Origin of the sequence: Pseudomonas sp. GW456-12-10-14-LB2 (assembly GCF_002884345.1) — a bacterium.
GTDB classification, from domain to species: domain Bacteria; phylum Pseudomonadota; class Gammaproteobacteria; order Pseudomonadales; family Pseudomonadaceae; genus Aquipseudomonas; species Aquipseudomonas paraglycinae.
Genome location: NZ_POHV01000002.1, coordinates 1 through 112378, shown reverse-complemented (window position 1 = coordinate 112378; position 112378 = coordinate 1). Strand labels below are relative to the sequence as shown.

Below are 112378 nucleotides of genomic sequence, written 5' to 3'. Positions count from 1 at the left end.
TCAGCGCCAGCCGCTCAGGATCCACCGCCGGGTCGAAACCGACGATGTCGACCATCGCCGCTACGCGCAGTTGTTCGCCGATGCGTGCATAGACGATCTTGCGGTCGTAGTCGGTGATGCTCACGTCCGGTGCTCGATGCCCGTCACCGATCGGCACGGTCAGGCTGTAGCCCTTCAGCGGGTACAGCGGCAGGTGCAGGCCGGGCAGCGCCAGCAACGGGCTGCGATGGCCGGCGGCGATCACCAGCTGTTCGACCGGCAGGGTTTCGTCGCCAAGCTCAATCGCCGTGACGACGCCGTGGCTGTGAAGAATGCCGGTGACTGCCTGACCGAGGTGAAACTCGCAGCGACCCGACGCCTTCAATCGCGCCGCCAACTGTTGGCAGAATCCGTGACAGTCGCCGACTTCTTCATCCGGCGTGTAGATCGCGCCCACAAACGGCGCATCGGCCAGTGCCGGTTCCAGTTGCGCACATTCGGCGGCGGACAACACCTGCTGTTGCTGCGGATCGGCCAGGCCTTTGCGTGCATGCTCGAAGCTGGCGGCGTTGCGGAAGGTCACCAGTTTGCCGTTGCGCCGCCAGTTGAAACCGACCAGTCCGTCGTCCTCGCGCCAGCGTTTCAGCGTGCTCTGGCTGAACAGCGCCAGACGCAACAGATGCGCGGCGTTTTCGCGGTTGACCGAGGTGCGGCACGCGACGAGAAACGAGGCCATCCAGCGCCATTGCGCCGGGTCCAGGCGCGGGCGCAGCTTGAGCGGTGAATCGCTGCGCAGCATCCAGCCGATCGCCTGCAACGGCACGCCGGCATCGGCCAGCGGCGCAACGTAGCGGTAGGACAACTGGCCGCCGTTGGCGAAGCTGGTTTCGCTGCCCAGCGACTGCCGCGCCTCGACCACTGTCACTTCGAAACCATCGCGCACCAGCGCCCAAGCTGTTGCCAGCCCGATCACGCCGCCGCCGATGATGCACACACGCTGAGCCATGTCCGTCCTTAATCGTTCTTGAAGACGAGGCCGAGGTTAGGGTGAGGTGACAGGCGCCGAACAATGAATAAAGATGCCAAACCTATAAACAAAGGTTATGGGATCGTCATGCGCCTTCGTCACATCGAGATTTTCCAGGCCATTCGCCAGACCGGCTCGGTCAGCGCCGCTGCGCAATTGCTGCACGTCTCACAACCGGCGGTGACCAAGGTGCTGCAGCACGCCGAGCAGCAATTGGGCTTTCCACTGTTTCTGCGGGTGCGCGGCAAGTTGCAGGCGACCCCCGAAGCGCTGGAGCTGGAACGCGAAGTCGACAAGGTCACCGAAAGCCTGCAAGGCGTGCGGCGTCTGGCCCAAAGCCTGCGCCGCGAACCCGGCCGCAGCCTGCGAATCGGCGCGACTCCGGCGCTGGCGCTGTCGTTGCTGCCGCCGGCGATCCAGCAATGGACGGCGCAATTCCCGGACATTGCCTGCGAACTGTCGAGCGCCCACAGCCGCGAGCTGATGCAAAACCTGCTGATGCGCGAAGTGGACGTGGCCCTGACGTTGCAGTTGCCGGAACATCCGGGGCTGAAGGCCCAGGCATTGGCCTCGGGGGTTCTGGTGGCGCTGGCGCCGAAGGGTTATTGGCCGGAGGAAGATGCCGGTCAGCCGTTGCCGCTGATGGCTCTGGCCGGGGCGCCGCTGATCGGGCTGTCCAGCGCCGATCCACTGGCAGCGCGACTCGATAGTTATCTCGAAGCGGTCGAACCGCCGCCTCGGGTTCGGATCGCCGTGCAGACGTATTCACTGGCGCGAGCGATGGTGGAGTCCGGCGCCGGGGTGGCCGTGATAGATCCGTTCACCGCCCTCGGTGCCTCGCCGACCAGCACCGTAATCCGCCCACTCGCCCCGCCGCTGCCGATCACGCTGTACGCCGTGACCCGCGCCACCGAGCCACCGCCGCATACGCTGCATGATTTGCTGCAGATCTTCAGTCAGCGCGCCGGCGAACAACTCGGTCGCCTGATGGGCGCTTAAAGGACGTAAAACAGAATCGCCACAAAATGCAGCAGGCTCCCGGCGATCACGAACAGATGCCAGATCCCGTGGGCATGCCGCAACCGGTGATCAAGCGCAAAAAAGATGATCCCCACGGTGTACAGCACACCGCCCGACGCCAGCCAGGCAAACCCCGCCGTCCCCAGCGCCGCGATCAGCGGCTTGACCGCCACCAGCACGATCCAGCCCATCACCGCGTAGATCACGATCGACAGGATCCGCGCCTCCGAGCGCGGCTTGATCTCCTGCAGGATGCCGATCAGCGCCAGCCCCCAGACAATCCCGAACAACGTCCAGCCCCACGGCCCGCGCAAAGTCACCAGGCAGAACGGCGTGTAACTGCCGGCGATCAGCAAGTAGATCGAAAAGTGATCGACCTTCTTCATGATCGCTTTCTTGCGCCCGCGCACGCTGTGGTACACGGTTGATGCGCTGTAGAGCACCAGCAAGGTGAAGGCGTAAATCGCCACGCTGACGATCTTCCACGGGCTGCCGTCGAGGCTGGCAATCACCAGCATCCAGACGCCTCCGACAAACGCCGCTACCGCACCGACCAGATGCGTCCAGGCGTTCAGTTTTTCTCCGTGATACATGTGTCGCACACCTCGATTTCATTTACCGCAGCGCGCAAGGCTCGGGCCTTGAGCGTAAAAGCGCAATGTTTCCGTTCAACGCGGGCCTGCGTCTGTCCTGATATTTGGGCACAATCGACCGATACCAAGAAGAGTCCGCGCCATGCTGATCGACGAAGAATTGACCCTGAAGAAACTCGAGGTGTTCCTCGCCTTCATGCGTACCGGCAACCTCGCCCGCGCCGCCGCCGAGTTGCAGACCAGCAACGTCAGCGTGCACCGCGCGATCCATTCGCTGGAAAGCGCCCTGCGCTGCCCGTTGTTCAAACACGAAGGACGCAACCTGACGCCGCTGGAGAGTGCCTACGTGCTCGAAGAGCGGGCGCAGAAACTGATTCAGGACGTAGTCGAAAGCGTGCGCCTGACCCGCGAAGCCGCCGGGTTCTCGGCCGAGCGCTTCAAGCTCGGTTCGCTGTATTCGCTGACGGTGAAAACCGTGCCGCAGCTGATCATGGGTTTGAAGATCCGCCGCAGCGAACTCAACATCGATCTGATCCTCGGCTCGAACATCGACCTGCTCTACAAGCTGAAAAACATGGAAGTCGACGCAATCCTGGTGTCGCTGGACGACACCGTCAACGACCCGGACTGCGAGCAGATTCCGCTGTTTTCCGACGACATCTTCCTCGCCACCCCGGCGGATTCCCGCTTCGCCCAGCGCAGCGAAGTGGATCTGGCCGAGGTACGCGACGAAACCTTCATCACCCTGACCCAGGGCTTCGCTACTCATCAGGACGGTATTCGGGTGTTCAGGCAGGCGGGGTTCGAGCCGAAGGTGGCGATGCAGGTCAACGACATCTTCACCCTGCTGAGCATGGTCAGTTCAGGGGTCGGTTATGCGTTGCTGCCGGGGAGGATTGCGGCGGTGTACGAGAACCGGGTGAAGCTGATTCCGTTGCAGGAGAAGTACCGGTTGCAGCAGCACATTGGCGTGGTGTTCTTGAAGGCCAAGGAGCGGGATCCGAATTTGTTGGCGTTGCTGGCGGAGTGTCGGATGTACGCCAATCGCCAAGGCTCACAATGATCGCGGCTGATGATCGTTCCCACGCTCCGCGTGGGAACGATCATCAGAACCTAGCCAACGATTCCGCGAACGATGAAGAACAGCAGCGATGGCCCAAGCAGGCACCCAAGCCCGGTGTGGAAGGTCGCGGTCAAAGCGCCATAAGGCACCAACCGCCGATCCGTCGCCGCCAGCCCCGCCGTCACGCCGCTCACCGTCCCGGCCAGCCCGCCGAACACCATCGCCGAACGCGGGTTATCCAGGCCCATCCAGCGCGCCGCCACCGGCGTGCCGACCATCACCAGAATCGCCTTGATCAACCCGGTGGCAATCGACAGCGCCATCACATCCGACGTCGCGCCAATCGCTGCGCCGGTCACCGGCCCGACGATGTAAGTCACCGCACCGGCGCCGATGGTGGTCATGCTCACCGCATCGCGATAACCGAAAGCGTAAGCCATGCACGCGCCAACAATGAACGGCAGGATCGTGCCCAGCAGCAGCGCAATCACCCCGATCATCCCGGCCTTCTTCGCCTCGGTCGCCTGCACTTCAAACGCCGTGGCAACGATGGCGAAATCCCGCAGCATCGCGCCGCCCATCAGACCGATGCCGGAGAACAGCGTCAGGTCCGCCAGACCCTTCTGCCCGCCGGTCATCGTCCCGCCGACCCAGGCCAGCACCAGGCCAATGACGATGGCAATCGCCGAGCCGTGAATCCGCCCGAAGGTCAGGCGTTTGGAGAGAATCACCGAGACCCACATGATTACGCCGACGAAGGCGAACGCGGTGATCAGACCGTTGTGTTCCAGACCTTTTTCAATGAGATCCCACATATCAGCGACCTCCTACCGGCGTGCCGACCGGGGAGATTTCCGCCGGCTCGTCGGGCAAAGGCTCGCCCTTGTGGGTGCGGCTGATCAGAGCAATGGTGCAGCCACAGACCAGCACCGAACCGATCGCCGCCAGCACCGCCACCGGGCCGCCGTGCAGGGCGGTGACGACGTTCTGTTGCGCGGCCATCGCCACCACTACCGGAATGTACATGGCGCCCCAGAAGCCGACGCCCATCTCGCAATCCTTGGTCATGCCGCCGCGTTTCTGCATCCACAACCGCGCGCAGATCAACAGGATCATGGCGATGCCGACCCCGCCGACGTTGGATTTGACGCCCAGAAGAACACCGAGCATGTCACCCATGATCACCCCTGCCAGCGTACAGATCGCCAGCAGCGCCACACCGTAAATAATCATTGTTGTAGTCCTCAAAGTGCATCGTCGAATGTTGTTTTTGTTGTTCGAAGCCTGAGTCGGTGATTTAGGGTCGTCGGCTCTCCTCTTCACGCAACAGCGCCTGCAAGGTGTCGAGCCGGGCACCGTCGAAGGCAGTGACAGTCCCCTGTTCGAACACCCGGCGCGCCAGCCCGGTCAGCACCGCACCGGGCGGCAGTTCGATCTGTAGACGTACGCCGCGCTCGTAAGCGCTTTGCACGGTGCCGCGCCAGTCCACCACGCGGCACATGTTGAAGGCGAGGTCGTCGCGCAGCGCATCTACCTGGGTCACAGGCCTTGCGCGACTGCCGCTCAGGTAAGCGATTTTCGGTGTTTTCAGTTCTACCCTGGCGAACGCTTCGGCGAGGGTTTGCGCAGGCTCGTCCAGCAACGGGCAGTGCGACGGCACGCTGACCGCCAGACGTTTTGCCAGACCGGCGCCACGACCGCGCGCCAGCTCGGCGACCGCTTGCATCGCCTGGTCACTGCCGGCAATCACCACCTGGTTATCGGCGTTGATGTTGGCCAGGTACACCGGTGTTTCTGCGCCGTGCACCTGTGCCAGCAGCGTTTCGACTGTGGATAATTGCAGGCCGATGATCGCGGTCATGCCGAAGCCCTGTGGATAAGCCTGCTGCATCAACTCACCGCGCAGGCTGACCAGATGCAGCGCATCGCTGAAGCTCAACGCTCCGGCGACCACCGCTGCCGGGTAGGCACCGATGGACAGGCCGGCGACGTAATCTGCGGTAAGTCCGTCCTGCAACAACTGTCGCGAGGCTGCAACGCCGGCGATCAGCAGACACAGCTGAACCGCCCGGGTGCTGCGCAACGCTTCGCTGGAATCCAGCCGCAAGACATCTTCACCGAGGCTATCGCTGGCCTCGATCAGCGTTTCCCGGGGCAAGCGCTGGAGCATGCCGGGCTGCTGCGCGCCCTGACCGGGAAACACCAGCAGGCTGCTCACGCTGCCTGCTCCTGCGGGTTCCACGGATCAGACACCAGACAGGCTTCATGGGCGTTTTTCAGCAGCACCCTCGAAGCATTTCCGGCCCATTCGCGCAGAGCGACGGCACCGAATGGTGTCTGCAATTGCAGGTCGACCCGGCAGATTGCCTGATCGAAAACCGCGATCAATTTACGTGCCTGATTACGGGTGATGAGTTGTGGCGTACGCAGGATCAAATCGAGATCACTGGCCTCGTGCATGGCTGCAAACCCGCTCGCCAATTCAAACCCGGCACTGCCACTGACACCCCAGATCCAGCCGCAATCATCGAGCACCGGCCGCAATTGCCGCAGCGCCTGCATGACCGGCAAATCACGCTCGCTCTCGACCTGACAAAGCGCTTCCGGGCTGACCCGACAGGCAATCGAATCGATCGCCATGAACGCCGCCAGCCGCTGCTCGCGCAACAGACCGCGCACGCCCACCGCCACGAATCCGTCTTCACTCAACGCCCGCCGCACCACCACCGGTTGCCCGGCAGCGAGCGAATCAATCGCCCACTGCGACGCATCCGCCGGCAATTGCTCAGGCGTCATGCCCCACAGCAAGTCGTGGGCGAGAACGCTGTTCACCACTGCGCCCTCAGCAGTTCACGTACACGGCTGGAGGCTTCGCGATTTTTCGCGCCGAGACGATTGCTCAAATCCGTCGCGCCAACATCGCCGATGGCCTGGGTCAGGCACTCGGTCACCCGCGCCAGATCCTCCGCCGTCGGCTGTTCGATCTGCTGCACCGACAGGGTTTCCCAAAGCAATCCAAGGCTGGCATAGCTGTCGATGTCATAGGCCATCGGCGGCACGCTGGACGCCAGGGCTTCCAGTTCTTCGACGCTGCGCAAGGTCACCCGCGCCGCCGAAGCCTTGCCCATCGCATGCACCATCACCCCCGGATCACGCAGGGCGATCAAGCGATTGGCCTGATATCCGTGAGCGAGAAACGCCCCGGACATGGCCTTGCCCACCAGTAGCGCAATCACCGGATGCCCGGCCAGACGCGCGCGGGCATAAGCGTCCGCCGCGCCGGCCAGGGCCTGATGAATGCCGAGGGCTTCTTCGCGACGACCATAGGCCTGGCTCGGCACATCGACGATGGCAATCAATGGGCGTTTTTGCGTTTTGTCTCGGTCGGCGGTGATCGCATCATCCACCGCCTTGGCCAGACCCCAGCCTTCGAGCAAACCGACTTCGCCATTGCGAGCGCGAGGGAAACGGTTTTGCGGATCGGCGACCACCGCGATAAAACGCCCGAGTGGCCCGTCGGCGACCTTCAGCGAGGGCGGCAAACCTTCAACCGCATTCGCGCCAGCACTCAAGGCGTTGAACCAGTTCAAACCGCGCACGGAATAACCACTCATGAGCGCTCTCCTTGATACAGATCGCGAACCACCGAAGGCTCGATTTGCTTGTCAGTGTCCAGGCTCGTCAGGCGTTGCAGGAACCACTCGGCCCGTTGACTGCGCGGTTGCGCCGGCAGGCCTTGTTGCAGCAACTCGCCGACCTGCTGGCGAATCTGCGCCGCGTCATCGGCGACATAACGGTCCACCAGACCACTGGAGAAACGCTGCTCGCCACCGGTCAGGCTCCAGATGAAGGGCCGGTCGCGGGAGTCGTATTCCTCGATCCCGGCTTCCTGCTCGATCACCTGCGGACCGTTCAGGCCGAGGCGCGCTTCCTGGGTCACCAGCAAATAGCTGCATAGCGCGGCGGCAATCGACATCCCGCCAAAGCAACCGACGCTGCCGGCCACCACGCCGACCACCGGTTGGTACTGCTGCAGATCGACAATCGCCGCGTGGATATCGGCAATCGCCGCCAGCCCGAGGTTGGCTTCCTGCAAGCGCACGCCGCCGGTTTCCAGCAGCAGGATGGCGCGGGTCGGGATGCCTTTGCGGTTGTCCTCGGCGGCCAGTTCCAGTGCGCCGGCTATCTTCGCGCCGCCGACTTCACCGAGGCTGCCGCCCTGAAACGCGCCTTCAATCGCCGCGATCACCACCGGCAAACCATCGAGGCGGCCCTTGGCGATCACCACGCCGTCATCGGCCTGCGGCACCACGCCCTGACGTTCCAGCCACGGCGACATGACGCGTTGAAACGGGTCGAGCAGTTCGCGGAAGGTGCCGGCGTCGAGCAAGGCTTTCGCCCGCTGCCGTGCGCCGAGTTCGACGAACGAATGTTTGTGCAAAAGTGCCGAGGTGTCAGTCATGGCCGAGCTCCTCGAAGCCTTGCTCCAGACGCAGACGCACCACGCCCGGGGTCGCGCCGAAGTCGTGGATATCGATAGCCATCGCTGGCGGTGTGGTGCCGTCGAACATCCGCGCAAACAGATGCTGCCAGCGCTGCTCGGCGCCATTGACCGAGGTCTGCACATTGATCGTCAGCTTGCCGGCCAGGCCCGGTTCGATCAGCACTTCCAGATCGCCCGAGCCGACACAACCGACCAGAGCCCGACCACGCGGCGGCTGCCCGGCGGGGAATTCAAAGGATAAGGTTTCCATCAAAACGCTCCCTGAAGGATGCCGTCGCGCTCGATTCGATCAAGCAGCAGAGTGGCGGCGAGCAAGTCGGCGGCGCCACCGGGCGAGGCATTCAATGCGATGAGTTGTTGATCCAGTTCGTGCAGGCGGCGGCGACCGGTAAGGCTGGCGCTGCCACCGGCGTCGAGCACTGCCTGGGCGCCGTGCTGCATGGCGTGCAGGCCCGGTTCGCCGGCGCGGTACAGCACGCAGGTGTCGGCGAGGTCGGTCATGATTGCGAGCAAGGCGTCGAGCCTAGCGTTCTGTTCGCCATGACCGGTGGCGCGGCTGCGTTTGAGCTGCGGCAGGCCGCGTTGCATCACCGACGGGAAGCCGAGTTGCGCTTCTTCCCGAGCACCGCGAGCGCCGTAGCGTTGAGCGACCTGTGCGCCGTGGCTCAGCGGGCGCGGCGCATAACGGTCATCGAGCAACGCCAGACGCGCAGCGCGCAGGGTGACGGCGCCAGCGCTGGTGGACTTCATATCCAGCGCAGCAGCTGTGACCAACAGGCCCAACGCCCAGATCGCCCCGCGATGGGTGTTCACACCGTGGGTGGTGGCGAGCATCGCTTGCTCGCCTTCCCGGCCGATGCGGCCAATGGCTTCGCGCAGCGGCAAGCCGATTTCGCCGAACTCAAGCGCGGCCTCGGCCATTTCCTTGAACGCCGGCCACAACGCCAGCGCCGAGGCGTGCATCAATCCCAGGTGCAGATCGGTGTGCGCACCGTTGCCACGTCGGTCCACCAGCGCCGGTTTCGGCGACAGGTCGGCTTCGTCGATCAGCGCGTCCACGGCCAGATCCGCCAGCCGTTCGGCGAGGGTGATGGTTTTGGGTTGCAGGTTGAGTGCGCGCATTACCAGCTCCTGAACTTGGCGGGCGGGTTGTAGAGGCCGCCGGACCACTCGACCAGATCGGCCACGCTTTTCGCCGCCAGCAATTCACGGGTGGCGTCGGTGCGACGGATGCCGAGGTCTTCGGGCAAGGCGATCAGGCCTTCACGGCGCATGCGTTCGGTGTCTTTCGGATTGTGGCGCAGGCCGATGGCAGTGACGCCGGCGACCGCAGCGATCATCGCCTGACGCTCTTCCAGCGAACGCGCCTTGTACAGGTAGGCGATGCCTTCTTCCGTCAGCAGGTGCGTGACGTCGTCGCCGTAGATCATGATCGGCGCCAGCGGCATCCCGCTTTTCTTCGCCACCTCCACCGCGTCGAGGGTTTCGACGAAGGTCGGTTTGCCGCCCTCCTGGAAGGTCTCGACCATTTGCACCACGAGTTTCTTGCCGCGCTCGAGCATCGGTTGCTGCGAATCATCGTGACGCATATCGAGCCAGGCCGGAGTGCCGTGACGCCGACCGCGCGGGTCGTGACCCATGTTCGGTGCGCCACCGAAACCGGCGAGACGGCCTCGGGTGACGGTGGAGGAATGGCCATCGCCATCGACTTGCAGGGTCGCGCCGATGAACAGGTCTACCGCGTACTGCCCGGCCAGTTGGCAGAACATCCGGTTGGAACGCAGCGAGCCGTCGCGGCCGGTGAAGAACACATCGGGCCGGGCGGCGATGTAGTTTTCCATGCCCAGTTCGGTGCCGAAGCAATGCACGCTTTCGACCCAACCGCTTTCGATGGCCGGGATCAGGGTCGGGTGCGGGTTGAGCGTCCAGTTGCGGCAGATCTTGCCTTTGAGGCCGAGGGATTCACCGTAGGTCGGCAGGATCAGTTCGATGGCGGCGGTGTTGAAACCAATGCCGTGGTTCAGCGACTGCACGTTGTGTTTTTCGTAGATCCCGCGGATCGCCATCATCGCCATCAGCACGTGCACAGGCTTGATGTGACGCGGGTCGCGAGTAAACAGCGGTTCGATGTAGAACGGCTTGTCCGCCACCACCACGAAATCCACCCACGATGCCGGAATATCCACGCGAGGCAGTTCGCTGACGTCGTCCACCAGTTGATTGACCTGGACGATGACGATGCCGTCGCTGAAGGCTGCCGGTTCGATCAGCGCCGGGGTGTCTTCGGTGCTCGGGCCGGTGTAGATGTTGCCGGCACGGTCGGCCATGAACCCGGCCGAGAGCACGACGTTGGGGATCAGGTCCACCACCAGCCGGGCGTAGAGTTCGATGTAGGTGTGGATCGCGCCGATTTCCAGCAGACCGTCTTCGAGCAACTGGCTGATGCGCAGGCTCTGGGTGCCGGCGAAGGAGAAATCGAGCTTGCGGGCGATGCCGCGTTCGAACAGGTCGAGATGTTCGGAGCGACCGACGCTGGGCATGATCATGTGCAGGTCGTGGAGCTTTTCCGGATCGGCCTTGGCCAGGGCGCGGGAAAGGAAATCCGCCTGCTTCTGGTTGTTGCCCTCCAGCACCACACGGTCGCCCGGATGGATCAGCGCTTCGAGTGCCGCAACGATTTTGTCGGTGGGCAACACCGCACCGTCGGCCAGCCCGCGCACCTTGTCGAGGCGCCGCTGCTTCTCGTCACGCCGCCGCGTCCAGCGCGAGTCGGGGGAATTGGTTGTTGTCATGCTCACTCCACGGGGTTCGCTGTCGTGGAGCTACCTTAGGAGTGTGATCGAGGGGCATCAATCAAGCGCGGTGGCGAACCGTTACGGTGAGCGTAATGAATGCTGGCCTCATCGCTGGCAAGCCAGCTCCCACAGTGAGTGTGGTGATCCAAGCTTTTGTGAACGACCTAGAACTTTGTGGGAGCTGGCTTGCCAGCGATGAGGCCAGTGAGATCGCCGCAGACCCTGGTTCAGTGAACCAGTCCGGCATCCACCAACAATTTCTCCAATGCCAACAAATCCGGCACCTTCGCCACCTGCTCCCCGACCTGCACCGCCGCCTGCTCCAGCGCACACAACGGCACATCGACATAACTCAACTGGCTGTCGAGCTTGTACGAGCGCGGAATCCCCTGCACCAGCAGCGCGATGAACTTCAACTCCGGCCGCCCGCCCAGGGCGTTGAGGATGACGATCCGTGCCCGTTCGCCGATGACGATCTTGTTGCCGCACGCCGACTCGAAACTCAGCAGCGGAATCTGCCGCTCGCGCCAGGTCACCCGACCGAGATACCACGGCGGTGTATCGAGATCGAAGGCGCTCGACTGGTAGTCGATCAGCTCGGCGACGGCGACGTTGGGCAGGATCAGGTTGCGATCCGCCAGCGGCAGCAGCAGCCCGGTGAGCTGACTGGCGCGTTGATTGTGCTGGCGCTCATGCATGTTTTTTGCTCCACAGGGCGATGCTTTCGAGCAGCACCGATTCCTGGTACGGCTTGCCGAGGTAGTCGTTGACGCCGATGGCCATCGCGCGGTCGCGGTGTTTCTGGCCGGTGCGCGAGGTGATCATGATGATCGGCAGGTGTTGCAGGCGTTCGTCGCGGCGTACCTGGGTCGCCACTTCGAAGCCGTCCATGCGCGGCATTTCGATGTCTAGCAGCATCAGGTCCGGCATGTGTTCTTCCAGCAGCAACATCGCATCGACCCCGTCCTTGGCGGTCAGCACGTTCATGCCGTGGCGTTCGAGCAGACGGCTGGTGACCTTGCGCACCGTGACCGAATCGTCGACCACCATCACCAGCAGCGGCTTCTGCGGTTCGCTCTCGATTTCGTGACTGGCCGGACGCTGCGGCAACCGCGCCTGCATCGCACGGATCGGCGCCAGCAGGTCGAGAATCAGCACCACCCGGCCATCGCCGAGAATTGTCGCCCCGGACACGCCCTGCACCGATGCGAACTGCGGGCCGAGGCTCTTGACTACGATTTCGCGGGTGCCGGCCATCGTGTCGACCTGCACCGCGATGTGCCGGTCGTTGCACTGCACCAGCAAGACCGGCACCGGCAGGCTCTGGCCGGACAGTTTTGGCCGGGGAGCGGTTTTCAGCAGCTCGCCGAGGTAGCACAGTTCATAACGCTGGCCGCCGTACTGATAACTCGGTGGGTCGAGACGGAAATGTCCGTCCAGTTCATTCGGCAGTACGCGGACGATGCCGTCGATGGTGTTCAGCGGAATCGCGTATTGATCTTCACCACACTGCACCATCAGCGCACGGTTGACCGACACGGTGAACGGCAGGCGAATGCGGAAGTGCACGCCCTGCCCCGGCACTGAGTCGATGCTCATGGTGCCACCCAGTTGCCGGACTTCTTCGTGGACCACGTCCATGCCCACGCCGCGCCCGGAAATCTGGGTGATTTTCTCGGCCGTGGAAAAGCCTGGCTGGAGGATGAACTGCAACACTTCGCGGTCGCTGATGTCGGCGTCCGGCGCCAGCAGGCCACGCTTGATCGCCTTGCGCCGCACGGCGTCCAGCGGCACACCGGCGCCATCGTCGCGGATGTCGAACACAATGTCGCCGCCCTCGCGGGACAGGTCGAGGCTGATCTGCCCTTGTGCCGGTTTGCCCGCCGCCAGCCGGACTTCGGCGGACTCCAGACCATGGTCGACGGCATTGCGCAGCATGTGTTCCAGCGGTGCGGCCATGCGTTCGAGGACGTTGCGGTCCATCTCGCCTTCGGCGTTGCCGACGCTGAACGCGACGTCCTTGCCCAACTCTTCGGCGACCTGCCGGACGATGCGTTTCAAACGCGGCAACATGCGCTCGAACGGCACCATGCGCGTGCGCATCAGGCCTTCCTGCAATTCGGTGTTGATCCGTCCCTGCTGCTGCAACAGGTTCTCGGCGTCGTGGGTGCGCCGGTCGAGGGTTTCCTTCAAATCCAGCAAGTCGGAAGCGGATTCGAACAGCGCCCGTGACAACTGCTGCAACTGCGAATGGCGGTCCATTTCCAGCGGGTCGAAATCTTCGTAGCCGAGGCGTTCGGCGTCCACTTGCTGACGGCTGAGGATCCGTCCCTGAGTTTCGGTGTCGAGCCGGCGCAACTGGTCGCGCATCCGCTCGATGGTGGTTTCCATCTCGTGCAGGGCGGTCTGCGCATCGCTGACTTGCTGTTCGATACGCCCACGGAAAATCGAGGTTTCGCCGGCGAGATTGACCAGGTCATCCAGCAACTCGGCGGAGACCTTGACCATGTCCGCCCCGGCCTCGGGCGCCGGGGCGGCAGGCTCGACCTTGACCGCCACCGGCGGCACGGGCGCCGGGGTTTGCACGACCAGCGGATGGCTGAAATTCTGGATCGCGCTGATCAACCGGTCTGCCGGTGGGCACGGCTGGCCGGCGCGCACCGCGTCGAGCATCTGCGCCAAGCGGTCCTGGCCGCGCTGCAACAGCGCGAACAGTTCGGCGCTGCCTTGCAGGGTGCCGGCGGACAAGCTTTCGTAAAGGTTTTCCAGCTCATGAGCGAGGTCGCCAATCGGCCCGATTTCCACCATCCGCGCGCCGCCCTTGAGGGTATGCAGGTCACGCAGCAGGGTTTCCACTTCCTGGCGATTGCCGGGCTCGGCCTGCCAGCGCAGCAGCGCGGCACCGGAGTTTTCGATGATGTCGAAACCTTCCTCGAGGAAGATCTCCAGCAGCTCCGGATCGTGTCCGGGGCCGTCCTGCGTGACAGTGGCTGATGGCGTTTCGGGACTGGCGCTCGGACCCTGGCGAAAGCGGCGGATCGCCTCGATCAGGTCCTGCGCCGGATCCAGCGGCTGGTGCCGGTGCAACTGTTCGAGGAACAGCGCCAGGCGCTCGTGGCTCTGGCGCAACAACCGACCCAGAGCTTCGCTGTGGCTGTAACGCCGATCCACCAGCCCTTGGTAAAGGCCTTCCAGCTCATGGGCCAGATCGCCGACCGCTGCAACCTCGGCCATCCGCGCACCGCCCTTGAGCGTGTGCAGATCCCGTTGCAGCGACGACAGCGGTGCGCCGTTTTCCGGGTCCTTCAGCCAGCGCTGCAAGGCTTGGCCGGCGCTGTCGAGAATGTCCACCGCCTCTTCGAGGAAGATCTCGACGATCTCGTCGTCCGGCCCGCTATCGACGCTGTGTTGTTGCAGTTCGGCGGTGGCGCTGCCCAGTTCGCGGATGCTCAGGGTGCGGCTGCCGTCGCTGCGGATCAGCCCCATGGCCGACGGATCGAGGCTCTCGTCGAGCAGTTCGTGCAAGGCGCGGATGCGTTGCGGTTGCGGGGTGATTTCCTGGCCGGCCGCCAGTTCGTCGAGCATGTTGATCAGCGCTTCGTGGGCCTGCTGCGCTTCATGGAAAAACCGCTCGCTGACCGCCAGGCTGCTCTCTTCGACGGCGCCGTACAGGTCGAGCAAGGCTTCACACAACACATCCACCGGCAGCAGATCTGCGAGGTGCGCGCCTTCGCCCAGGGTGGTCAGCTCATCCAGCAATGCACTGAGTTCCTGACGTTCACCGGGGTGCTGCTGCCAGCGCTGCAAGAGGTTTTCGGCGTCGAGCAGGATGTCCATGCCCTGGGCCAGGAAGTTGTTGATCAGTTGCGGATCGCGCTTGACCCGCACCGCACTGCTCGGGGCATTGAGGATCGATTCCAGACGCTCGCCGAGCAGGGTTTCGGTGCGTTTGATCAGTGACTGCGCACCGACAATCGGCGCCAGTGGATCGTGTTTGAGCTGACGCAGACCGACACGGAACAGGCCCTCGGCTTCGAGCAGCAGTTCCACTTCGTCCAGATCCAGCGCCAGCTGATGGGCCTTGAATTCCCGGGCCAGCTTATCGAGCGGCGCCGCCAGTTCGGCAATCGGCGACACCCCCGCCATCGAGGCGCTGCCCTTGAGGGTGTGCAGCGCTCGCTGCAATTCGTCGCTGGCCTGTAACGGCACATGCTCGGCAGCCTGATCGAGAAAACGGTTGAGACTGGCGAGGTGGGTTTCGGCTTCGTTGCGGAAAATCTCCAGCAACAGCGGATCGAGGGCCGCGACGTCTTCCACGTCTTCGGCCGGCAGCGGCGTGTCGCCCTTGGCCAGCGCGTGGGCGCGAGCCGCCAGTTGATCGACATCGTGGCGCTGACGCTGGCCGTTGGTGGCGAATTCTCCGATCAGGTCCGGCAACAGCAGCAGCGTGTCGGCCAGCAACTGGCGCACCGCCGGGCCGGGTTCAACGCTGTGTTCCAGCACGCGGTTGAGCAGGTTTTCCACCGCCCAGGCCAGCTCGCCGAGGACCAGCGCGCGCACCATCCGGCCGCTGCCCTTGAGGGTGTGGAAAGCGCGGCGCAGTTCACTCAAGGCGGCGCGGTCATCGGGCTCGGCAGACCAGCGCGGCAGGTATTCGCTCAGCACTTCGAGCACTTCCCCGGTCTCTTCGAGGAACACTTCGCGCAGCTCGTCATCCACCGGTTCTTCATCGGCCGGTGGCGGCAGCAGGCTGCCCGGCGTGGTCTGCGCCGGCGGGTTGACCGCCGACACCGGACTGGCCAGCACTTCGGCCAACGACTGCACGATCTGCGTATCGTCCAGCTCCTGCAAATCCTGCATCACCAGCGCTTCGCTGGGGCTGAGCACGTCGTCGAGCACCGGCACATGCGGCTCGCCGGGCTGTTCGTCAGGAAAGAAGCCGAGACTGGCGAGGCTTTTCTGCGCGATATCCAGCAAGTGTTCGCTGGGTGCCTGCGGGTCGTCGGTCAGGCGTTCGAGGTAGTACTCGAGGCTGGTGATAGCGTCGGCGAGGCTGTCGAGTTGCTGCCAGCCCGGCTCGTGCGGATCAAGCAACAGGTGCTCGCGGATAAATCCGTTGCAGGCTTCGAGCAGGCTGGCCGCCCGCGCCAGCGGAATCATCGCCAGTGCGCCGCGCACCTGGGTCAGCAGTGCCGGCAGGCTTTGCAGTTGCTGGCGATCCCAGTCGGCGTCGATGTAGTCGACGATCATGTCCTTGGCCTGTTGCAGGCAGATGCGCGCTTCCTTGATCACGATCTGATGGATCTGCGTCAGGTCGGTGGTCGGCAGGCGCGAGTCTTCCGGGCTCTCCGGTTCCACCGTGCCAACCATCCCGGCCAGGGTCGCTTCGACGTAGAGCAAGGCGCCAGCGACATCCATCAACGTGGCGTCGTTCGGTTCGCGCTGGCCTTGCGCGAGGCTGAGCACTACCGCCAGTTGATCGATGATCACCTTGCGCGGCTGGCCGAAACCGAGCACCGCCAGGGTGTCGGCGATCTGCCGCAGCGGCGCCAGCAGGCTATCCAGATCCGAAGCGTGCTGGCGGTCGCTGCGCACGAACAGGTCGAGGCGCTCCTTGACCCGCACCAGCTCTTCGCACAGCGCCGCGAGCACCGAGCGCATGGCATCGCGGTCGGGGCCGGCCAGGCGCGCGCGTTCTTCGTCGACCATCGCGCTGTCGGGCAGCGCGTCGTCCAGGGAGTAGCGATCTTTCATGGTCAGCATCTGCCCGGTGGGATGTTCGGCTTTGGCGATATAAAACAGCAGGCTTTTCAGCAGTTCAGGCGGTGGCGGCTGGTTGAGGCCGGGCATGCCCTGTTCGAGCAGGCGCTTGAGTTCCTTGTCGGCATCCTTGAACAGGCTGCGCAGAGCCGGGCTGTTGGCGATCCGCCCTTCGCGCATGCCCTCGACGAGTGCCGAGGCGACCTGCCACAACGGGCTCAGCGGCGAGTTACCGCTGAGTGCTTCAAGCCGGGTAAAGACTTTGGCGAGATAACCGAGGTGCGTCTGATCGTCCTGTTCGCGGAGCAATCCGACCAGCGCCATTTGCAGCATCTGGCGCAATTTGCGCAGCACGTTCGGCAGCTCCGCCGGTTCCAGCAGCGCCAGGGTTTCCTCGCCCAAAGGCGCAAGCTCAGGCAACTGCGGGCTGAACAGGCTGGTTTCCGACAACAGGCTTTCGCCCCGGGCGCTGCGCAAGTCGTTGATCAGCGGCAGCACCACCAGCGGCAGATCACGGCGGGCGCCCTGCACGCGGTCGAGGTAGATCGGCAACTGACCCAGCGCCTGCAACAGCAAGTGCAGCGCTTCGTCGCGGTGGCTGACGCGGTCGTTCTGCAACGCTTCGACCAGGTGTTCCATTTCTTCGGCGAGCAATGCCGCGCCGTAGAACTCGACCATCTGCAGGCTGCCGTGCACCTGATGGATGCAGGCCAGGCATTCGTCCAGCCCGGGCACCGACTGCGGATCGTCGAGCACGGCTTCGATGGCCTGATGCGCCTGCCTCAGCGTCTCGGCGATTTCACCCTTGACCCATTCGAGGGCCACGTAATCGTGCCGGTCACCCATAACCACTCCGCTCGACATTGCCTCGCCCGCAGGCCTCACGCCTTGTCCGCGACGGGCGCAGGCGCCGCCGGCAAGGTGAACCCGGACACCGAGCGACGCAACTGGCTGGCCATTTTCGCCAGGTTGCCGATGCTCTCGGCGGTGGCCGTGGAGCCGGACGAAGTCTGCGAGGTGATCTGCTGGATCACGTTCATCGTCAGGGAAATCTGCCCGGCCGAAGACGTCTGCTGCTGCGCCGCGTTGGAAATGCTCTGGATCAGCGCCGCGAGTGTCTTGGACACGCCTTCGATTTCTTCCAGGGCCACACCGGCATCCTGCGCCAGCCGCGCGCCGCGCACCACTTCGGTGGTGGTCTGCTCCATGGAAATCACGGCTTCGTTGGTGTCGGTCTGGATCGCCCGCACCAGCGTTTCGATCTGTCGGGTCGCGGCGGAGGAACGCTCGGCCAGCCGCTGCACTTCGTCGGCAACCACGGCAAAACCGCGCCCGGCATCACCGGCCATCGACGCCTGAATCGCGGCGTTGAGGGCGAGGATGTTGGTCTGGTCGGCGATGTCGTCGATCAGGCTGACGATGTCGCCGATTTCCTGGGACGACTCGCCCAGACGCTTGATGCGCTTGGCGGTGTCCTGGATCTGTTCGCGAATGTTGTCCATGCCGTGGATGGTGTTGTGCACCACCTCGTTGCCCTTGTTGGCGATCTCCACCGAACGCTCGGCCACCGCCGAAGATTCGGCGGCGTTGGCCGATACCTGATCGATCGACTGGGCCATGTCGCTGATCGCGGTCGAGGCTTCGGAAATCTGCTGGGCCTGATGCTCCGAGGCCTGGGCCAGGTGCATGGCGGTGGCCTGGGTTTCCTGCACCGCTGCGGCGACCTGGCCGGCGGTGAGGTTGATGGTGGCGACCAGATCGCGCAACTGGTCGACGGAATAGTTGATCGAGTCGGCGATGGTCCCGGTGAAGTCTTCGGTCACCGAGGCGGTCACGGTCAGGTCACCGTCGGCGAGGTCTTCGATCTCGTCGAGCAGGCGCATGATCGCGTTCTGGTTGCGCTCGTTCTTCTCGGCGGTCTCGCGCAACTGACGGTTGGTTTCCCGGACCATGACCATGCCGATCAGGATGATCGAAGCCAGCGCCAACAGACCCAGCACATAACCGCCAATGGTGTCGGTATTGCGCCCGCCGGCGAGGTTTTCGAAACGGCTGGCCAGGTGCGAGGCTTCGTCAAGCAGGGTCTGCGACAGGCTGAAGATATTGGTGGCCGACTCACGGACCTTGAACAGCTCAGGCGAGGTTTCGAGGATTTCATCCACGGAACCTGAGACAAACTGGAACAGTTCGGAAATCTCGCTCAAGCGAGCGCGGGCGTCGCGGTCTTCGACCTGGCTGATCTTCAGCGCCGGGTTGCCTTGCAACATGCCATTGAGCACCTGACCGAAGCGCGCGGCATCGCGACCAAACGCGTCGGCGGCCTGCTGGGAGTTTTCATCGCCCGACAGCACGGTGTTCACCGCGCCGAGAATCCGCTCGGCCAGCAGCGACTGACGCTGAGCCATCGCCACCTGCGCCGCCGGCGCACCGCGTTGCAGGAGGATTTCCACGACCTTTTCGTATTCGATCTGCAATTGCGGCACGGTTTCGGCCAGGGTCGCGGCCACCTGATGCAGCGACAGCACGGTCTGTTCGCTGGAGAGAATCGCGTCGGTGTTTTTCAGCAGGCGTTCCCAGTCCAGCTGCACGGCGCGCATTTCCGGGCGCACGACGGATGGAGCCGGCGGCAGGCCGGTGGCCGGGTCGCCCTTCTTAAGGTAACCCCAGCGTTGGGCAAAATCGTTGCGCGCATCGCTGAGCAGCTTGAACGCGGCGGCCTTGCCGGCGGCGGCCTCGGTGGCATTCTTGGCGATCCTCTGCGACAGCACCCGCAGCTCGCCGGCGTGGCCGATGTACTGCTTGTCGTAGTTGGCCTGGGTGTTGAGGTAAGCGAAGTTGGCGAACAGCAGCATGATGAACACGATCAGTGCGATGAACAGCACGATGATCTGTGAGCGGCTGCGCGAGCCTTCTGCGGGCTTGCCTGTTTTTGCTTTGATCATCGGTCCTCGCCTGTTAAACCGCGACGTGCATGAAACTCGGTGACTGCGCCAGCGCAAACAGGCTGAACACCCGCCAGTTCTGCTCGCGCCGGAAATAGCCCTTGATGAACTCGCCCTTGGAGCCTTGCCGTTTACTGATCGAGACGGATTCGAAACTGTCCTGCTCGAAGTGCTGCAGGCCGAAGACTTCATCGACCAGCAACCCGGCAAACACGTCCTGATGCTCTACCACCAGTACCCGCCGCTGTTTGCGCATCGGTGACAGCTCATGGCCGAAGAAGCCGCACAGGTCCATGACCGGCAGCAGCCGTCCGCGCAGGTTGGCCACGCCCTTGACCCACGGCTTGACGCCCGGCAACTGGGTGACACGCAGTTCGGGCAGCACTTCGCTGACTTCGCCCATCGGCGTGACGTACCAGTGCTCGCCCAGACGAAAGCCGATGCCGCTCCAGCGATCCTGGCGCGCCGGTTGCGACGGCAGGTCCGCCGCCAGCAGGCGACAGCGCTGGTCGATCTGCCACAACAGTTCGAACGCGGTCAGCGACTCGCTCATGGCGGCGCGATCAACCGGCCAGCACGTTGTTCAGGGTCTTGATCAGCGTGTCTTCGTCGACCGGTTTGGTCAGGTAGTCCTTGGCGCCCTGGCGGGTGCCCCAGACCTTGTCGGTCTCCTGATCCTTGGTAGTAATGATGATCACCGGGATGTGGCTGGTTTCCGCATCCTTGGTCAACTGACGGGTGGCCTGGAAGCCGTTGAGGCCGGGCATGACGATGTCCATCAGTACCGCATCGGGTTTTTCCTGACGGGCCAGGGCCACGCCGTCGGCGCCGTTTTCGGCTTTCAGCACTTCGTGCCCGTGCTTTTCCAGCATGCCGGTGAGTTTGTACATTTCGGTCGGCGAATCATCGACGATCAGGATACGTGCCATGGTCTTCCCCATTTTTCTTGTCGACACCGGGCCCGCTGGCCGAGCGTCTCTGTGCGTGTCTTACTGCGGCAAAGCGGCAGCGAAGCCCGGAACATGGGCCGAAATCGCGTCGAGCAGTTCTTCCTTGCTGAAAGGCTTGGTCAAAAATTGATCGGAACCGACAATCCGCCCCTTGGCCTTGTCGAACAGCCCGTCCCGGGACGACAGCATGATCACCGGCGTGCCCTTGAACGCATTGTTGTTCTTGATTAAAGCGCAGGTCTGATAACCATCCAGACGCGGCATCATGATGTCGACAAAGATGATCCCGGGATGGTGGTCGGCGATCTTCGCCAGGGCGTCAAAACCGTCGATCGCGGTGATGACTTCGCACCCTGCATTTTTCAACAGGGTCTCGGCGGTGCGACGAATCGTTTTCGAGTCGTCGATCACCATGACCTTCAAGGCGCTGGACTGCTGTTCCATAAGGGGGCTCTACCGTCGCCTTTGCGAATCAATTTGTCCGTTTTGCGATGCGTAATGGCTGGAAACCCTTGATGTTCAAGGGCCAGCACGACATGGCAGCCTTTTTAGCACAGTCTCCTGATCCAATCTATCGACGGGTTTTTCCTTGACCGAAAACCCGCCCGGCGCCACTCTGGCGGCACTTTTTTCATACCGATCCGGTAGCCAATTTTCGAGGAAAACCCAATGAGCGTTCGCGTCGGGATTGTCATGGACCCTATCGCCAGCATTTCCTATAAAAAGGATAGCTCGCTGGCCATGCTGCTGGCGGCGCAAAAGCGCGGCTGGGAACTGTTCTATATGGAACAGAAAGACCTTTACCAGGGTGAAGGCCAGGCACGGGCGCGGATGAAGCCGCTGAAAGTCTTCGCCAACCCGGAAAAATGGTTCGAACTGGGCACCGAACAGGATTCGCTGCTGAGCGACCTGAACGTGATCCTGATGCGCAAGGATCCGCCGTTCGACATGGAGTTCGTCTACTCCACCTACCTGCTCGAACAGGCCGAGTCCGCCGGGGTGCTGGTGGTCAACAAGCCGCAGAGCCTGCGCGACTGCAACGAAAAACTGTTCGCCACCCTGTTCCCGCAGTGCACGCCGCCGACCATGGTCAGCCGCCGCGCCGACGTGCTGCGTGAATTCGCCGCCAAACATGGCGACGTGATCCTCAAGCCGCTGGACGGCATGGGTGGCACCTCGATCTTCCGTCATCGCGCCGGCGATCCGAACCTGTCGGTGATCCTGGAAACCCTGACCGCCCTCGGCGCCCAGCAGATCATGGGTCAGGCCTACCTGCCGGCGATCAAGGACGGCGACAAGCGCATCCTGATGATCGACGGCGAGCCGGTGGATTACTGCCTGGCGCGGATTCCGGCCCAGGGCGAAACCCGTGGCAACCTCGCGGCCGGTGGTCGTGGCGAAGCTCGTCCGTTGACCGACAAGGATCGCTGGATCGCCGCCCAGGTCGGCCCGACCTTGCGCGAAAAAGGCCTGCTGTTCGTCGGCCTGGACGTGATCGGCGAGCACCTTACCGAAATCAACGTCACCAGCCCGACCTGCATCCGCGAAATCGACAATGCCTTCGGCACCGACATCGGCGGCCTGCTGATGGATGCGATCGAAGGCAAGCTGCAAGCGTCGAGCCGCAAGCCGCAAGCTTAAAGCCAGTGGTGTGCAGCTTGTCGCTTGAGACTTCAAGCTTGCAGCTAAAAACCAACATTGCGTTATCATGCCGAGCCCGTAAAAACGCGATGTTGGTTTTTCTCGAATGACACTTCCGTCCGATCTGCCCGCTGAACTCGCCCATAAAGGCGTGCGCCCGGTCGATCGCCTCGGATTTACCCTGTTTCTCGCGGCGCTGATCCATCTGGCGCTGCTGCTCGGCGTGGGTTTCACCATGGTCGAGCCCAAGCAGATCAGCAAAACCCTGGAAATCACCCTCGCTACCTTCAAGAGCGAAAAGAAGCCGGCGAAGGCCGATTTCCTCGCCCAGGAAAACCAGGAAGGCAGCGGCACCCTCGACAAGAAGGCGATCCCCAAGACCACCGAGGTCGCGCCGTTTCAGGCAAACGAAGTCAAGACAGTCACCCCGCCGCCCGCCGCCAAGCCGGAAGTGCAGGAAGCCGCGCCCAAGGCGGCCGTGACCACCGTCGCGCCGAAACCGAAAAAGGCGCCGACCAAGAAAGAAGAAGCCAGGACCGAGACCAAACCGACGGTCGACGCCCCGACCTTCGACAGTTCGCAGCTCTCCAGCGACATCGCCAGCCTTGAAGCCGAACTGGCCAACGAACAACAGCTGTACGCCAAGCGCCCGCGTATCCACCGCCTCAGCGCCGCCTCGACCATGCGCGACAAGGGCGCCTGGTACAAGGACGAGTGGCGCAAGAAGGTCGAGCGCATCGGCAACCTCAATTACCCCGACGAAGCCCGGCGCAAGCAGATCTACGGCAATCTGCGCCTGATGGTGTCGATCAACCGCGACGGCTCGCTGTATGAAGTGCTGGTGCTGGAGTCTTCCGGCCAGCCACTGCTGGATCAGGCGGCGCAGCGGATCGTGCGTCTGGCGGCACCGTTTGCACCGTTTACCGGGGACCTGTCGGACATCGACCGTCTGGAAATCATCCGCACCTGGAAATTCGCCCGGGGCGACCGGCTGTCCAGTAACTGAGTCGATCTTTTGCCCGCTCCAGCTTGTCAGTTCGCCCCCCGAACGCCACACTAGCGCACATGAAAAACGTCAGCCCCAGCTACCTCAAGCATCACTTCCTGATCGCCATGCCACACATGGCCGACCCGAACTTTGCCCACACCTTGACCTACATCGTCGAGCACACGGCCAATGGCGCCATGGGGCTGGTGGTCAACCGACCGCAAGAGCTGAATCTGGCCGACATCCTCGAACAACTGCGCCCGGACATCGATCCGCCGGCGCTGTGCCAGCATGTGCCGATCTTCATCGGCGGCCCGGTGCAGACCGATCGCGGTTTTGTCCTGCACCCGGCGGGCAAGACGTTCCAGGCTACCGTTGAGCTGGAGGGCGATCTGGCCCTGTCCACCTCGCAGGATGTGCTGTTCGCCATCGCCGACGGCGTGGGCCCGGCCAAAAGCGTCATCACCCTCGGTTATGCCGGTTGGGAAGCCGGTCAGCTGGAGGCCGAACTGGCCGACAACGCCTGGCTGACCTGCCCGTACGACGCCGACATCCTGTTCAACACCAGCAGTGAACTGCGCCTGGAAGCGGCGGCCAAGCATCTGGGAATCAACCTCAGCCTGCTGACCAGCCAGGCAGGACACGCCTGATGGCCCTGCGCCTGATCCTCGGCTTCGACTACGGCACCAAACAGATCGGCGTGGCGGTCGGCCAGGTGATTACCGGCCAGGCCCGCGAACTGTGCACCTTGAAGGCGCAAAACGGTGTGCCGGACTGGAATCAGGTCGAAGCCCTGATAAAGGAATGGAAGCCCGACGCCGTGGTGGTCGGCCTGCCGCTGAACATGGACGGTACGCCCAGCGAGATGTGCGCCCGCGCCGAGAAATTCGCCCGCCGCCTCAACGGCCGCTTCAACCTGCCTTTCTATACCCACGACGAACGCCTGACGACCTTCGAAGCCAAGGGCGAACGACTGGTGCGCGGCGGACAGAAAGGCAGCTACCGCGACAACCCGGTGGACGCCATCGCCGCCGCCCTGCTGCTGCAAGGCTGGCTCGACGAAAACACCGCACTATTTGAATCCTGACAAGCGCTACGGCGCTTTTCTTTTGGTTACAACCCGAGCTCCGGTTCGCGAGAACCGGCTCGACCCCGAGAAGGAGCAACCATGAGCCTGCCCAATCCTGCCGATCTGATCAGCCAGATGGCGACCCGCCTCAAGGCGCACCTTGCCCAGCGTGATATCAGCGAACCGCGTTACATCGGCATCCGCACCGGCGGCGTCTGGGTCGCCCAGGCCCTGCTCGCAGAGCTGGGCAGCGACGCGCCATTGGGCACGCTGGATGTTTCCTTCTACCGCGACGACTTCAGCCAGAACGGCCTGCACCCGCAAGTGCGCCCGTCCGCCCTGCCCTTCGAAATCGAAGGCCAGCATCTGGTGCTGATCGACGACGTACTGATGAGCGGCCGGACCATCCGCGCCGCCATGAACGAACTGTTCGACTACGGCCGCCCGGCCAGCGTGACGCTGGTCTGCCTGCTGGACCTGGACGCCGGCGAATTGCCGATCCGCCCGAACGTGGTCGGCGCGACCCTGTCGCTGGCCGCCCACGAGCGGGTCAAGCTGTCCGGGCCGGAGCTGGCCCTCGAACTGCAAGACCTTGCCCTTTAATCCGCCCTATTGAGAGTCCCCCTCGCGATGACGCCTCTAGATACCAAGCGCCCGCTGCAGCTCAATGATCAGGGCCAGCTGCGCCACTTCCTCTCGCTCGACGGCCTGCGCCGCGAGTTGCTGACGGAAATCCTCGACACCGCCGACTCGTTCCTCGAAGTCGGCGCCCGGGCCGTGAAGAAGGTCCCGTTGCTGCGCGGCAAGACCGTGTGCAACGTGTTCTTCGAAAACTCGACCCGCACCCGCACCACTTTCGAACTGGCGGCCCAGCGCCTGTCGGCGGACGTGATCACCCTGAACGTGTCGACTTCGTCGGCCAGCAAGGGCGAAACCCTGCTCGACACCCTGCGCAACCTGGAAGCCATGGCCGCCGACATGTTCGTCGTGCGCCACGGTGACTCGGGCGCCGCGCACTTCATCGCCGAGCATGTCTGCCCGCAAGTGGCGATCATCAACGGCGGCGACGGCCGGCACGCGCACCCGACCCAAGGCATGCTCGACATGCTGACCATCCGCCGTCACAAGGGCGGTTTCGAGAACCTCTCGGTGGCCATCGTCGGCGACATCCTGCACTCGCGGGTGGCGCGCTCGAACATGCTCGCCCTGAAGACCCTCGGTTGCCCGGACATCCGCGTGATCGCACCGAAAACCCTGCTGCCGATCGGCATCGAGCAATACGGCGTGAAGGTCTACACCGACATGACCGAAGGCCTGAAAGACGTCGACGTGGTGATCATGCTGCGCCTGCAGCGTGAGCGCATGACCGGCGGCCTGCTGCCGAGCGAAGGCGAGTTCTACCGCCTGTTCGGTCTGACCACCGCGCGCCTGGCAGGCGCCAAGCCCGATTGCATCGTCATGCACCCGGGGCCGATCAACCGTGGTGTGGAAATCGAGTCGGCGGTGGCCGACGGCCCGCACTCGGTGATCCTCAATCAAGTCACTTACGGCATCGCGATCCGTATGGCCGTGCTGTCGATGGCCATGAGCGGGCAAACGGCGCAACGTCAATTCGAGCAGGAGAACGCCCAGTGAAGCTCAGCATTCTCGGCGCCCGCGTCATCGATCCGAGCAGCGGCCTGGATCAAATCACCGATATTCACGTTGAAGCCTGCAAGATCGTCGCCCTCGGCGCTGCACCGGCCGGCTTCACCGCCGTCGAAACCATCGACGCCCAAGGTCTTGTCGCCGCTCCAGGCCTCGTAGACCTGAACGTCGCCCTGCGCGAGCCGGGCTACAGCCGCAAAGGCACCATCGCCAGCGAAACCCGCGCGGCTGCAGCCGGCGGCGTGACCAGCCTGTGCTGCCCGCCGAAAACCAAACCGGTGCTCGACACCTCCGCCGTGGCCGAACTGATCCTCGACCGCGCCCGCGAGGCCGGCAACACCAAGGTGTTCCCGATCGGCGCGCTGAGCAAAGGTCTGGATGGTGAACAACTGGCCGAGCTGGTCGCCCTGCGCGACGCCGGTTGCGTAGCGTTCGGCAACGGTCTGGAGAGTTTCCGCAACACCCGCACCCTGTGCCGGGCGCTGGATTACGCGGCGACCTTCGACCTGACAGTGATCTTCAACTCGCAGGATCACGACCTGGCCGACGGCGGCCTGGCCCACGAAGGCGCCACCGCCAGCTTCCTCGGCTTGCCGGGCATTCCGGAAACCGCTGAAACCGTGGCGCTGGCCCGTGATCTGCTGCTGGTCGAGCAGACCGGCGTGCGTGCGCACTTCAGCCAGTTGACCAGTGCTCGCGGCGTGGCCCTGATCGCTCAGGCCCAGGCCCGTGGCTTGAAAGTCACGGCGGATGTCGCCCTGTATCAGCTGATCCTGACGGACGAAGCGCTGATCGACTTCAGCAGCCTGTATCACGTGCAACCGCCGCTGCGCACCCGCGCCGACCGCGACGGTCTGCGCGAGGCGGTGAAGTCCGGCGTGGTCTCGGCGATTTCCAGCCATCACCAGCCCCATGAACGCGATGCCAAACTGGCACCGTTCGGCGCGACCGAGCCCGGCATCAGCAGCGTCGAGCTGTTGCTGCCGCTGGCGATGACGCTGGTCGAGGATGGTCTGCTGGATCTGCCGACCCTGCTGGCCCGCCTGAGCGCCGGCCCGGCCGAGGCCCTGCGCCTGCCGGCGGGTAAACTGGCGGTGGGTGGCGCGGCAGATATCGTGCTGTTCGATCCGAAGGCTTCGACCGTTGCCGGCGAAACCTGGCTGTCGAAGGGCGAGAACTGCCCGTTCCTCGGCCATAGCCTGCCGGGTGTGGTGCGTTACACGCTGGTGGATGGCCGGATCAGCCACCAGGCGTAACAAAAATGGCGAGGGAGCCAGCTCCCTCGCCATCACTTACTGAAAGGCACCCCGCCCTTCGGCGTTACGCACCGACACCTGATCGTTCAGCGTCCAGAAGTCATACAGCACCCCCAGAAAGAACAACCCGCCGGTCAGCAGGTACAGCAAACCTGTGATCCACTTGCCCTGATACATCCGGTGCACGCCGAACGCGCCGAGGAAGGTCAGCAGAATCCACGCCACGTTGTATTCAATAGGGCCCGCCACGAAACGCAGGTCGGCTTCTCGATCCATCGCCGGGATCAGGAACACGTCGATCAGCCAGCCGATCCCCAGCAATCCGAAGGTGAAAAACCAGATCGTGCCGGTCACCGGCTTGCCGTAATAGAAGCGGTGTGAGCCTGTGAAACCGAAAATCCACAACAGGTAGCCGATCACCTTGCTATGAGTGTCTTTTTCCTTCACACGGGGCAGCTGATAGCCGTTCATTAAGACCTCGATACACGCGATAGATAAATATTCTTTAATTCTTTGTGACTTTTTTACAGGCAGCCGACGTATGGCAAATGCTACCGTGTCTCCCGTCAAAGCCTTATAGCACCGGACTTCTGTCCGACAATTGCGTCTTTTTGCCGCTTATTTGGTTCCGTTGGCACCCGATTGAATCGACCAACGGCCTCGGAAGTGACAAAAAAGCTGTTATAAAGTTGCGCGCTAACACACCAAGAGCCCTGCCTAATGCGTCCATTTTTCAAGACATGGCTAACCATTTGCCTATTAATGCCACTGGCCGCCCACGCCACCAATCGTGAGCAACGTCTTCCAAACGTTAACGGTTTCACCCCTAAATCCCATGCCTCTGCTCCTTCGAACAAAGGCAAACAGGTCAAACACACCACGCTGAGCAGCAACGGCCGCAGCAAGCTGGTGCCACCGATGGCGACCAAGGAAAGCAGCAACGTCCTGAGTCGCGCGGTAAACGTCCTCGGTACACCCTACCGTTGGGGCGGCAGCAGCCCGAGTAAAGGCTTCGACTGCAGCGGTCTGGTGAAATACGCGTTCAACGACGCCACGTTCGACCTGCCACGCACCTCGAACGCCATGGCCAGCGGTCACGGCGAGAAAGTCGAACGCAAGGACCTGAAGCCGGGCGACCTGATTTTCTTCAACATCAAGAGCCGTCGGGTCAATCACGTTGCCATCTATTTGGGCAACGATCGTTTCATCCATGCGCCACGGCGCGGCAAATCGGTGAGCATCGACACACTGAACAAGCCGTACTGGGAAAAGCATTACGTGGTGGCCAAACGCGTATTGCCGAAAGAACAGGGGCAGATGCGCGTCGTTCAGCGCTGATTGTTCAGGTACAAAAAAACGCAGCCCAAGGGCTGCGTTTTTTTTGCCTAGAAGTTATCCGGCGTACGCGCCTTTTCCCGCGCATGCTCGCGGCTGATCAAGCCCTTGGTCACCAGATCCTTCAGGCACATGTCGAGTGTCTGCATCCCCAGTGAGCCGCCGGTCTGGATCGCCGAATACATCTGCGCCACCTTGTCCTCACGGATCAGGTTACGGATCGCCGACGTCCCCAGCATGATCTCGTGCGCCGCCACCCGGCCACCGCCGATCTTCTTGATCAGCGTCTGCGACACCACCGCCAGCAAGGACTCCGAAAGCATCGAGCGCACCATGGATTTTTCGTCCCCGGGGAACACGTCCACCACCCGGTCGATGGTCTTGGCTGCCGACGTGGTGTGCAAGGTGCCGAACACCAGGTGCCCGGTTTCGGCGGCGGTGAGTGCCAGGCGGATGGTTTCCAGATCACGCATCTCGCCCACGAGGATCACGTCCGGGTCTTCGCGTAGCGCTGAACGCAATGCGGTGGCGAAACTGCGGGTATCGCGATGGACTTCGCGCTGATTGATCAGGCATTTGCGTGATTCGTGGACGAATTCGATCGGATCTTCAATGGTCAGGATGTGGTGATGGCGATGGGTGTTGAGGTAATCGATCATTGCCGCCAGCGTCGTCGACTTGCCGGAGCCGGTCGGCCCGGTCACCAGCACCAGCCCGCGCGGCGCATCGGTGATCTTGCGAAAGACGTCGCCCATGGCCAGGTCTTCCATGGTCAGCACTTTTGACGGAATAGTGCGGAACACCGCCCCGGCGCCCCGGTTCTGGTTGAAGGCATTGACCCGAAAGCGCGCCACGCCGGGGACTTCGAAGGAAAAGTCGGTCTCCAGATGTTTCTCGAAGTCCACCCGCTGGGTGTCGTTCATGATGTCGTAGATCAGCTCGTGCACCTGTTTGTGATCCAGCGCCGGCAGATTGATCCGCCGCACGTCGCCATCCACGCGGATCATCGGCGGCAGACCGGCCGACAGGTGCAGGTCGGAAGCGCCCTGTTTGGCGCTGAAGGCCAGCAGTTCAGTGATATCCATAGCGTCCCTCAATTCCAGTAGAATGCCGCGAACCTTCAGACCGCTGGCGCCTCTTGATGTCCACGATAGCAGACAACATTCTCCAGGTTAGTTCGCGTATTCATGCCGCCACCGCTGCCGCCGGACGCGATGAAAACAGCGTCCAGCTGCTGGCCGTGAGCAAGACCAAACCGGCCGAAGCCCTGCGCGAAGCGTACGCCGCCGGCCTGCGCGACTTTGGCGAGAACTACCTGCAAGAGGCCTTGGGCAAACAGCTCGAACTGGCCGACCTGCCCTTGATTTGGCACTTCATCGGCCCCATTCAGTCGAACAAGACCCGCTCGATTGCCGAGCATTTCGCCTGGGTGCACTCCGTGGATCGTCTGAAAATCGCCCAACGCCTGTCCGAACAACGCCCGGCGGATCTGCCGCCACTGAACATCTGCATTCAGGTCAACGTCAGCGGTGAGGCCAGCAAGTCCGGCTGCACGCCGCAAGACCTGCCGGCGCTGGCCCAGGCCATCAGCGCCCTGCCACGCCTGAAGCTGCGCGGGTTGATGGCGATTCCCGAACCGACTGAAGATCGCGCCGAGCAGGATGCTGCATTCGCCGCCGTTCAGAAGTTGCAGGCCAGCCTCGATCTGCCGCTCGACACACTTTCCATGGGCATGAGCCACGACCTCGAGTCGGCCATTGCCCAGGGCGCGACCTGGGTCCGTATCGGTACGGCCCTGTTCGGCGCCCGCGACTATTCCCAATCTTGACCATTTCCAGATAAGGACCTGACATGAGCAACACACGTATTGCCTTTATCGGTGCCGGCAACATGGCCGCCAGCCTGATCGGCGGCCTGCGGGCCAAGGGTCTGGAAGCTGCACACATTCGCGCCAGCGATCCGGGTGAAGAAACCCGCGCCAAAGTCAGCGCCGAACACGGCATCGAAACCTTCGCCGACAACGCCCAGGCCATCGACGGCGCCGACGTTGTCGTGCTGGCAGTCAAGCCACAGGCCATGAAAGCCGTGTGCGAAGCGATTCGCCCGAGCCTGAAACCGAATCAACTGGTGGTCTCCATCGCCGCCGGCATCACCTGCGCCAGCATGACCGCATGGCTTGGCGAGCAACCGATCGTGCGCTGCATGCCGAACACCCCGGCGCTGCTGCGTCAGGGCGTTAGCGGTTTGTACGCTACCGACGAAGTGAGTGCCGAACAACGCCAGCAGGCTGAAGAACTGCTGTCCGCCGTGGGCATTGCCCTGTGGCTGAACGAAGAGCAGCAACTGGACGCCGTCACCGCCGTCTCCGGTTCCGGCCCGGCGTACTTCTTCCTGCTGATCGAAGCCATGACCGCCGCCGGCGTCAAACTCGGCCTGCCGAAGGAAACCGCCGAGCAGCTGACCTTGCAGACCGCGCTGGGAGCCGCGCACATGGCCGTGTCCAGCGACGTCGACGCCGCCGAACTGCGCCGCCGCGTGACCTCGCCAGCGGGCACCACGGAAGCTGCGATCAAATCGTTCCAGGCCGGAGGCTTCGAAGCCCTGGTGGAAAAAGCACTCGGCGCCGCCGCGCACCGCTCGGCCGAAATGGCCGAACAACTGGGCAAATAAGGAGCCTTACATGATTGGATTGAACACCGCAGCGGTCTACGTGCTGCAAACCCTTGGCAGCCTGTACCTGCTGATCGTGCTGCTGCGCTTCGTCCTGCAACTGGTGCGGGCGAACTTCTACAACCCGCTGTGCCAGTTTGTGGTCAAGGCCACGCAGCCGCTGCTCAAGCCACTGCGCCGGATCATCCCGAGCCTGTTCGGCCTCGACATGTCGTCGCTGGTATTGGCGATTCTCGTGCAACTGGCGCTGATGGCGCTGACCCTGCTGCTGACCTATGGCACTACCGGTAACCCGCTGCAACTGCTGATCTGGTCGCTGATCGGCGTGACGGCGCTGTTCCTGAAGATTTTCTTCTGGGCCATGATCATCAGCATCATCCTGTCCTGGGTCGCACCGGGCAGCCACAATCCGGGCGCCGAACTGGTGAACCAGATCTGCGAACCGGCCCTGGCGCCGTTCCGCCGCATCCTGCCGAACCTCGGTGGTCTGGACCTGTCGCCGATCTTCGCCTTCCTCGTGCTGAAGCTGATCGACATGCTGGTGATCAACAACCTCGCGGCGATGACGATGATGCCGGAAATCCTGCGCCTGCTGATGTGAGCTGGTTTCGCTGGGACGGTGACGACCTGATTCTGGAATGTCACCTGCAACCGGCCGCCCGCAGCGATGATTTCTGCGGGCTGCACGGTGATCGCCTGAAAATTCGCCTGACCGCGCCGCCGGTCGAGGGCAAGGCCAATGCGTACCTGATGGGGTTTCTGGCCAAGGCTTTTGGGGTTTCCAAAAGCCAGGTCAGTTTGCTCAGCGGCGAGTTGAACCGGCAGAAGCGGGTGAAGATCTGCTCGCCGAAGAAGTTGCCGGATCTGCCCGGACTAGTGCGCTGATCGTTCCCACGTCGAGGCGTCGAACCGTCCGCGTGGGAATGCATCCCGGGACGCTCCGCGTCCCCCGCCGAAGCGGACGCGGAGCGTCCAATGAGGCGTTCCCACGCGGAGCGTGGGAACGAGCGCAAATCAGGCCTGATCGTTGCTTGCCGCTAACCCCACCGGTCTTTAGACTTACGCCTCATTTCAACGAGAGCAGGGTCGATGCCAGCTGCCTTTCCCCCCGATTCTGTTGGTCTGGTGACGCCGCAAACGGCGCACTTCAGCGAACCGCTGGCCCTGGCCTGCGGCCGTTCGCTGGCCGATTATGACCTGATCTACGAAACCTACGGCACGCTGAACGCGCAAGCGAGCAACGCCGTGCTGATCTGCCACGCCTTGTCCGGCCACCACCACGCTGCGGGTTATCACAGCGTCGACGACCGCAAGCCCGGTTGGTGGGACAGCTGCATCGGCCCCGGCAAACCGATCGACACCAACAAGTTCTTCGTGGTCAGCCTGAACAACCTCGGCGGTTGCAACGGCTCCACCGGCCCGAGCAGCCTCAACCCGGAAACCGGCAAGCCGTTCGGCGCCGACTTCCCGGTGCTGACCGTGGAAGACTGGGTGCACAGCCAGGCACGTCTGGCCGACCTGCTCGGCATCGGCCAGTGGGCCGCGGTGATCGGCGGCAGCCTGGGCGGCATGCAGGCGCTGCAATGGACCATCACGTATCCGGATCGCGTTCGCCACTGCCTGGCCATCGCCTCGGCCCCGAAGCTGTCGGCGCAGAACATCGCCTTCAACGAAGTGGCGCGCCAGGCGATCCTCACCGACCCGGAATTCCACGGCGGCTCGTTCCAGGAACAGGGCGTGATCCCCAAACGCGGCCTGATGCTAGCGCGGATGGTCGGACACATCACGTATCTGTCCGACGACTCCATGGGCGAGAAATTCGGCCGTGGCCTGAAGAGCGAAAAGCTCAACTACGACTTCCACAGTGTCGAGTTCCAGGTCGAAAGCTACCTGCGCTATCAGGGCGAAGAGTTCTCCGGGCGCTTCGATGCCAACACTTATCTGTTGATGACCAAGGCGCTGGACTACTTCGATCCGGCAGCGAACTTCAACGATAACCTGGCGAAAACCTTCGAAGGTGCAAAAGCCAGGTTCTGCGTGATGTCGTTTACCACCGACTGGCGTTTCTCCCCGGCCCGCTCGCGGGAACTGGTGGATGCGCTGATGGCTGCGCGCAAGGACGTCAGCTACCTGGAAATCGACGCGCCGCAGGGCCACGACGCCTTCCTGATTCCGATCCCGCGCTATTTGCAGGCGTTCGGCAATTACATGAACCGCATTACGTTGTGAGAAAGCCATGAGAGCTGATCTGGAAATCATCCAGGAATGGATCCCCGCCGGCAGCCGCGTGCTCGACCTCGGCTGCGGTGACGGCGAGTTGCTGACCTGGCTGCGCGACCACAAGCAGGTCACCGGCTATGGCCTGGAAAACGACCCGGACAACATCGCCGAGTGCGTGGCCAAGGGCATCAACGTCATCGAACAGGATCTGGACAAGGGCCTGGGCAACTTCGCCAGCAACAGCTTCGACATCGTGGTGATGACCCAGGCCCTGCAAGCCGTGCATTACCCGGACAAGATCCTCGACGAAATGCTGCGGGTCGGACGCCAGTGCATCATCACCTTCCCCAACTTCGGTCACTGGCGCTGCCGCTGGTATCTGGCGAGCAAGGGCCGGATGCCGGTGTCGGAATTTCTGCCGTACACCTGGTACAACACGCCGAACATCCACTTCTGCACCTTCGAAGACTTTGAAGAACTTTGTCGCGAACGTGAGGCGAAGGTCATTGATCGGCTTGCCGTGGATCAACAGCACCGCCACGGGTGGGCCAGTAAGCTATGGCCTAATCTGTTAGGTGAGATCGGTATCTACCGCGTCAGCAGCCCGGGGCTTGCGGATCACAGAATCGCGGTCTGAACCACGACATTGCGAGGAGAGCGAACATGGGACGCTTGATTACCGCGCTATTGGCCGCCTGCCTGAGCCTGTCGGCCGTGGCCGCCGATGCCATCAAGGGCGAACGCAAGGAAGTGTTCGGTGATGTCACCGTGCATTACAACACCTTCAACTCGACCTTCCTGACGCCGGACATCGCCAAGGCTGCCGAGCTGATCCGCAGCAAGAACCAGGGCGTGATCAATGTCTCGGTAATCAAGGACGGCAAACCGCTGATCGCCCAGGTCAGTGGCACCGTCAAGGACCTGACCAGCCAGAGCGTGCCGCTGACCTTCCGCCAGATCACCGAGCAAGGCGCGATCTACTACATCGCCCAGTACCCGGTGGAGCAGCAGGAAACCCGCACCTTTGAAATCAAGGTGCAGACCGGCGACAAGATCAACACCCTCAATTTCAACCAAGAGCTTTTCCCTGGCCAATGATCAATCTCAAGCAACTCGTACTGGCCAGCCATAACGCCGGCAAACTCAAGGAACTCCAGGCCATGCTCGGCGATTCGGTGCAACTGCGCTCGATCGGCGAATTCAGCAGTGTGGAGCCGGAAGAAACCGGTCTGTCGTTCGTCGAGAACGCGATCCTCAAGGCGCGCAATGCCGCTCGCATTTCCGGGCTGCCGGCGCTGGCCGACGATTCGGGCCTGGCGGTCGATTTCCTCGGCGGTGCGCCGGGCATCTACTCGGCGCGCTACGCCGACGGCAAGGGTGACGCGGCGAACAACGCCAAACTGCTCGACGCCTTGAAGGACGTGCCGGAAGCCGAGCGTGGCGCGCAGTTCGTCTGCGTGCTGGCGCTGGTGCGTCATGCCGACGATCCGCTGCCGATCCTCTGCGAAGGTCTGTGGCACGGGCGCATCCTGACCGCCGCCAGCGGTGAGCACGGTTTCGGCTACGACCCGCTGTTCTGGGTACCGGAGCGTAACGTGTCCAGCGCCGAGCTGAGCCCGAGCGACAAGAACCAGATCAGCCACCGCGCCCGTGCAATGGATCTGCTGCGCCAGCGTCTGGGCTTGAAATGACCGATAGCTCCTGCGCGTCGTCGCTGATTATCGGCGGCGCCGCCTCCTCGCCTCGGGCACCGTTACCGACGCTGCCGCCCCTGGCGCTGTACATCCACATCCCGTGGTGTGTGCGCAAATGCCCCTATTGCGACTTCAACTCCCACACCGCCAGCCCGGTGCTGCCGGAGCAGGAGTACGTCGACGCGATGCTGGCAGACCTCGATCAGGATCTGCACGCGGTGTATGGCCGTGAGTTGAGTTCGATCTTCTTTGGCGGCGGCACGCCGAGCCTGTTCAGCGCCGAAGCCCTTGGTCGACTGCTGGAAGGCGTGAAACAACGCATTCCGTTTGCCGACGATATCGAAATCACCCTGGAAGCCAACCCCGGGACCTTCGAGCAAGAAAAGTTCGTCGCCTACCGCAAACTGGGGATCAATCGCCTGTCGATCGGCATCCAGAGTTTCCAGCAGGAAAAGCTCAAGGCTCTGGGCCGTATCCACAACGGCGACGAAGCCGTGCGGGCGGCAGGCATGGCGCGTCAGGCCGGGTTCGATAACTTCAACCTCGACTTGATGCACGGCTTGCCGGACCAGTCGCTGGAAGATGCCCTGAGCGATCTGCGCCAGGCGATCGAGCTGAAGCCGACGCACATTTCCTGGTATCAGCTGACACTGGAGCCGAACACCGTGTTCTGGAACCAGCCGCCGGTGCTGCCGGAAGACGACACGCTGTGGGACATTCAAGAGGCCGGACAGGCGCTGCTGGCCGAGCACGGTTACGCGCAGTACGAAGTTTCAGCCTACGCGCAACCGGGTCGCCCGGCGCGGCACAACCTGAATTACTGGAGCTTCGGCGACTTCATCGGCATCGGCGCCGGCGCCCACGGCAAGCTCAGCCATCCGGACGGGCGCATCGTGCGCACATGGAAGACGCGCCTGCCGAAGGACTACCTCAACCCGGCCAAAAGCTTCCAGGCCGGCGAGAAAGCCCTGACCAACGACGAGATGCCGTTCGAATTCCTGATGAACGCCCTGCGCCTGACCGCTGGCGTCGAATCGCGCCTGTACCCGGAGCGCACCGGCCTGCCGCTGGAGAGCCTCGACGAACACCGGCGCGAGGCCGAACAAAGCGGTCTGTTGCAGGTCGAACCGTCACGTCTGGCGGCCACCGAGCGCGGACAACTGTTCCTCAACGACTTGCTGCAGAAATTTCTGAGCTGACCGCTCTTAAGGAAACCGCATGGATTTGATACTCGACCTGCTCGCCACCGTGTCCCGCTGGAGCCGCAGCAACCTTTCGGAAATCGCTTTGGCCCTGGTGGGCTGCCTGCTGGTGCTGTTCGGCGCTGACTTCAAAGGCTGGGTCGAGCAACGCCTGGGCAGCATCGCCGGCGCTCTGCGCGTGCCGCTGATGGCCCTGCTGTGCCTGATCGGCAGCGGCGCAGCACTGATCTACGCGACGCCGTGGGTAGTGAAGGGGCTGAGCCAGTTCAACAACTACAGCCTGGCGCCGGTGTTGTTGGTGGTGCTGGTGTTGATTGGCGTGGTCGCGGATCGCCGCTGATTTTCAGCTACTACCCAAAACAACTGTGGGAGCCATTGGCTCCCACAGTTTTTTATTGCGTAACGTTTAAGCGAGCTTTTCGAACTTCAGATCCCACACGCCATGCCCAAGACGTTCGCCGCGGCGTTCGAACTTGGTGATCGGGCGCTCGGCCGGGCGAGGTACGCACTTGCCGTCTTCGGCGAGGTTGCGATAGCCCGGGGCGACGTTCATCACTTCCAGCATGTATTCGGCGTACGGCTCCCAGTCGGTGGCCATGTGCAGAATGCCGCCAACCTTCAGCTTGCTGCGCACCAGCTCAGCGAAGGACGCCTGAACGATGCGGCGCTTGTGGTGGCGGCTCTTGTGCCACGGATCCGGGAAGAACAGCATCAGGCGATCGAGGCTGTTGTCGGCGATGCAGCGGTTGAGCACTTCGATCGCGTCGCAATCGTAGACCCGCAGGTTGGTCAGGCCCTGAGTCAGCACGCCGTTGAGCAGCGCGCCGACACCCGGACGGTGAACCTCGACACCGATGAAATCCTGTTCCGGCGCAGCGGCGGCCATTTCCAGCAGCGAGTGGCCCATGCCGAAACCGATCTCCAGCGAACGCGGCGCGGAACGGCCGAACACCTGGTCGTAATCCACCGGCGCATCGGCCAGCGGCAGGACGAACTTCGGCGCGCCCTGATCCAGGCCGCGCTGCTGGCCTTCGGTCATGCGCCCGGCGCGCATCACGAAACTCTTGATGCGGCGGTGTTGGCGCTCGTCGCCTTCTTCCGTCTGGATTGGCGTGTCGTTCGATTCAGTCATCAATAGCTCTTACTTGATCAGACCATCCAGCGGCGAAGAGGCGCTGGCATAGAGTTTTTTCGGCATGCGGCCGGCGAGGTAGGCCAGGCGGCCCGCGACGATCGCGTGTTTCATGGCTTCGGCCATCATGATCGGCTGCTGGGCGTGGGCGATGGCCGAGTTCATCAGCACGGCGTCACAGCCCAGTTCCATCGAGATGGTGGCGTCGGAAGCGGTGCCGACACCGGCATCCACCAGCACCGGGATCTTGGCTTCTTCGAGGATGATCTGCAGGTTGTACGGATTGCAGATCCCCAGGCCCGAACCGATCAGACCGGCCAGCGGCATGACCGCGATGCAGCCGATTTCCGCCAGTTGCCGGGCGATGATCGGGTCATCACTGGTGTAAACCATCACGTCGAAGCCTTCCTTGACCAGCACTTCGGCGGCCTTGAGGGTTTCGATCACGTTGGGGAACAGGGTTTTCTGGTCGGCCAGCACTTCCAGCTTCACCAGATTGTGGCCGTCGAGCAGCTCACGGGCCAGTCGGCAGGTGCGCACGGCTTCGACTGCGTCGTAGCACCCGGCGGTGTTCGGCAGGAAGGTGTAGCGATCCGGCGACAGCACTTCGAGCAGGTTCGGCTCGCCTTCGATCTGGCCCAGATTGGTGCGGCGCACGGCGAAGGTGACGATCTCGGCACCCGAGGCTTCGATGGCCAGACGGGTTTCTTCCATGTCACGGTACTTGCCGGTACCGACCAGCAAACGCGACTGGTAAGTACGACCGGCCAGAACGAAAGGCTTGTCGCTACGAACGATGCTCATGGGGAATCCTCTGTTGGGGTGAGGGTCTTGCAGAATTCTCGGCCCATGCAGGCCTGGCGATCAGCCGCCGCCGATCGCGTGCACGACTTCGACATTGTCGCCGTCGTTCAAAGTGGTGTCGGCATGCTGGCTGCGCGGGACGATATCCAGATTGAGTTCGACCGCGACGCGGCGTCCGGTCAGATCCAGACGCGTCAGCAGGGCCGCAACGGTTTCACCGTCGGGCAGTTCAAAGGATTCACCGTTCAACTGAATGCGCATGCGCAACGCCGCCATCACTTTTTAGGGGGTGGCATTCTAGCCCGATCATGACCTAAAGGTCAGCACCAAGCGTCAAGCGGTTGGGTGCAGGCGCCAGGCGGCGAGTCCGAGGCATAGCCAGCCGATCAGGAACGCCAGGCCGCCGAACGGGGTGATGATGCCGAGCTTGCTGATGCCGAGGGTGGTCAGCAGGTACAGACTGCCGGAGAACAGCAGAATACCGACGGTGAACGAGATGCCGGCCCAGGCGACCAGACGCCCCTGAAGCTGCGTCGCCAGCAGCGCCACGCCGAACAGCGCCAGCGAGTGCACCAGTTGATAGGTGACGCCGGTGTGGAAGATCGCCAGATACTCCGGGGTCAGGCGGTTTTTCAGGCCATGTGCGGCGAATGCGCCGAGGCCGACACCGGTGAAACCAAAGAAGGCGGCCAGCATCAGAAAGCTACGCAGCATGTAGAACTCCAGTCAGACTCGATCGGCAGGGTCTGTATAATGGCCCGCTCAAACGGTTCGGCCAAGCCATCTCTATGCTGCGTTTATTTCTCCGTCGTTTCACGAAGGCCCTGCTCTGGTTCGCGGGCGGCAGCGTATTGCTGGTGTTGGTGTTTCGCTTTGTGCCGCCACCGTTCACGGCGCTGATGGTCGAGCGCAAGATCGAATCCTGGGTCGACGGCGAGCCGATCGATCTGCAACGCACCTGGAAACCGTGGGACGAGATCTCCGATGACCTGAAGGTCGCGGTGATTGCCGGCGAAGACCAGAAATTCCCCGAGCACTGGGGTTTTGACCTGAGTGCGATCAAGGCCGCACTGGCCCACAACGAACTCGGCGGTTCGATTCGCGGCGCCAGCACTTTGAGCCAGCAAGTGTCGAAGAACCTGTTTTTGTGGTCTGGCCGCAGTTATCTGCGCAAAGGGCTGGAAGCGTGGTTTACCGCGCTGATCGAAGTGTTCTGGCCCAAGCAGCGGATTCTCGAGGTGTACCTGAACAGCGTCGAGTGGGATGACGGCGTGTTTGGTGCCGAAGCGGCGGCAAGGCATCACTTTGGCGTAGGCGCCAGGTCGCTGTCCCGGCAACAGGCGAGCTATCTGGCGGCTGTGCTGCCGAATCCGCGGGTCTGGAGCGCCAGTCATCCGACCGCTTATGTGTCGCGTCGGGCCGGCTGGATTCGCCAGCAAATGAGCCAGCTGGGTGGCGACAGCTATTTGTTGACACTCAATGATTCGCGCCGCGCGCCCTGGGCCCAATGACTGCCTGACAGGCAAACAAAAACGCCCCGATCATCACTGATCGGGGCGTTTTTTATTGCCGGACTGCCGGTTATGCGGCAATCGACAACTTGAGCTTGTTCATCGCGCTCTTCTCGAGCTGACGGATCCGCTCGGCCGACACGTTGTACTTCTGCGCCAGGTCGTGCAGCGTGGCTTTCTCTTCTGCCAGCCAGCGCTGGTAGAGGATGTCGCGGCTGCGTTCGTCCAGCACTTCCAGCGCTTCGTGCAGGTTGTGATTGGAGTTGTCGCTCCAGTCGGCATCTTCCAGTTGACGCGCCGGGTCATACCGGTGGTCTTCCAGGTAGTTGGCCGGCGACTGGAAAGCACTGTCGTCGTCCGCTTCCGCAGCCGGGTCGAAGGCCATGTCATGGCCGGTCAGGCGACTTTCCATCTCACGCACTTCACGCGGCTCGACGCCGAGGCTTTCCGCCACACGGTGGACTTCCTCGTTGTTCAGCCAGGCAAGACGTTTCTTCTGGCTGCGCAGGTTGAAGAACAGCTTGCGCTGGGCCTTGGTGGTCGCGACCTTCACGATCCGCCAGTTGCGCAGGATGAACTCGTGAATCTCGGCCTTGATCCAGTGCACCGCAAAGGACACCAGACGCACGCCCATTTCCGGGTTGAAACGCTTCACGGCCTTCATCAGGCCGACGTTACCTTCCTGGATCAGGTCAGCCTGAGCCAGACCGTAGCCGGAATAGCTACGGGCGATGTGTACGACAAACCGCAGGTGGGCGAGCACCATCTGCCGAGCCGCCCCCAGATCCTGCTCATAGTAGAGACTCTCGGCCAGTTCACGCTCCTGCTCCGGCGTCAGCAATGGAATGCTGTTGACGGTGTGCACGTAGGCTTCCAGGTTTGCGCCTGGAACCAATGCATACGCAGGTTGCAAAGAATTGGACATACGGAAAAACCTCCGACTTACATACTCATGCTTTTCAGCATTGCGAAAAATTGACCGGAAACTCAAATGAAAGTTTCCTTAACCACTGAAAGGTCAATCACGCGCAAAAAAGATTCTACTTCGGCGCCAGCTCCCTGAGATGACGTGCGACGGCAATCCATGCACCGATATAACCCAACAGCACCGCGCCAAGCAAGAGCGACAGACCATCGGCAACTGGCACGCCGGCCAGTGCGAAATCACTGCCGTACAAGCCGGCCAGCCCGACCACCGCGTCGTTCAGCCAATTCAGGCCGAACGCCAAAACACCCCAGGACAGCAGACCCGCACCGAAGCCATACAGCGCGCCCATGTAAAGAAAGGGACGACGCACATAGCTGTCGGTGCCGCCGACGAGTTTAATCACTTCTATCTCGGTGCGGCGGTTTTCAATATGAAGACGAATGGTATTGCCTATCACCAAAAGTAATGCAGAAACCAGCAACACCGTCAGACCGAACACAAAACGGTCACCGAGCTTGAGGATGGCGGCCAGACGCTCGACCCAGACTAGATCAAGTTGCGCCTGTTGTACCTTGGGCAGCTCGGAAAGTTTTTGTCTTAATGCTTCCAGGGTCGACTTGTCGACCTCGTTCGGCGTCACCAGTACCACGCCCGGCAGCGGGTTTTCCGGTAGCTCGCGCAGGGCTTCGCCCAAGCCGGACTGCTGCTGGAACTCTTCCAGCGCCTGGTCGCGGCCGACATATTCAGCATCAGCTACGCCCAGCATGCCCTTGATCTGATCACGTAACGCTTCGCCCTGAGCCGGACTGGCCTCGAGCTCCAGGTACAGCGAGATCTGCGCCGCGCGCTGCCACGAGCCGCCCAGGCGCTCGACATTGTTCAGCAACAACGAAAGGCCCATCGGCAGACTCAGCGCAACTGCCATCACCATGCAGGTGAAGAAGCTGCCGATCGGCTGCTTGCCGAGACGGCGCAGGCTGTCGATCCAGCTGGCGCGATGGCTTTCGATCCAGGCACGGAACAACGTGGCGAAATCCGGGCCGTCGTCATCGTCGTGCTTTTTCTTCTTTGGCGGTTGCGGATCGGCGGCCTTCGGGGCCACGCGCTCGGAAACCTTCGGACTGCGTGTTGCACTCATACGCCGGCCTCCCCGTCGCCGATCAATCGGCCACGTTGCAGGGTCAGCATGCGATGGCGCATACGCGCGATCAGCGCCAGGTCGTGACTGGCGATCAGCACGCTGGTGCCCAGACGGTTGATGTCTTCGAACACGCCCATGATCTCGGCCGCCAGACGCGGGTCGAGGTTACCGGTCGGTTCGTCCGCCAGCAGCAGGGCCGGACGGTGAACGATGGCCCGGGCAATGCCGACGCGCTGTTGCTGACCGGTGGACAGGTCGCCCGGATACAGCTCGGCCTTGTCCGACAGCGCCACGCGCTCCAGCGCCGAGTCGACGCGCTTGGCGATCTCGACCTTGGACAGCCCGAGAATCTGCAACGGCAGCGCGACGTTGTTGAACACCGTGCGATCGAACAACAGTTGATGGTTCTGGAACACCACCCCGATCTGCCGACGCAGGAACGGAATCTGCGCATTGCTGATGGTGCTCAGGTCCTGCCCGGCCAGCAGCAGTTTGCCGCTGGTCGGACGCTCCATCGCCAGCAACAGGCGCAACAACGTGGATTTACCGGCACCGGAGTGGCCGGTGACAAACAGGAACTCGCCGCGACGGACTCGAAAGCTCAGCTCATGCAAGCCGACGTGACCGTTCGGGTAGCGCTTACCGACCTGTTCGAAACGAATCATGAACGCTCCCGCTCGGCAAACAGTGCCTGGACAAAGGGTTCGGCTTCAAAGGTACGCAGATCGTCGATGCCTTCACCGACGCCGATGTAGCGGATCGGCAGGCCGAACTGCTTGGCCAGGGCGAAAATCACCCCGCCCTTGGCGGTGCCGTCGAGCTTGGTCAGCGCCAGGCCGGTCAGTTCGACGGTCTGGTTGAATTGCTTGGCCTGGTTGATGGCGTTCTGGCCGGTGCCGGCGTCGAGTACCAGCAGCACTTCGTGCGGCGCATCGGCGTCGAGCTTGCCGATCACCCGGCGAACCTTCTTCAGCTCTTCCATCAGGTTGTCTTTGGTGTGCAGACGACCGGCGGTGTCGGCGATCAGCACGTCGATGCCACGGGCCTTGGCGGCCTGCACGGCGTCGAAGATCACTGAAGCCGAGTCCGCGCCCGTGTGCTGGGCAATCACCGGAATCTTGTTGCGCTCGCCCCAGACCTGCAACTGCTCGACAGCCGCGGCACGGAAGGTGTCACCGGCAGCGAGCATGACTTTCTTGCCTTCCAGCTGCAGTTTTTTCGCCAGTTTGCCGATGGTGGTGGTCTTGCCGGCGCCGTTGACGCCGACCACTAGAATCACGAACGGCTTGTTCTGGGAAGCGATCTTCAGCGGCTGCTCGACCGGTTTGAGCATTGCGGCCAGCTCGGCCTGCAGGGATTTGTACAGGGCGTCGGAATCGGCCAGCTCTTTACGTGCGACCTTCTGGGTCAGACGCTGGATGATCACCGAAGTCGCCTCGACGCCGACGTCGGCCGTCAGCAGGCGGGTTTCGAGGTCGTCGAGCAGATCGTCATCGATGGCTTTCTTGCCGAGGAACAGGCTGGCCATGCCCTCGCCGATGCTGGCACTGGTCTTGGACAGGCCTTGCTTGAGACGGGCAAAGAAGCCGGCCTTGGTTTCTTCGGTGCGCGGGGCCTCGACCGGGGTTTCAACCTGGATTTCCACAGGAGCGACTGGCGCGACTGGCGCTACGGCGACCGGTGCAGGTGCAGGTGCAGGTGCAGGTGCAGGTGCAGGTGCAGGTGCAGGCTCGGGCGCTTCGACAATCGGGGCAACCGGAGCAACCACAGGTTCTGGAATGACCGGAGCAGCTTCCACCACCGGCGCCTGAACAGGCTCGGGGGCGAACGCAACCGGCGCAGGAATCAGCGGCGTAACGTGCGGCGCAGCCTCTTCAACCAGCGCCACCGGCTCTTCCGCCACTGGCAAGGTCAGCCACGGCTCGCTGGCCGGGGTCAGCGGCAACTCAGCGGCAGCCGGCGCTTCAGGCTCGGCCTCGACCACTGGTTGCAGCACCGGCTCGGCGATCGGCAGCACAACCGGTGCCGGCGCTTCTTCTATTACCGGAGCGGGCGCGGGGGCCGGCTCAGGAATGGCAGTCGGCTGTTCGACGACGGGTTCCTGCGGTTTCTTGCGCAGCCATCCGAACAGGCTTTTCTTCTCGCCAGCCGCAGCTGGGGTCTTCTTGTCGTCGTTGGAACCAAACATGGAGGACGGCTATCTCACGGTAGCGACGCGCCACAGGGGCGCCCCGGCAAATAAATATTCGATGCAGAACAGACTGTGTTTCACCCAGCTTGTTCACGCGCAACATTTTGTCGAGGCGCCAAAAGCACCTCAAAGGTCATTAAATACGAAGGACTGGAACGGCATCGTCGGCGAAAACGCAGAGTTTAGCTGAGAAACTCAAAGCTTCTGCCGGTAACCCGTACAACCTATAGACCGATCAGTGGCCTGATAGGCGTGGCCGCCAGTAAAACGGATCAGTATCCTAGCACCCTCTCGCCCGCCGACGCTAAGACCAAGCGGGCAGCCCAACAGGTTTAAAAACGAATGAATGCTCTAGCCCGCCGCGCCGCAGGCCTGCTGCTCAGCACAGTCTGCCTGCCCCTTTCGGCCCTGGCGGCCGACCCGCAACCGACCCACGAATTCACCCTCGACAACGGCTTGAAGGTCGTCGTGCGCGAAGACCATCGCGCGCCGGTGGTGGTGTCGCAGGTCTGGTACAAGGTCGGTTCCAGCTACGAAACCCCGGGCCAGACCGGTCTGTCCCACGCCCTCGAGCACATGATGTTCAAGGGCAGCGAGAAAGTCGGTCCCGGCGAAGCCTCGCTGATCCTGCGCGACCTCGGCGCCGAAGAGAACGCGTTCACCAGCGACGACTTCACTGCTTATTACCAGGTGCTGGCCCGCGACCGTCTGGGCGTGGCCTTCGAACTGGAAGCCGACCGCATGGCCAACCTGCGCCTGCCGGCTGACGAGTTCGCCAAGGAAATCGAAGTCATCAAGGAAGAGCGCCGCCTGCGCACCGATGACAAGCCGATGGCCAAGGCCTTCGAGCGCTACAAGGCCATGGCCTATCCGGCCAGCGGTTATCACACGCCGACCATCGGCTGGATGGCTGACCTGGAGCGGATGAAAGTCGAAGAGCTGCGTCACTGGTACCAGTCCTGGTACGTGCCGAACAACGCCACGCTGGTGGTGGTCGGCGACGTGACTCCGGACGAGGTGAAGACCCTCGCCCAGCGCTACTTCGGGCCGATCCCGAAACGCGACGTGCCGCCGGCGAAAAAGCCGCTGGAACTGGCCGAACCGGGTGAACGCCAGATCACCCTGCACGTGCAGACCCGACTGCCGAGCCTGATGCTCGGCTTCAACGTCCCGAGTATCGCCACCGCCGAAGACAAACGTTCGGTCAACGCCTTGCGCCTGATTTCGGCATTGCTGGACGGCGGCTACAGCGGTCGCATCCCGACTCAACTGGAGCGTGGCGAAGAACTGGTGTCCGGCGGTTCGTCGAGCTACGACGCCTACACCCGCGGCGACAGCCTGTTCACCCTGTCGGCCACACCGAACACCCAGAAGAAAAAAACCATGGCCCAGGCGGAAGCCGGCCTGTGGAAACTGCTGGAACAGCTGAAAACCACCGCACCGTCCGCCGAAGAGCTGGAACGCGTGCGTGCGCAGGTCATCGCCGGTCTGGTCTTCGAGCGCGACTCGATCACCAGCCAGGCCACTGCCATCGGCCAGCTGGAGACCGTCGGTCTGTCGTGGAAACTGATGGACACCGAACTGGCGGATCTGGAAAGCGTCACTCCGCAAGACATCCAGAACGCCGCCAAGCTGTATTTCACCCGCGAACGTCTCAGCGTCGCCCACGTCCTGCCACTGGAGACGACTCATGAGTGAGCGCAAAACCCCACGTCTGCTGCTCGGCCTGATCGCCGTGGCCATCATCGGCTCCGCCGCGTTCTATCTGGTGCCGAGCGACAACACCAAGGCCAGCGAAGCGCTGGATAACGCCAAGTCCAGCCAGAAGCTGCAATCGCTGGCCGAACTCGACGGCAAGGCCCCGGCCAGTCGCAAGCTCGACGTGCAGACCTGGAACACCGCCGAAGGCGCCAAGGTGCTGTTCGTCGAAGCCCGCGAACTGCCGATGTTCGACATGCGCCTGATCTTCTCCGCCGGCAGCAGCCAGGACGGCAACGCGCCGGGGCTGGCCCTGCTGACCAACGCCATGCTCAACGAAGGTGTGGCGGGCAAGGATGTCGGCGCCATCGCCCAAGGTTTCGAAGGCCTGGGCGCGGATTTCGGCAACGGCGCCTACAAGGACATGGCCATCGCGTCGCTGCGAAGTCTGAGTGCCGCCGACAAGCGCGAGCCGGCGCTGAAGCTGTTCTCGGAAGTGGTGGGCAAACCGACCTTCCCGGCCGACTCCTTCGCGCGCATCAAGAACCAGATGCTCGCCGGTTTCGAGTACCAGAAACAGAACCCCGGCAAGCTCGCCAGCCTGGAACTGATGAAGCGCCTGTACGGCGATCACCCGTACGCCCATTCCAGCGACGGCAACGCGCAAAGCGTGCCGAAGATCACGCTGGCGCAACTGCGTGAGTTCCACGCCAAGGCCTATGCGGCCGGCAACGTGGTGATCGCGCTGGTGGGCGATCTGTCCCGCAGTGAAGCCGAGGCGATTGCCAATCAGGTGTCCGCTGCGCTGCCAAAAGGCCCGGCGCTGGCGAAGATCGCCCAGCCGCAGGAACCGAAGGCCAGCGTCGGTCACATCGAGTTCCCGTCCAAGCAGACCAACCTGATGATCGCGCAACTGGGCATCGACCGTGATGACCCGGACTACGCCGCGCTATCGATGGGCAACCAGATCCTCGGCGGTGGCGGTTTCGGCACCCGGCTGATGAGCGAAGTCCGCGAGAAGCGCGGCTTGACCTACGGCGTGTATTCGGCCTTCAGCCCGATGCAGGCTCGCGGCCCGTTCATGATCAACCTGCAGACCCGCGCGGAAATGAGCGAAGGCACCCTGAAACTGGTGCAGGACGTGCTCGCCGACTACCTCAAGACCGGCCCGACCCAGAAAGAACTCGACGACGCCAAGCGCGAACTGGCCGGCAGCTTCCCGCTGTCCACCGCGAGCAATGCCGATATCGTCGGCCAGCTCGGCGCCATGGGTTTCTACAACCTGCCGCTGAGCTATCTCGATGACTTCATGCGTCAGTCCCAGAGCCTGACAGTCGAGCAGGTTCGCGACGTCCTGAACAAACACTTGAGCACGGACAAACTGGTCATCGTCAGCGCTGGCCCGACCGTGCCGCAAAAGCCGTTACCGGCCCCATCTGATAAACCTGCCGAGCAGCCGCTCGGGGTTCCGGAGCATTAATGGCCAGTCCAAAGAAACCTGTACAAAAACTGCACAACGGTGTGAACCAGTTGCGCATCATCGGCGGCGAATGGCGCAGCCGAAAGCTGAGCTTTCCTGATGCGCCGGGTCTGCGCCCGACGCCAGACCGGGTGCGCGAAACCCTATTCAACTGGCTCGCACCCTACGTTGCCGGGGCCAAGGTGCTCGATCCGTTCGCCGGCAGCGGCGCGCTGTTTCTGGAAGCGCTGTCCCGTGGCGCGGCCATGGGTCAGGCGCTGGATGCCAGCCACGTCGCGGTCTCCAGCCTGAAAGAACACCTCGGCACGCTGCGCTGCACCAACGGTCACGTGCAGACCGCCGATGCGCTGCGCTACCTGGAAACCCAGACTGCGACCGCGTTCGACCTGGTGTTCCTCGACCCGCCGTTCAACCAGAACCTGCTGCCGACGGTGTGCACATTGCTGGAAGAGCGCCAATGGCTGGCCGACGATTCGTGGATCTACACTGAAAGCGAAACCACGCCATCGACCCTCGGCCTGCCGGGCAACTGGCGCCTGCACCGCGAGCAGAAATCCGGGCGGGTGTACTACGCGTTGTGGCAACGTATGGCAGTGATCGCCGGTTAACCGACCGGCCTGAAAAAGCGGCGAGTCTCAGCCGAGGCTCGCTGCGCTGCATCGAGAGCAATCGTGTCCCCTTCGTCTAAACCGTTCATCCCCGCCTTCGGCCTCGGCAATCCACACCTGCAAACCTTGTGGGGGCCGCTATGGCGTAAAACCGTGCACCTTGATCGCCAGCGCGAACGGCTGTGGCTGGACGACGGCGACTTCCTCGACCTCGACTGGCACGGCCCGCACAGCGCCGACGCGCCTCTAGTGCTGGTGCTGCACGGGCTGACCGGTTCTTCCAATTCGCCTTACGTCGCCGGAATCCAGGCAGCCCTCGCCGCGCAAGGCTGGGCCAGTGTTGCGCTGAACTGGCGCGGCTGCTCCGGCGAGCCGAATCTGTTGCCCCGCAGCTACCATTCCGGGGCCAGCGAAGACCTCGCCGAAACCATCCGCCATCTGAAAGCCAAGCGGCCATTGGCGCCGCTGTATGCGGTCGGCTATTCCCTCGGCGGCAATGTGTTGCTCAAGCATCTGGGGGAAACCGGCAGTGCCAGCGGCGTGCTCGGCGCGGTGGCGGTGTCGGTGCCGTTTCGCCTCGATCAATGTGCCGACCGTATCGGCCAGGGCTTCTCGAAGGTCTATCAGGCGCACTTCATGCGCGAGATGGTCGCCTACATCAAGAACAAGCAGCGCCAGTTCCAGCACGACGGGCGCGAGGATGGTCTCGCCGCACTGGCAGCCCTCGGCTCGCTGGAAAACATGCGCACTTTCTGGGATTTCGATGGCCGGGTGACCGCGCCGCTGCACGGTTTCGCCGATGCCGAGGATTACTATCGCCGCGCATCGAGCCGCTACTTTCTCGGCGAGATCCGCACGCCGACCCTGATTATTCAGGCGGCTGACGACCCGTTCGTGTTCCCCCACAGCCTGCCGCAGGCCAGCGAGCTGTCGGCCACGACGCAGTTCGAATTACAGAGCAAGGGCGGGCATGTCGGCTTTGTTGACGGCACGCTCCGCCAACCGGGTTATTACCTGGAGCGACGGATTCCGCAGTGGCTGGCCGACGCGGGGCGCGGGTGAAGTCATGAGCGATCAGGGCGAGTCGATCCGTTTCTGGCAGGCCGCGCCTCTGGCCGGGGTCGAGCTGTTGACCGCGCGCTACATCGAGCATCGTTTCGCCCCGCACGTCCACGACGGTTATGTGATCGGCATGATCATGGCCGGCGCCCAGCGCTACCGTTATCGCGGCGCCGAACACCTGGCGGGCAGCGGCACGCTGGTGCTGATCAATCCGGACGAAGTGCATAACGGCCACAAAGGCACGGAGGACGGCTGGCTGTACCGGGCGTTTTATCCCGACACAGGGCAGATCGTCGCGCTGCTGAATGAGCTGGAACTGCCGACCGCACCGATGCCGGCTTTCGGCGCGACGCTGTATCGCGATCCGGACCTGGTCAACGGTTTCTGTCAGTTGCATCGCTTGCTGGAAAGCCCCGCCACCGCGCTGCAACAGCAAACGGTGTGGCGCGAAATGATGATGTTGCTGTTACAGCGTCACGCAGCGGTGCAGATCAACGGCAACCCCGGCAAAGAGCACCGCGCGGTGGCGATGGCCAAGGAGTTGCTGCACGCGCAACTGGCGGCGCCGCCCTCGCTGGAAGAACTGGCGGCGGCCGTGAACCTCTCGCCCTTCCACTTTGCCCGGGTGTTCCGTCGCGCCACCGGCATGCCGCCGCACAGCTGGCTGATGCAGCAGCGGATCGCCTGCGCGCGTGGCTTGTTGCAGAGCGGCTGCCTGCCGGTGGAGGTCGCCACGCAGCTGGGATTTGCCGACCAGAGCCATCTGAGCCGGCAATTCAAACAGGTTTACGGCGTGGGGCCGGCGGCCTATCGCAGCGCGCGGCTGGATCGCTGAGCGATTACTCGTCCGTAGCGATACCGCGCGCAGGATCGTTGATCCACTCGCTCCACGATCCGGCATACAGCGAACCCAACGGATAACCCGCCAGGCACAGGGCGAACAGGTTGTGACACGCCGTCACCCCGGAGCCGCAGTAAGCCACCAGATCGTTCGGGGAACGCTCGCCGAGTTTCGCGGCGAAACGCTGCTTGAGCTGATCGGCCGGCAGGAAACGCCCGTCGCTGCCCAGGTTGTCGGTAAACGCCGCGCATTGCGCGCCGGGAATGTGCCCGGCGATCAGGTCGATGGGTTCCACTTCACCCTTGAAGCGCGGCAAGGCGCGGGCATCGAGCAGGGTCAGGGCCGGCTGGCCGAGGCGCTGCTGCAATTGCTCGGCGCTGAGCAGCAGGCTCATGTCCGGCTGGCCGCTGAAATTACCCCGGGCCGCTGACGGTGGATCAAGACTCAACGGCAGCCCCGCCGCATGCCAGGCCTTGAGCCCGCCATCGAGAATGAACACGCCGTCACGCTTGCCCAGCCACGCCAGCAACCACCAGGCCCGCGCCGCATAGGCGCCCGGGCCGTCGTCATACAAAACCACGTCGCTGTCGTTATTGATGCCGAACGCTTGCAGGCGTTCGATCAGCGCCGCCGGCTCCGGCAGCGGATGGCGACCGGTCACACCCTTGGTCACCGGGCCGCTGAGGTCGCGTTCAAGATCGGCGAAATGTGCCCCGGCAATGTGCCCCTCGGCGTAGCTGCGCTGGCCGTAATCCGGGTCTTCGAGGGCAAAACGGCAATCGAGAATCACCAGCCCCGGTTGCGCCTTGCGGGCATCCAGTGCGGTCGGGCTGATCAGTTGCGCAATCGGCATAGCGAACGACTCCAGTGAATAAATGGGCTTACGGTCTCTCTTCGAGGGCCTGGGCCAGCGGCACGTAGAACTCTTCGAACAAGGCGTTGACTTCATCGCGGGCCTGCTCGGTGACGAACCCTGCTTCCAGCACCAGCACCTGATACACGCCACGCTTGATGGCCTGCTCGCTGAGGTGATTGGAATTCTCCCGGGTCGTGCACAGGAAGCGCACCCAAGAGGTGAGGATGATCCACGCGTTGAGGGTGAGGGATTCGATCTGCACGCGGTCCATCTTCAGGATCCCGGCGGCAACAAAGCCTTCGTAGATCGCCGCGCCCTGGATCACGCAGCGCTGGGAGAAGCGCCGATAACGCCCGGCCAGGTCCGGATCGCTGTCGAGCAGGTGCTCGAGATCGCGGTGCAGGAAACGGTAGCGCCACATCGCCGACAGCAGTTCCTTGAGATAGAAACGCTTGTCTTCGACCGTCGCGGCACGGCCCTGGGGCGGACGCAGGAAGCTGTCCACCAGGCTTTCGTACTCACTGAACAATACGGCGATGATCGCCTGCTTGTTGGGGAAGTGGTAGTACAGATTGCCCGGAGAAATCTCCATATGGGCGGCGATGTGATTGGTGCTGATGCTGCGCTCGCCCTGCTGATTGAACAGCTCGAGGCTGTTCTGCACGATGCGCTCGCTGGTTTTGATCCGTGGGGCCATGGCTTGAGCTTTAATTCAGAGTGCGTTGGGGGGCATCTTACGACCTAACCGGAACGGGATAAAACCAGGATGCGCAAGGAAGCCATTTGACTTTCTAGAGCATAGACTCTAAAAAGTTCCTCAAAACAACATCTCCGGAGCTGACAATGACTGCCGATATTGCCTACCTGCAAACGCTGCAGCAGCCGCTGGAAGAGCTCAACCGGCTGTTCAACGCGCAGCGTGCCGCCTACGCCGCCAACCCGATGCCACCTGCAGCCCAGCGCCAGCAATGGCTCAAGGCCCTGCGCGATTTGCTGAGCAACGAACGGCAGGCCCTCATCGACGCGATCAGCTCCGATTTCAGCCACCGCAGCGCCGATGAAACCCTGCTCGCCGAACTGATGCCGAGCCTGCACGGCATTCACTACGCCAGCCGGCACATCAGCCAGTGGATGAAACCTTCGCGGCGCAAAGTGGGTGTGGCTTTCCAGCCGGCATCGGCGAAAGTCGTGTATCAGCCGCTGGGCGTTGTCGGCGTCATCGTGCCGTGGAACTACCCGCTGTTCCTGGCCATCGGCCCGTTGACCGGCGCGCTCGCGGCCGGCAACCGGGTGATGCTGAAACTCAGCGAATCGACCCCGGCCACCGGCCTGCTGCTCAAGGAACTGCTGGCGCGGATCTTCCCCGAAGATCTGGTGTGCGTGGTGCTCGGCGAGGCCGATGTCGGCGTGGCGTTTTCCAAGATGCGCTTCGACCACCTGCTGTTCACCGGCTCCACCAGCGTCGGCAAGCATGTGATGCGCGCAGCGGCAGAAAACCTGACACCGGTTACCCTGGAACTGGGCGGCAAATCCCCGGCCATCGTTTCCCACGACGTACCTCTCAAGGACGCCGCCGAACGCATCGCTTTCGGCAAGACCCTCAACGCCGGCCAGACCTGCGTGGCCCCGGACTACGTGCTTGTACCGGAGGAGCGCATCGGCGGTTTCGTCGAAGCCTATCGCCAGGCGGTGCGCGGGTTTTATCCGACGCTTGCCGACAACCCGGACTACACCGCAATCATCAACGAGCGCCAACTGGCGCGGCTCAACAGCTACCTCAGCGACGCCACCAGCAAGGGCGCGCTGCTGATTCCGCTGTTCGACCAGGGCCAGGGCCGGCGCATGCCGCACAGCCTGTTGCTGAATGTCAGCGACGAGATGACGGTGATGCAGGACGAAATCTTCGGCCCGCTGCTGCCGATCGTGCCGTATCAGGATCTGGATCAGGCATTTGCTTACATCAATCAGCGGCCACGTCCTCTGGCTCTTTACTACTTCGGCTACGACAAGCGCGAACAGAAGCGCGTACTCAGCGAAACCCATTCCGGTGGCGTCTGCCTCAACGACACGCTGCTGCACGTGGCGCAGGACGACATGCCGTTCGGCGGCATCGGCCCGTCGGGCATGGGCCATTACCACGGGCACGAGGGTTTCCTGACGTTCAGCAAGGCCAAGGGCGTGCTGGTCAAACAGCGCTTCAACGCGGCGAAGCTGATCTACCCGCCGTACGGCAAATCCATTCAGAAACTGATCCAGAAACTGTTCATTCGCTAACGTCACCGCCGGGTAATAACAACAATGCACCCAAGCCTGACCGAAACACCTGCCCTGTCGCGCCGTGGCCTGCTGAAATTCAGCCTGGGCGCCACGGCCTTCCTCGCCACTGCCGGCCTTGGTGCCAGCCTCAGCGGCTGTTCGTCGAGCGTATCGGCCAACGGATTCGCCACGTTGCGCAGCGGCGATCTGCTGTTTCTGCGCGCACTGATTCCAGTGATGCTGGATGGCGCCGTTGCTGTGGAAAAGCTGCCCGCCGCTGTCGATGGCACCCTGAAGTCGCTGGATTACAGCCTCGATCACCTGTCGCCGGAAATGCTCAAGCTCACCCGGCAACTGTTCGATGTGCTGGGCATGGCCGTGACGCGCGGGCCATTGACCGGAATCTGGGGCAGTTGGGAAAACGCCAGCCCCGAGGCGATCCGTCACTTCCTCGAATGCTGGGAAAACAGCTCGCTGAGCCTGCTGCGCATGGGCCACAGCTCATTGCTGCAAATGGTAATGATGGCCTGGTACACCCGCGCCGAATCCTGGGCCCATTGCGGTTATCCCGGCCCGCCCGCCGTTTGAGCCTGGCGACCCACGCATAACAATAATAAGAGAACCTGATCGATGCCCGTACCCGACCCGTTTCGCGAAGGCCTTGCCCGTGGCTGGAAAACCTACAACGGCGCGCAACTCACCGATGACCTGACTCTGGAAGCCGATGTCGTCATCATCGGCAGCGGCGCCGGTGGCGGCACTACGGCGGAAATCCTCAGCGCCGCCGGCTATAAAGTGCTGCTGATCGAAGAAGGCCCGCTCAAGACCAGCAGCGATTTCAAACTGCTGGAAGACCAGGCCTACAGCAGCCTCTACCAGGAAGGCATCGGCCGCATGAGCAAGGATGGCGCGATCACCATCCTTCAGGGCCGCGCGGTCGGCGGCACCACGCTGATCAACTGGACATCGAGTTTTCGCACGCCCGAGCCGACCCTCGAACACTGGGCCAAAGAACACAACGTCAAAGGCCACAGCCCCGCCGACATGGCGCCGTGGTTCGAAAAAATGGAGCAGCGTCTCGGCGTCGCCCCGTGGATGGTGCCGCCCAACGCCAACAACGACGTGATCCGCAAAGGCTGCGAACAACTTGGCTACAGCTGGCACGTGATCCCGCGCAACGTGCGCGGCTGCTGGAACCTCGGCTACTGCGGCATGGGCTGCCCGACCAACGCCAAGCAATCGATGATGGTCACGACCATTCCGGCAACCCTGGAAAAGGGCGGTGAACTGCTCTATCTGGCCCGGGCCGAAAAGCTGTTGATCAGCGGCGACAAGGTCACCGGCCTGCAATGCGTGGCGATGGACGAACGCTGCGTCGAGCCGACTGGACGTACGATCACCGTCAAGGCGCGGCATTACGTGCTGGCCGGCGGCGGGATCAACAGCCCGGCGCTGCTGATGCGTTCGGATGCACCGGATCCGCACAAACGGCTGGGCAAACGCACCTTTCTGCATCTGGTGAACATGTCCGCCGGGCGTTTCGACGAGGTCATCAACCCGTTCTACGGTGCGCCGCAGTCGATCTACTCGGACCATTTCCAGTGGAAGGACGGCACTACCGGCCCGATGGCCTACAAACTCGAAGTACCGCCGCTGCACCCGGCGCTGGCCGCCACGTTGCTCGGTGGTTTCGGTCAGGAAAGCGCGCAACACATGGCGAACCTGCCGCATACCCACGCGATGCTCGCCCTGCTGCGCGACGGTTTTCACCCGGATAGCCAGGGCGGCAGCGTCGAATTGCGCGGTGACGGCTCGCCGGTGCTCGACTATCAGGTGTCGCCTTACACCTGGGAGGGTTTGCGCCGGTCTTTCCACAGCATGGCCGAGATCCAGTTCGCCGGCGGCGCCAAAGCGGTGATGCCGATGCACGCCGATGCCCGCTACGTGAACAGCCTGGCCGAGGCCCGCTCGTTGATCGACAGCCTGAGTCTGGAGCTGTATCGCACCCGCCTGGGCAGCGCTCACGTCATGGGCGGTTGCGCCATGGGCGAGGACCCGAAAACCGCCGTCACCGACAGCCTCGGCCGCCATCATCAACTGAGCAATCTGTCGATTCATGACGGCTCTTTGTTCCCCACCAGCATCGGCGCCAACCCGCAGTTGTCGGTGTATGGTCTGACGGCGCAACTGGCGACATCTCTCGGCGAACGGTTGAGAAACCCGTGAAAAAGGCGAAAATTCCGATCGTCTATAGTGCTTTCTTACCCAACAGGCGACTTTCCCGACCGGGACGGCTGCGATACCATCCGACTCCCCAACGGATTCCCGCCAGGACGACGCGATGAACCGAGTGTTGTACCCAGGTACCTTCGACCCTATTACCAAGGGCCATGGCGATCTGGTCGAACGCGCCTCGCGCCTGTTCGACCACGTGATCATCGCCGTCGCCGCCAGCCCCAAGAAGAATCCGCTGTTCCCGCTGGAACAACGGGTCGAGCTGGCCCGCGAGGTCACCAAACACCTGCCGAACGTGGAAGTGGTCGGCTTCTCGACGCTGCTGGCGCATTTCGCCAAAGAGCAGAACGCCAACGTGTTCCTGCGTGGCCTGCGCGCGGTGTCGGACTTCGAATACGAATTCCAGCTGGCCAACATGAACCGCCAGTTGGCCCCGGATGTGGAGAGCCTGTTTCTCACCCCGTCCGAGCGTTATTCGTTCATTTCCTCGACACTGGTGCGGGAAATCGCGGCCCTGGGCGGCGATATCAGCAAGTTCGTCCACCCGGCGGTGGCCGAAGCCCTGACCCTGCGTTTCAAGAAGTAACGACCGTTCAAACGGCGCCCGCGTGCACTACGGGCGCCAATGCGGCACAATTGCGCGCATTGATTCATAGCGCCCGGGCTCCCCGCCCCGGCTGGAGTTAGCATGTCCCTGATCATCACCGACGATTGCATCAACTGCGACGTCTGCGAACCCGAGTGCCCGAACGCCGCCATTTCCCAAGGCGAAGAGATCTACGTGATCGACCCGAACCTGTGCACCCAGTGCGTCGGCCACTACGACGAGCCGCAGTGCCAGCAGGTCTGCCCGGTGGATTGCATTCCACTGGACGAAGCTCATCCGGAGACTGAAGAACAGTTGATGGAGAAGTACCGCAAGATCACCGGCAAGGCTTGAGCCACTGAATACGATCGCAGCTCCCGGCTGCGATCGCGTCATTCGCGCTGCTCGAATCCCTCCCCTGTGCAGCCCAGGCATCGCACGAACGCCGCTTTCGCCGGCGCCACCACCAGCGCCTCTCCCGCATCGCCAATCCCGCCACCCAGCGCGGTGAACGGCAACGACACGACGAACGCCCCGGCACCAATCACCGTTGCCACCACCAGCAATGGTCGGGCAATCAGCAGATCGCCGAGCATGGCGTAGGCCGGTGGATTCTGGATGGCGTAACGAGGGTCACCGCTGCCGCCTTCCGTGGCCTGAACGGTCAGGCTGAAGCACAGCAGCAGGGCGACGATGAGGGTTTGCAAGGACTTCATGGCACGATCCTTCGGGCTGAACAGTGAGACAACTCACTATAGACCGTAGGACTTTTTCGGACGCCCTGCTCAGCTTTGGCAGCGCGGACACCAGACGCTCGCGCGCTGGCCGAGCTTCATTTCCCGCAGGCCCGTGCCGCAGACCTTGCAGTGCTCGCCGCCGCGACCGTAGACAAACAGTTCCTGCTGGAAATACCCCGGCTGCCCGTCGCCACCAATGAAGTCACGCAACGTGGTGCCGCCGCGCTCGATGGCGGCAGCGAGGATGCGTTTGATCTCGATCGCCAGCTTCAAATAGCGCGCCCGGGAAATGCCTTTGGCTTCACGGCGCGGATCAATACCGGCGGCGAACAGCGCTTCGGTCGCGTAGATATTGCCGACCCCCACCACCACCGCGTTGTCCATGATGAACGGCTTGACCGCCATCGAACGCCCGCGTGACAGCTGATACAAGCGCTCGCCATCGAACAGATCGGTCAACGGCTCAGGGCCCAGACGAATCAGCAATTCGTGATTGAGCGGGTCGGTGCTCCAGAGCATCGCCCCGAAACGCCGAGGATCGGTGTAGCGCAAGGCCAGGCCCGACTCCAGTTCGATATCGACATGCTCATGCTTGGCCGCCGGCATCCCGATCTCCACCAGCCGCAGGTTGCCCGACATGCCCAAGTGGCTGATCAGTGTGCCGACTTCGGCGTTGATCAGCAGATACTTGGCGCGCCGTTCCACCAGCACGATGCGCTGCCCGGACAGCCGCACATCAAGGTCTTCGGGAATCGGCCAACGCAGCCGGCGATCACGCACGATCACCCGGCTGACTCGCTGGCCTTCCAGGTGCGGGGCGATGCCGCGGCGGGTGGTTTCGACTTCCGGCAATTCAGGCATGGGGGTCTCGAATCAGTTTGCTAAATCAGTGTGCGCCAAGTTCGCGGATGGTTTGCTTCAACGTTTCGAAGTCGTAATCCGAGAGGCCGATGTATTCCAGCACCAGCGGCCCGACGGCCTGCCATTCGAAGTCTTCGGTCTGGTTGCCCAGCACCCGGTACGACGCGCAGATGTGCTCGGCCATCTTCAGGATCGCCAGCAGGTTTTTCATCTGACTGTTGCGCGAAGTCTCGTCGCTGAAGATCGCCAAGGCATTGTGGTGGTTGGCGATGGCCGCGCTAACGTGTTCCGGCAGGCGCCAGGACTTCGCGGTGTAGTAACCCACCACAGAATGGTTGGTGTTGTAGACATCGTTCTCGGTGTCCACGACCCGGCGCTCGGCGCTCGCGTTGGCATAAGCCAGTTCGAGTGTCTTCATGTAATCCGGAAAACGCTGAAGCATCAGCGGCACGCCGCAGTCGTGGAACAGGCCCAAGGCGTAAGCCTCGTCGCTCGCCTCGGTGCCGACGCGCTTGGCCAGCGTCAGGCAGGTCATGGCCACGTCCTGGGCGGTGTCCCAGAAACGGTTGAGGGTGACGATGGTGTCGTCGTTCATCTCGCCCTTGATCGACATCGCGTTGATCAGATTGATGATCGAACGGCTGCCCAGCAGGTTCACCGCGCGCTTGATCGAAGTGATCTTGTTGCTCAGGCCGTAATAGGGCGAATTGACGATTTTCAGCAGCGAGCCGGACAGGCCAGGATCCTGGGAGATCAGCTTGGCGATCGTCTCCAGGTCGGGGTCGGGCATGTACTGCTCCATTTGCAGATCCACCATGATCTGCGGCTGCGCGGGCACGCTGATGCCTTGCAGGGACTGTTGAATCTGTTCGGTGGTCAGCTCTTGGGACATAAGTACACACTCTGGGACAGGCCGCGATTCTAACCTCTAAAAACCGACGGACGACACACCAGTGGGCAATTCGCAGGAACTTTCACTTTCCACCAGCCTTCGGAATCTGTAGTGCCCGGAGCAGTTCCCCATCTGTCGCGGGCAGTAATTCCAACAGACTCAGGAGCTGAACGATGGCCACTTCTCTCAGCGGCAAGCGCGTCGCTTTTCTGGTAACCGACGGTTTCGAGCAGGTTGAACTGACTGGCCCCAAAAAGGCACTGGAGCAGGCGGGAGCGCAGGTTGACATCCTCTCCGCCGAAGCCGGCAGCGTCAAAGGCTGGAATCACGATAAACCTGCGGACGACTTCAAGGTCGACCAGACCTTCCAGGGCGCAAGCATCGATCAATACGATGCCGTGGTGCTCCCGGGCGGTGTGCAGAACTCTGACACCATCCGCATCGACCAGGACGCCCAGCACCTGGTCAAGACCGGTGCGTCCGCCGGCAAGCCGATCGCAGTGATCTGTCATGGCAGCTGGCTGCTAATTTCGGCAGGGCTGGTCAATGGCAAGACCATGACCAGCTACAAGACCGTCAAGGACGATCTGGTGAATGCGGGGGCGAACTGGGTTGATCAGGAGGTAGTAAAAGACGGCCACCTGATCAGCAGCCGCCAGCCGGACGATATTCCGGCGTTCAGCAATGCGCTGATCGACGCGCTGTCGGCATAGAGCATAAGCGTATGGATACGGGGCGGGCCTGCTCGTGATGAGGTCAGCCGCGTTTCATCGCACGCCAAACCCGGCATAAGGCGCAACACGGTATACTCCCGCTCTTTTTTCCGGAGCGACGTCATGTCCCTGCCTAGCTTGCGCCTCAAAGCCAACGCCGACCGTCGCCTGCGCGCCGGTCACCTGTGGATCTACAGCAACGAAATCGACGTGGCCGCGACCCCGTTGCACGGCTTCAAGGCCGGCGACCAGGCGATCCTCGAAGCCGCCGGCGGCAAGCCGCTGGGCATCGTCGCCATGAGCCCGAACAACCTGATCTGCGCGCGTCTGCTGTCGCGCGACATCAAGCTGCCGCTGGACAAGTCGCTGCTGGTGCATCGCCTGAACGTAGCCCTGTCGCTGCGCGAGCGCCTGTTCGACAAGCCGTTCTATCGTCTGGTCTACGGCGATTCCGACCTGCTGCCGGGTCTGGTGGTCGACCGTTTCGGCGACATCCTCGTGGTGCAGCTCGCCTCGGCGACCATGGAAGCCCATAAAGATGACGTGATCGCGGCACTGACCCAGGTGCTCAAGCCAAGCGGCATCCTGTTCAAGAACGACTCCGCCGCGCGCGATGCCGAAGGCCTCGAGCGTTACACCGAAACCGTGTTCGGCGTGGTGCCGGAGTGGGTAGCGCTGGAAGAGAACGGCGTGAAGTTCGAAGCGCCAGTGGTTCAAGGTCAGAAAACCGGCTGGTTCTACGACCACCGCATGAACCGCGCCCGCCTGGCCCCTTACGCCAAAGGCAAACGCGTACTGGACCTCTACAGCTACATCGGTGGCTGGGGTGTGCAAGCGGCCGCATTCGGCGCCAGCGAAGTGTTCTGCGTCGACGCATCGGGCTTCGCCCTCGACGGCGTTGAGCGTAACGCCGCACTGAACGGCTTCGCCGACAAGATGACCTGTATCGAAGGCGACGTGTTCGAAGCCCTGAAAGAACTCAAGGCCAGCGAAGAGCGCTTCGACGTGATCGTTGCCGACCCGCCTGCGTTCATCAAGCGCAAGAAAGACCTGAAGAACGGTGAAGGCGCCTACCGTCGCCTGAACGAGCAAGCCATGCGCCTGCTCACCAAGGACGGCATCCTGTTCAGCGCTTCGTGCTCGATGCACCTGCCGGAAGACGACCTGCAGAACATCCTGCTGACCAGCGCCCGTCACCTGGACCGCAATATCCAGCTGCTGGAGCGTGGCGGTCAGGGTCCGGATCACCCGGTACACCCGGCCATCCCGGAAACCCGCTACATCAAGAGCATCACCTGCCGCCTGCTGCCGAACAGCTAACGGTATCGATGCGTATAAAGAAGGGGAGCCTAGGGCTCCCCTTCTTTTTGCCTTTAACGTTGCTTTCCTACACTTATTGTCCTGCAGACTTGCAGGATATTTCCGCGAATACTTTATTTACTGAAATTTAACTTACACACCCATTTCCAGCCAAAGATCACTCCGACAAAATTACTGGATTATTCCTACTTAATATTTGCTTGCGATTAATCCATTACAAACTATTATTAAGTCGTCGCCACGGAGGTGACACCAACTAACCACGAAGCAGCAACGAACAAGGAGTTCAATCATGAAAGCAATTACTCTGGAATCCCGCACCCTCGCAAATCTGGCTTTTCTGGTCGCACCTAAAGCCCGTTAAGTAAGGTGGGCGCTGGGTATAGCCGGCTACCCAGCGCCTCTGACAAAGCACCTATCCAGAGCAGCGTGCCCCAACATGCATATAAATCCTTATTTATTCATACTGCCACGAACGCCCGGCCAGATAGTCTGGAACTACAAAGACCATACTCAACATGAACTTGATCTTGAATATTCCTCCCGACTGGCGCAACTTGTCCACAACCCTGACTTATACGACAACAGCAACATAATAGATACACAGCTTTTAAATGCAGGAATACTGACTTCTTATAAAATCCCGGCGCCTGCCTGGGGCTGGGATGAACTGTCCAGGATCTACCATATCGGGACTCGGGACATTCCTTGCGAACACACTCCCCGAAACATTCAGGAATGGTCCAGGCAATATCTCGAACACTGCAACAAAGTGCTTGCCACTCCCCCGCCAGCCGACATCCCTGTGGATACCCGTCCGAACGCACTCATCGCCCTGCCCAAGCCGCTGGCACTGAATGACGACAGCCTGTCGAATTCACTGACCCGGCGAAAGACCTGCCGATCCTTCACTGGCGCTGCCGTGCCGCTGGATGATGTGGGCACCTTGCTTTACCTGTCACTCGGTTACCTGGGAGAACGCGAAACCGACTGCGACGACAGCATCGCCGAAGGACTGGGCGCGCGGCGCAGCAGCCCTTCCGGCGGTGGCCTTAATGCCTGCGCCGGGTTCGTGTTTGTACAGAACGTCGACGGACTGGCACCCGGCGTGTATGCCTACCACCCCGCCGATCACGCCCTGAGCTTCATCAACCCTTTGCCCGACACCGCGCCCGGCAATCTGCTGGGGGGGCAGCATTTCATCAACAACCTGCCATTGGGGCTGTTCATCACCGCCCGCTTCGACCGGCTCTGGTGGAAATACCCGCACTCGCGCGCCTATCGAATGGCGTTCATCGAAGCCGGGCACCTTTCGCAAACGTTTCAACTGGTGGCGACAGCGCTCGGCATGAACACCTGGCTCACAGGCGCGTTTTCCGATGAGCAGGTCGAAGCGTTGCTGAAGCTCGAAAACAGTGCGGAACAACCCTTGTTCTTTGTCGGTTGCGGGGAAAGCGACGGTCAGGCGATGTGTCAGGAAATGCGTGACCTGCTGCGTGAGGCACAACCATGAGCGCCCTGGCCCCGGAACCGGTCTTTCAGTTCACCCTGAGCGACTGGAACAGCCGCGCCTCCGTTCGCGCCAGCCCCCACGATTACCGCTTGCCGGAAAACGTGCAGGAACAACTGGAGACCCGGCACTGGTTTCCGCCGGCATTCCTGCCTTATCTAACCCACCCGGCGATTGAAGCAGCGGGCCGTTCGATGCTGCACCGGCTTACGGCCCGGCATCTGGTGCACTTTCTCGACTACACCACGCTGCTCGAACACCGGATCGTCAATCGCGCCGTCGAAACCATCGTGCATGGCGAACTGCCGGTCGAGGTACCGACGTCGATGAAAACCGCCGCGCTCCAGCTCTACACCGACGAGGGCTATCACGCCCTGTTTTCCAGTCAGGTGGCAGAGCAGATCGCCAGCCTCTACGCCATCACCGGGCGACCCGTGATGCCCAGACGCATCACCCGGATGAACCTGCTGGTCGCACGCACAAGGCAGGAGCAACGGCCGCTGGCGTGCTTTCTTCTGGGCTTCGTCTCGGAAACCATCATTGCCCGTGAACTGCTGGATGTCTGCCGCGACAGCTTGGTGTCCGGCGTCAACGACATGTTGCGCGATCACCTCACCGACGAAGCGCGCCACAGCCGCTATTTCACCGAAGTGTTCCACTACCTCTGGTTGCACCTGAACCCGCGACAGCGAACGTTCACCGCGACGACCTTGCTCGACATTCTGGAAATCTTCTTCGAAGTGGATGAGCACTGGCTGCAGGAAAGCCTCTGTGGCGCGGGCATTGCAAATACGACGGTGACGGACATTCTCGGCACGATGACATCGACCCAGGCCAGTCGACGGCGGGCACGCGCCGGCAGCCTCGCTACGTTGAAGGCATTGAAGAAAGCCGGATTTTTCGCCGAACCTCAAAACCAGACACTATTTGCCAGGGCGGGACTGATCGATGGATGACGGACAATCTGTGGTGACCCGACGACAGCGGCGCGGGGCTGTCAGTCTTTTGCTGGCAATGGTGTTGCTCGGCGTCTTTCCACTGGATGTCCTGCTGCCTTCGTTCCCGGCACTGGCCGAACACTTTCGCCGCACCCCGGCGGACATCGCCCTGTCGATCAGCCTGTTTGCGGTCGGAATTGCCTTCGCCCAGTTGCTGATCGGCCCGCTGTCGGATGTGATCGGACGCAAGGGGCTGCTGCTCGCCGGCATGAGCGTTTCCATACTCGGCGCCCTCGGTTGCGTGATGACCTCGGACTATTCGCTGTTTCTGATGTTCCGGGTGTTGCAGGCGCTGGGCTGCGGTTGCTTCGTGCTGTCACAGGCGCTGGTGCAGGACCTGTTCGAAGGCGAAGAACGTGACCGCCTACGGATTTTAATGGTCACCGCCGGCGGGATTTTCATCTCGATATCGCCGCTGGCTGGCACCTTTCTTCAGGCGACGCTGGGCTGGCGCGGCAGCTTCTGGGTGTTCATCGCATTATCAGCCGCAGTGCTGCTCAAGGCCTGGCTGTTTCTGGAGAACACCCGACCTACCGCCACTGGCACACGTACGAACTTCCTCACGGCATATCGACGGGTTCTGGGAGATTTCGACTTCGTCGGCTACTGGCTGATTTCGGCATTTGCGTTCGCCTGCCACTTTTCATTCATCGTGATCTCGCCGCTGATCTTCATGGATCGGCTGCAACTGTCCGCTTACGAGTTTTCGTTGATCCTGCTGATCTACGGTGCGGCTTACGTCACCGGGGGTATCCTCGCCAGCGTGCTGAGCAGGCGCATCAACAGCGGCCAGCAGATGGTCGTCGGCCTGAGCCTGATCCTGTTCGCCGGCGTGACCATGCTGTACCTGTCGTCGAACTTTGCACTGGCTCCGGCGACCGTGCTGATCCCGATGCTGATCTGCACCGCCGGCACCACCATTGCCCGGCCGGCAGCCACGTCCCGGGCCATGAGTCTGTTTCCGGAAAACGCCGGCACCTCGGCCTCGGCCGGCAGCACGATCATTTTCATCTGCGGCGGCTTGATCAGTGCCTTGATCAGCCTGAGCCCGACCAATCTGCAATCCACGCTGGGCTACAGCTTCGTGATACTCAGCGGGGTGGCACTGGCGTTGAACGCGCGGATCAGTCGCCGCAGCGATCTCGTGGGGCAACCGGACAGCGATTAATCCTGCCGGTCGTCATCCCGCACGCTTCGTCAGCACTGGAACAACGCTTTGCGCCATTCCCTCCTGACGCCAGCGGTGTAGAATCGCGAGATTCATCGCCATTCATCCCCGGCGGGTTTATGAGCTCAGGCTGAGACCAGCGGCGATCCCGCAACGTCATCGGCAACATCAGGACACACGGCCATTTCTGAGTGTTCCAGACGTCAATAGAAGCTCACTCCCTTTTGATACCTGATTAGCCGCCCGGAGTGCTCCATGCCAGATTACCGCTCGAAAACATCCACCCACGGCCGCAACATGGCCGGCGCCCGCGCATTGTGGCGCGCCACCGGGATGAAGGATGACGACTTCAAGAAGCCGATCATCGCCATTGCCAACTCCTTTACCCAGTTCGTACCGGGCCACGTTCACCTGAAGGACCTGGGCCAACTGGTTGCCCGTGAGATCGAACGCGCTGGCGGCGTTGCAAAAGAATTCAACACCATCGCCGTTGACGACGGCATCGCCATGGGCCACGACGGCATGCTCTATTCGCTGCCGAGCCGCGAGATCATCGCCGACTCCGTCGAGTACATGGTCAACGCCCACTGCGCCGACGCCATCGTCTGCATCTCGAACTGCGACAAGATCACCCCCGGCATGCTGATGGCCGCCCTGCGCCTGAACATCCCGGTGATCTTCGTCTCCGGCGGCCCGATGGAAGCCGGCAAGACCAAACTGGCCAGCCACGGTCTCGACCTCGTCGACGCCATGGTGATCGCCGCCGACTCCAGCGCTTCTGACGAGAAGGTTGCCGAGTACGAGCGCAGCGCCTGCCCGACCTGCGGTTCGTGCTCCGGCATGTTCACCGCCAACTCGATGAACTGCCTGACCGAAGCCCTGGGCCTCGCACTGCCGGGCAACGGTTCGACCCTGGCCACCCACAGCGATCGCGAGCAGCTGTTCCTGCAGGCCGGCCGCACCATCGTCGAGCTGTGCAAACGCTACTACGGCGAGAACGACGAGTCGGTACTGCCGCGCAACATCGCCAACTTCAAGGCGTTCGAGAACGCGATGATGCTCGACATCGCCATGGGCGGTTCGACCAACACCATCCTGCACTTGCTGGCCGCGGCCCAGGAAGCCGAGATCGACTTCGACCTGCGCGACATCGATCGTCTGTCGCGCAAGGTGCCGCAGCTGTGCAAGGTCGCGCCGAACATCCAGAAGTACCACATGGAAGACGTGCACCGCGCCGGCGGCATCTTCAGCATCCTCGGTTCGCTGGCCCGTGGCGGCCTGCTGCACACCGACCTGCCGACCGTGCACAGCCGCAGCATGGAAGAAGCCATCGCCAAGTGGGACATCACCCAGACCGACGATGAAGCCGTGCACCATTTCTTCAAGGCAGGCCCGGCCGGCATTCCGACGCAAACCGCGTTCAGCCAGTCGACCCGTTGGGAAACCCTGGACGACGACCGTGAAAACGGTTGCATCCGCAGCTTTGAACACGCCTATTCGAAAGAAGGCGGCCTGGCCGTGCTGTACGGCAACATCGCCCTGGACGGCTGCGTGGTGAAAACCGCCGGCGTCGACGAGTCGATCCACGTGTTCGAAGGCAACGCGAAGATCTTCGAAAGCCAGGACAGCGCCGTGCGCGGCATCCTCGCCGACGAAGTGAAGGAAGGCGACATCGTCATCATTCGCTACGAAGGCCCGAAAGGCGGCCCGGGCATGCAGGAAATGCTCTACCCGACCTCGTACCTGAAATCCAAAGGCCTGGGCAAAGCCTGCGCCCTGCTGACCGATGGCCGTTTCTCCGGCGGTACTTCCGGTCTGTCCATCGGCCACGCTTCGCCAGAGGCTGCGGCCGGCGGCGCGATCGGTCTGGTGCAGGACGGCGACAAGGTGCTGATCGACATTCCAAACCGCTCGATCAACCTGTTGATCAGCGACGAAGAACTGGCGGCACGCCGGGTCGAGCAGGACAAGAAAGGCTGGAAACCGGTCGAACAGCGTCCACGCAAAGTGACCACCGCCCTCAAGGCCTACGCCCTGCTGGCGACCAGCGCCGACAAGGGTGCCGTGCGCAACAAGGCGATGCTCGACGGGCTGTGATGCTTAACCGTCGCGCATAAAAATGCCCCGCCAAGTGCGGGGCATTTTTTTGCCTTCAGTTTGATCGTTCCCACGCTCCCGCGTGGGAATGCCTCAAGGGACGCTCTGCGTCCAGTGACGCGGAGCGTCACGGGCTGCATTCTCACGCAGAGCGTGGGAACGATCATCGCGCTCTGCTCGGGAGCAATCACCGTAGCAATTACTGGATTTCTTCAGGTTTGACGATCACCCAGTTCTTGTCCGCCGTCACCGGCAAACCTTCTTTCGCCTGGGCCGCCGCGTGTTTGGCCATCATGCCCTGGATCTGGGTCATGTACTTATCCTTGCGGTTGACCCACAGGTGAATGCCACCCTTGGCCACGTCCACATCGTGGAACAGCATGTAGCCGTCGCTGGTCGGCGTGTCGCCACCCACCAGTACCGGTTTTTTCCACTCGTCGATGTAGGTCAGGATCGCCGCGTGCTTGCCGGCCATCCAGGTCGCCGGGGTCCACAGGTATGGTGTCAGCTCGAGGCCGAGGTTGGCCTTCTCGTCATATTTGCCGGCGGTGATCTGCTTGCGCGCGGTGGTCAGTTCGCCAGTCTCGCGGTTCTTCAACAACGTGGTCACGCCGATGACGTTCTGCGGTTTGACGTTGTAGCCGTACTTCGGATCGGCCGCGACCATGCGCACCAGTTCTTCGGAGGCGGCGGTCATCACGTAGACCTCGATGCCGTTCTCCATCAGTTTGTTGTACAGCTCTTTCTGGCCAGTGAAGATCTTCGGCGGATTCACATCCAGATTCTTGACCACGTCACCTTCGTAATAAGTCGCCGGCACCGGTTTGCCCGAGGCCATCAGCTCATCGACGTAGCCCTTGAGTTCCTTGAGGGTGAAGCCGGAAAACACCTGCGCCACCCATGGGTAGCAGACCATGTCGTCGACTTCGCAGAGGCGGTAGTAGTAACTGAACAGGCTTTCCTTGTGGTCGGCGGTGTCCTTGAACGGCATCAGTTTCAGGGAGGGGTCGAGCTTGTCCCGGGTGATCAGGCCCTTGTTTTCCATGAATGGCAACAACGACTCTTCGAGGTCGTAGCGGTAACTGGTGTTGTCCATGTCGAACACCGCGTAGTTACCCTTGTTGGCGTTGGCAGCGATCATCGCGTCCAATGCCTTGGCCTGATCCGCCGGCCAGTGTTTCAGGTCGGTGGCGAATGCCTGAGTGACCAGGCCCATCCCCACAGTCAGTGCGACAGCCAGAAATTTCGGTGTGAACTTCATTGGCGCTTTCTCCCTGGGTCAAAGAAATCGACGCTAACAAATATGTGTGACAGTCCTCGTCTGTCAGCGACCGTCCACGTCCGTTTCGCGCCAGCTGCATCCCCGAGAGCGACACCCGCTTATTCCAAAAACGACGGACGACCTCCGATTTCGGTATTAAATCATTGGAAATCAAACTGTTAGGCTTGCCGGTTCGCAACAGCCCCGGAAGGTTGTTGGCACAGTCTTTTCTGGAGTCCTCATGAATCTGCCCCTGATTCTCAACTTGCTGGTGTTCCTCGCCCTGCTCTTCGGCCTGGCGCAAACCCGTCACACCTCGTGGAGCCTGGCGAAAAAAGTCCTGCTCGCGCTGGTGCTGGGCGTGGCGTTCGGCGTCGCGCTGCACACGATTTACGGTGCCGGCAACCCGGTGCTGAAAGCCTCGATCGGCTGGTTCGATCTGGTCGGCAACGGTTACGTGCAACTGCTGCAAATGATCGTGATCCCGCTGGTGTTCGCCTCGATCCTCAGCGCCGTGGCCCGTCTGCACAACGCATCGTCGCTGGGCAAGATCAGCTTCCTGACCATCGGCACGCTGCTGTTCACCACCGCAATTGCGGCGCTGATCGGCATCGGCCTGACCAACCTGTTCGGCCTGACCGCCGAAGGCCTGGTCGCCGGCACGCAGGAAATGGCCCGTCTGCAAACCATTCAGACCGACTACGCCGGCAAGGTCGCCGAACTGAATGTGCCGCAACTGCTGCTGTCGTTCATCCCGCAGAACCCGTTCGCCGACCTGGCCCGGGCCAAGCCGACCTCGATCATCAGCGTGGTGATCTTCGCCGCGTTCCTGGGGGTTGCCGCGCTGCAACTGCTCAAGGATGACGTCGAGAAAGGTCAAAAAGTGATCAACGCCATCGACACCCTGCAGGCCTGGGTGATGCGTCTGGTGCGTCTGGTGATGAAGCTGACCCCGTACGGCGTGCTGGCGCTGATGACCAAAGTGGTCGCCGGTTCCAACCTGCAGGACATCATCAAGCTCGGCAGTTTCGTGGTGGTGTCGTACCTCGGTCTGGGCCTGATGTTCGTGGTACACGGTCTGCTGGTGTCGGCGGCCGGGATCAACCCGCTGCGCTTCTTCCGCAAGATCTGGCCGGTGCTGACCTTCGCGTTCACCAGCCGCTCCAGCGCAGCGAGCATTCCGTTGAGCATCGAAGCGCAGACCCGTCGTCTGGGCATTCCGCAATCGGTGGCAAGCTTCGCTGCTTCGTTCGGCGCGACCATCGGCCAGAACGGCTGCGCCGGTCTGTACCCGGCAATGTTGGCGGTGATGGTTGCGCCAACCGTCGGCATCAACCCGCTGGATCCGCTGTGGATCGCGACGCTGGTAGCGATCGTAACCTTGAGTTCGGCCGGTGTGGCGGGCGTGGGTGGCGGTGCGACCTTCGCCGCGCTGATCGTGCTGCCGGCCATGGGCTTGCCGGTTTCGCTGGTGGCGTTGCTGATTTCGGTCGAGCCGCTGATCGACATGGGCCGTACGGCCCTGAACGTGAGCGGTTCGATCACCGCTGGCGCGATTACCAGCCAGGTGATGCAGCAGACCGACAAGGCACTGCTGGATGCCGATGAGCATGCGCAGCTAGCGAGCTAGCCAGCTGCAAGCTGCAAGCTGCAAGCTGCAAGCTGCAAGAAGAGCATTCCAGCTTTTACTTGCGGCTTGCAGCTCGAAGCTTGTAGCTATCTTCTTTCCCAGACTTCGAAGTTGTAAGCCGGTTTGTCGCCTTCAGCCGGATTCGGCACGTTCGACACCAGCTTCCACTGGTTCAGATCGAACTCCGGAAACCACGCATCCCCTTCCGGGCTCAACGCCACACGGGTCAGATACAAACGATCCGCCTGCGCCAGCCCTTGCGCATACAACTGCGCCCCACCAATCAGCATCAACTCGTCGACGCCCTGCTCTTTCGCCCACGCTTCGGCGCGAACCACGGCGGCTTCCAGCGACGGATAGACTTCCGCGCCCTCCAGCACCAGACCGGCCTGACGGCTGACCACGATGTTCAAGCGGCCCGGCAACGGACGACCCAGCGAATCCCAGGTCTTGCGGCCCATGATGATCGGCTTGCCGAGCGTCGTGGCCTTGAAGTATTTGAAGTCTCCGGGCAGGTGCCAGGGCATGCTGTTGTCGACGCCGATCACACGGTTTTCACCGAGGGCTGCAATCAGGCTGAGGGGGAGTGATTTAGTCATGCCGGCGAGGATACCAGAGCCGCCCTTACCCCGATAAGCGCCACAGCGGTTATGCTCACGGCTCAATCAAGCAACGGGATGCCGCGTGACTGAACTGACTCCACTGCAAAACCTCTGGCTCACCGAAACCGTGCGCCTGCGCGAAGAACACGCAGGCCCGCTGGAGGATCTGGAAGCCAATCGCCTGGCCCGCGCGGCCGGCGGCGATCTGCCGGGACGCATTCAACGCCGCGCCCTGTGGCTGGCCGAGCGCGATGGTCTGACCTCTGCGCTCAAGCACTGGCTGCAAGGCGCACGCCTGGCGCTGGTGCTGCTGGCGATCTTCGCGGTACTGAGCGGTGCCGGTCTGGCTTTCGCCGCACTGGGCCAGACGCCGGTCAATGTGTTCTGGGCCCTGGGCAGTCTGCTGGGGTTGAATCTGATTCTGCTGTTGAGCTGGGCGCTGGGGCTGGTCTTCGCTGGCGAACACGACGCTACACTCGGCCGCTTGTGGCTGTGGCTCAGTGAAAAACTCGCCCGCGACGCCAAGGCTGCTCAACTCGCACCGGCGCTGCTGCTGATGCTGCAACGCCAGAAACTCAATCGCTGGGCGCTCGGCACGCTGGTCAACGGCCTGTGGTTGCTGGCGATGTTCAGCGCGCTGGTTTTGCTGCTGACGCTGATGGCGACCCGGCGCTACGGCTTCGTCTGGGAAACCACGATTCTCAGCGCCGACACATTCATCAACATGACCCAGGCCCTCGGCGCATTGCCGGCGCTGCTGGGCTTCAACGTGCCGACCGTGGACATGATCCGCGCCAGCGGCGACACCACGCTGAACATCGAAAGCGCCCGTCAGGCCTGGGCAACCTGGCTGGTCGGCGTGCTGGTGGTGTACGGCGTGCTGCCGCGTCTGCTGTTGGCGCTGTTTTGCTTCTGGCGCTGGAACAGCGGCAAAGCCGCATTGCGTCTTGACCTGAACCTGCCCGGCTACGCCCAACTGCGCGAACGCCTGATGCCGACCAGCGAACGCCTCGGCATCACCGATCCAGAACCTGCGCAATTGCACCGCGTCGAAAGCACCGTCGGCGAACACGCCAGCGATGGCGCGTTGCTGGTGGCGATCGAACTCGACGATCAACACTCATGGCCGCCGACGCTGCCGAAAAACGTCAGCAACGCCGGCATCCTCGACAGCCGTGAATCGCGCAACAAACTGCTCGAACAGCTCAGCCGCTTCCCGCCGGCGCGCCTCGCGATTGCCTGCGACCCACGACGTTCGCCGGATCGCGGCAGCCTGGCGCTGATCGCCGAGCTGGCGCGCAATGCCACTGCGACCCGTGTCTGGTTGTTGCAGGCGCCGCAAGGACAAGCGCTGGATGCCGAACGCCTCGGTGACTGGCATGTGGCGTTGCAACAGCTGGAACTGCCGTTCGCCGATTGCGCCCCGTTGAACTGGCTGGAGCACGGACATGACTGATGCCTGGAAAGCGCCGCTGAAACTGGCGGTGGTCGGCCACACCAACGTCGGCAAGACTTCGCTGTTGCGCACCCTGACCCGCGACGTCGGCTTCGGCGAAGTCTCCCATCGACCGAGTACCACGCGGCATGTCGAAGGCGCGCGGTTGTCGGTGGATGGCGAGCCGTTGCTCGACCTCTACGACACGCCCGGTCTGGAAGACGCCATCGCCCTGCTGGATTTTCTGGAACGTCTGGAGCGCCCCGGCGAACGCCTCGACGGCCCGGCACGGCTGGCGCGGTTTCTCGACGGCAGCGAAGCGCGCCAGCGTTTCGAACAGGAAGCCAAAGTCCTGCGGCATCTGCTCGATTCCGATGCCGGCCTGTACGTGATCGACGCCCGCGAACCGGTGCTGGCCAAGTACCGCGATGAACTGGAAGTGTTGGCCAGTTGCGGCAAGCCGCTGCTGCCGGTGCTGAATTTCGTCAGCAGCGCCAACCACCGCGAGCCGGACTGGCGCGAAGCACTGGCGCGTCTCGGCCTGCATGCATTGGTGCGTTTCGACAGCGTCGCCCCGCCCGAGGACGGTGAGCGGCGGCTGTATGAAAGCCTCGCACTGTTGCTGGAAAACGCCCGCCCACAACTTGAACGCCTGATCGCCGATCAACAGGCCCAGCGCCTCGCCCGCGAGCAAAGCGCCGCACGCCTGATTGCCGAATTGCTGATCGACTGCGCTGCGTGCCGACGCAGTGTGGCGAGCAACGCCGAGCAGGAACAACAGGCCATCAGCGAACTGCGCAAAGCCGTGCGTCAACGCGAACAGAAGTGCGTCGAGGCGCTGCTGAAGCTCTACGCCTTCCGCCCGCAGGACGCCGCCGCCAGCGATCTACCGTTGCTCGACGGACGTTGGGGCGATGACCTGTTCAACCCGGAAACCCTCAAGCAACTCGGCGTGCGGGTCGGCGGCGGGATTGCGGCCGGTGCAGCGGCCGGTGCGGGTGTGGATTTGCTGGTCGGCGGCATCACCCTAGGCGCCGCCGCGCTGGCCGGCGCCATTGCCGGCGGCGCCCTGCAAACCGCCCGCAGCTATGGCAACCGCTTGATCGGCAAGATCAAGGGGCAGCGGGAGCTGACGGTCGACGACAACGTGTTGCGCCTGTTGGCCCTGCGTCAGCGGCAACTGTTGCAAGCGCTGAATGCCCGCGGCCATGCGGCGATGGATGCCGTTCAGGTGGCGACGCCGCAGGACAAGACCTGGCGCGAGGGCAAGTTGCCGGAAGCACTGAACAAGGCGCGGGCGCATCCGCAATGGTCTTCGCTGAATCCGCATCCGAAGCTGAATCAGGCGGAGCGGCAGGAGCAGATTGAGTCGTTGGTGGAAAAGGTGCTTGAGCTTTAAATCCCAGACCCTCACCCCAACCCTCTCCCGGAGGGAGAGGGAGCTGACGGTGTTGTTCTTGGGTCATACATCGACCTGAAATAATTAAGCGGAACTCAAGTTTGAAAAGCATGAGAATCGACGCCCTCTCCCTTCGGGAGAGGGCTGGGCGGGCGGCGCTCCGATGAGGGCAGCAATCACTAGGCAGACAACAAAGCTTCAGCCTTGCGCTTCAGAACGGACAAATCCATCACCGGCACCGCCATTTCCTTCGCCAGTTCATCCCACTGGCGCATTCGCAGGCTGACGGCGCACAACGGATCCTGCTCGAACGCATCCGCTTCAGCCTCGGTCATCACCCCGCCCTGATATTCCAGGGTGCGGCGGCTGGCTTCGCTCAAGCGGTCGTAATAGCCCGATTCCCTGAGCGTCAGATAGCGCTTGGCCTGGACGTGATATTCCACCAGTCGCGCCAGGCGTTCGCTGAAGCCGGCCTCACGCAGATAATCCGCGCCGAGACGTTCGTGGCTGACCACGCCGTAACCGCCCATGTTCTCCGCGCCTTCGGCACACAAGTGGCCGATGTCGTGGAAGAACGCGGCAAGCACCACTTCGTCGTCGAAGCCTTCGGCGATGGCCAGTTGCGCCGCCTGGGACATGTGCTCGATCTGCGACACCGGTTCGCCGATGTAGTCGCTGGCGCCGAAGCGTTCATAGAGGCCGAACACCCGGTCGATGACTTGCTCGTGACTCAACATCAGTGCTCTCCAAAAAGCTGTGCAACATTGCGCTCGGCCATGGCCGGGCCGACGCTCATGCCGACGCCGCTGTGCATCAGCGCCACACTCAGCCCCGGCGCCGGACGCAGGAACGAAAACGGCCCCGGACCCCGGGAACCATAGACGCCCTGCCAGCGCTCGACCACCTGCACCTTGCAACCGAGAGTCTGTTCGGCCAGTTCGAGCATCCAGTTGTCGACCTGCTCGGCGTTGAACGGCGACGGATCGCTGCCGTAATGGTGCGAGTCGCCGATGATCAGTTCGCCATACGGCGTCGGGCTGATCAGCAGGTGAATGCCGTTTTCCTGCAGGTGCGGTTGCTCGCGCAGGATTTGCGCCTGCACGGCGGCCGCTTCCGGCAGATCGGCGAAGGCGCCGTAATGCACGCAGCTGAGGCCGGTGAGCAAGGCATGTTGCAGGTTCAGGTCGATCTGCGGCCGGGCGCGGAGCATTTGCAGTCGGCAGATTTGCGGGTCGAGGGCGGCAATCGGCTCGGCCAGCAAGGTCTGATAATCGTGGCCGGAGCAGACGATGATCTGCTTGGCGGAGAATGTGCCGACAGTACTTTGCAGGCGCCCAGGCTCGACGTCGCGAACCAGCGTCGAGAAGTGAAACTCGACGTCGAGCTCGCGGCGCAGGTATTCGATCAACGCCGGAATCGCCTCCCGGGAATACAGCTGTTGATCGTCCATGCCGTGCAGCGCGGCGCGGTGATGGCTGAACTGGCCGCCGTACAGATCGCGCAGCGCGGCACCGCGCAGCAGTTCGACGCGGTAGTCGTGCTCGACGGCGCGTCCGGCGCAGAAGGCTTCGAGCAAGTGCTCTTCGGCTTCGGTGCGGGCGAACAGGTACGAGCCGTTGCGCTTGAGTTGCAGGCCGGCGAGCTGCGCCCACTGGCCCCAGATGTCGCGGCTGGCCTTGGCCAGTTCAAGCATCGGCCCCGGTGGCTGGCCGGTGACCAGTGCCTGGCCGAAGTTGCGTACCGAGGCGCCAATGGGCGTGGCGGTGCGCTCGAAAACCGTGACCTTGAGACCGCGCCGGGCGGCGGCCCAGGCGTGGGACAGACCCAGGATGCCGGCGCCGACGATCAGCAAGTCTTTGTGTTGTGTCATGCAGCTACCTCAATGATCGTTCCCACGCTCTGCGTCACAGAGGACGCGGAGCGTCCTTGGCTGCATTCCCACGCGGAGCGTGGGAACGATCAATGCTCCGTCAGGGAACGATCGGGTAAGAAGATTTACTTGGCAGCGACTTTCTCGGACTTGCCGTCATAACGCTTGCGCCATTCGGTCAGGATCTCGTCGCGGTTCTTCGAGGCCCAGGCGAAGTCGTTCTTGATCAGGCGCTGCTCGTAGTCGGCCGGCAGTTCGGTCTGCGGCTTGGCGATGCCCGGTTGGGCGAGGACGGCGAAGTTTTCCTTGTACAGATCCATCGCCGGGGCGCTGGCGGAGAAGTCGGCCATTTTCTTCGCGGCTTCTTCATGCGGCGTGCCTTTGATCACGGCAGTCGCTTCGATTTCCCAGCCCAGGCCTTCCTTCGGCAGGATGATGTCCAACGGCGCGCCCTGGCGCTTCAGCTGAACGGCCGGGTATTCGAAGGAAATCCCGATCGGGAATTCGCCCGCTGCCGCCAGTTTGCAAGGCTTGGAGCCGGAGTGAACGTACTGGCCGATGTTCTGGTGCAGACCGTCCATATAGGCCCAGCCCTGTTTCTCGCCGAAGGTTTGCAGCCAGGCGCTGACGTCGAGGAAACCGGTGCCGGACGAGGCCGGGTTCGGCATCACGATCTTGCCTTTGTACTCAGGCTTGGTCAGGTCCTGCCAGCTCACCGGTTTGCTCAGGCCCTGTTTCTCGGCCTCGACGGTGTTGAAGCAAATGGTCGCGGCCCAGACGTCCATGCCGACCCAGGCTGGCGGGTTGGCGGCGTCGCGGTAGTTCGCGCCGATCTTGCCCAGGTCCTTCGGCGCATAGCTTTGCAGCATGCCCTTCTGATCGAGGATCGCCAGGCTCGACGCCGCCAGGCCCCAGACCGCGTCAGCCTGCGGGCGATCCTTTTCGGCCAGCAGTTTGGCGGTGATGATCCCGGTGGAATCGCGCACCCACTTGATCTCGACGTCCGGGTTGGCCTTTTCGAAGGCCTCTTTGTAGGACTTCAACTGCTCGGCTTCGAGGGCGGTGTACACCGTCAACTCGGTTTTTGCCGCGAAGGCATTCAGGCTGAAAGTAGCGAGCACAGCAGCGGCCAGGGCCATAGGCTTGAACATGATCGTTTTCCTGTAGGTGAGTTGAGGCGATAGGGACAAGTCGTGAATCAGTGACCGGGCGCGGTTTGCCGCCAGGCCTGGGAACGGCGCAGCAAGCCGCGCGAAGCCCACGCCAGCAGCAAGGACACGCCCGCCGAGGTGAACAGAATCAGGGTCGACATCGCCGCCGCGCCGCCGACGTTGCCGGCGTCATCCATGTTCAGCACCGCCACCGCCGCGAGGATGGTGTCGGGGCTGTAAAGGAAGATCGCGGCGGACACGGTGGTCATGGCCGAGACAAACAGGTAGCGCACGATGTCCAGCAGCGCCGGCAGGCAGATCGGCACGGTGACCCGCAGGTAATGCCGGTACAGCGGCGCCTTGAGCGACAGCGCGGCGGCTTCGAACTCGGCGTCGAGCTGACGCAGCGCAGTGGTGGCGGTCATTTGCGCAGTGGTCAAATAGTGAGCAATGGTGCAGACGATCAGCAGGGTCATGGTCCCGTACAGCACGTGCAACGGGTTGCCGGTCAGGTTGAAAAAGAAGACGTAACCCAGACCCAGCACCAGCCCCGGCACCGCCATCGGTACGAAACTGAGCATGCGCAGTGTCAGATTCAGCCCGCGCTGGCTGCGGGTCTTTTCCATCAGATAGGCGCCGGTGAAGATCAGCATGCTGCCGATCAACGCCGTGCCCAGCGCCATCTTCAAACTGTTGCCGTAGGCCAGCCAGCCACCGCCAGCGGTCTCGTTGAACTGATAGTGGTTGAGCGACAGCGACAGGTTGTACGGCCAGAACTTCACCAGCGACGAGAACACCGCCATGCCGAATACCAGCAGCAACGCGGCGCTGATCAGCAGGACCACGCTGAGATAAAAGGCATCGCGCTTCTTCGACGGTGCCGGTTTGAACACCTGGGCGCGGCCGCTCATGGAATCACCGTGACGCCGACGCAGCCAGGCATCGACGCCGAAGCTGAACAGTGCCGGCAGCAACAGAACCATGCCGATCAGCGCACCGCGCCCGAATTGCTGCTGGCCGACCACCGCTTTGTAGGCTTCCAGCGCCAGCACTTGATAGTCGCCACCGACCACCACCGGCACACCGAAATCGGTGATGGTCAGGGTGAACACCAGACAGAACGCGGCGAACACAGCCTGGCGAGTCGCCGGCCAGGTGATGCTACGGAAGGCTTTCGCCGGGCTGGCGCCCATGCTCGACGCAGCGTCGAACAATCGCGCATCCGCCAGCGACAGGGCTGACAGCAAAATCATCAAGGCGTGTGGGAAGGTGTAGATCACCTCACCCAGAACAATCCCCCAGAAACCGTAGATGTTGTCGGACAGCAGCCCGCGCAACATCCCCTGATTGCCGAACAGATAGACCAGCGCGATCCCCGGCAACATCGACGGCGCCATCAGCGGCAGCAGGGAGATCCCGCGCCAGATGCCTTTTGCCGGAATCAACGTGCGCTGCAAGGCGTAGGCAAACAGATAGGCCAGCGGTACGACGATCGCCGCGACGCTGAGGGAAACTTTCAGGCTGTTACCGAGTAGCCAGTGGAAATTGTCGCTGCTCACCAACTCCTTGGCGGCGAGCCAGCCACCGCCCTGCCCGGCTTCGCTGCTGAAGCCGCGCCAGAAGATCGCCAGCAATGGCAATAGCACCGCCACACCGAGCAGCACCAGCAGCAGAAGTTTGCCGCCGAGGACGAAGATCCGGTCGCCGACCTCGGCCCCGGACACCTGCCGCGCCTGCTTTTGCGGTAGCGGCAGTGCGAGGTTGCTGTTCATCAGGCAAACACCTGCAGGCTGCGTGGCGGCAAGGCGACCATGATCTGCTGGGCGCCGAGGCGCGGCATGGCTTCCGGTGCCAGTTCGGCGAGCAAGGGGTGGCCGGGCAACTGATCGAGTTCGAAGCTCATGCGGCAGCGGTTGCCGAGGAAAGTGATCTCGCGAACCTTGGCCGGGAACAGGTTTTCCTCGTGTACCAGCGGATTGACGTTGATCGCTTCCGGGCGGCAGAACAGCCGGCCCGACGCACTGTGGACGCTGCCGTCGGCCAGGCGCAGGTTCATCCCGCCGACCTTGGCGTGGCTGTCGCTGCTGCGCTGGAATGGCAACCAGTTGCCCTGGCCGACGAACTCGGCCACGAACGGCGTGGCCGGGCGGTTGTAGATTTCCTGCGGGGTGGCGTACTGCTCGACCTTGCCGTTGTTCATCACGGCAATGCGGTCGGCCATCAGCATGGCCTCGTCCTGATTGTGGGTGACCATCAGGGTGGTGATGCCGAGGTTGCGTTGCAGTTGACGCAGCTCGGTGCACAGATGCTCGCGAACCCGGGCATCGAGGGCCGACATCGGTTCGTCGAGCAACAGCAGCGACGGCGCCGGTGCCAGAGCCCGGGCCAGTGCCACCCGTTGCTGCTGGCCGCCGGACAATTGGCCGGGGTACTTCTTCTCACTGCCGGTGAGGCCGACCAGTTCCAGCATCTGACCGACGCGACGGCGCACTTCATCGCGACCGCTGCCGGCGAGGCCGTAGGCAATGTTCGCTTCGACGGTCAGATTGGGAAACAGCGCGTAGGACTGGAACAGGATGCCGTAGTCGCGGGCCTGCGGCGCGAGGTGGGAAACATCGCGCTCGCCGAGGTACAACTCGCCGCTGTCCTGCTTCTCCAGACCGGCGATGCAACGCAGCAACGTGGTCTTGCCGCAGCCCGACGGGCCGAGCAGGCACACCAGTTCACCGGCCGCGACATCGAGGGAGACGTTATCCAGCGCAGTGAATGCGCCGAAGCGCTTCTGCACGCCGCGCACTTTCATCGGTGCGCCGGGGTTGGTCAGGGCAGTTGCGATTGCAGGGTTCATGGACAGGCCTCATCAAGCAGATGAGACGAATCCTAGAGTTGTAATGCGTCGGTCATATGGCAACAAGGCAAAATCGACCGATAGTGGTATTCAGGGATTTGGGTTCAGAACTTCAGATCATGTGTCGCAGAGCGTGGGAACGATCATTACGATCAAGCGGGGGACATTTCCTGCGCGAGCCCGAGAAACGCCGCCGGCAACCGGGCGTTCTTGCGTTCCTTGAGGCAGTAGAGGTATTCGGGAATCTGCGGCGCATTTTCGAGGGTCAGCACCCGCAACTGCGGATCGTGCGGCACTTCCTGACGTGCAATGATGCTGATGCCGATGTTGCGCAGCACCGCCTCGCGAATCGATTCGCGGCTGCCGATCTCCAGCAACGGGCCGAAACTGACGCCGGCGCTGGCCAGCAACTCTTCGGTGAGGCGACGGGTAGTTGAGCCGGATTCACGCATCAACAAGGTATGCCCGGCCAGCGCACTCAGCGTCACATGCTCGTGCGCCGCCAGTGGATGATTGCGATGCACCGCCAGCACCAGCGGGTCGCTGCCCAACACCCGACGGATCAGCCGTGCATCGTCGAGCAACTGCGACGAGGCCGCGACATCCACCCGATAATCCTCCAGCGCTTCGAGCACCTGCTGCGAGTTGCCGATTTCCACCGACACTTCTACCTGTGGCAAACGCTCGCGGAAGGTCTTAACCAGATCAAGGATGTAATACGGCGCGGTGGCGGCGATGCGCAGCGTGCCCTGCACCTGGCCGCTGTTACGCAGGAAGAACTCGATATCGGCTTCCTGCTGCAACAACGCCTTGACCATCGGCAACAGTCGCGCACCTTCGTCGCTGACACTCAAGCGCCGGCCGCCACGGTAGAACAACTCCACCGAATACTGGCTTTCCAGATTGCGGATCTGGGTGGTCACGGTCGGTTGGCTGAGGCCGAGCTTTTTCGCCGCCAGCGTGATGCTGCCCAGGCGGGCCACCATGTAAAACGCTTTCAGCTCGGCACTCAGCACAACCGTCCCTCTTCCTCTATTTGCGCAGCAGGCGCAAACCGTTGAACACCACCAGCAGGCTCACGCCCATGTCGGCAAACACCGCCATCCACATGGTGGCGAGCCCGGCGAAGGTTACCCCAAGAAAGATCGCTTTGATCACCAGCGCCAGCGCGATGTTCTGTTTCAGGATAGTGGCGGTATGGCGCGACAGGTTGATGAAGGCCGGAATCTTGCGCAGATCATCGTCCATCAGGGCGACATCGGCGGTTTCAATCGCCGTATCGGTGCCGGCCGCCGCCATCGCAAACCCGATCTCGGCCCGAACCAGTGCCGGCGCATCGTTGATGCCGTCGCCGACCATGCCGACCCGGCGCCCTTGGGCGTACAGGTCTTCGATGGCTTGCAGTTTGTCGGTGGGCAGCAAGTCGCCCTTGGCCTGATCGATCCCGACCTGCGCCGCAATCGCCTGCGCGGTGTGGACGTTGTCGCCGGTGAGCATCAGGGTTTTCACGCCCAGTTCGTGCAATTGGCGGATCGCCTCACGGCTGGTTTCCTTGACCGTGTCGGCCACGGCGAACAGCGCCAGCGGGCCGGAACGGTCGAGCAGCAGCACCACGGACTTGCCCTGTTTCTCCAGCGCGAACAGCTTTTCTTCCAGCTGCGGCGAGCACAGGCCCAGTTCTTCCACCAAACGATGGTTGCCCAAGTGGTAGACCTGACCGTTGACCTCGCCTTTTACCCCACGGCCGGCCAGCGCTTCGAAGTTATCCACAAGCAGAGCCGCGAACCCTTTATCCACAGCCGCATTGGCGATGGCCAGCGACACCGGGTGATCGGAGCGCCCGGCCAGCGCGGCGGCAATCGCCGGGGCCGTGGCGTCGGCGGTCGGGTCGAGGGAAAGGTAATCGGTCTGCACCGGTTTGCCGTGGGTGAGGGTGCCGGTCTTGTCGAGGGCCAGATAGTCGAGCTTGAAACCGCCCTCCAGGTACACGCCACCCTTGACCAGAATGCCTTTGCGCGCCGCTGCGGCGAGGCCGCTGACGATGGTTACCGGAGTGGAAATCACCAATGCACACGGGCAAGCGACCACCAGCAACACCAGCGCGCGGTAGATCCAGTCGAACCACGCGGCGCCCATGAACAGCGGCGGGATGATCGCCACGGCCAGCGCCAGGACGAAGACCACCGGGGTGTAGATTTTCGAAAACTGATCGACGAAGCGCTGAGTCGGCGCTCGCGCGCCTTGCGCCTGTTCCACGGCGTGGATGATCCGCGCCAGAGTCGAATTGTTCGCCGCTGCGGTCACCGAATATTCCAGCGAACCGGCCTGGTTGATGGTGCCGGCGAACACTTTGTCGCCGACGGTTTTTTCCACCGGCAGGCTTTCACCGGTGATCGGCGCCTGATCGATGGTCGAACTGCCGCTGACGACTTCACCGTCCAGCGCGATACGCTCACCGGGTTTCACCCGCACGCGGGCGCCGAGATCGATGCCTTTTACGTCCAGTTCGACCCAGTTGCCGTCAGCCTGCAACACAGTGGCCTGCTCCGGCGTCATCTGCATCAGGCCGCTGATGGCGTTGCGCGCGCGATCCAGCGAGCGCGCTTCGATCAGTTCGGCCACTGTGAACAGGAACATCACCATCGCCGCTTCCGGCCATTGGCCGATCAACACGGCGCCGGTCACGGCGATGCTCATCAGGGCGTTGATGTTGAGGTTGCGGTTCTTCAGGGCGATCCAGCCCTTCTTGTAGGTGGTGAGGCCGCCGCTGAGGATCGAGATCAGCGCGATGATCGCCACCACCCAGGTCGGGGCGGCGCTGGTGAAGTGGATAACTTCAGCAGCGAGTGCGCCGACGCCGGATAGCGCGAGGGGCCACCAGTGTTTTTTCACCGGCGCCGGCGCTGGCGCTTCGACGCCCGCCTCCAGCGGCTCGGCCTGCATGCCCAGGGATCTGATCGCGTCGATGATCGGCGCGGTGTCCGCCAGATTGTGGGTCACGCCGAGCACGCGGTTGATCAGGTTGAATTCCAGTTGCTGGATCCCGGCCAGTTTGCCGAGCTTGTTCTGGATCAGCGTCTGTTCGGTCGGGCAGTCCATCGCCTCGATGCGGAAACTGCTCAGCCGGGCGTCGGCGCTTTTTGCCTCGCTCAGTTGCACCAGTGAAGGCGCGGCGGCTTTCGACGAGCAGCAGGCGTCTTCACTCGAATGAGCCGGCGCAGGCGTAACGGTTTTCGAACCGCAGCAGGAATCGCCGCCGTGGGCATGTTTATGCACAGGCTGCAGTTTTTGACTGTGATCGTGCCCGTCGCCGGGCTTGTGGGTGTGCAGGGAATCGCTCATTGGTCGCGTCCATGAAGGTGCCTGTTGCCAAGTAAAGACCCTGTAGCCACTATAGGGTCAAGCACCCTTTTGGAGATTGCCGTCATGAAGATCGGAGAACTGGCGAAACAAACCGATTGCGCCGTGGAAACCATCCGCTACTACGAACGCGAAAACCTGCTGCCGGAACCGGCCCGCAGCGACGGCAACTACCGCGTCTACACTCAGGCCCACGCCGAGCGCCTGACCTTCATCCGCAACTGCCGCACCCTCGACATGACCCTCGAAGAAATCCGCAGCCTGCTCGCCTTGCGCGACAGCCCGCAGGATCAGTGCGAAAGCGTGAATGCGCTGATCGACGAGCACATCCAGCACGTCAAGGCGCGAATCGATGGGTTACTGGCGTTGCAGACGCAACTGCTCGACCTGCGCCAGCGGTGTGGCGAAGGGCCGGAGGCCGATCAATGCGGGATCCTGCAGCGGCTGGAGGTGAGTGGCGGGGTTGTCGCAACCGAAGTCGAACATTCCCACGTCGGCCGCAGCCACGGCCATTAATAGCCGTGACCAACTTCCAACTCAATTCGAGTTGCTGTTACGTTTACTAGGCACTGAGCGGCACCGAGACCACTCATCTGAAAAAGGAGAGCCGTCCATCAAATCATCAAGGAAAACAATCAGTCCTTCGTATAATTTTCTGATTTGCTGCAAAGAGATCGGCTTGATTAATCTCCCTTGGACATACAAACAAACTTCATCTAGAACACAACACTCAACCGTACGACTTTCCCCGACAACCTCCTTCCTGAACAAGAAAGGCAGAAGGATCTGGGGTAACTGTGCCGAGAGCTCCGGAAAAACAGGCTCTATACGGGTACAGGCATCAATATTAAGTTCTAATTCCTTCCAAGGCTTTAATATGGCATGCATAGATAGAGTAAATCTCTGATTAGTAACCCCAGCACGTGTAAGATTATAAAGCCTCGCAGCCAAACCCACCATTGTGTATGGCTCTTTCTTACCTTTATTCATTCTAAAGAAAATATTCTTCTTCAGATCGTCTTCCAGTATCTCCGACATTGCTTCTTTTAAAAAATTGTTCTTTGATCTATGGCTAATAGTTTTCTTCGCCAAATCGGCTTCCACCTCACCGACCTCTAAGGATAGATCTGAGTAGGAAAGCACTGTAACCGAGCTGCGTTTTCTTTCCTGCCACTTCGACAAAATAACTGGTAATAAATAAGAATTTTTATGATCAAGCAAAAGACATTTTGGTGTTTCGGATGAGAGGTCTCCGCTCATCGACTTTCCAAGCAGCCAGTCGCTATTGCTAAAGAACATCTTAATGTTTTTTCCGTCGAGCTCGTAGTCCAGCCACCTATCCCCCAACTCATCCGACAATTTGCGCCATCCAGCGCCATATCGAAATGCCATCACCGCCAAGAATAGTGATATATTGAGCTCGTGCTGCTCATCCCAACTAGCAGCTCTGGATAGGTCTTTAGATAATTTCTTTTCTAAAGCCAAAAATATTGTTTCCTCCAGCTTCGCCTTCGCTGAAGCAGCAACTTCAGAACGACTAGCCGATACCCAGTCACCAGCATTACCCGACATTAAGTTAATACTAACATCCAACATCGGGAATGGCGTCATATCAAACTTGAAGCCTTGACCACGATAATAGACACTAATGCGATTATTGCTCCGCCTCTCATCGTACAATCGGTAGGATACACCTACAATCGAGTCGCCATACTTAACATAATCAAAGTCAGTATTAAGGCTCGTTCTTTTTCTTGTCGCTTTTGACAACGAGAACTCTCCATGCCGCACAGTCCGCATTATACCTTCAACTGGTATCAGTGACCCTTCGGCAAACTCTACAATCTTATCAGCAATACTTGCAGCCTCATAAGAAAAGCTTTCACCGTAAATAGGATCGTATCCTGTGGCAACTGAGGACTGAATGGACTGAGGCCGATACGCTAATGGCGAGTGTTTAGGAGCAGAAATTTTGAATTCGAATTCAACCGTAGTTCCAGAAGATACTGAGATATCCGAGGGCTTTCGTTTAATAAATACCAACCCTTCTTTATCAGACGTAGGGCTATGCATTAAGACTTCTAAAGACTCATTAGAAAACACGTCCTTGGTTTTCATTTTTATGACATCACACACCATAAAAATACTTTGCAGACCAATGCCAAAGGCACCAGACGGCTTGAGCCACTCTGGCATGGCTTGTATTATTTTTTGACGGCGTGTATTTTCCTGCGACGCACCAATTCGCAGCATATAATCTAGGTCTTCTACGCCAATACCTGTGCCAGTATCTGTGACCTTTAAAATCCAACCGGAAGATTGTGACCCTGCCTCCTCAACTGTATCCATCTCTATTAACTCGACAAAAATTCGCTCTTTATCAAGAATTCTTCGAGAAGAACTAGGGCTCGACCAATCAACATCAGACTTTGAACCACTAGACAGCCACAATCTAACCAGCACGGCATCCACTGCGTTTTGTAACACCTCTCTCACATACGCAAAATTAGTATCATACAAATTTCCGCCTTGGATTAAATTGAATGCTTTTCTTGGATCAATACTAAACTGTGGACGCTGACCTTTCTTTAGAACCTGAAATTCTCCAACCAGAAGAACCTCTAACTCTCCTAATGTAGGGAGAAGACCCAGCTTCCTAGATGGCACAATGTCTTGCCAGTGAGCCATTTGGCACTGCATCTCCTCCCTTAGCCAACCAAACCATTTACATGTTTCGATATAGCCCTCAATGGTTGAACATTCCGCCTTTATCTCTATACGGTCACGATCAATTCGTAAATGTCTGATAGCGGAGTGTTTCTCCTCGTGCGCCTTGCTCAACGCCGGCCTTCCCTCACCAGCAATACATTGCATTACCGGACAAAACCTATTGTCGTCTAAGTCCAGTAAATCGCCCATGCGCAGCAGGCACGCAATAAATCTCGGATGACAATCATCCTGTGCTACTCCAGCTTGCTTGAACGGCAAACCCGAGATACTCAAAATTTCGGAAAATGGGCGCCCATGCATTTGACAAATACGACCAAGCATCCTGAATAATCTTGCAGGTATGAGTTCTGTTCGTGGCGAGGATAATCCTATGCTTTCCAAGGGAGAGTTCACTATCAAGTCTGAACGCTCTGCATGCCGTCGCCTAAACCATTCTGACATTAGCTCCCTAAACTTGTCGACCGCCTGCATTGGTGAATCCGCGCCAGCAAACCATGTATCTGCGTCCTGATTCTTAAATACGCTTACAAATCGATGAAGCTCATGATGATTGTGTTTCGATATTTCCGTTAAAAAATCTGTAAACCTTTCATCAGCCATCGCCTCCATTAAGTCAGACTTGGAGACGACCATTCCTATATCATGCCAATATGCGGCTTCCAGTAGCAACCATGTATCCGTTGCAGAAAGAAGTGCAATCCCCTCCTCACCCAATAATCGTTCAATATTGATCAGAATCTGCCGACTGTGCGACTCATCATGGCGGCTGAAATGCGGAAACAAACTGCTGATGGTTTGAAGAGCTTTAGGTATTAACTTTTCATCAAATCCCCACTGACTAACCAGCAAAGATAGCGCCGAATGCTCTTCCCCCTTATTTCGCAGGTGTTTTATTAATAGGTCAGCCACCGACACACTCCATTTTATCGATTTGTATTGCAGCTCTTTTTGACCATTAGCGAGGTCTTAGAGCTGCTATTTATATTTATTTAGAACTCAGACCGCCATCGGCGCGGTCATCGGCGCATGGTGCTCGTAGCCTTCCAGCGAGAAGTCACTCGGCTCCACCAGCTCCAGCCATTCCGGCTGATAAACACCGGTCTTGGCAAACTCCGGCACGCGGTCCGAAATCTTCAGCTTCGGCATGGCGAACGGCTCGCGCTTGAGCTGTTCGTTGAGCATGTCCAGATGGTTTTCGTAGACGTGGGCGTCACCGATGAAATAGGTGAACCAGCGCGGCGTGTAGCCGGTCAGGCGACCGATCAGGCTAAGCAGCGCGGCGCCTTCGGTGAGGTTGAACGGCGTGCCCAGGCCCAAGTCGTTGGAGCGGATGTAGAGGGTCAGAGAAATCTCTTTGGTCTCGACATTCGGGTGGAACTGGTACAGCAGATGGCACGGCGGCAGGGCCATTTCATCGAGCTGGGCGCAGTTCCAGCCGTGGAACAGGATGCGCCGGCTGCCCGGGTCCTTGATGATCGTGTCGACGCACTGGCGCACCTGATCGATGGCTTTGTACAAGACCACATAGGCCTGGCCGTCTTCTTCGCCCTGGGCAATCTGCTTGTAGCCGTTGCTCAGGGTTTGTTCGATGGCGGCGGTGTTGCTCAACGGGATCTGCTTGTACGCCGGCCATTTGCGCCATTGCACGCCGTAGATTTCGCCGAGGTCGTCTTCGCCCTGACGGAACGGATTGGCCAGCCACTGGGCGTTTTCGTTGGCGTTCTGATCCCAGACCTTGCAGCCCAGCGCACGGAATTCGGCGGCGTTGTTCACGCCACGCAGAAAGCCGCACATCTCGCCGATGGCCGATTTGAAGGCCATCTTGCGGGTGGTGATCGCCGGGAAACCTTCCTGCAGATCGAAGCGCAGCATGGCGCCCGGAAAGCTGATGGTGTTCACGCCGGTACGGTTGGCCTGTTTGGTGCCGTTGTTGATGACGTGCGACACCAGATCGAGATATTGCTTCATGAGTTACCTGTGTCCTTGAGCCCCGGCAGACATCGTCGGGGTTCGAATATTTAAGCTGTCGGTGCAACCGGCGCCGCCGGGGCGCGGTGGTAGGCCAGCCAGATCAGGAACAGCCCGCCGATGATCATCGGTACGCAGAGTACCTGACCCATGGTCAACCAGTTCCAGGCCAGATAGCCCAGTTGCGCGTCCGGCACGCGGACGAATTCGACGATGAAGCGGAAGATGCCATAAAACAGCGCGAACATGCCCGAGACCGCCATGGTCGGCCGTGGCTTGCGCGAGAACAGCCAGAGGATCAGGAACAGCGCCACGCCTTCCAGTGCGAACTGATACAGCTGCGACGGGTGACGCGGCAGTTGCGCCGGGTCGCTGAACGGCGGGAACACCATGGCCCACGGCACGTCGGTGGCCTTGCCCCAAAGCTCGGCGTTGATGAAGTTGCCGATGCGTCCGGCGCCCAGACCGATCGGCACCATCGGCGCCACGAAGTCCATCAGCTGGAAGAACGACTTGCCGTTACGCTTGCCGAACCACAGCGCGGCCAGCATCACGCCGATGAAACCGCCGTGGAACGACATGCCGCCCTTCCACACTTCGAAAATCAGCGTCGGGTTGGCGATGTAGGCGCTCAGGTCGTAGAACAGCACATAGCCCAGACGCCCGCCGACAATCACCCCCATCGACAGCCAGAACACCAGGTCGGAGAGTTTCTCCTTGGTCCAGGTCGGGTCGAAACGGTTGAGCCGGCGCGATGCCAGCAGCCACGCGCCGCCGATGCCGACCAGGTACATCAGGCCGTACCAGTGGATTTTCAGCGGACCGATGGCCAGGGCCACCGGATCGATCTGCGGGTAAGGCAGCATTGCGACTCCTCGTTAGCATTCAAATCTTCAAAAATTCCCGGGCGACGCTGTCACCTCAGGATTAAGCCAGGATTGCGACCTGCCAAAACACACGGCTCAGAACAGAAAGCTCAGGCCCACGCAAAACAGCAAAGCCGCGAACAGCCGTTTCAGCAACTTCGGCGACAACTTGTGCGCCAGCCGCGCGCCGAGACGGGCGAACACCATGCTGGTCAGCGCAATGCCAAGCAGCGCCGGCAAATACACAAAACCGAGACTATGGGCCGGCAGCAACGGATCATGCCAGCCCAGAATCATGAAACTTATTGCACTGGCCACAGCAATCGGCAGACCGCAGGCCGACGAGGTCGCCACCGCCTGCTGCATCGGCACGCTGCGCCAGGTCAGGAACGGCACGGTCAGCGAGCCGCCGCCAATCCCGAAAATCGCCGAGGCCCAGCCGATCACACTGCCGGCCACGGTCAGACCGAGTTTACCCGGCACCGTTCGGCTGGCCTTGGGTTTGACGTCCAGCGCCAGCTGCGCCGCGATCACCAGGGCGAACACACCGATGATCTTTTGCAGGTTGGGTCCGGAGATCGCTTCGGCGGTCAATGCACCGAAACCGGCGCCGAGCAGAATGCCAACGGTCATCCACTTGAAGATCGGCCAGCGCACGGCGCCGCGTCGATGATGCTCGCGCACCGCGTTGACCGACGTGAAGATGATCGTCGCCAGGGACGTGCCGACCGCCAGATGGGTCAGGATCGACGGATCGAAGCCCTGCAAGGTGAAACTGAACACCAGCACCGGGACGATGATGATCCCGCCGCCCACCCCGAACAGCCCGGCCAGTACGCCCGCACAGGCGCCCAGCGCCAGATAGAGCAGAAATTCCATGACTGCCTCCCAAGGCGCGTCCCCAAAACCGGAGCGGCATGGTAACGGATGGATACCCTTCGGCTCCACTGGCGATGGATGCACGGACGATGTCTGCGTAGAGTGGGCAAAAAACACACAAGGACCACCTTATGTGCCTGATTGTTTTCGCCTGGCGGCCGGGGCATGCCCAGCCGCTGATCGTCGCGGCCAACCGCGACGAGTTCTACGCCCGGCCCAGCCTGCCGCTGGCGCAGTGGCCCGAGTCGCCGCATGTTCATGCCGGTCGCGATCTTGAGGCCGGGGGCACCTGGCTCGGTCTGGGCGCCAACGGTCGTTTTGCGGCGCTGACCAACATTCGCGATCCGCATCAGCCGCCGGCCCGGCGCTCCCGGGGTGAACTGGTGGCGGGTTTTCTGACCGGAAACCTGTCGATCGATGACTATTTGTCTGACGTTGTCGCCCGTTCGCCGGAATATGCCGGGTTCAATCTGCTGCTGGGCAATGCCAACGAGCTGTGGCACTTCAATGCGCGGTCTTCGGAACCGGTGATGTTGCAGCCCGGGGTCTATGGCCTCTCCAACGCCGGGCTGGATACGCCGTGGCCGAAACTGCTCAAGGCCAAGGCGGCATTGAGTGCGGTGCTGGATGATCCGCAGCCCGAGCGGTTGTTGGCATTGTTGGGGGATGCGCAAACGGCACCGTTTGCTGATCTACCGGATACCGGTGTGGGATTGGCGACCGAGTCGTTGTTGTCGAGTGTGTTTATTGCCAGCCAGAGCTACGGGACACGCGCAAGTACGGCGTTGATCGTGCAGGCGGACGGTACGCGGCGGATGGTGGAGCGCAGTTTCGGGCCGTATGGCGGGCACTTGGGGGAAGTGGAGATCAAAATTTAAAAGCTACCCTCACCCCAGCCCTCTCCCGGAGGGAGAGGGGGCCGACCGAGGTGTCTTGCGCTAGACATCGACCTGGGAAATCTGTGTCGATTATGGATTCACAACAGCAACTTCAGGTCGGCGGAAATATGCAGCATCCCCCCAATCAGTCCCCTCTCCCTCCGGGAGAGGGTTAGGGTGAGGGGCTTTTGGGGATCATCACTAATTTAAAGCGGTTTGACCGCCGCCGGATTGACCATCTTCGCCAACCCAAGATTCTTCAACGCCAGTTGCAGCGAGCTGTGGATCACCTGCGGGTTGTCGATGGTCATCAGTTCCGCCAGCAGATCCTTGGCCTTGCTCAGGTTGATCTGACGCAGCATCCATTTCACCTTCGGCAGGTTGGTGGCGTTCATCGACAGGCTGTCGAAACCCATCGCCATCAACAGCACCGCTGCCGCCGGGTCACCGGCCATCTCGCCGCAGATGCTCACCGGCTTGCCTTCGGCATGGGCGTCGCGCACTACGGTTTGCAGGGCTTGCAGCACCGCCGGGTGCAGGTAGTCGTAGAGATCGGCCACCCGTGGGTTGTTGCGGTCCACCGCCAGCAGATACTGAGTCAGGTCGTTGGAGCCGACCGAGAGGAAGTCCACCATCCGCGCCAGTTCCTTGGTCTGGTAAACCGCCGCAGGAATTTCGATCATCACGCCCACCGGCGGCATCGGCACGTCGGTGCCTTCGTCGCGCACTTCGCCCCAGGCCCGGTGAATCAGGTGCAGCGCCTCTTCGAGCTCGTGGATGCCGGAGATCATCGGCAGCAGGATCCGCAGGTTGTTCAGGCCTTCGCTGGCCTTGAGCATCGCACGGGTCTGCACCAGGAATATTTCCGGGTGGTCGAGAGTGACGCGGATCCCGCGCCAGCCGAGGAACGGGTTGTCTTCCTTGATCGGGAAGTACGACAGCGACTTGTCGCCGCCGATGTCCAGGCTGCGCATGGTCACCGGTTGCGGATGGAACGCGGCGAGTTGCTCGCGGTAGATCGCCAGTTGTTCCTTCTCGCTCGGGAAGCGCTGGTTGATCATGAACGGCACTTCGGTGCGGTACAGACCGACACCTTCGGCGCCGCGCTTCTGCGCTCGCGCCACGTCCGCCAGCAGGCCGGTGTTGACCCACAGTGGCATGCGGTGGCCGTCCAGGGTCACACACGGCAGGTCGCGCAGGGTATCGAGCCCCAGCGCCAGTTGCTTCTCTTCCTCCACCACCTCGGTGAACTGCTTGCGCAGCACTTCGCTGGGGTTGGTGTAAACCTCGCCCCGTGTGCCGTCGACGATCATTTCGATGCCGTCGACCTTGGCGTACGGCAGATCGACCAGACCCATTACAGTCGGGATACCCATGGCCCGGGCCAGGATCGCGACGTGGGAGTTGCCCGAACCGAGTACCGACACCAGACCGACCAGCGTGCCTTCCGGCACCTCGCCGAGCATCGCCGGCGTCAGTTCTTCGCTGACCAGAATGGTTTTTTCCGGGTAAACCAGGTTCTGCTGACGCTCTTCCTGCAAGTAGGCGAGCAGGCGTCGGCCCAGGTCCTTGACGTCCGACGCCCGCTCACGCAGGTACTCGTCGTCCATCAAATCGAAACGGTTGACGTGATCGGTCACGACCTGACGCAACGCGCCCTGGGCCCACTGGCCGGTCTTGATCACGTTGGTGATTTCGCTGCCCAGCGAGGCATCGTCGAGCATCATCAGGTAGACGTCGAACAGCGCACGCTCTTCCGGGCGCAGCTGGGTCGCCAGTTTGGCCGACAACGCACGCATGTCGGCGCGCACGCCTTCGATGGCGGTCTTGAACAGCGCCAGTTCCGCGTCGATGTCGGTGATGGTCTTGTCCGGCACCACGTCCAGATCCGCCGGTGGCAGCATGACCACCGCGGTACCGACCGCTGCGCCCGGCGAACCCGGGACGCCGACGAACTTGGCTTCCTGGATGCCCTTGCCCTGACGGCCCAGGCCACGGATGGAACCTGTGGCCTCGGCGTGGGCGATTACGCCGGCGAGTTGCGCGCTCATGGTCACGAGGAAGGCTTCTTCACCTTCATCGAACTGGCGGCGTTCTTTCTGCTGGATGACCAACACGCCGACGACGCGGCGGTGGTGAATGATCGGCGCCCCGAGGAACGAGGCGTAGCGCTCCTCGCCGGTCTCGGCGAAGTAGCGGTAGCGCGGGTGATCCGCGGCGTTTTCGAGGTTCAGGGGTTCTTCACGCGTGCCGACCAGGCCGACCAGACCTTCGTTGGGTGCCATGCTGACCTTGCCGATCGAGCGCTTGTTCAAGCCCTCGGTGGCCATCAGCACGAAGCGGTTGGTCTCTGGATCAAGCAGGTAGACCGAGCAGACCTGGCTGCCCATGGCCTCTTTGACGCGCAACACAATAATCCCCAACGCCGCCTTGAGATCCTTGGCGGAGTTAACTTCCTGGACGATCTTGCGCAGCGTATTGAGCATGGCTCGGGGTCGAACTCCGTCGTCAGTCGCGCGCTAAAAGGCGCGGGGCAAGCTCTTTGAGAGCGCGGCGATACACTTCGCGCTTGAATGTCACCACCTGGCCCAACGGATACCAATAACTGACCCAGCGCCAGCCATCGAACTCCGGTTTACCGGTCAAATCCATCCGCACCCGCTGCTCGTTGGAGATCAGGCGCAGGAGAAACCATTTCTGTTTCTGGCCGATGCACAGCGGTTGGCTGTGGGTTCGCACCAGACGTTGCGGCAAACGATAGCGCAACCAGCCCCGGGTGCAGGCCAGTATTTCAACATCTTCGCGTTCCAGGCCAACTTCTTCGTTCAGCTCGCGGTACAAGGCGTCTTCCGGCGTCTCCTCGGGATTGATTCCCCCTTGTGGAAACTGCCAGGCATCTTGATTGATACGGCGAGCCCATAGCACCTGGCCGGCGTCATTCGTCAGAATGATCCCGACATTAGGGCGGAAACCATCGGGGTCGATCACGGCAACAACCTCGCAAACGCATGTCGCCGCATTGTTCCACAAAGGTTGTGAAGGCGGCAACGAGGGTTCCGAGCTTATGTGCACTCTTGTGAAAAGACCGTATTCTTGTGGCCTTTTTACTGACTTTTCAGCGGGTAACTGCAATGCGCCTGGCTTTATTCGATTTGGACAACACCCTTCTGGGCGGCGACAGCGATCACGCCTGGGGCGATTATCTGTGCGAACGCGGCTTCCTCGACCCGATCGCGTACAAAGCGCGCAACGACGAGTTCTATCAGGATTACCTGGCCGGCAAACTGGATAACGCCGCGTACCTGAACTTCTGTCTGGAAATCCTCGGGCGCACCGAGATGGCCGTGCTTGAGCAGTGGCACAACGATTACATGCGCGACTGCATCGAGCCGATCATGCTGCCGAAGGCGCTTGAGTTGCTGAAAAAGCACCGCGATGCCGGCGACAAACTGGTGATCATCACCGCCACCAACCGCTTCGTCACCGCGCCGATCGCCGTGCGCTTGGGCGTCGAAACCCTGATCGCTACCGAGTGCGAGATGCAGGACGGTCGCTACACCGGGCGCAGCACCGATGTGCCGTGCTTCCGCGAAGGCAAGGTGACACGCCTGAACCGCTGGCTGGAAGAAACCGGGCATTCGCTGGAAGGCAGCTATTTCTACAGCGACTCGATGAATGACCTGCCGCTGCTGGAGCAGGTGGCGAATCCGGTGGCGGTCGACCCGGATCCGAACCTGCGGGCCGAAGCCGAGAAACGTGGCTGGCCCGTCATAAGCCTTCGCGGCTGATACCGCCATCGCTGGCAAGGCCAGCTCCCACAAAGAATTTGTGAACGCGTCAGATCAATGTGGGAGCGAGCCTGCTCGCGAACGGGGTCGACGCGGTCCCAAGCCTTAAACCGGCTTCGCCCCCATCAACGCCGCAATGGCCAGAAATCCGACGCCGCTGACAATGGCCAGCGCCAGATTGAATTTCCGGTTGCCGACCCCGCTGGTCCATAGCCGATTAAGCCGAACAAGCAGCCAGACCGCGCTGAATGTGGCCACGGCATAGATCACGCTGGACCCCAGAATCCAAAACTGTCCCAACGGCCAGCCAATCAGGTGCACCAACCACCAGCCGGTGAAAGGCATGCTGAGCACGCCGATCAGCATCAGACACCAGACGAACAACCAGGGTCGCTGCATCGTGCTGGCCGGCCCCTCGCTGCGATTACGCCAGGAAACAGCGGCGAGCCCCAGCCCGCTCGCCAGTATCACCACGGTCGCCGCGACGTGAAGGACTTTCAGGGTGGTCAGGGTTTCCATGAATTTCTCTTTCCTTGTGCCATACCCATCAGCGTAGCCGTTCAGCCAAGAAACAGCTGATAGGCCGGGTTGTCGCTTTCGTCCCAGTACGGGTAGCCGATTTCCTCAAGGGCTGCGGGCACCAGATGACGTTCGTCGTGGGGCACTTGCAGGCCTGCGACCACACGGCCATCCGCCGCACCGTGGTTGCGGTAGTGGAACATCGAGATGTTCCAGCGACCGCCGAGCTTGTTGAGGAAGTTGAACAGCGCGCCCGGACGCTCCGGGAACTCGAAGCGCAGCACCACTTCATCGACCACGTGTGCCGCGCGCCCGCCGACCATGTGGCGGATGTGCAGTTTGGCCAGTTCGTTGTCGGTCAGGTCGAGTACCGGGAAACCCTGCTCGGTCAGGCTCGCCAGCAGTGCGCTACGCGGGTCGTTGTCCGGGTGGGTCTGCACGCCGACAAAGATGTGCGCTTCGCTGCCATTGTTGTAGCGGTAGTTGAATTCGGTGATCTGGCGCTTGCCGATGGCCTCGCAGAAGGCCTTGAAGCTGCCGGCCTTCTCGGGGATGGTCACGGCGATGATCGCTTCGCGGCCTTCACCCAGCTCGGCGCGCTCGGCGACGTGGCGCAAGCGGTCGAAGTTGACGTTGGCCCCGGAGTCGATGGCCACGAAGGTCTGGCCGCTGACGCCGCGCTGCTCGACGTACTTCTTGATCCCGGCCACGCCCAGCGCGCCGGCCGGTTCGGTGATCGAGCGGGTATCGTCGTAGATGTCCTTGATCGCCGCGCAGATTTCGTCGGTGCTGACGGTGATCACTTCGTCGACGTAATCCTTGCAGATGTCGAAGGTGTGCTGGCCGATCTGCGCCACCGCCACGCCGTCGGCGAAGATGCCTACAGTCGGCAGCACCACGCGTTCGCCCGCCGCCATCGCCGCTTGCAGGCAGTTGGAGTCATCGGGCTCGACGCCGATGACCTTGATGTCCGGCCGCAGGTATTTCACGTACGCCGCGATGCCGGCGATCAGACCGCCGCCGCCCACCGGAACGAAGATCGCATCCAGCGGCTGCGGGTGCTGGCGCAGGATTTCCATCGCCACGGTGCCCTGCCCGGCAATGGTGTGCGGATCGTCGTACGGGTGGATGTAGACGTAGCCTTTTTCATCGACCAGTTTCAGCGAGTAGGCCAGGGCTTCCGGGAAGGAATCGCCGTGCAGCACCACCTTGCCGCCACGGGAGCGCACGCCTTCGACCTTGATCTCCGGGGTGGTCTTGGGCATCACGATGGTCGCTTTCACGCCCAGCACTTTCGCCGCCAGGGCCAGGCCTTGCGCATGGTTGCCCGCCGACGCGGTGACCACGCCGCGAGCGCGCTCTTCGTCGCTCAACTGGGTCAGCTTGTTGTAGGCGCCGCGAATCTTGAACGAGAACACCGGCTGCAAGTCTTCGCGCTTGAGCCAGATGTCGTTGCCCAGCCGCTCGGAGAGCTGGCGGGCGTTCTGCAGCGGGGTTTCTACGGCAACGTCATAAACGCGCGAGGTGAGGATCTTCTTGACGTACTGTTCGAGCATCGGAAAGCATCACTGGCGGTTGGGCGGGACCAGCGAGTCTAACCCGGCTTTCGGCCGGACGACCACACGAATCCAGAGGTTTTAGCCCGGCTTGAGGCTATAATGCCGGCCTTTCCGTTCTTACCTTGCCCGCTTCCGGAGCCCGCATGACCCAGGATCAACTCAAACAGGCCGTGGCCCAGGCCGCCGTCGACTTCATCCTTCCGAAACTCGACGACAAGAGCATCGTCGGCGTCGGCACCGGCTCCACCGCCAACTGCTTCATCGACGCCCTGGCCCAGCACAAAGGCGCGTTCGACGGCGCGGTCGCGAGCTCCGAAGCCACCGCCGCGCGCCTCAAGGGCCACGGGATTCCGGTGTACGAGCTGAACACCGTGAGCAACCTGGAGTTCTACGTCGACGGCGCCGATGAAAGCGACGAGCACCTGAACCTGATCAAGGGCGGCGGCGCAGCCCTGACCCGCGAGAAGATCGTCGCGGCTGTGGCCCAGACATTCATCTGCATCGCCGACGCCAGCAAACTGGTGCCGGTGCTGGGTGCGTTCCCGCTGCCGGTGGAAGTGATCCCGATGGCCCGCAGCCACGTCGCCCGCCAGCTGGTGAAGCTGGGCGGCGACCCGGTCTACCGCGAAGGCGTGCTGACCGACAACGGCAACATCATCCTCGACGTGCACAACCTGCAGATCACCAATCCGGTGGAGCTGGAAGCGCAGATCAACGCGATCGTCGGCGTGGTCACCAACGGTTTGTTCGCGGCGCGTCCGGCGGATCTGCTGTTGCTGGGTACCAGCGAAGGTGTAAAGACCCTCAAAGCTGAATAAACCAGGCTGCCCACATATTTGTGGGCAGATGAAAAACCTGTGGGAGCGAGCTTGCTCGCTCCCACAGTGTTTTGCGGTGCGAATTATTTCTGCGCAGGCTTCCTGAAGACATAAAACAGATTCGGCTCGCTCACCAGATACAACGTCCCGTCGTCATCCATCGCGATACCTTCCGCCTGCGGCACGGTTTTCTTCAGGCCCTGCCGGCCACCGCTCAACGACATGGTGCTCAACGGGCGCCCGTCCACATCCAGTTCCAGAATCAGCCGTGACTCGTCGGACAGCGCCAGCAAATGGCCGCTGCGCTCGTCGTATTGCAGGCTCGACAGATCGCGCACGAACATCCCGGCATCGCGCTTGGGATTGTTGATCACGTGTACCGCGTAGGATTTTTCCGGGTTGAAGTGCGGAAAACCGTGCACTTCATAGATCAGCATCGGATCCCGCTCCTTGGCCACGAACAGGCGTTTGCCCACCGAGTCGTACGCCAGGCCTTCAAACCCCTTGTTGCCGCTCATGTGCACACCGAGGGTCATTTGCTCGGCGTCCGCTGCATCGAGGAACGTGGTGCCGTGTTCCAGATGGATCTTGATCAGGCGTTGCTGGCGTTCATCGGTGATCACGTAGGTGTCGGCGCTGATGAACTCCACCGCCTCCGGATCACCGAAGCCGATCAAGGCGACACGGCGCAGGATCGTGCCGTCCAGCGACAGCTCGACCAGTTCGGCATTCTTGTTGGTCACGGTGAACAGGCTCTTGCGCACCGGATCGTAGGTCAGCGCCGAGACATCGTCGTTCAGCCCGTCGATGACCTTCGCTTCAATCTCCACCCGGTATTGATCCAGCCCGATCGCCTCGCTGCTCATCGGCTGCCATAGCGTATGCAGGTTGAACCAGGCACGCTCGAACAGGCGCATGTATTGGCCGATCGCAATCAACGCGATCAGGGCAATCACCGACAGGATGATGAACAGAGGCTTGGGGCGGGCAAGTCGACGCATTCGGGCAGGCTCGGAGTCAAAACAGGCGGATGAAATATCACGCCTGTCTGAACTGAAGCTTAATGGCCACTTGCCTCAGGCCACAACTGCACAGATCTGCAATGGCTGTAGGAGTCGTTACTTCTGCTTTTCGAAGCGGTAGAACAGGTTCGGCTCGCTGACCATGTACAGCGTGCCCGCCTCGTCCATGGTCACGCCTTCGGCGCGGGGAATGGTTTTCTTCAAGCCGTTGAAACCGCCGAGCAGGGTCATGAAGCTGACCTGCTCGCCCTTCTCGTCCAGCTCCAGCAGCAAATGCGAATCGGCGGACAGGACCAGGGTGTGGCCGGTGCGCGGGTCGATCGACAGAGCCGAGAGGTTACGCAGGTCCAGTTCGTCGCTGTCGAGTTTCTGCTTGTCGCCCTTGAGCGTCTGGCTGCCGTCGCTTTTCCAGGTGAACAGCGCAGGCGGACGCTCTTCGCCCAGCAGCAGTTGCTGGTTGCGGGCGTCCCAGGTGATGGCTTCAAAAGCCTTGTTCTGGTCTTTCGACGGCCCCAAGTCGTATTTCGGGAAATCGTCACGCTTCAGTTCGCGGGTCTCGGCATCGACCTTGACGATGGAGAGCAGGTGCTCGCGCTCGTCGACAATCGCCATCAAGCCGTTTTCCATCACCGTCAGGCCTTCGGGATTGCTCCAGCCCACCAGCGGCATCTTGCGCAGCACGTCACCCTGCAGGGTCAGCTCGACCAGGAACGGATTCTTGCCCATCACCGAAAACAGGGTTTTGGTCTGCGGGTTATAGGACAGGTCCGAAGCTTCGTCCTTTTCCATCCCCGGCAGCAGCTTGGCGTCGATCACCACGCGGTAGTCCGGAAGCCAGACACTTTCCTGCTTCTCGGCCGGGCTTTCAAAACGCTCCAGCACCCACAACAGGCCACGGTCATCCCAATGCATGGCAAACGCCAGCCCGTACGCAGCGACGGCTGCCAACACAATCCAGGAAGACCAGCGCAGGGCGAAGCGCGAACGGCGGGCGGGTTTGAGCTGAGTTTGAGATGACATCAAAGGACGCGTTCCGAAAATTCAGGCTACGGGTAATAGCACAAAGAGGCCGGCTCAGACGCCAGAATGACCGGAATTATCCGGACAGAATGTGAAAAAAACGGCAAATGGCCGGAATGCCCTGCGTCTTTGCAGGTCGCATCACAAAACGAAAACGGGAGACTGCAGACTTGAGGGCTGAGCTCAAATCTGCAATCTCCCGCTCGGGAACGCGATGTACGGATCAGCGAACGCTGCTGGTGAAGCGACTGGCGCCCGGCAGCTCCAGCACGATCTCATCACCAACGTTCAGCGGGCCGACGCCCACCGGCGTGCCGGTCAGGATCACGTCACCGGCCTGCAGCGAAAAGCAGCCGGCCATGTGCTGGATCATCGGCACGATCGGATTGAGCATCGCGCTGCTGTTGCCGTCCTGGCGCACTTCGCCGTTGATGGTCAGGCGGATGCCGATGTCGGTCAGGTCGGCGAAAGTGCTGCCGACCACGAACGGCGCAATCACCGCCGCGCCGTCGAACGACTTGGCGATTTCCCACGGCAGGCCCTTGGACTTGAGCTCGGCCTGCTTGTCGCGCAGGGTCAGGTCCAGCGCCGGGGCGAAACCGGAGATCGCGTCCAGCACTTCTTCACGGCTCGGCTTGATCGACAGCGGCTTGCCGATCAACACGGCGATTTCCGCCTCGTAATGCACGGAGCCACGCTCGGTCGGAATGCTGAAACCGCCTTCCAGCGGCACCACGCAACTGCCCGGCTTGATGAACAGCAACGGCTCGGTAGGCACCGGGTTGTCCAGTTCCTTGGCGTGTTCGGCGTAGTTACGCCCGATGCACACCACTTTCCCCAGCGGAAAATGAATCCGCGTACCGTCGACATACTGGTGCTGATAGCTCATTACCGACTCCTGCCTTCATTGATTCATCAGGGATTGCCAATCAAACCGCGAAGATCTTGCCCGGGTTCATGATGCCGTTCGGGTCGAACACCGTTTTGACCGCTTTCATGTATTCGATTTCCACCGGCGAGCGGCTGTAGGTCAAGTAATCGCGTTTGGTCATGCCCACACCGTGTTCGGCGGAAATCGAACCGTTGTACTTCTCGACGGTTTCGAACACCCACTTGTTGACGGTGGCGCACTTGGCGAAAAACTCGTCCTTGCTCAGGTTGTCCGGCTTGAGGATGTTCAGGTGCAGGTTGCCGTCGCCGATGTGGCCGAACCAGACGATTTCGAAATCCGGATAGTGTTTGCCGACGATCGCGTCGATTTCCTGCAAAAACGCCGGGACTTTCGAGACGGTGACCGAGATGTCGTTCTTGTACGGTGTCCAGTGGGAGATGGTTTCGGAGATGTACTCTCGCAGCTTCCACAGGTTCTGCAACTGGGTTTCGCTCTGGCTCATGACACCGTCCAGTACCCAACCCTGCTCCACGCAGTGCTCGAAGGTTTCCAGGGCGGTGTTGGCCACTTCTTCGGTGGTCGCCTCGAACTCCAGCAACGCATAGAACGGGCAGTCGGTGTCGAACGGCGCCGGAACATCGCCACGGCCCATGACCTTGGCCAGGGCCTTGTCGGAGAAAAACTCGAACGCGGTCAGGTCGAGTCGGCCCTGAAAGGCGTGCAGCACCGGCATGATCGAATCGAAATCGGCGGTGCCGAGGACCATCGCGGTCAGGTTTTTCGGCGAGCGATCCAGGCGCATGGTGGCCTCGACCACAAAACCCAGGGTGCCTTCGGCGCCGATGAACAGCTGCCGCAGGTCATAACCGGTGGCGTTCTTGATCAGGTCCTTGTTCAGTTCCAGCACGTCGCCCTTGCCGGTCACCACTTTCATGCCCGCCACCCAGTTGCGGGTCATGCCGTAGCGAATGACCTTGATCCCGCCGGCATTGGTGCCGATGTTGCCGCCAATCTGACTGGAACCTGCCGAAGCGAAGTCCACCGGGTAGTACAAGTCATGTTCTTCGGCGGCGTTCTGCAATTGTTCGGTGACCACGCCCGGCTGACAGACGGCGGTGCGGTCGGTCAGGTTGATGTCGAGAATCTGATTCATGTAGTCGAACGACACGACTACTTCGCCATTGGCGGCCACGGCCGCGGCGGAAAGCCCGGTGCGCCCGCCCGACGGCACCAGCGCCACTTTATGTTCGTTGGCCCAGCGGACGACGGCCTGCACCTGCTCGATGGTCTTGGGGAACACGATGGCGCTGGGCGCCGGGGCGAAGTGCTTGGTCCAGTCCTTGCCGTAAGCGTTCAGGGAGTCGGCATCGGTCAGGACTTTGCCAGGCTCGACCAGGGTCTTCAGTTCATCAATCAGGGCAGGATTGGTCATCGACGGAACTCTCGAACAATTCATGGTCATCCTGAGAACGCTTCACGTCGCAGGAATGAGTGTTTAGCGGGGTGGCTATGCTAGCATACCGACCCCGCAGGCCAGTGCCCAAGGCCGGTTCTGCGGTGACGGCTTTCTTGTCGTCCAGGTCAATGTCTGTTGACCATTTCCTGCCATTTTTCTCCGGGATACAGGTTTACGCAGATGAGCAAGACTTCTCTCGATAAGAGCAAGATCAAGTTCCTTCTTCTCGAAGGCGTCCACCAATCGGCTGTCGACGTCCTCAAGGCGGCGGGCTACACCAGCATCGAATACCTGACAGGCTCCCTGCCGGAAGCCCAGCTCAAGGAAAAGATCGCTGACGCTCACTTCATCGGCATTCGTTCGCGCACCCAGCTGACCGAAGAGATCTTCGATCACGCGAAGAAGCTGGTCGCGGTCGGCTGTTTCTGCATCGGCACCAACCAGGTTGACCTGGAAGCGGCCCGCGAGCGCGGCATCGCCGTGTTCAACGCGCCGTACTCCAATACCCGCTCCGTGGCCGAGCTGGTGCTGGCCGAAGCGATCCTGCTGCTGCGCGGCATCCCTGAGAAAAACGCTTCCTGCCACCGTGGCGGCTGGATCAAGTCCGCAGCCAACTCTTTCGAGATCCGTGGCAAGAAACTGGGCATCGTCGGCTACGGCTCCATCGGTACTCAGCTGTCGGTCCTGGCTGAAGGTCTGGGCATGCAGGTGTTCTTCTACGACACCGTGACCAAGCTGCCACTGGGTAATGCCACCCAAGTCGGCAACCTGCACGAGCTGCTGGGCATGTCCGACATCGTCACCCTGCACGTTCCGGAAACCGCTGCGACCCAGTGGATGATCGGCGAGAAGGAAATCCGCGCCATCAAGAAGGGCGGCATCCTGATCAACGCTGCACGCGGCACCGTGGTCGAGCTGGATCACCTGGCTGCTGCGATCAAGGACAAGCACCTGATCGGCGCCGCCATCGACGTGTTCCCGGTCGAGCCGCGCTCCAACGACGAGGAGTTCGAAAGCCCGCTGCGTGGCCTGGATAACGTGATCCTGACCCCGCACATCGGCGGTTCCACCGCTGAAGCGCAGGCCAACATCGGTCTGGAAGTGGCAGAAAAACTGGTCAAGTACAGCGACAACGGTACTTCGGTATCGTCGGTGAACTTCCCGGAAGTGGCCCTGCCGGCTCACCCTGGCAAGCACCGCCTGCTGCACATCCACGAGAACATCCCGGGTGTGATGAGCGAGATCAACAAGGTCTTCGCCGAAAACGGCATCAACATCTCCGGTCAGTTCCTGCAGACCAACGAGAAGGTCGGCTACGTGGTGATCGACGTCGACGCCGAGTACTCGGAGCTGGCGCAAGAGAAGCTGCAACACGTCAACGGCACCATCCGTAGCCGCGTGTTGTTCTGATCCGACGCTGAGCGACAAAAAAGGGAGCCTTCGGGCTCCCTTTTTCATGCACGCGAAAACATCATTCGACGTTGACGGTGATCTTCTTCGACACGATCGGCGGATCGAACGCCATGTGGCCGCTGTCACCCAGCTCCAGCTGCAGGGTGTGCTTGCCCGGCGCGAGCTTGATGTCGGCCTGGGTCTGCGCCTTGCCGAAGTGCATGTGGTTGGCGTCGGTCGGCACGACGGAGCCGGCCGGAACGATTTCCTTGGCATCGATCAGCAGATGGTGATGACCGGTGTTCTTGGTGACATCACCGGCCGGTGCCAGCGCGATGTCCTTTACACCGAACTTGACCGTGAAGGTCTGCGAAACCGTGGCTCCGTCCTCGGGAGAAACGATGAACACTTCGGCGCCCTTCGGTGCCGGTGTGGCCGCACTGGCCAGTACCGAAACACCCATCAGCACACCGGCCAACGCTGCACGTGACATAAAGCTTTTCATTTTCTTCTCCAGTTTTTCCGTAAAATCCGCACGGTCATGACAACTTCATGACCATTCGTTGTCGAAGGCACTCGACAACCATAGCAAAGCGAGCCTGGAAAACAGGCCGATATCGATTTCAAAGGAGTGACCATGCGTTTTCTGCCTGGCCTGATCTGCCTGCTTCCCCTTCTGAGCCCTCTGGCTCACGCCGAACTGATTGATGACGTCTACGACCGTGGCGAGTTGCGCATAGCCCTTGAGGCTAATACACCGCCCTTCAATTTCAAGGACGGCGACACGCTCACGGGGTTCGAGGTCGAGCTTGGGCAACTGCTGGCCAACGAACTGGATGTGCGCGCCGACTTCATCGTCACTGACGAAGCCGATCTGCTCCAGGGCGTTGAAAGCGGCAAGTACGACGTCGCGCTCAACCACATAGCACTGACACCCGAGCTCAAGGATCGTTTCGACGTCAGCAAACCTTACACGCAGGTGAATGCACAATTGCTGGCGAAAAAGGACGAGCAACCTCAGCCGCGGGTTCTGGTACAGGCGCTGACTGAAGAGAAACCGAAGGTCAAGCCGCCGGTGGATCTGGCGATTCCGTTTCAGAAGGGCAACCCGGCGTTTCACGCGAGCCTGGAAAATGCCTTGCAGCGGATCAGGGCGGATGGGCGACTGGAGGCGTTGTCGAAGAAGTGGTTGAGTGTGCAGGCTACGGAAAACTGAAGTGAACGTGACTAGTCGAGCAAGCTGAGGGCCTGTGCGGCTTGCGGCAGTTCGAGTTCGCTGAAGACCTGCACCCCATGGCGCTTCAGCAACGCAGCAGTAACCCCCTCGCCACTCACCTTCACCCCACTGAACGTGCCGTCATAGGTCAACAGATTCCCGCACGACGGGCTGTTGGCCTTGAGCACCGCCACCCGAATCCCGTGCTTCTGCACCAGCGCCAGCGCCTGCCGCGCACCATCCAGAAACTGCGCACTGACGTCTTCGCCCTCGGTAGTGATCACCGAGGAGAGTCCGTCCAGCACTTCGCTGCCCTGCCCGCCCGGAATCTCTGCCGCTGCCCGTGGCGTCGGCAAACCACCGGCGACTTCCGGGCACAGCGGCACTACCCGGCCTTCGCTGATCCACTGCTCCAGCAGATCGAACGGCCCGCTGGCCCCACCGTCGTAACGCACGCGATGGCCCAGCAGGCAGCGACTGACCAGAATCCTGTGCATCTCAGAACGGCTCGTTGCCACGGCGGCGGAACCAGCCTGTCAGCGACAGCCGCTCGCGGTTGGCTGGCAACACTTCGTGAGGGACTTCGCCGGAGAGAAACACCACCAGACACCCGCCCGTAGGCTGTACGTCGTGAACGCGGTCATTCTCCAGGTACATGCGCAGTTGACCGCCATCCTCCGGCAGCCAGCCGTCATTGAGGTAGATCACCGCAGAGACCATGCGCCGGTCATCGTCGCGAAAACGGTCGACATGCTTGCGATAGAAAGCACCCGGCGGGTACAGGGCGAAATGGCACTCGAAGTCTTCAAGCCCGAGGAACAGGCCCCGGTTGAGCGCTTCGCGCAAGCTGTCCATCAGGTTCAGGTAGCGGTCACTGGCCTCGGCCTGACCGGGGTCGATCCACTGGATATGGTCGCCACGAATCCCCTCGCGGATCTCCGAAAACGGGCCACGTCCGACCCCCGCCGGCGCCAGTTCACCTTCGGCGTCACGTTTGCGGCACTCGGCCGCCAGTGCGCGGGTCAAATCCGCAGGCAGGAAAATGTTCTGCTGCGACCAGCCGCGCTCGGCCAGGTCGTCGACGATACGTAACAGCAGCGGGTGATCAGAGGATATTTGCATGGCGCGCATAGTATGCCTGCGGCAAGAAATCCGACAGAGCCACGCGGCGGCTTGATACGAATTCTCGACAAGTACTGGCACCGCACGGAGAATAGTCGGCTGCCGACAGGAGTCCTTATGCGCCGTTTGCTTTTTTCACTGTTGATGTTCTGCGTTTTGCCCGCCTGGGCGGACGGCCATGACCAGTTGTACAAGGTCGCCGGCTGGCCAGAACAACGCGCGCATTTCAACGACGCCCTGAGTGCCGCGCAGCAGCGTTACCAGAACAGCCTGCCGCCGGCGGTGTTTCAGGCGCTGGTGAACAACAGCAACCAGCGCTTCGCCCCCCAGGCCATGGATCAACGCGCCGAAGCGCAGCTGCGCAAGAACCTCGCCGATCCGAAACCGGCCCTGTCGTTCTTTCAGTCACCGCTGGGCAAGAAGATCGTCGCCGCCGAACTGCTGGCGACCCGCCGCGATCAATTGGCAAAAAACGCCAAGGGCCTGCCGAAGATGCCGGCCAGCGACAGCCGCCTGCTGATCATCGGTCACCTCGCCCAAGCCCTGCCCGCCCGTGAAGCCGGTGCCGAAGTCAGCCTGGCGATTGCCGGCGTGGCGGCGGACAGCCTGAGCTCGATGATCCCCGGCCTGCTCGGCGGCGGTCAGGCCCAAGGCATGTTGAATGGTCAACGCCAGCGCCTGATGGATCAGATCGGTGCCGACCTGAACAACACGCTGCTGTACGTTTATCGCGATCTGTCGGATGAAGAACTGGAAGAGTTCGCGACCTTTGCCGAATCCACCGAAGGCAAAGCCTACTATCAGGCCGCGCTGGCCGCGATTCGCGCCGGGCTGGCCGTCGGCCAGAGCACCTCGAACCTCAGTCAGTGATCTAGGGGTTGCGGCCCTTGATCCGCTTGCTCAGGAACTCGAAATACTCCTCGCGCATTTCCGCCGTCTCGTTGGCCAGGTGATGCCGCGCCTCGGCCAGCAACAGAATCTGCGGCCGGTCGAACTTCCACTTCATCACTTGCAGGTTGTGCTGCCAGTCCACGGTCATGTCCGCCTGGCCCTGAACGATCAGTGGCCGGCGTGAACTTTTCTTCGCGTATTCGACCCGGTTGATCCAGCGTGACAACGCCCCGACCCAGGCAGTCGGCAAGCGTTTGGGCTGCAACGGATCGGCCTGCAGGAACGGCAGGAAATCCGGATCGTTGGAGTTCTCGCTGAAACGTCGGGCGATGCCCCTGACAAAGGGCCGCAGCAGGTAATAACTGAACTGCGACCAGCCCCAGGCACGCGGACGCACCAACGGCGCCAGCAGAATCAACTGTCCCTGCGCCGGGCTGTTTTCACCATGGTTGAGCACGTGATCGACAATGATCGCCCCGCCGGTGCTTTGCCCGCACAAGTGCCACGGCTGCGGCAGGGCAATCGAGCGCGCCTCGGCGAACAGGCCTTGCAGCGCATCCTGATACTCGGAGAAGTCGCGGATGCTCGCCCGCTCGCCGCTGGACAGACCATGCCCCGGCAGATCGCAGGCAATCACCGCGAAGCCCTGATCCAGCGCCCACTCGATCACATGCCGGTAAAGACCGGTGTGATCATAAAAACCGTGCACCAGAAACAGCGTGGCCCTGGCGGTTTCTGCCGGCCACCAGCAATGACTGACCAGTTGATAGCCATCGATGTCGAACCGGCCCATCCCACGCCAGACATCGCGCTCCGGAAAGTCAGTCTTGTAGAACCGCTGATACGCCTTCGCCTCCTCGGACAACGGCTGCCACTCGGCCAAAGGCTTGAGGCTCGCACGCAGATGATCGGGATCGAAGGCAACAGACATGGGCAATTCCAGAACGGTAAACGGACTTTATCGGCCTGCGATATTCATCTGTCGCGGCAAGCATGGCAAGCTAGCGCGCCTCTGAGGATCGAAAACCATGCGTTCGCCCTACCGCACCGCACTGTTTGCCAGCCTGCTCGCCATCGTGTGTGCCGGCGTGCTGTGGGCCGCGTACGACTGGTTTCAGGGCCGCTACTTACGGGCGTTCAGCGAACACACCGCTGTGTTTTCCGGCGACCCGTTGCGCCTGCCCGACGACCTCGCCGGCCCCGGCAATATCCGTCTGGTGCACTTCTGGGATCCCGCCTGCCCGTGCAACGTCGGCAATCAACAGCACCTGAGCGAGATGGTCGAACAGTTCGGCCCCAAGGGCGTGGAATTCTTCGCGGTGCAGAAGGCCGGCAGCCACGGCCAGTTGCCCGCCACCCTCAGCAATCTCAAAACCATCACGGTCCTGCCCGGCTCCGAACAGATTCCCGCCAGCCCGGCCGTGGCGATCTGGGACCGCAGCGGCAGACTGGCGTACTTCGGCCCCTACAGCGAAGGCCTGACGTGCAACTCCAGCAACAGTTTTATCGAACCGATCCTGCAAGCCTTGAGTGATGATCGTCCGGTCAATGCGACTCATACGCTGGCGGTCGGTTGTTACTGCCCGTGGCCGGCCGAGAAGAAGTAAGGCATTCCGGACATTTCAAGGACGGCGATGCGCAGCACACGAGGCGTGTGCTAATTGTTTGCAGCCCGCACGGGCGGCAATCCCGAATGCACAAGGAGTCACCATGAAACGCGTCTTCACCGTTCTTGCCTTGCTCATCGTTGTCCTGCTCGCCGCTGGCGGGTGGTATGTCTACAGCAAGCAACCGACGCGTCAGGGCCAGGTGGAGTTGCGCAACCTGCAAGGGTCGGTGACCGTGCGTTACGACGAGCGCGGTGTGCCGCACATCCGTGCCGAAAACGAGACCGACCTCTACCGCGCCCTCGGCTATGTGCACGCCCAGGATCGCCTGTTTCAGATGGAAGCCATGCGCCGTCTGGCCCGGGGCGAACTGGCCGAAGTGCTCGGGCCGAAACTGCTCGACACCGACAAGCTGTTCCGCAGCCTGCGCATCCGCGAGCGGGCCGCCAGTTACGTGGCCGGCCTCGACAAGCAGTCACCGGCGTGGAAGGCCCTGCAAGCCTATCTGGACGGCATCAATCAATATCAGGACTCGCACGCCGCCCCTGTCGAGTTCGACGTGCTGGGCATCCCCAAGCGGCCGTTCACCGCCGAGGACAGCATCAGCGTCGCCGGCTACATGGCCTACAGCTTTGCCGCCGCGTTTCGCACCGAACCGTTGCTGACCTACGTGCGCGATCAATTGGGCGCCGATTACCTCAACGTCTTCGACCTCGACTGGCAGCCCAAGGGTGTGCTCGCCAAGGGCCACGCCGGCACCGCACCGGCCCTCGCCGCCGAAGACTGGAAAGACCTGAACACCCTCGCCCGCGTCAGCGAACAGGCATTGATCGACAACGGTCTGCCGCAGTTCGAAGGCAGCAACGCCTGGGTGATCGCCGGCAGCCACAGCAAGAGCGCCAAGCCGTTGCTGGCAGGCGATCCGCACATTCGTTTTTCGGTGCCGTCGGTGTGGTACGAGGCGCAGTTGTCGGCGCCGGGTTTTGAACTCTACGGCCATCATCAGGCGCTGGTGCCATTTGCGTTCCTGGGGCACAACCTGGACTTCGGCTGGAGCCTGACCATGTTTCAGAACGATGATCTGGACCTGATCGCCGAGAAGGTCAATCCGGACAACCCGGATCAGGTCTGGTATCGCGGCCAGTGGACCGACATGGTCAAGACCGAGCAGCAGATCGCGGTGAAAGGCCAGACGCCGGTGACCATAACCCTGCGCCAGTCGCCCCACGGGCCGATCGTCAACGACGCCCTCGGTACAGCCGCAGGGAAAACTCCGATTGCGATGTGGTGGGCGTTCCTCGAAACACCGAACCCGATCCTCGAAGGTTTCTACCAGCTTAACCGCGCCGACACCTTGGCCAAGGCTCGTGCCGCAGCCGCCAAGGTGCAGGCGCCGGGGCTGAACATCGTCTACGCCAACGCCAAGGGCGATATCGCCTGGTGGGCCTCGGCGCTATTGCCCAAGCGGCCGGCCGGCGTGAAGCCTGGCTTCATTCTCGACGGCAACAGCAATCAGGCGGACAAGGACGGCTACTTCCCGTTCAGCGCCAACCCGCAGGAGGAGAACCCGGCGCGGGGCTATATCGTCTCGGCCAACTTCCAGCCCGTGTCGCCGACCGGCATGGAGATTCCCGGTTACTACAACCTCGCCGACCGTGGCCAGCAGCTCAACCGCCAGCTCGCCGACAAGAGCGTGAAGTGGGACAACGAGGCCAACCAGAAACTGCAACTGGGCGCCACCACCGGTTATGGCCCGCGTCTGCTGGCGCCGTTGCTGCCGGTGCTGCGTGAAGTGGCGGGCAATCCCGCCGAGCAGAAGCTGATCGAACAATTGGCCCAATGGCAAGGCGACTATCCGCTGGACTCGGTCAGTGCGACGGTGTTCAACCAGTTCCTGTTCAACCTCGCGGACGCGGCAATGCGCGATGAGCTGGGCAATGATTTCTTCGAAACCCTGCTGTCGACCCGAGTGATCGATGCGGCGCTGCCCCGGCTCGCGGCGAATGCCGATTCACCGTGGTGGGACAACCGCAGCACGCCGAACAAGGAAACCCGCGCCGACACCGTGCGCGCTGCGTGGCAGGCGAGCATGGCGCACCTGAAGTCGACCCTCGGCGAAGACGCTTCCGGCTGGCAATGGGGCAAAGCGCACACGCTGACCCATGGTCATCCACTGGGCCAGCAGAAACCGCTGGACCGCATTTTCAACGTCGGCCCGTTCGCCGCACCGGGCTCCCATGAAGTGCCGAACAACCTCTCGGCGAAGATCGGCCCGGCGCCATGGCCGGTGACCTACGGCCCGTCGACCCGGCGCTTGGTGGACTTCGCTGATCCGGCTCACAGCCTGACCATCAACCCGGTGGGCCAGAGCGGCGTGCCGTTCGACAGCCACTATGAAGATCAGGCAGAGGCGTATGTGGACGGGATGTATGTGCAGGCGCATTTCAGTGAGGAAGAGGTGACGGCGAATACGCGGAGTACGCTGAAGCTGCTGCCAAAGCGGGCTGAGCCATAAAAGCCGCCCTCACCCCAGCCCTCTCCCCGAGGGAGAGGGAGCCAACCGAGGTGTCTTGCGTCATACGTCGACCTGAAAGATCGGAGTCGATTATGGATTCACAGCAGATCGTTCAGGTCGGCGTATCTCTCCAATATCCCCCAATCGGCCCCCTCTCCCTCGGGGAGAGGGCTTGGGTGAGGGGGTAGCGGTCTCAAGCCAACCTCGGCTCAAACCATCGCCGCAAAATTCAGCCGGAACTGCTGCGGCGTCACCCCCAGCCGCCGGTTGAACACGCTGCGCATGTGTTGCGCATCGCGAAACCCGCACTGATAGGCCACGGTCTTCAGCGGCGCCGTGGTGCTTTCAAGCATCACCCGTGCCGCATCCACCCGCGCCCGCTCGACGAATTCCGCCGGGGTGACTTTCGCTTCGCGGGCAAACACCCGAGAGAAATTTCGCGCACTCATGTTCGCCGCGTTCGCCAGATCGGCGATGGTCAGGTCGCCCGTGAGATTGGCCAGCACATACAACTGCACCATCGCCACCGCCGACGTCGGCTCGGCATGCGGCGTGAGGAACGGGCTGAACTGCGACTGCCCGCCCGAGCGCTGGGTGAACACCACCAGCCGCTTGGCCACGCTCAGCGCCACCTCGGCCCCGTGGTCTCGCGCCAGCAGGTACAGCGACAGATCGATCCCCGCCGTCACCCCCGCCGAGGTGTAGAGCTGGCCATCCTCGACGTACAACCGATCGGCCTCGACCCGGCTCGACGGGCACAACTGCGCCAGCGCCTCGGCGTCGTTCCAGTGGGTGGTGACCGTACGCCCGTCCAGCAATCCTGCACGGGCGAGCATGAACGCGCCGTTGCAGATCGAGCCGAATCGCCGCGCCCGTCCACAGGCCTCGCGCAGCCAGACATCGAACGCCTCGCCGAAATCCAGGAACGGCAACTGCGGCCCACCCGCCACCAGCAGCAAATCGTAAACCTGCAACGCTTCGCTGAAATGCCGATGCGCACTCAGGGTCAGCCCGTTGGAACACGCCATCGACCCGCGCTCGACACCGATCACGTCGAGCCGGTAATGATCCTCCGGCGCCAGGAAGCGGTTGGCCTCGGCGAACACGTCCATCGGCCCGCTGACGTCCAGCGCCTGCACGCCGGGGAACACCACGATGGCGACGGTTCTGTTCATGGCGATGTCGGCTCCCGGGGAATGGCGGATCAGCGCCAACCCTAGCCAATCCTCGCCGCAGAAGCGAGCTGGCACGATTTGCAGGTGGAATGGCAAGGATCGCAGCCATGGATCGATTGTCCGGTTTTGCCCCCGGGAACAGACTTTCCCCATCAGCGCCGTGACGGCGTTTTCGACGAGGAAGCTCAACATGACAACGACCATCGCCGGTATCCGGATCCCCGACAGCGCCCTCGCCCGGGCCACCACCGAGTACATCCGCGACATCGAATCCGACCTGCTTTACCACCACTCGCGCCGGGTATTTCTGTTCGGCGCCTTGAGCGGTGAGCGCCAGCAACTGGCCTACGATCCGGAACTGCTGTACGTCGGCGCGATGTTCCACGACCTGGGTCTGGTCGAAGGTCACCGCAGCGATGACGAGCGCTTCGAAGTCGATGGCGCCAACGCAGCCGCCGCGTTTCTCAAGCCGTACGGGTTGAGCGATGACGACATCGAGCAGGTCTGGTTGTCGATCGCCCTGCACACCACGCCGGGGGTGCCGAAGCATCTGCGCCCGACCGTGGCGCTGGTGACCGCAGGCGTCGAGATGGACGTGCTGGGCATGGACTACGCGGCGTTCACCACGGTGCAGCGCGAGGCGGTGGTGCATGCGCATCCACGGGGCGAAGGTTTCAAGGAGTGCATCATCTGCGCGTTCGCCGATGGCTTGCGTCATCGCCCGCAGACCACGTTCGGCAATGTGAAGACCGATGTGTTGAAGGATCAAGCGCCGGGATTCAAGCCGATGAACTTCGTCGAAGTGATTCGCCAGTCGCCCTGGGTTTCCTGACCGGCATAAAAAAACCTCGCGACCGTTATCGGTCGCGAGGTTTTTTTGTACCGGGAGGCTTACGCCGCTTCCGGCGTCGGCGCCCGGCGCACGTCCGGTTGCTTCCACGAATCCGCAGCGCCTTCTTCGATGGCCTGCTGAATCGCTTTCTTGCGAGCTTCTTCGGCACGGCGGCTGAAGAACCAGACCAGGAAGGTCACCAGCGACACCGCCAGCAGAATCAGACTGGCCACGGCGTTGATCTCAGGCTTCACGCCCAGACGCACCGCCGAGAACACTTCCATCGGCAGGGTCGTCGAACCCGGCCCCGACACGAAGCTCGCCAATACCAGGTCGTCCAGCGACAGCGCGAACGACATCATGCCGCCCGCCGCCAGCGACGGCGCGATCATCGGGATGGTGATCAGGAAGAACACCTTCCACGGACGCGCACCGAGGTCCATCGCCGCTTCTTCGATCGACAGGTCCAGCTCGCGCAGACGCGCCGACACCACCACTGCCACATACGCCGCACAGAACGTGGTGTGAGCGATCCAGATGGTGACGATGCCCCGCTCCTGCGGCCAGCCGATCATCTGCGCCATGGCCACGAACAGCAGCAACAGCGACAGACCGGTAATCACCTCAGGCATGACCAGCGGCGCGGTCACCAGGCCGCCGAACAGCGTGCGGCCCTTGAAACGGGTGATGCGGGTCAGCACGAAGGCTGCCAGCGTACCCAGCGCCACGGCGGCAATCGCGGTGTAGCAGGCGATTTCCAGCGAGCGCACCACCGAGCCCATCAGTTGCGAGTTGTCGAGCAGGCCGACGTACCACTTCACCGACCAGCCGCCCCACACCGTCACCAGTTTCGAGGCGTTGAACGAGTAGATCACCAGAATCAGCATCGGCAGGTAGATGAACAACAGGCCGAGCACCAGCATCAGGCTGGAGAAACGGAAGCGCTTCATTCTCTACCCTCCATTTCCTTGGCCTGACTGCGGTTGAACAGGATGATCGGCACGATCAGGATCGCCAGCATCACCACCGCCAGGGCGGACGCCACCGGCCAGTCACGGTTGTTGAAGAACTCTTGCCAGAGCACTTTACCGATCATCAGGGTTTCCGGACCGCCGAGCAGTTCCGGGATCACGAACTCGCCCACCACCGGGATGAACACCAGCATGCAGCCGGCGATGATGCCGTTCTTGGACAGCGGCACGGTGATTTTCCAGAAGCTGTTGAAGGTGCTCGAACCGAGGTCGGAAGCGGCCTCCAGCAGGCTGGTGTCGTGCTTCACCAGGTTGGCGTACAGCGGCAGGATCATGAACGGCAGGTACGAGTAGACGACGCCGATGTACACCGCGAGGTTGGTGTTGAGGATCTGCAGCGGCTCGTCGATCAAGCCCATGCTCATCAGGAACCCGTTGAGCAGGCCGTTGTTGCTGAGGATGCCCATCCACGCATAGACGCGGATCAGGATCGCGGTCCAGGTCGGCATCATGATCAGCAGCACCAGCACCGTTTGCAGCTCTTTGCGGGCACTGGCGATGGCGTAGGCCATCGGGTAACCGATCAACAGGCACAGCAGCGTGCTGAAAAATGCCATCTTCAGCGAGCCGAGGTAGGCGGCGATGTACAGCTCGTCGTCGCCGAGCATTGCGTAGTTGCCCAGGTTCAGCAGCAGTTGCAGCTTCTGCTCGGCGTAGGTGTAGATC

Annotated in this window: 110 protein-coding genes (1 of these 110 cut by a window edge); 50 read left to right on the top strand and 60 right to left on the bottom strand. The window is 61.8% G+C overall.

Annotation, left to right across the window (positions count from 1 at the left end; all coding sequences use genetic code 11):
- Window positions 1-985 carry the 5' portion of a D-amino acid dehydrogenase gene (locus C1X29_RS02065; protein WP_102716729.1) on the bottom strand. 257 nt of this gene lie to the left of the window's left edge, so only the first 985 of its 1242 coding nucleotides appear in the window; the start codon lies at window positions 983-985; the stop codon falls past the left edge of the window.
- Between the two features lie 108 nt (window positions 986-1093).
- Between C1X29_RS02065 and C1X29_RS02060 the strand changes: the two genes are divergently transcribed.
- Window positions 1094-2005 carry a LysR family transcriptional regulator gene (locus C1X29_RS02060; protein WP_102716774.1) on the top strand — a complete coding sequence of 304 codons (912 nt, stop codon included), beginning with the start codon at window positions 1094-1096 and terminating at the stop codon, window positions 2003-2005.
- On the opposite strand, the gene C1X29_RS02055 is transcribed toward C1X29_RS02060, so the two are convergent.
- A complete protein-coding gene (locus C1X29_RS02055; RefSeq protein WP_011336351.1) occupies window positions 2002-2619 on the bottom strand; it encodes a hemolysin III family protein in 618 nt (205 codons plus the stop codon). The two genes, C1X29_RS02060 and C1X29_RS02055, sit on opposite strands and share 4 nt — an antisense overlap.
- Window positions 2620-2761: 142 nt before the next feature.
- Between C1X29_RS02055 and C1X29_RS02050 the strand changes: the two genes are divergently transcribed.
- Window positions 2762-3682, top strand: coding sequence for a LysR substrate-binding domain-containing protein (locus C1X29_RS02050; RefSeq protein WP_064380129.1), 921 nt, complete (start codon window positions 2762-2764; stop codon window positions 3680-3682).
- A gap of 50 nt (window positions 3683-3732) precedes the next feature.
- On the opposite strand, the gene madM is transcribed toward C1X29_RS02050, so the two are convergent.
- From madM to pilG, 15 genes are all read right to left on the bottom strand, one after another.
- Entirely contained in the window at window positions 3733-4497 is a 765-nt protein-coding gene (gene madM, locus C1X29_RS02045; RefSeq protein WP_007953314.1) for a malonate transporter subunit MadM, read from the bottom strand.
- Between the two features lies 1 nt (window position 4498).
- On the bottom strand, window positions 4499-4915 hold the full coding sequence (gene madL, locus C1X29_RS02040) for a malonate transporter subunit MadL (RefSeq protein ID WP_064380127.1): 417 nt from the start codon (window positions 4913-4915) through the stop codon (window positions 4499-4501).
- A gap of 64 nt (window positions 4916-4979) precedes the next feature.
- Window positions 4980-5900, bottom strand: a complete 921-nt coding sequence (mdcH, locus tag C1X29_RS02035; protein WP_102716728.1) for a malonate decarboxylase subunit epsilon — start codon at window positions 5898-5900, stop codon at window positions 4980-4982.
- Window positions 5897-6517: a malonate decarboxylase holo-ACP synthase gene (locus tag C1X29_RS02030; protein WP_102716727.1), complete on the bottom strand. Its 621-nt coding sequence runs from the start codon at window positions 6515-6517 to the stop codon at window positions 5897-5899. Before C1X29_RS02030 ends, mdcH begins: the two co-directional genes overlap by 4 nt.
- Window positions 6511-7296 carry a biotin-independent malonate decarboxylase subunit gamma gene (gene mdcE / locus C1X29_RS02025; RefSeq protein ID WP_102716726.1) on the bottom strand — a complete coding sequence of 262 codons (786 nt, stop codon included), beginning with the start codon at window positions 7294-7296 and terminating at the stop codon, window positions 6511-6513. The genes C1X29_RS02030 and mdcE overlap by 7 nt, the downstream gene beginning before the upstream one ends.
- Window positions 7293-8144, bottom strand: coding sequence for a biotin-independent malonate decarboxylase subunit beta (locus C1X29_RS02020; RefSeq protein ID WP_102716725.1), 852 nt, complete (start codon window positions 8142-8144; stop codon window positions 7293-7295). The genes mdcE and C1X29_RS02020 overlap by 4 nt, the downstream gene beginning before the upstream one ends.
- Window positions 8137-8436: a malonate decarboxylase subunit delta gene (locus C1X29_RS02015; protein WP_102716724.1), complete on the bottom strand. Its 300-nt coding sequence runs from the start codon at window positions 8434-8436 to the stop codon at window positions 8137-8139. The genes C1X29_RS02020 and C1X29_RS02015 overlap by 8 nt, the downstream gene beginning before the upstream one ends.
- Entirely contained in the window at window positions 8436-9308 is an 873-nt protein-coding gene (locus C1X29_RS02010) for a triphosphoribosyl-dephospho-CoA synthase (RefSeq protein WP_102716723.1), read from the bottom strand. Before C1X29_RS02010 ends, C1X29_RS02015 begins: the two co-directional genes overlap by 1 nt.
- Window positions 9308-10978 carry a malonate decarboxylase subunit alpha gene (gene mdcA / locus C1X29_RS02005; RefSeq protein ID WP_102716722.1) on the bottom strand — a complete coding sequence of 557 codons (1671 nt, stop codon included), beginning with the start codon at window positions 10976-10978 and terminating at the stop codon, window positions 9308-9310. Before mdcA ends, C1X29_RS02010 begins: the two co-directional genes overlap by 1 nt.
- A 230-nt stretch (window positions 10979-11208) precedes the next feature.
- Complete coding sequence (locus tag C1X29_RS02000; RefSeq protein WP_039767945.1) at window positions 11209-11679, bottom strand: chemotaxis protein CheW; 471 nt, start codon at window positions 11677-11679, stop codon at window positions 11209-11211.
- Window positions 11672-17587, bottom strand: a complete 5916-nt coding sequence (locus C1X29_RS01995; RefSeq protein WP_102716721.1) for an Hpt domain-containing protein — start codon at window positions 17585-17587, stop codon at window positions 11672-11674. Before C1X29_RS01995 ends, C1X29_RS02000 begins: the two co-directional genes overlap by 8 nt.
- Window positions 17588-17622: 35 nt before the next feature.
- Window positions 17623-19683: a methyl-accepting chemotaxis protein gene (locus tag C1X29_RS01990; RefSeq protein ID WP_085746687.1), complete on the bottom strand. Its 2061-nt coding sequence runs from the start codon at window positions 19681-19683 to the stop codon at window positions 17623-17625.
- A 13-nt stretch (window positions 19684-19696) separates the two neighbouring features.
- Window positions 19697-20236: a chemotaxis protein CheW gene (locus tag C1X29_RS01985; RefSeq protein ID WP_007953327.1), complete on the bottom strand. Its 540-nt coding sequence runs from the start codon at window positions 20234-20236 to the stop codon at window positions 19697-19699.
- 10 nt (window positions 20237-20246) lie between these two features.
- Complete coding sequence (gene pilH / locus C1X29_RS01980) at window positions 20247-20612, bottom strand: twitching motility response regulator PilH (protein WP_007953328.1); 366 nt, start codon at window positions 20610-20612, stop codon at window positions 20247-20249.
- Window positions 20613-20672: 60 nt separating this feature from the next.
- Window positions 20673-21077: a twitching motility response regulator PilG gene (pilG, locus tag C1X29_RS01975; protein WP_007953330.1), complete on the bottom strand. Its 405-nt coding sequence runs from the start codon at window positions 21075-21077 to the stop codon at window positions 20673-20675.
- 225 nt (window positions 21078-21302) lie between these two features.
- Here pilG and gshB point away from each other — a divergent pair, with 225 nt between their 5' ends.
- The 7 genes from gshB (at window position 21303) to C1X29_RS01940 (ending at window position 27234) form a co-directional block, all read left to right on the top strand.
- Window positions 21303-22274 (top strand): glutathione synthase, encoded by a 972-nt coding sequence (gshB, locus tag C1X29_RS01970; protein ID WP_102716720.1) that lies wholly within the window; start codon window positions 21303-21305, stop codon window positions 22272-22274.
- A gap of 106 nt (window positions 22275-22380) precedes the next feature.
- A complete protein-coding gene (locus C1X29_RS01965) occupies window positions 22381-23280 on the top strand; it encodes an energy transducer TonB (protein WP_102685773.1) in 900 nt (299 codons plus the stop codon).
- A gap of 59 nt (window positions 23281-23339) precedes the next feature.
- On the top strand, window positions 23340-23912 hold the full coding sequence (locus tag C1X29_RS01960; RefSeq protein WP_039767938.1) for a YqgE/AlgH family protein: 573 nt from the start codon (window positions 23340-23342) through the stop codon (window positions 23910-23912).
- On the top strand, window positions 23912-24349 hold the full coding sequence (gene ruvX, locus C1X29_RS01955) for a Holliday junction resolvase RuvX (protein ID WP_007953334.1): 438 nt from the start codon (window positions 23912-23914) through the stop codon (window positions 24347-24349). The genes C1X29_RS01960 and ruvX overlap by 1 nt, the downstream gene beginning before the upstream one ends.
- 81 nt (window positions 24350-24430) lie before the next feature.
- Window positions 24431-24934 carry a bifunctional pyr operon transcriptional regulator/uracil phosphoribosyltransferase PyrR gene (gene pyrR, locus C1X29_RS01950; RefSeq protein ID WP_007953335.1) on the top strand — a complete coding sequence of 168 codons (504 nt, stop codon included), beginning with the start codon at window positions 24431-24433 and terminating at the stop codon, window positions 24932-24934.
- A gap of 27 nt (window positions 24935-24961) precedes the next feature.
- A complete protein-coding gene (locus C1X29_RS01945; protein ID WP_007913665.1) occupies window positions 24962-25966 on the top strand; it encodes an aspartate carbamoyltransferase catalytic subunit in 1005 nt (334 codons plus the stop codon).
- Window positions 25963-27234, top strand: a complete 1272-nt coding sequence (locus tag C1X29_RS01940) for a dihydroorotase (RefSeq protein ID WP_039767936.1) — start codon at window positions 25963-25965, stop codon at window positions 27232-27234. The genes C1X29_RS01945 and C1X29_RS01940 overlap by 4 nt, the downstream gene beginning before the upstream one ends.
- Window positions 27235-27270: 36 nt before the next feature.
- On the opposite strand, the gene C1X29_RS01935 is transcribed toward C1X29_RS01940, so the two are convergent.
- A complete protein-coding gene (locus tag C1X29_RS01935) occupies window positions 27271-27705 on the bottom strand; it encodes a TM2 domain-containing protein (protein WP_102716719.1) in 435 nt (144 codons plus the stop codon).
- A 249-nt stretch (window positions 27706-27954) separates the two neighbouring features.
- Here C1X29_RS01935 and C1X29_RS01930 point away from each other — a divergent pair, with 249 nt between their 5' ends.
- Complete coding sequence (locus C1X29_RS01930) at window positions 27955-28572, top strand: C40 family peptidase (RefSeq protein WP_007953345.1); 618 nt, start codon at window positions 27955-27957, stop codon at window positions 28570-28572.
- A gap of 47 nt (window positions 28573-28619) precedes the next feature.
- Here C1X29_RS01930 and C1X29_RS01925 read toward each other — a convergent pair whose 3' ends face one another.
- Window positions 28620-29654, bottom strand: coding sequence for a type IV pilus twitching motility protein PilT (locus C1X29_RS01925; RefSeq protein WP_039767934.1), 1035 nt, complete (start codon window positions 29652-29654; stop codon window positions 28620-28622).
- Window positions 29655-29710: 56 nt separating this feature from the next.
- On the opposite strand from C1X29_RS01925, the gene C1X29_RS01920 reads away from it, so the two are divergent.
- The 10 genes from C1X29_RS01920 to C1X29_RS01875 all read left to right on the top strand — a co-directional run bounded on the left by C1X29_RS01920 (window position 29711) and on the right by C1X29_RS01875 (window position 36695).
- Entirely contained in the window at window positions 29711-30397 is a 687-nt protein-coding gene (locus C1X29_RS01920; protein ID WP_102685777.1) for a YggS family pyridoxal phosphate-dependent enzyme, read from the top strand.
- A gap of 23 nt (window positions 30398-30420) precedes the next feature.
- Window positions 30421-31239 carry a pyrroline-5-carboxylate reductase gene (proC, locus tag C1X29_RS01915; RefSeq protein ID WP_102685778.1) on the top strand — a complete coding sequence of 273 codons (819 nt, stop codon included), beginning with the start codon at window positions 30421-30423 and terminating at the stop codon, window positions 31237-31239.
- A 10-nt stretch (window positions 31240-31249) separates the two neighbouring features.
- Window positions 31250-31840 carry a YggT family protein gene (locus C1X29_RS01910; RefSeq protein ID WP_011336374.1) on the top strand — a complete coding sequence of 197 codons (591 nt, stop codon included), beginning with the start codon at window positions 31250-31252 and terminating at the stop codon, window positions 31838-31840.
- The gene (locus C1X29_RS01905) at window positions 31837-32124 is read left to right on the top strand and encodes a DUF167 domain-containing protein (RefSeq protein WP_102685779.1); all 288 of its coding nucleotides are present in this window, start codon (window positions 31837-31839) and stop codon (window positions 32122-32124) included. Before C1X29_RS01910 ends, C1X29_RS01905 begins: the two co-directional genes overlap by 4 nt.
- Before the next feature lie 204 nt (window positions 32125-32328).
- Window positions 32329-33468, top strand: coding sequence for a homoserine O-acetyltransferase (locus tag C1X29_RS01900; protein WP_007953360.1), 1140 nt, complete (start codon window positions 32329-32331; stop codon window positions 33466-33468).
- Between the two features lie 7 nt (window positions 33469-33475).
- Window positions 33476-34096: a methionine biosynthesis protein MetW gene (metW, locus tag C1X29_RS01895; RefSeq protein ID WP_011336377.1), complete on the top strand. Its 621-nt coding sequence runs from the start codon at window positions 33476-33478 to the stop codon at window positions 34094-34096.
- 26 nt (window positions 34097-34122) lie between these two features.
- On the top strand, window positions 34123-34557 hold the full coding sequence (locus C1X29_RS01890) for a DUF4426 domain-containing protein (RefSeq protein WP_085646974.1): 435 nt from the start codon (window positions 34123-34125) through the stop codon (window positions 34555-34557).
- On the top strand, window positions 34554-35150 hold the full coding sequence (gene rdgB / locus C1X29_RS01885; protein ID WP_011336379.1) for an RdgB/HAM1 family non-canonical purine NTP pyrophosphatase: 597 nt from the start codon (window positions 34554-34556) through the stop codon (window positions 35148-35150). Before C1X29_RS01890 ends, rdgB begins: the two co-directional genes overlap by 4 nt.
- Complete coding sequence (gene hemW / locus C1X29_RS01880; protein WP_102685780.1) at window positions 35147-36352, top strand: radical SAM family heme chaperone HemW; 1206 nt, start codon at window positions 35147-35149, stop codon at window positions 36350-36352. The genes rdgB and hemW overlap by 4 nt, the downstream gene beginning before the upstream one ends.
- A 19-nt stretch (window positions 36353-36371) precedes the next feature.
- Window positions 36372-36695, top strand: coding sequence for a DUF3392 domain-containing protein (locus tag C1X29_RS01875; protein WP_074690154.1), 324 nt, complete (start codon window positions 36372-36374; stop codon window positions 36693-36695).
- A 66-nt stretch (window positions 36696-36761) separates the two neighbouring features.
- On the opposite strand, the gene trmB is transcribed toward C1X29_RS01875, so the two are convergent.
- The 4 genes from trmB to C1X29_RS01855 form a co-directional block, all read right to left on the bottom strand.
- On the bottom strand, window positions 36762-37487 hold the full coding sequence (gene trmB / locus C1X29_RS01870; RefSeq protein ID WP_085646976.1) for a tRNA (guanosine(46)-N7)-methyltransferase TrmB: 726 nt from the start codon (window positions 37485-37487) through the stop codon (window positions 36762-36764).
- A 9-nt stretch (window positions 37488-37496) separates the two neighbouring features.
- Window positions 37497-38291, bottom strand: a complete 795-nt coding sequence (locus C1X29_RS01865) for a thiazole synthase (protein ID WP_007953385.1) — start codon at window positions 38289-38291, stop codon at window positions 37497-37499.
- A 60-nt stretch (window positions 38292-38351) separates the two neighbouring features.
- Entirely contained in the window at window positions 38352-38552 is a 201-nt protein-coding gene (gene thiS / locus C1X29_RS01860) for a sulfur carrier protein ThiS (RefSeq protein ID WP_007953386.1), read from the bottom strand.
- Between the two features lie 72 nt (window positions 38553-38624).
- A complete protein-coding gene (locus tag C1X29_RS01855; RefSeq protein WP_102716718.1) occupies window positions 38625-39005 on the bottom strand; it encodes a DUF423 domain-containing protein in 381 nt (126 codons plus the stop codon).
- 74 nt (window positions 39006-39079) lie between these two features.
- Here C1X29_RS01855 and mtgA point away from each other — a divergent pair, with 74 nt between their 5' ends.
- The gene (gene mtgA, locus C1X29_RS01850; RefSeq protein ID WP_085611980.1) at window positions 39080-39802 is read left to right on the top strand and encodes a monofunctional biosynthetic peptidoglycan transglycosylase; all 723 of its coding nucleotides are present in this window, start codon (window positions 39080-39082) and stop codon (window positions 39800-39802) included.
- Between the two features lie 70 nt (window positions 39803-39872).
- On the opposite strand, the gene rpoH is transcribed toward mtgA, so the two are convergent.
- The 4 genes from rpoH to ftsY all read right to left on the bottom strand — a co-directional run bounded on the left by rpoH (window position 39873) and on the right by ftsY (window position 44059).
- Window positions 39873-40727 (bottom strand): RNA polymerase sigma factor RpoH, encoded by an 855-nt coding sequence (gene rpoH, locus C1X29_RS01845; RefSeq protein ID WP_007953393.1) that lies wholly within the window; start codon window positions 40725-40727, stop codon window positions 39873-39875.
- 115 nt (window positions 40728-40842) lie between these two features.
- Window positions 40843-41868, bottom strand: a complete 1026-nt coding sequence (gene ftsX / locus C1X29_RS01840; protein WP_102716717.1) for a permease-like cell division protein FtsX — start codon at window positions 41866-41868, stop codon at window positions 40843-40845.
- Window positions 41865-42536: a cell division ATP-binding protein FtsE gene (gene ftsE / locus C1X29_RS01835; RefSeq protein WP_007953396.1), complete on the bottom strand. Its 672-nt coding sequence runs from the start codon at window positions 42534-42536 to the stop codon at window positions 41865-41867. The genes ftsX and ftsE overlap by 4 nt, the downstream gene beginning before the upstream one ends.
- Window positions 42533-44059 carry a signal recognition particle-docking protein FtsY gene (gene ftsY, locus C1X29_RS01830; protein WP_102716716.1) on the bottom strand — a complete coding sequence of 509 codons (1527 nt, stop codon included), beginning with the start codon at window positions 44057-44059 and terminating at the stop codon, window positions 42533-42535. Before ftsY ends, ftsE begins: the two co-directional genes overlap by 4 nt.
- Window positions 44060-44404: 345 nt before the next feature.
- Between ftsY and C1X29_RS01820 the strand changes: the two genes are divergently transcribed.
- The 5 genes from C1X29_RS01820 (at window position 44405) to C1X29_RS01800 (ending at window position 49745) form a co-directional block, all read left to right on the top strand.
- Entirely contained in the window at window positions 44405-45760 is a 1356-nt protein-coding gene (locus C1X29_RS01820) for a pitrilysin family protein (RefSeq protein ID WP_102716715.1), read from the top strand.
- Window positions 45753-47240 carry a pitrilysin family protein gene (locus tag C1X29_RS01815; RefSeq protein WP_085746698.1) on the top strand — a complete coding sequence of 496 codons (1488 nt, stop codon included), beginning with the start codon at window positions 45753-45755 and terminating at the stop codon, window positions 47238-47240. Before C1X29_RS01820 ends, C1X29_RS01815 begins: the two co-directional genes overlap by 8 nt.
- Entirely contained in the window at window positions 47240-47848 is a 609-nt protein-coding gene (gene rsmD, locus C1X29_RS01810) for a 16S rRNA (guanine(966)-N(2))-methyltransferase RsmD (RefSeq protein WP_102716714.1), read from the top strand. Before C1X29_RS01815 ends, rsmD begins: the two co-directional genes overlap by 1 nt.
- A 63-nt stretch (window positions 47849-47911) precedes the next feature.
- The gene (locus tag C1X29_RS01805; protein ID WP_102716713.1) at window positions 47912-48910 is read left to right on the top strand and encodes a hydrolase; all 999 of its coding nucleotides are present in this window, start codon (window positions 47912-47914) and stop codon (window positions 48908-48910) included.
- 4 nt (window positions 48911-48914) lie between these two features.
- Entirely contained in the window at window positions 48915-49745 is an 831-nt protein-coding gene (locus C1X29_RS01800; protein ID WP_102716712.1) for an AraC family transcriptional regulator, read from the top strand.
- A gap of 4 nt (window positions 49746-49749) precedes the next feature.
- Here C1X29_RS01800 and C1X29_RS01795 read toward each other — a convergent pair whose 3' ends face one another.
- Window positions 49750-50604: a sulfurtransferase gene (locus tag C1X29_RS01795; RefSeq protein ID WP_102716711.1), complete on the bottom strand. Its 855-nt coding sequence runs from the start codon at window positions 50602-50604 to the stop codon at window positions 49750-49752.
- Between the two features lie 28 nt (window positions 50605-50632).
- Window positions 50633-51304: a TetR/AcrR family transcriptional regulator gene (locus C1X29_RS01790; RefSeq protein ID WP_007953407.1), complete on the bottom strand. Its 672-nt coding sequence runs from the start codon at window positions 51302-51304 to the stop codon at window positions 50633-50635.
- A 146-nt stretch (window positions 51305-51450) separates the two neighbouring features.
- Here C1X29_RS01790 and C1X29_RS01785 point away from each other — a divergent pair, with 146 nt between their 5' ends.
- From C1X29_RS01785 to C1X29_RS01765, 5 genes are all read left to right on the top strand, one after another.
- On the top strand, window positions 51451-52881 hold the full coding sequence (locus C1X29_RS01785; protein ID WP_102685786.1) for a coniferyl aldehyde dehydrogenase: 1431 nt from the start codon (window positions 51451-51453) through the stop codon (window positions 52879-52881).
- 24 nt (window positions 52882-52905) lie between these two features.
- A complete protein-coding gene (locus tag C1X29_RS01780) occupies window positions 52906-53451 on the top strand; it encodes a twin-arginine translocation pathway signal protein (RefSeq protein ID WP_102716710.1) in 546 nt (181 codons plus the stop codon).
- 42 nt (window positions 53452-53493) lie between these two features.
- A complete protein-coding gene (locus C1X29_RS01775) occupies window positions 53494-55089 on the top strand; it encodes a GMC family oxidoreductase (protein ID WP_102716709.1) in 1596 nt (531 codons plus the stop codon).
- Window positions 55090-55204: 115 nt separating this feature from the next.
- A complete protein-coding gene (gene coaD, locus C1X29_RS01770) occupies window positions 55205-55684 on the top strand; it encodes a pantetheine-phosphate adenylyltransferase (protein ID WP_007953414.1) in 480 nt (159 codons plus the stop codon).
- 102 nt (window positions 55685-55786) lie between these two features.
- Window positions 55787-56038, top strand: coding sequence for a YfhL family 4Fe-4S dicluster ferredoxin (locus C1X29_RS01765; RefSeq protein WP_003195146.1), 252 nt, complete (start codon window positions 55787-55789; stop codon window positions 56036-56038).
- A gap of 38 nt (window positions 56039-56076) precedes the next feature.
- Here the strand turns inward: C1X29_RS01765 and C1X29_RS01760 are convergent, their stop codons facing one another.
- From C1X29_RS01760 to C1X29_RS01750, 3 genes are all read right to left on the bottom strand, one after another.
- Complete coding sequence (locus tag C1X29_RS01760) at window positions 56077-56400, bottom strand: hypothetical protein (protein ID WP_007953415.1); 324 nt, start codon at window positions 56398-56400, stop codon at window positions 56077-56079.
- A 69-nt stretch (window positions 56401-56469) separates the two neighbouring features.
- Window positions 56470-57282 carry a bifunctional DNA-formamidopyrimidine glycosylase/DNA-(apurinic or apyrimidinic site) lyase gene (gene mutM, locus C1X29_RS01755; RefSeq protein WP_102716708.1) on the bottom strand — a complete coding sequence of 271 codons (813 nt, stop codon included), beginning with the start codon at window positions 57280-57282 and terminating at the stop codon, window positions 56470-56472.
- 25 nt (window positions 57283-57307) lie between these two features.
- The gene (locus C1X29_RS01750; protein ID WP_173940172.1) at window positions 57308-58120 is read right to left on the bottom strand and encodes an HDOD domain-containing protein; all 813 of its coding nucleotides are present in this window, start codon (window positions 58118-58120) and stop codon (window positions 57308-57310) included.
- A 227-nt stretch (window positions 58121-58347) separates the two neighbouring features.
- On the opposite strand from C1X29_RS01750, the gene C1X29_RS01745 reads away from it, so the two are divergent.
- From C1X29_RS01745 to ilvD, 6 genes are all read left to right on the top strand, one after another.
- Window positions 58348-58887 (top strand): type 1 glutamine amidotransferase domain-containing protein, encoded by a 540-nt coding sequence (locus tag C1X29_RS01745; protein ID WP_085746705.1) that lies wholly within the window; start codon window positions 58348-58350, stop codon window positions 58885-58887.
- 123 nt (window positions 58888-59010) lie between these two features.
- Window positions 59011-60207: a class I SAM-dependent rRNA methyltransferase gene (locus tag C1X29_RS01740; protein ID WP_085746706.1), complete on the top strand. Its 1197-nt coding sequence runs from the start codon at window positions 59011-59013 to the stop codon at window positions 60205-60207.
- Between the two features lie 439 nt (window positions 60208-60646).
- A complete protein-coding gene (locus C1X29_RS01735; protein WP_085746707.1) occupies window positions 60647-61720 on the top strand; it encodes a SagB family peptide dehydrogenase in 1074 nt (357 codons plus the stop codon).
- Window positions 61717-62673: a diiron oxygenase gene (locus C1X29_RS01730; RefSeq protein WP_102716706.1), complete on the top strand. Its 957-nt coding sequence runs from the start codon at window positions 61717-61719 to the stop codon at window positions 62671-62673. Before C1X29_RS01735 ends, C1X29_RS01730 begins: the two co-directional genes overlap by 4 nt.
- Window positions 62666-63883: a multidrug effflux MFS transporter gene (locus tag C1X29_RS01725; RefSeq protein WP_102716705.1), complete on the top strand. Its 1218-nt coding sequence runs from the start codon at window positions 62666-62668 to the stop codon at window positions 63881-63883. Before C1X29_RS01730 ends, C1X29_RS01725 begins: the two co-directional genes overlap by 8 nt.
- A gap of 255 nt (window positions 63884-64138) precedes the next feature.
- Window positions 64139-65980 (top strand): dihydroxy-acid dehydratase, encoded by a 1842-nt coding sequence (ilvD, locus tag C1X29_RS01720; RefSeq protein WP_011336405.1) that lies wholly within the window; start codon window positions 64139-64141, stop codon window positions 65978-65980.
- A 199-nt stretch (window positions 65981-66179) separates the two neighbouring features.
- On the opposite strand, the gene C1X29_RS01715 is transcribed toward ilvD, so the two are convergent.
- The gene (locus tag C1X29_RS01715; RefSeq protein ID WP_102716704.1) at window positions 66180-67241 is read right to left on the bottom strand and encodes a phosphorylcholine phosphatase; all 1062 of its coding nucleotides are present in this window, start codon (window positions 67239-67241) and stop codon (window positions 66180-66182) included.
- A gap of 241 nt (window positions 67242-67482) precedes the next feature.
- Between C1X29_RS01715 and C1X29_RS01710 the strand changes: the two genes are divergently transcribed.
- Window positions 67483-68871, top strand: coding sequence for an L-cystine transporter (locus tag C1X29_RS01710; RefSeq protein WP_102716703.1), 1389 nt, complete (start codon window positions 67483-67485; stop codon window positions 68869-68871).
- Between the two features lie 86 nt (window positions 68872-68957).
- Here the strand turns inward: C1X29_RS01710 and C1X29_RS01705 are convergent, their stop codons facing one another.
- Window positions 68958-69470, bottom strand: a complete 513-nt coding sequence (locus tag C1X29_RS01705) for a dihydrofolate reductase (protein WP_102685796.1) — start codon at window positions 69468-69470, stop codon at window positions 68958-68960.
- 85 nt (window positions 69471-69555) lie between these two features.
- Between C1X29_RS01705 and C1X29_RS01700 the strand changes: the two genes are divergently transcribed.
- Window positions 69556-70929 carry a DUF2868 domain-containing protein gene (locus C1X29_RS01700; protein ID WP_102716702.1) on the top strand — a complete coding sequence of 458 codons (1374 nt, stop codon included), beginning with the start codon at window positions 69556-69558 and terminating at the stop codon, window positions 70927-70929.
- Window positions 70922-72307, top strand: a complete 1386-nt coding sequence (locus C1X29_RS01695; RefSeq protein WP_102716701.1) for a GTPase/DUF3482 domain-containing protein — start codon at window positions 70922-70924, stop codon at window positions 72305-72307. The genes C1X29_RS01700 and C1X29_RS01695 overlap by 8 nt, the downstream gene beginning before the upstream one ends.
- Window positions 72308-72486: 179 nt before the next feature.
- Here the strand turns inward: C1X29_RS01695 and C1X29_RS01690 are convergent, their stop codons facing one another.
- From C1X29_RS01690 to C1X29_RS01660, 7 genes are all read right to left on the bottom strand, one after another.
- On the bottom strand, window positions 72487-73044 hold the full coding sequence (locus C1X29_RS01690) for a phosphonate degradation HD-domain oxygenase (protein ID WP_085746714.1): 558 nt from the start codon (window positions 73042-73044) through the stop codon (window positions 72487-72489).
- Entirely contained in the window at window positions 73044-74177 is a 1134-nt protein-coding gene (locus C1X29_RS01685; RefSeq protein ID WP_102716700.1) for a TIGR03364 family FAD-dependent oxidoreductase, read from the bottom strand. The genes C1X29_RS01690 and C1X29_RS01685 overlap by 1 nt, the downstream gene beginning before the upstream one ends.
- A gap of 125 nt (window positions 74178-74302) precedes the next feature.
- Window positions 74303-75328: a putative 2-aminoethylphosphonate ABC transporter substrate-binding protein gene (locus tag C1X29_RS01680; RefSeq protein ID WP_102716699.1), complete on the bottom strand. Its 1026-nt coding sequence runs from the start codon at window positions 75326-75328 to the stop codon at window positions 74303-74305.
- 47 nt (window positions 75329-75375) lie between these two features.
- Entirely contained in the window at window positions 75376-77100 is a 1725-nt protein-coding gene (locus tag C1X29_RS01675; protein WP_102716698.1) for a putative 2-aminoethylphosphonate ABC transporter permease subunit, read from the bottom strand.
- Window positions 77100-78176, bottom strand: a complete 1077-nt coding sequence (locus C1X29_RS01670; RefSeq protein WP_102685803.1) for a putative 2-aminoethylphosphonate ABC transporter ATP-binding protein — start codon at window positions 78174-78176, stop codon at window positions 77100-77102. The genes C1X29_RS01675 and C1X29_RS01670 overlap by 1 nt, the downstream gene beginning before the upstream one ends.
- Before the next feature lie 152 nt (window positions 78177-78328).
- On the bottom strand, window positions 78329-79192 hold the full coding sequence (locus tag C1X29_RS01665; RefSeq protein WP_085646996.1) for a LysR family transcriptional regulator: 864 nt from the start codon (window positions 79190-79192) through the stop codon (window positions 78329-78331).
- A gap of 16 nt (window positions 79193-79208) precedes the next feature.
- Window positions 79209-81518, bottom strand: a complete 2310-nt coding sequence (locus tag C1X29_RS01660) for a heavy metal translocating P-type ATPase (RefSeq protein WP_102716697.1) — start codon at window positions 81516-81518, stop codon at window positions 79209-79211.
- Window positions 81519-81602: 84 nt separating this feature from the next.
- Between C1X29_RS01660 and cadR the strand changes: the two genes are divergently transcribed.
- Window positions 81603-82052, top strand: coding sequence for a Cd(II)/Pb(II)-responsive transcriptional regulator (cadR, locus tag C1X29_RS01655; RefSeq protein ID WP_064600182.1), 450 nt, complete (start codon window positions 81603-81605; stop codon window positions 82050-82052).
- 21 nt (window positions 82053-82073) lie between these two features.
- On the opposite strand, the gene C1X29_RS01650 is transcribed toward cadR, so the two are convergent.
- From C1X29_RS01650 to C1X29_RS01635, 4 genes are all read right to left on the bottom strand, one after another.
- Complete coding sequence (locus C1X29_RS01650; protein ID WP_102716696.1) at window positions 82074-85175, bottom strand: hypothetical protein; 3102 nt, start codon at window positions 85173-85175, stop codon at window positions 82074-82076.
- 87 nt (window positions 85176-85262) lie between these two features.
- Window positions 85263-86234 (bottom strand): thymidylate synthase, encoded by a 972-nt coding sequence (locus C1X29_RS01645; protein WP_011336420.1) that lies wholly within the window; start codon window positions 86232-86234, stop codon window positions 85263-85265.
- A gap of 50 nt (window positions 86235-86284) precedes the next feature.
- Complete coding sequence (gene lgt, locus C1X29_RS01640; protein WP_007953463.1) at window positions 86285-87100, bottom strand: prolipoprotein diacylglyceryl transferase; 816 nt, start codon at window positions 87098-87100, stop codon at window positions 86285-86287.
- Between the two features lie 96 nt (window positions 87101-87196).
- Entirely contained in the window at window positions 87197-87979 is a 783-nt protein-coding gene (locus C1X29_RS01635) for a sulfite exporter TauE/SafE family protein (protein WP_085746720.1), read from the bottom strand.
- A gap of 131 nt (window positions 87980-88110) precedes the next feature.
- Here C1X29_RS01635 and C1X29_RS01630 point away from each other — a divergent pair, with 131 nt between their 5' ends.
- Entirely contained in the window at window positions 88111-88857 is a 747-nt protein-coding gene (locus tag C1X29_RS01630; protein ID WP_102716695.1) for an NRDE family protein, read from the top strand.
- 206 nt (window positions 88858-89063) lie between these two features.
- Here the strand turns inward: C1X29_RS01630 and ptsP are convergent, their stop codons facing one another.
- Window positions 89064-91343: a phosphoenolpyruvate--protein phosphotransferase gene (ptsP, locus tag C1X29_RS01625; protein ID WP_064600191.1), complete on the bottom strand. Its 2280-nt coding sequence runs from the start codon at window positions 91341-91343 to the stop codon at window positions 89064-89066.
- 22 nt (window positions 91344-91365) lie between these two features.
- The gene (locus tag C1X29_RS01620; protein WP_003229203.1) at window positions 91366-91845 is read right to left on the bottom strand and encodes an RNA pyrophosphohydrolase; all 480 of its coding nucleotides are present in this window, start codon (window positions 91843-91845) and stop codon (window positions 91366-91368) included.
- A gap of 143 nt (window positions 91846-91988) precedes the next feature.
- On the opposite strand from C1X29_RS01620, the gene C1X29_RS01615 reads away from it, so the two are divergent.
- Window positions 91989-92645 carry an HAD family phosphatase gene (locus C1X29_RS01615; RefSeq protein WP_011336424.1) on the top strand — a complete coding sequence of 219 codons (657 nt, stop codon included), beginning with the start codon at window positions 91989-91991 and terminating at the stop codon, window positions 92643-92645.
- 105 nt (window positions 92646-92750) lie between these two features.
- On the opposite strand, the gene C1X29_RS01610 is transcribed toward C1X29_RS01615, so the two are convergent.
- Both C1X29_RS01610 and ilvA read right to left on the bottom strand, forming a co-directional pair.
- Window positions 92751-93164: a DUF2269 family protein gene (locus tag C1X29_RS01610; RefSeq protein WP_011336425.1), complete on the bottom strand. Its 414-nt coding sequence runs from the start codon at window positions 93162-93164 to the stop codon at window positions 92751-92753.
- A 41-nt stretch (window positions 93165-93205) separates the two neighbouring features.
- Window positions 93206-94720 (bottom strand): threonine ammonia-lyase, biosynthetic, encoded by a 1515-nt coding sequence (gene ilvA, locus C1X29_RS01605; RefSeq protein WP_011336426.1) that lies wholly within the window; start codon window positions 94718-94720, stop codon window positions 93206-93208.
- Between the two features lie 146 nt (window positions 94721-94866).
- On the opposite strand from ilvA, the gene rpiA reads away from it, so the two are divergent.
- Entirely contained in the window at window positions 94867-95541 is a 675-nt protein-coding gene (gene rpiA / locus C1X29_RS01600) for a ribose-5-phosphate isomerase RpiA (protein ID WP_007953476.1), read from the top strand.
- Window positions 95542-95624: 83 nt separating this feature from the next.
- Here the strand turns inward: rpiA and C1X29_RS01595 are convergent, their stop codons facing one another.
- The 4 genes from C1X29_RS01595 to C1X29_RS01580 form a co-directional block, all read right to left on the bottom strand.
- A complete protein-coding gene (locus tag C1X29_RS01595) occupies window positions 95625-96542 on the bottom strand; it encodes an SdiA-regulated domain-containing protein (RefSeq protein WP_102685809.1) in 918 nt (305 codons plus the stop codon).
- A gap of 117 nt (window positions 96543-96659) precedes the next feature.
- On the bottom strand, window positions 96660-97583 hold the full coding sequence (locus tag C1X29_RS01590) for an SdiA-regulated domain-containing protein (protein ID WP_102685810.1): 924 nt from the start codon (window positions 97581-97583) through the stop codon (window positions 96660-96662).
- Between the two features lie 223 nt (window positions 97584-97806).
- Window positions 97807-98472 (bottom strand): fumarylacetoacetate hydrolase family protein, encoded by a 666-nt coding sequence (locus C1X29_RS01585; protein ID WP_102685811.1) that lies wholly within the window; start codon window positions 98470-98472, stop codon window positions 97807-97809.
- Window positions 98473-98512: 40 nt separating this feature from the next.
- Window positions 98513-99907: an FAD-binding oxidoreductase gene (locus tag C1X29_RS01580; RefSeq protein ID WP_102716694.1), complete on the bottom strand. Its 1395-nt coding sequence runs from the start codon at window positions 99905-99907 to the stop codon at window positions 98513-98515.
- Window positions 99908-100111: 204 nt separating this feature from the next.
- On the opposite strand from C1X29_RS01580, the gene serA reads away from it, so the two are divergent.
- Window positions 100112-101341 carry a phosphoglycerate dehydrogenase gene (serA, locus tag C1X29_RS01575; protein WP_007953487.1) on the top strand — a complete coding sequence of 410 codons (1230 nt, stop codon included), beginning with the start codon at window positions 100112-100114 and terminating at the stop codon, window positions 101339-101341.
- A 61-nt stretch (window positions 101342-101402) separates the two neighbouring features.
- Here the strand turns inward: serA and C1X29_RS01570 are convergent, their stop codons facing one another.
- Window positions 101403-101828 carry a DUF4399 domain-containing protein gene (locus tag C1X29_RS01570; protein ID WP_085647002.1) on the bottom strand — a complete coding sequence of 142 codons (426 nt, stop codon included), beginning with the start codon at window positions 101826-101828 and terminating at the stop codon, window positions 101403-101405.
- 132 nt (window positions 101829-101960) lie between these two features.
- Here C1X29_RS01570 and C1X29_RS01565 point away from each other — a divergent pair, with 132 nt between their 5' ends.
- Window positions 101961-102539, top strand: coding sequence for a transporter substrate-binding domain-containing protein (locus C1X29_RS01565; protein WP_102716693.1), 579 nt, complete (start codon window positions 101961-101963; stop codon window positions 102537-102539).
- 11 nt (window positions 102540-102550) lie between these two features.
- On the opposite strand, the gene C1X29_RS01560 is transcribed toward C1X29_RS01565, so the two are convergent.
- Window positions 102551-103036, bottom strand: a complete 486-nt coding sequence (locus tag C1X29_RS01560; protein ID WP_085746726.1) for a DUF523 domain-containing protein — start codon at window positions 103034-103036, stop codon at window positions 102551-102553.
- A gap of 1 nt (window position 103037) precedes the next feature.
- A complete protein-coding gene (locus tag C1X29_RS01555) occupies window positions 103038-103670 on the bottom strand; it encodes a 2OG-Fe(II) oxygenase (RefSeq protein ID WP_085667373.1) in 633 nt (210 codons plus the stop codon).
- 108 nt (window positions 103671-103778) lie between these two features.
- On the opposite strand from C1X29_RS01555, the gene C1X29_RS01550 reads away from it, so the two are divergent.
- Window positions 103779-104531, top strand: a complete 753-nt coding sequence (locus tag C1X29_RS01550; protein WP_102716692.1) for a DUF2059 domain-containing protein — start codon at window positions 103779-103781, stop codon at window positions 104529-104531.
- Window position 104532: 1 nt separating this feature from the next.
- Here C1X29_RS01550 and C1X29_RS01545 read toward each other — a convergent pair whose 3' ends face one another.
- Window positions 104533-105483, bottom strand: coding sequence for an alpha/beta hydrolase (locus C1X29_RS01545; RefSeq protein WP_085746728.1), 951 nt, complete (start codon window positions 105481-105483; stop codon window positions 104533-104535).
- Window positions 105484-105580: 97 nt separating this feature from the next.
- Between C1X29_RS01545 and C1X29_RS01540 the strand changes: the two genes are divergently transcribed.
- Window positions 105581-106159 carry a DUF6436 domain-containing protein gene (locus C1X29_RS01540; protein ID WP_085746729.1) on the top strand — a complete coding sequence of 193 codons (579 nt, stop codon included), beginning with the start codon at window positions 105581-105583 and terminating at the stop codon, window positions 106157-106159.
- Window positions 106160-106262: 103 nt separating this feature from the next.
- Window positions 106263-108674, top strand: a complete 2412-nt coding sequence (locus C1X29_RS01535; RefSeq protein ID WP_102716691.1) for a penicillin acylase family protein — start codon at window positions 106263-106265, stop codon at window positions 108672-108674.
- A 209-nt stretch (window positions 108675-108883) separates the two neighbouring features.
- Here C1X29_RS01535 and C1X29_RS01530 read toward each other — a convergent pair whose 3' ends face one another.
- Window positions 108884-109849: a GlxA family transcriptional regulator gene (locus C1X29_RS01530; RefSeq protein ID WP_102716773.1), complete on the bottom strand. Its 966-nt coding sequence runs from the start codon at window positions 109847-109849 to the stop codon at window positions 108884-108886.
- Between the two features lie 190 nt (window positions 109850-110039).
- Between C1X29_RS01530 and C1X29_RS01525 the strand changes: the two genes are divergently transcribed.
- Complete coding sequence (locus C1X29_RS01525) at window positions 110040-110681, top strand: HD domain-containing protein (RefSeq protein ID WP_039765393.1); 642 nt, start codon at window positions 110040-110042, stop codon at window positions 110679-110681.
- Window positions 110682-110740: 59 nt separating this feature from the next.
- Here the strand turns inward: C1X29_RS01525 and C1X29_RS01520 are convergent, their stop codons facing one another.
- Window positions 110741-111631 carry an ABC transporter permease subunit gene (locus C1X29_RS01520; RefSeq protein WP_007953503.1) on the bottom strand — a complete coding sequence of 297 codons (891 nt, stop codon included), beginning with the start codon at window positions 111629-111631 and terminating at the stop codon, window positions 110741-110743.
- Window positions 111628-112378 (bottom strand): ABC transporter permease subunit (locus C1X29_RS01515; RefSeq protein WP_102716690.1); only part of this gene is annotated, 751 nt, incomplete at its 5' end. The genes C1X29_RS01515 and C1X29_RS01520, both read right to left, overlap by 4 nt.

Excerpts from the sequence above, each read along its gene's own strand:
- C1X29_RS02060 (WP_102716774.1), top strand. The coding sequence starts at position 1,094 with ATGCGCCTTCGTCACATCGAGATTTTCCAGGCCATTCGCCAGACCGGC.
- C1X29_RS02055 (WP_011336351.1), bottom strand. The coding sequence starts at position 2,619 with ATGTATCACGGAGAAAAACTGAACGCCTGGACGCATCTGGTCGGTGCG.
- C1X29_RS02050 (WP_064380129.1), top strand. The coding sequence starts at position 2,762 with ATGCTGATCGACGAAGAATTGACCCTGAAGAAACTCGAGGTGTTCCTC.
- madM (WP_007953314.1), bottom strand. The coding sequence starts at position 4,497 with ATGTGGGATCTCATTGAAAAAGGTCTGGAACACAACGGTCTGATCACC.
- madL (WP_064380127.1), bottom strand. The coding sequence starts at position 4,915 with ATGATTATTTACGGTGTGGCGCTGCTGGCGATCTGTACGCTGGCAGGG.
- mdcE (WP_102716726.1), bottom strand. The coding sequence starts at position 7,296 with ATGAGTGGTTATTCCGTGCGCGGTTTGAACTGGTTCAACGCCTTGAGT.
- C1X29_RS02020 (WP_102716725.1), bottom strand. The coding sequence starts at position 8,144 with ATGACTGACACCTCGGCACTTTTGCACAAACATTCGTTCGTCGAACTC.
- C1X29_RS02015 (WP_102716724.1), bottom strand. The coding sequence starts at position 8,436 with ATGGAAACCTTATCCTTTGAATTCCCCGCCGGGCAGCCGCCGCGTGGT.
- C1X29_RS02010 (WP_102716723.1), bottom strand. The coding sequence starts at position 9,308 with ATGCGCGCACTCAACCTGCAACCCAAAACCATCACCCTCGCCGAACGG.
- mdcA (WP_102716722.1), bottom strand. The coding sequence starts at position 10,978 with ATGACAACAACCAATTCCCCCGACTCGCGCTGGACGCGGCGGCGTGAC.
- C1X29_RS02000 (WP_039767945.1), bottom strand. The coding sequence starts at position 11,679 with ATGCATGAGCGCCAGCACAATCAACGCGCCAGTCAGCTCACCGGGCTG.
- C1X29_RS01995 (WP_102716721.1), bottom strand. The coding sequence starts at position 17,587 with ATGGGTGACCGGCACGATTACGTGGCCCTCGAATGGGTCAAGGGTGAA.
- C1X29_RS01990 (WP_085746687.1), bottom strand. The coding sequence starts at position 19,683 with ATGATCAAAGCAAAAACAGGCAAGCCCGCAGAAGGCTCGCGCAGCCGC.
- C1X29_RS01985 (WP_007953327.1), bottom strand. The coding sequence starts at position 20,236 with ATGAGCGAGTCGCTGACCGCGTTCGAACTGTTGTGGCAGATCGACCAG.
- pilH (WP_007953328.1), bottom strand. The coding sequence starts at position 20,612 with ATGGCACGTATCCTGATCGTCGATGATTCGCCGACCGAAATGTACAAA.
- pilG (WP_007953330.1), bottom strand. The coding sequence starts at position 21,077 with ATGGAACAGCAGTCCAGCGCCTTGAAGGTCATGGTGATCGACGACTCG.
- gshB (WP_102716720.1), top strand. The coding sequence starts at position 21,303 with ATGAGCGTTCGCGTCGGGATTGTCATGGACCCTATCGCCAGCATTTCC.
- C1X29_RS01965 (WP_102685773.1), top strand. The coding sequence starts at position 22,381 with ATGACACTTCCGTCCGATCTGCCCGCTGAACTCGCCCATAAAGGCGTG.
- C1X29_RS01960 (WP_039767938.1), top strand. The coding sequence starts at position 23,340 with ATGAAAAACGTCAGCCCCAGCTACCTCAAGCATCACTTCCTGATCGCC.
- ruvX (WP_007953334.1), top strand. The coding sequence starts at position 23,912 with ATGGCCCTGCGCCTGATCCTCGGCTTCGACTACGGCACCAAACAGATC.
- pyrR (WP_007953335.1), top strand. The coding sequence starts at position 24,431 with ATGAGCCTGCCCAATCCTGCCGATCTGATCAGCCAGATGGCGACCCGC.
- C1X29_RS01945 (WP_007913665.1), top strand. The coding sequence starts at position 24,962 with ATGACGCCTCTAGATACCAAGCGCCCGCTGCAGCTCAATGATCAGGGC.
- C1X29_RS01935 (WP_102716719.1), bottom strand. The coding sequence starts at position 27,705 with ATGAACGGCTATCAGCTGCCCCGTGTGAAGGAAAAAGACACTCATAGC.
- C1X29_RS01930 (WP_007953345.1), top strand. The coding sequence starts at position 27,955 with ATGCGTCCATTTTTCAAGACATGGCTAACCATTTGCCTATTAATGCCA.
- C1X29_RS01925 (WP_039767934.1), bottom strand. The coding sequence starts at position 29,654 with ATGGATATCACTGAACTGCTGGCCTTCAGCGCCAAACAGGGCGCTTCC.
- C1X29_RS01920 (WP_102685777.1), top strand. The coding sequence starts at position 29,711 with ATGTCCACGATAGCAGACAACATTCTCCAGGTTAGTTCGCGTATTCAT.
- proC (WP_102685778.1), top strand. The coding sequence starts at position 30,421 with ATGAGCAACACACGTATTGCCTTTATCGGTGCCGGCAACATGGCCGCC.
- C1X29_RS01910 (WP_011336374.1), top strand. The coding sequence starts at position 31,250 with ATGATTGGATTGAACACCGCAGCGGTCTACGTGCTGCAAACCCTTGGC.
- C1X29_RS01900 (WP_007953360.1), top strand. The coding sequence starts at position 32,329 with ATGCCAGCTGCCTTTCCCCCCGATTCTGTTGGTCTGGTGACGCCGCAA.
- metW (WP_011336377.1), top strand. The coding sequence starts at position 33,476 with ATGAGAGCTGATCTGGAAATCATCCAGGAATGGATCCCCGCCGGCAGC.
- C1X29_RS01890 (WP_085646974.1), top strand. The coding sequence starts at position 34,123 with ATGGGACGCTTGATTACCGCGCTATTGGCCGCCTGCCTGAGCCTGTCG.
- rdgB (WP_011336379.1), top strand. The coding sequence starts at position 34,554 with ATGATCAATCTCAAGCAACTCGTACTGGCCAGCCATAACGCCGGCAAA.
- hemW (WP_102685780.1), top strand. The coding sequence starts at position 35,147 with ATGACCGATAGCTCCTGCGCGTCGTCGCTGATTATCGGCGGCGCCGCC.
- C1X29_RS01875 (WP_074690154.1), top strand. The coding sequence starts at position 36,372 with ATGGATTTGATACTCGACCTGCTCGCCACCGTGTCCCGCTGGAGCCGC.
- trmB (WP_085646976.1), bottom strand. The coding sequence starts at position 37,487 with ATGACTGAATCGAACGACACGCCAATCCAGACGGAAGAAGGCGACGAG.
- C1X29_RS01865 (WP_007953385.1), bottom strand. The coding sequence starts at position 38,291 with ATGAGCATCGTTCGTAGCGACAAGCCTTTCGTTCTGGCCGGTCGTACT.
- thiS (WP_007953386.1), bottom strand. The coding sequence starts at position 38,552 with ATGCGCATTCAGTTGAACGGTGAATCCTTTGAACTGCCCGACGGTGAA.
- C1X29_RS01855 (WP_102716718.1), bottom strand. The coding sequence starts at position 39,005 with ATGCTGCGTAGCTTTCTGATGCTGGCCGCCTTCTTTGGTTTCACCGGT.
- mtgA (WP_085611980.1), top strand. The coding sequence starts at position 39,080 with ATGCTGCGTTTATTTCTCCGTCGTTTCACGAAGGCCCTGCTCTGGTTC.
- rpoH (WP_007953393.1), bottom strand. The coding sequence starts at position 40,727 with ATGTCCAATTCTTTGCAACCTGCGTATGCATTGGTTCCAGGCGCAAAC.
- ftsX (WP_102716717.1), bottom strand. The coding sequence starts at position 41,868 with ATGAGTGCAACACGCAGTCCGAAGGTTTCCGAGCGCGTGGCCCCGAAG.
- ftsE (WP_007953396.1), bottom strand. The coding sequence starts at position 42,536 with ATGATTCGTTTCGAACAGGTCGGTAAGCGCTACCCGAACGGTCACGTC.
- ftsY (WP_102716716.1), bottom strand. The coding sequence starts at position 44,059 with ATGTTTGGTTCCAACGACGACAAGAAGACCCCAGCTGCGGCTGGCGAG.
- C1X29_RS01820 (WP_102716715.1), top strand. The coding sequence starts at position 44,405 with ATGAATGCTCTAGCCCGCCGCGCCGCAGGCCTGCTGCTCAGCACAGTC.
- C1X29_RS01815 (WP_085746698.1), top strand. The coding sequence starts at position 45,753 with ATGAGTGAGCGCAAAACCCCACGTCTGCTGCTCGGCCTGATCGCCGTG.
- rsmD (WP_102716714.1), top strand. The coding sequence starts at position 47,240 with ATGGCCAGTCCAAAGAAACCTGTACAAAAACTGCACAACGGTGTGAAC.
- C1X29_RS01800 (WP_102716712.1), top strand. The coding sequence starts at position 48,915 with ATGAGCGATCAGGGCGAGTCGATCCGTTTCTGGCAGGCCGCGCCTCTG.
- C1X29_RS01795 (WP_102716711.1), bottom strand. The coding sequence starts at position 50,604 with ATGCCGATTGCGCAACTGATCAGCCCGACCGCACTGGATGCCCGCAAG.
- C1X29_RS01790 (WP_007953407.1), bottom strand. The coding sequence starts at position 51,304 with ATGGCCCCACGGATCAAAACCAGCGAGCGCATCGTGCAGAACAGCCTC.
- C1X29_RS01785 (WP_102685786.1), top strand. The coding sequence starts at position 51,451 with ATGACTGCCGATATTGCCTACCTGCAAACGCTGCAGCAGCCGCTGGAA.
- C1X29_RS01780 (WP_102716710.1), top strand. The coding sequence starts at position 52,906 with ATGCACCCAAGCCTGACCGAAACACCTGCCCTGTCGCGCCGTGGCCTG.
- C1X29_RS01775 (WP_102716709.1), top strand. The coding sequence starts at position 53,494 with ATGCCCGTACCCGACCCGTTTCGCGAAGGCCTTGCCCGTGGCTGGAAA.
- coaD (WP_007953414.1), top strand. The coding sequence starts at position 55,205 with ATGAACCGAGTGTTGTACCCAGGTACCTTCGACCCTATTACCAAGGGC.
- C1X29_RS01765 (WP_003195146.1), top strand. The coding sequence starts at position 55,787 with ATGTCCCTGATCATCACCGACGATTGCATCAACTGCGACGTCTGCGAA.
- C1X29_RS01760 (WP_007953415.1), bottom strand. The coding sequence starts at position 56,400 with ATGAAGTCCTTGCAAACCCTCATCGTCGCCCTGCTGCTGTGCTTCAGC.
- mutM (WP_102716708.1), bottom strand. The coding sequence starts at position 57,282 with ATGCCTGAATTGCCGGAAGTCGAAACCACCCGCCGCGGCATCGCCCCG.
- C1X29_RS01745 (WP_085746705.1), top strand. The coding sequence starts at position 58,348 with ATGGCCACTTCTCTCAGCGGCAAGCGCGTCGCTTTTCTGGTAACCGAC.
- C1X29_RS01740 (WP_085746706.1), top strand. The coding sequence starts at position 59,011 with ATGTCCCTGCCTAGCTTGCGCCTCAAAGCCAACGCCGACCGTCGCCTG.
- C1X29_RS01735 (WP_085746707.1), top strand. The coding sequence starts at position 60,647 with ATGCATATAAATCCTTATTTATTCATACTGCCACGAACGCCCGGCCAG.
- C1X29_RS01730 (WP_102716706.1), top strand. The coding sequence starts at position 61,717 with ATGAGCGCCCTGGCCCCGGAACCGGTCTTTCAGTTCACCCTGAGCGAC.
- C1X29_RS01725 (WP_102716705.1), top strand. The coding sequence starts at position 62,666 with ATGGATGACGGACAATCTGTGGTGACCCGACGACAGCGGCGCGGGGCT.
- ilvD (WP_011336405.1), top strand. The coding sequence starts at position 64,139 with ATGCCAGATTACCGCTCGAAAACATCCACCCACGGCCGCAACATGGCC.
- C1X29_RS01715 (WP_102716704.1), bottom strand. The coding sequence starts at position 67,241 with ATGAAGTTCACACCGAAATTTCTGGCTGTCGCACTGACTGTGGGGATG.
- C1X29_RS01710 (WP_102716703.1), top strand. The coding sequence starts at position 67,483 with ATGAATCTGCCCCTGATTCTCAACTTGCTGGTGTTCCTCGCCCTGCTC.
- C1X29_RS01705 (WP_102685796.1), bottom strand. The coding sequence starts at position 69,470 with ATGACTAAATCACTCCCCCTCAGCCTGATTGCAGCCCTCGGTGAAAAC.
- C1X29_RS01695 (WP_102716701.1), top strand. The coding sequence starts at position 70,922 with ATGACTGATGCCTGGAAAGCGCCGCTGAAACTGGCGGTGGTCGGCCAC.
- C1X29_RS01690 (WP_085746714.1), bottom strand. The coding sequence starts at position 73,044 with ATGTTGAGTCACGAGCAAGTCATCGACCGGGTGTTCGGCCTCTATGAA.
- C1X29_RS01685 (WP_102716700.1), bottom strand. The coding sequence starts at position 74,177 with ATGACACAACACAAAGACTTGCTGATCGTCGGCGCCGGCATCCTGGGT.
- C1X29_RS01680 (WP_102716699.1), bottom strand. The coding sequence starts at position 75,328 with ATGTTCAAGCCTATGGCCCTGGCCGCTGCTGTGCTCGCTACTTTCAGC.
- C1X29_RS01675 (WP_102716698.1), bottom strand. The coding sequence starts at position 77,100 with ATGAACAGCAACCTCGCACTGCCGCTACCGCAAAAGCAGGCGCGGCAG.
- C1X29_RS01670 (WP_102685803.1), bottom strand. The coding sequence starts at position 78,176 with ATGAACCCTGCAATCGCAACTGCCCTGACCAACCCCGGCGCACCGATG.
- C1X29_RS01660 (WP_102716697.1), bottom strand. The coding sequence starts at position 81,518 with ATGAGCGATTCCCTGCACACCCACAAGCCCGGCGACGGGCACGATCAC.
- cadR (WP_064600182.1), top strand. The coding sequence starts at position 81,603 with ATGAAGATCGGAGAACTGGCGAAACAAACCGATTGCGCCGTGGAAACC.
- C1X29_RS01645 (WP_011336420.1), bottom strand. The coding sequence starts at position 86,234 with ATGAAGCAATATCTCGATCTGGTGTCGCACGTCATCAACAACGGCACC.
- lgt (WP_007953463.1), bottom strand. The coding sequence starts at position 87,100 with ATGCTGCCTTACCCGCAGATCGATCCGGTGGCCCTGGCCATCGGTCCG.
- C1X29_RS01635 (WP_085746720.1), bottom strand. The coding sequence starts at position 87,979 with ATGGAATTTCTGCTCTATCTGGCGCTGGGCGCCTGTGCGGGCGTACTG.
- C1X29_RS01630 (WP_102716695.1), top strand. The coding sequence starts at position 88,111 with ATGTGCCTGATTGTTTTCGCCTGGCGGCCGGGGCATGCCCAGCCGCTG.
- ptsP (WP_064600191.1), bottom strand. The coding sequence starts at position 91,343 with ATGCTCAATACGCTGCGCAAGATCGTCCAGGAAGTTAACTCCGCCAAG.
- C1X29_RS01615 (WP_011336424.1), top strand. The coding sequence starts at position 91,989 with ATGCGCCTGGCTTTATTCGATTTGGACAACACCCTTCTGGGCGGCGAC.
- C1X29_RS01610 (WP_011336425.1), bottom strand. The coding sequence starts at position 93,164 with ATGGAAACCCTGACCACCCTGAAAGTCCTTCACGTCGCGGCGACCGTG.
- ilvA (WP_011336426.1), bottom strand. The coding sequence starts at position 94,720 with ATGCTCGAACAGTACGTCAAGAAGATCCTCACCTCGCGCGTTTATGAC.
- rpiA (WP_007953476.1), top strand. The coding sequence starts at position 94,867 with ATGACCCAGGATCAACTCAAACAGGCCGTGGCCCAGGCCGCCGTCGAC.
- C1X29_RS01595 (WP_102685809.1), bottom strand. The coding sequence starts at position 96,542 with ATGCGTCGACTTGCCCGCCCCAAGCCTCTGTTCATCATCCTGTCGGTG.
- C1X29_RS01590 (WP_102685810.1), bottom strand. The coding sequence starts at position 97,583 with ATGTCATCTCAAACTCAGCTCAAACCCGCCCGCCGTTCGCGCTTCGCC.
- C1X29_RS01585 (WP_102685811.1), bottom strand. The coding sequence starts at position 98,472 with ATGAGCTATCAGCACCAGTATGTCGACGGTACGCGGATTCATTTTCCG.
- C1X29_RS01580 (WP_102716694.1), bottom strand. The coding sequence starts at position 99,907 with ATGACCAATCCTGCCCTGATTGATGAACTGAAGACCCTGGTCGAGCCT.
- serA (WP_007953487.1), top strand. The coding sequence starts at position 100,112 with ATGAGCAAGACTTCTCTCGATAAGAGCAAGATCAAGTTCCTTCTTCTC.
- C1X29_RS01570 (WP_085647002.1), bottom strand. The coding sequence starts at position 101,828 with ATGAAAAGCTTTATGTCACGTGCAGCGTTGGCCGGTGTGCTGATGGGT.
- C1X29_RS01565 (WP_102716693.1), top strand. The coding sequence starts at position 101,961 with ATGCGTTTTCTGCCTGGCCTGATCTGCCTGCTTCCCCTTCTGAGCCCT.
- C1X29_RS01560 (WP_085746726.1), bottom strand. The coding sequence starts at position 103,036 with ATGCACAGGATTCTGGTCAGTCGCTGCCTGCTGGGCCATCGCGTGCGT.
- C1X29_RS01555 (WP_085667373.1), bottom strand. The coding sequence starts at position 103,670 with ATGCGCGCCATGCAAATATCCTCTGATCACCCGCTGCTGTTACGTATC.
- C1X29_RS01550 (WP_102716692.1), top strand. The coding sequence starts at position 103,779 with ATGCGCCGTTTGCTTTTTTCACTGTTGATGTTCTGCGTTTTGCCCGCC.
- C1X29_RS01545 (WP_085746728.1), bottom strand. The coding sequence starts at position 105,483 with ATGTCTGTTGCCTTCGATCCCGATCATCTGCGTGCGAGCCTCAAGCCT.
- C1X29_RS01540 (WP_085746729.1), top strand. The coding sequence starts at position 105,581 with ATGCGTTCGCCCTACCGCACCGCACTGTTTGCCAGCCTGCTCGCCATC.
- C1X29_RS01535 (WP_102716691.1), top strand. The coding sequence starts at position 106,263 with ATGAAACGCGTCTTCACCGTTCTTGCCTTGCTCATCGTTGTCCTGCTC.
- C1X29_RS01530 (WP_102716773.1), bottom strand. The coding sequence starts at position 109,849 with ATGAACAGAACCGTCGCCATCGTGGTGTTCCCCGGCGTGCAGGCGCTG.
- C1X29_RS01525 (WP_039765393.1), top strand. The coding sequence starts at position 110,040 with ATGACAACGACCATCGCCGGTATCCGGATCCCCGACAGCGCCCTCGCC.
- C1X29_RS01520 (WP_007953503.1), bottom strand. The coding sequence starts at position 111,631 with ATGAAGCGCTTCCGTTTCTCCAGCCTGATGCTGGTGCTCGGCCTGTTG.